This window comes from Synechocystis sp. PCC 7339 (assembly GCF_019924095.1).
Taxonomy (GTDB): Bacteria; Cyanobacteriota; Cyanobacteriia; order Cyanobacteriales; family Microcystaceae; genus Synechocystis.
In genome coordinates this window covers 1-112,452 of sequence record NZ_CP063660.1, presented here as the reverse complement: position 1 = coordinate 112,452, position 112,452 = coordinate 1, and the positions used below count along the sequence as shown (strand labels likewise).

General features: G+C 45.3%; 116 protein-coding genes, 7 pseudogenes and 1 CRISPR repeat array (1 of these 124 only partly in view). Of the genes and pseudogenes, 59 read left to right on the top strand and 64 right to left on the bottom strand.

The genetic code is table 11. The features are described 5' to 3' along the window. A protein-coding gene (locus IQE94_RS18395) for a hypothetical protein (RefSeq protein WP_223343342.1) crosses the window boundary here: on the bottom strand, window positions 1–768 show its 5' portion. The gene continues 708 nt to the left of window position 1, outside the view; the window shows 768 of its 1,476 coding nt (coding positions 1–768); the start codon lies at window positions 766–768; the stop codon falls past the left edge of the window. 516 nt (window positions 769–1,284) lie between these two features. On the opposite strand from IQE94_RS18395, the gene IQE94_RS18390 reads away from it, so the two are divergent. Then, entirely contained in the window at window positions 1,285–1,623 is a 339-nt protein-coding gene (locus IQE94_RS18390) for an XRE family transcriptional regulator (protein ID WP_223343335.1), read from the top strand. A gap of 235 nt (window positions 1,624–1,858) precedes the next feature. On the opposite strand, the gene IQE94_RS18385 is transcribed toward IQE94_RS18390, so the two are convergent. After that, window positions 1,859–2,542 carry a TetR/AcrR family transcriptional regulator gene (locus IQE94_RS18385; protein ID WP_370630547.1) on the bottom strand — a complete coding sequence of 228 codons (684 nt, stop codon included), beginning with the start codon at window positions 2,540–2,542 and terminating at the stop codon, window positions 1,859–1,861. 127 nt (window positions 2,543–2,669) lie between these two features. Between IQE94_RS18385 and IQE94_RS18380 the strand changes: the two genes are divergently transcribed. The 3 genes and pseudogenes from IQE94_RS18380 (at window position 2,670) to IQE94_RS18370 (ending at window position 6,603) form a co-directional block, all read left to right on the top strand. Then, window positions 2,670–4,073: a cytochrome P450 gene (locus IQE94_RS18380; RefSeq protein WP_223343333.1), complete on the top strand. Its 1,404-nt coding sequence runs from the start codon at window positions 2,670–2,672 to the stop codon at window positions 4,071–4,073. A 410-nt stretch (window positions 4,074–4,483) separates the two neighbouring features. Next, entirely contained in the window at window positions 4,484–5,689 is a 1,206-nt protein-coding gene (locus IQE94_RS18375; protein WP_212722590.1) for an MFS transporter, read from the top strand. 131 nt (window positions 5,690–5,820) lie between these two features. Further along, window positions 5,821–6,603: pseudogene (locus tag IQE94_RS18370) on the top strand (Rpn family recombination-promoting nuclease/putative transposase). 396 nt (window positions 6,604–6,999) lie between these two features. Here IQE94_RS18370 and IQE94_RS18365 read toward each other — a convergent pair. The 3 genes from IQE94_RS18365 to IQE94_RS18355 form a co-directional block, all read right to left on the bottom strand. Next, complete coding sequence (locus tag IQE94_RS18365; RefSeq protein ID WP_223343332.1) at window positions 7,000–7,464, bottom strand: ASCH domain-containing protein; 465 nt, start codon at window positions 7,462–7,464, stop codon at window positions 7,000–7,002. After that, window positions 7,454–8,026, bottom strand: a complete 573-nt coding sequence (locus tag IQE94_RS18360) for a GNAT family N-acetyltransferase (protein WP_212722587.1) — start codon at window positions 8,024–8,026, stop codon at window positions 7,454–7,456. The genes IQE94_RS18365 and IQE94_RS18360 overlap by 11 nt, the downstream gene beginning before the upstream one ends. A 92-nt stretch (window positions 8,027–8,118) precedes the next feature. After that, window positions 8,119–8,664 (bottom strand): dihydrofolate reductase family protein, encoded by a 546-nt coding sequence (locus tag IQE94_RS18355; RefSeq protein WP_223343331.1) that lies wholly within the window; start codon window positions 8,662–8,664, stop codon window positions 8,119–8,121. Window positions 8,665–8,997: 333 nt separating this feature from the next. On the opposite strand from IQE94_RS18355, the gene IQE94_RS18350 reads away from it, so the two are divergent. The 8 genes from IQE94_RS18350 (at window position 8,998) to IQE94_RS18315 (ending at window position 16,240) form a co-directional block, all read left to right on the top strand. Beyond that, window positions 8,998–9,639, top strand: coding sequence for a hypothetical protein (locus IQE94_RS18350; protein ID WP_223343330.1), 642 nt, complete (start codon window positions 8,998–9,000; stop codon window positions 9,637–9,639). 450 nt (window positions 9,640–10,089) lie between these two features. Continuing rightward, the gene (locus tag IQE94_RS18345; protein WP_223343328.1) at window positions 10,090–10,896 is read left to right on the top strand and encodes an Rpn family recombination-promoting nuclease/putative transposase; all 807 of its coding nucleotides are present in this window, start codon (window positions 10,090–10,092) and stop codon (window positions 10,894–10,896) included. Between the two features lie 85 nt (window positions 10,897–10,981). Beyond that, window positions 10,982–11,404, top strand: coding sequence for a putative toxin-antitoxin system toxin component, PIN family (locus tag IQE94_RS18340; RefSeq protein WP_223343326.1), 423 nt, complete (start codon window positions 10,982–10,984; stop codon window positions 11,402–11,404). Window positions 11,405–11,407: 3 nt separating this feature from the next. Continuing rightward, window positions 11,408–11,623 carry a toxin-antitoxin system HicB family antitoxin gene (locus IQE94_RS18335; RefSeq protein ID WP_212722577.1) on the top strand — a complete coding sequence of 72 codons (216 nt, stop codon included), beginning with the start codon at window positions 11,408–11,410 and terminating at the stop codon, window positions 11,621–11,623. 226 nt (window positions 11,624–11,849) lie between these two features. Beyond that, on the top strand, window positions 11,850–12,047 hold the full coding sequence (locus tag IQE94_RS18330; protein ID WP_223343324.1) for a hypothetical protein: 198 nt from the start codon (window positions 11,850–11,852) through the stop codon (window positions 12,045–12,047). 85 nt (window positions 12,048–12,132) lie between these two features. Next, a complete protein-coding gene (locus IQE94_RS18325) occupies window positions 12,133–13,794 on the top strand; it encodes an alpha-keto acid decarboxylase family protein (RefSeq protein ID WP_223343322.1) in 1,662 nt (553 codons plus the stop codon). Between the two features lie 388 nt (window positions 13,795–14,182). Then, window positions 14,183–14,953, top strand: coding sequence for an Rpn family recombination-promoting nuclease/putative transposase (locus IQE94_RS18320; protein ID WP_212722573.1), 771 nt, complete (start codon window positions 14,183–14,185; stop codon window positions 14,951–14,953). 504 nt (window positions 14,954–15,457) lie between these two features. After that, on the top strand, window positions 15,458–16,240 hold the full coding sequence (locus IQE94_RS18315) for an Rpn family recombination-promoting nuclease/putative transposase (RefSeq protein ID WP_223343321.1): 783 nt from the start codon (window positions 15,458–15,460) through the stop codon (window positions 16,238–16,240). 86 nt (window positions 16,241–16,326) lie between these two features. On the opposite strand, the gene IQE94_RS18310 is transcribed toward IQE94_RS18315, so the two are convergent. After that, complete coding sequence (locus IQE94_RS18310) at window positions 16,327–16,467, bottom strand: hypothetical protein (protein WP_212722569.1); 141 nt, start codon at window positions 16,465–16,467, stop codon at window positions 16,327–16,329. A 233-nt stretch (window positions 16,468–16,700) separates the two neighbouring features. Between IQE94_RS18310 and IQE94_RS18305 the strand changes: the two genes are divergently transcribed. The 4 genes from IQE94_RS18305 (at window position 16,701) to IQE94_RS18290 (ending at window position 22,113) form a co-directional block, all read left to right on the top strand. Further along, window positions 16,701–17,747 (top strand): 26S protease regulatory subunit, encoded by a 1,047-nt coding sequence (locus tag IQE94_RS18305; protein WP_212722567.1) that lies wholly within the window; start codon window positions 16,701–16,703, stop codon window positions 17,745–17,747. Continuing rightward, window positions 17,740–20,343 carry a S8 family peptidase gene (locus tag IQE94_RS18300; RefSeq protein WP_223343319.1) on the top strand — a complete coding sequence of 868 codons (2,604 nt, stop codon included), beginning with the start codon at window positions 17,740–17,742 and terminating at the stop codon, window positions 20,341–20,343. Before IQE94_RS18305 ends, IQE94_RS18300 begins: the two co-directional genes overlap by 8 nt. A gap of 209 nt (window positions 20,344–20,552) precedes the next feature. Further along, window positions 20,553–21,161, top strand: coding sequence for a hypothetical protein (locus tag IQE94_RS18295; protein ID WP_223343317.1), 609 nt, complete (start codon window positions 20,553–20,555; stop codon window positions 21,159–21,161). A 208-nt stretch (window positions 21,162–21,369) separates the two neighbouring features. Further along, on the top strand, window positions 21,370–22,113 hold the full coding sequence (locus IQE94_RS18290; protein ID WP_223343316.1) for a hypothetical protein: 744 nt from the start codon (window positions 21,370–21,372) through the stop codon (window positions 22,111–22,113). Here IQE94_RS18290 and IQE94_RS18285 read toward each other — a convergent pair. The 7 genes from IQE94_RS18285 to IQE94_RS18255 form a co-directional block, all read right to left on the bottom strand. Next, entirely contained in the window at window positions 22,110–23,042 is a 933-nt protein-coding gene (locus tag IQE94_RS18285) for a SurA N-terminal domain-containing protein (RefSeq protein ID WP_223343315.1), read from the bottom strand. The genes IQE94_RS18290 and IQE94_RS18285 overlap by 4 nt on opposite strands. Continuing rightward, on the bottom strand, window positions 22,969–24,009 hold the full coding sequence (locus tag IQE94_RS18280; RefSeq protein WP_223343314.1) for a hypothetical protein: 1,041 nt from the start codon (window positions 24,007–24,009) through the stop codon (window positions 22,969–22,971). Before IQE94_RS18280 ends, IQE94_RS18285 begins: the two co-directional genes overlap by 74 nt. Window positions 24,010–24,103: 94 nt before the next feature. Further along, window positions 24,104–25,183 carry an ATP-binding protein gene (locus IQE94_RS18275; protein ID WP_223343313.1) on the bottom strand — a complete coding sequence of 360 codons (1,080 nt, stop codon included), beginning with the start codon at window positions 25,181–25,183 and terminating at the stop codon, window positions 24,104–24,106. A 132-nt stretch (window positions 25,184–25,315) separates the two neighbouring features. Further along, window positions 25,316–26,344, bottom strand: a complete 1,029-nt coding sequence (locus IQE94_RS18270) for a metal-dependent hydrolase (RefSeq protein ID WP_223343312.1) — start codon at window positions 26,342–26,344, stop codon at window positions 25,316–25,318. Further along, entirely contained in the window at window positions 26,344–27,222 is an 879-nt protein-coding gene (locus IQE94_RS18265) for an ATP-binding protein (RefSeq protein WP_223343311.1), read from the bottom strand. Before IQE94_RS18265 ends, IQE94_RS18270 begins: the two co-directional genes overlap by 1 nt. Beyond that, a complete protein-coding gene (locus tag IQE94_RS18260) occupies window positions 27,203–27,583 on the bottom strand; it encodes a hypothetical protein (RefSeq protein ID WP_223343309.1) in 381 nt (126 codons plus the stop codon). The genes IQE94_RS18265 and IQE94_RS18260 overlap by 20 nt, the downstream gene beginning before the upstream one ends. Window positions 27,584–27,868: 285 nt before the next feature. After that, the gene (locus IQE94_RS18255) at window positions 27,869–28,117 is read right to left on the bottom strand and encodes a hypothetical protein (protein WP_223343307.1); all 249 of its coding nucleotides are present in this window, start codon (window positions 28,115–28,117) and stop codon (window positions 27,869–27,871) included. A 451-nt stretch (window positions 28,118–28,568) separates the two neighbouring features. On the opposite strand from IQE94_RS18255, the gene IQE94_RS18250 reads away from it, so the two are divergent. After that, complete coding sequence (locus IQE94_RS18250) at window positions 28,569–28,820, top strand: hypothetical protein (protein ID WP_190597172.1); 252 nt, start codon at window positions 28,569–28,571, stop codon at window positions 28,818–28,820. A 61-nt stretch (window positions 28,821–28,881) separates the two neighbouring features. On the opposite strand, the gene IQE94_RS18245 is transcribed toward IQE94_RS18250, so the two are convergent. Further along, window positions 28,882–29,310, bottom strand: coding sequence for a type II toxin-antitoxin system VapC family toxin (locus IQE94_RS18245; protein ID WP_212722503.1), 429 nt, complete (start codon window positions 29,308–29,310; stop codon window positions 28,882–28,884). After that, window positions 29,282–29,515: a DNA-binding protein gene (locus IQE94_RS18240; RefSeq protein ID WP_212722504.1), complete on the bottom strand. Its 234-nt coding sequence runs from the start codon at window positions 29,513–29,515 to the stop codon at window positions 29,282–29,284. Before IQE94_RS18240 ends, IQE94_RS18245 begins: the two co-directional genes overlap by 29 nt. 372 nt (window positions 29,516–29,887) lie before the next feature. On the opposite strand from IQE94_RS18240, the gene IQE94_RS18235 reads away from it, so the two are divergent. Next, the gene (locus IQE94_RS18235; RefSeq protein WP_223343305.1) at window positions 29,888–30,451 is read left to right on the top strand and encodes a site-specific integrase; all 564 of its coding nucleotides are present in this window, start codon (window positions 29,888–29,890) and stop codon (window positions 30,449–30,451) included. Window positions 30,452–30,521: 70 nt separating this feature from the next. Here the strand turns inward: IQE94_RS18235 and IQE94_RS18230 are convergent. After that, window positions 30,522–31,366 (bottom strand): annotated as a pseudogene (locus IQE94_RS18230) (IS630 family transposase). An 84-nt stretch (window positions 31,367–31,450) separates the two neighbouring features. Between IQE94_RS18230 and IQE94_RS18225 the strand changes: the two are divergent. Continuing rightward, window positions 31,451–31,765: a GNAT family N-acetyltransferase gene (locus IQE94_RS18225; RefSeq protein WP_223343304.1), complete on the top strand. Its 315-nt coding sequence runs from the start codon at window positions 31,451–31,453 to the stop codon at window positions 31,763–31,765. A 14-nt stretch (window positions 31,766–31,779) separates the two neighbouring features. On the opposite strand, the gene IQE94_RS18220 is transcribed toward IQE94_RS18225, so the two are convergent. Together IQE94_RS18220 and IQE94_RS18215 are read right to left on the bottom strand one after the other, a co-directional pair. Then, on the bottom strand, window positions 31,780–32,406 hold the full coding sequence (locus IQE94_RS18220) for a response regulator transcription factor (RefSeq protein WP_223343303.1): 627 nt from the start codon (window positions 32,404–32,406) through the stop codon (window positions 31,780–31,782). 100 nt (window positions 32,407–32,506) lie between these two features. Next, the gene (locus IQE94_RS18215) at window positions 32,507–34,438 is read right to left on the bottom strand and encodes a GAF domain-containing protein (protein ID WP_223343302.1); all 1,932 of its coding nucleotides are present in this window, start codon (window positions 34,436–34,438) and stop codon (window positions 32,507–32,509) included. A gap of 227 nt (window positions 34,439–34,665) precedes the next feature. Here IQE94_RS18215 and IQE94_RS18210 point away from each other — a divergent pair, with 227 nt between their 5' ends. From IQE94_RS18210 to IQE94_RS18200, 3 genes are all read left to right on the top strand, one after another. Further along, window positions 34,666–35,121, top strand: a complete 456-nt coding sequence (locus tag IQE94_RS18210; RefSeq protein WP_223343301.1) for a DMT family transporter — start codon at window positions 34,666–34,668, stop codon at window positions 35,119–35,121. A gap of 151 nt (window positions 35,122–35,272) precedes the next feature. Next, window positions 35,273–35,857: a cytochrome b gene (locus IQE94_RS18205; protein ID WP_223343300.1), complete on the top strand. Its 585-nt coding sequence runs from the start codon at window positions 35,273–35,275 to the stop codon at window positions 35,855–35,857. Between the two features lie 95 nt (window positions 35,858–35,952). Continuing rightward, window positions 35,953–37,044: an alkene reductase gene (locus IQE94_RS18200; protein ID WP_223343298.1), complete on the top strand. Its 1,092-nt coding sequence runs from the start codon at window positions 35,953–35,955 to the stop codon at window positions 37,042–37,044. A 139-nt stretch (window positions 37,045–37,183) separates the two neighbouring features. Here the strand turns inward: IQE94_RS18200 and IQE94_RS18195 are convergent, their stop codons facing one another. Together IQE94_RS18195 and IQE94_RS18190 are read right to left on the bottom strand one after the other, a co-directional pair. Continuing rightward, the gene (locus IQE94_RS18195) at window positions 37,184–37,666 is read right to left on the bottom strand and encodes an IS630 family transposase (protein ID WP_249214025.1); all 483 of its coding nucleotides are present in this window, start codon (window positions 37,664–37,666) and stop codon (window positions 37,184–37,186) included. Window positions 37,667–37,673: 7 nt separating this feature from the next. Next, window positions 37,674–38,078 (bottom strand): IS630 transposase-related protein, encoded by a 405-nt coding sequence (locus tag IQE94_RS18190; RefSeq protein WP_223341982.1) that lies wholly within the window; start codon window positions 38,076–38,078, stop codon window positions 37,674–37,676. Window positions 38,079–38,123: 45 nt separating this feature from the next. On the opposite strand from IQE94_RS18190, the gene IQE94_RS18185 reads away from it, so the two are divergent. Both IQE94_RS18185 and IQE94_RS18180 read left to right on the top strand, forming a co-directional pair. Further along, on the top strand, window positions 38,124–38,702 hold the full coding sequence (locus IQE94_RS18185; protein WP_223343296.1) for an O-methyltransferase: 579 nt from the start codon (window positions 38,124–38,126) through the stop codon (window positions 38,700–38,702). A 153-nt stretch (window positions 38,703–38,855) separates the two neighbouring features. Next, window positions 38,856–39,725, top strand: a complete 870-nt coding sequence (locus IQE94_RS18180; protein WP_223343295.1) for an alpha/beta fold hydrolase — start codon at window positions 38,856–38,858, stop codon at window positions 39,723–39,725. A 65-nt stretch (window positions 39,726–39,790) separates the two neighbouring features. Here IQE94_RS18180 and IQE94_RS18175 read toward each other — a convergent pair whose 3' ends face one another. Continuing rightward, window positions 39,791–40,381, bottom strand: coding sequence for a TetR/AcrR family transcriptional regulator (locus IQE94_RS18175; RefSeq protein WP_223343293.1), 591 nt, complete (start codon window positions 40,379–40,381; stop codon window positions 39,791–39,793). A 231-nt stretch (window positions 40,382–40,612) separates the two neighbouring features. Here IQE94_RS18175 and IQE94_RS18170 point away from each other — a divergent pair, with 231 nt between their 5' ends. Both IQE94_RS18170 and IQE94_RS18165 read left to right on the top strand, forming a co-directional pair. Next, entirely contained in the window at window positions 40,613–41,068 is a 456-nt protein-coding gene (locus IQE94_RS18170; protein WP_223343291.1) for a small multi-drug export protein, read from the top strand. Window positions 41,069–41,175: 107 nt separating this feature from the next. Next, entirely contained in the window at window positions 41,176–42,288 is a 1,113-nt protein-coding gene (locus tag IQE94_RS18165) for a cytochrome P450 (RefSeq protein ID WP_223343289.1), read from the top strand. Window positions 42,289–42,637: 349 nt separating this feature from the next. On the opposite strand, the gene IQE94_RS18155 is transcribed toward IQE94_RS18165, so the two are convergent. Further along, window positions 42,638–43,450, bottom strand: coding sequence for an SDR family oxidoreductase (locus IQE94_RS18155; RefSeq protein WP_223343286.1), 813 nt, complete (start codon window positions 43,448–43,450; stop codon window positions 42,638–42,640). A gap of 93 nt (window positions 43,451–43,543) precedes the next feature. Here IQE94_RS18155 and IQE94_RS18150 point away from each other — a divergent pair, with 93 nt between their 5' ends. Next, entirely contained in the window at window positions 43,544–43,912 is a 369-nt protein-coding gene (locus tag IQE94_RS18150) for a MerR family transcriptional regulator (protein ID WP_223343284.1), read from the top strand. 120 nt (window positions 43,913–44,032) lie between these two features. On the opposite strand, the gene IQE94_RS18145 is transcribed toward IQE94_RS18150, so the two are convergent. The 3 genes and pseudogenes from IQE94_RS18145 to IQE94_RS18135 all read right to left on the bottom strand — a co-directional run. Next, window positions 44,033–44,587, bottom strand: a complete 555-nt coding sequence (locus IQE94_RS18145) for a shikimate kinase (protein ID WP_223343282.1) — start codon at window positions 44,585–44,587, stop codon at window positions 44,033–44,035. 173 nt (window positions 44,588–44,760) lie between these two features. Then, complete coding sequence (locus tag IQE94_RS18140; protein WP_223343280.1) at window positions 44,761–45,339, bottom strand: pyridoxamine 5'-phosphate oxidase family protein; 579 nt, start codon at window positions 45,337–45,339, stop codon at window positions 44,761–44,763. A gap of 176 nt (window positions 45,340–45,515) precedes the next feature. Next, window positions 45,516–45,776, bottom strand: a pseudogene (locus IQE94_RS18135) (SDR family oxidoreductase); the annotation flags it as partial. Between IQE94_RS18135 and IQE94_RS18130 the strand changes: the two are divergent. Next, on the top strand, window positions 45,763–45,924 hold the full coding sequence (locus IQE94_RS18130) for a hypothetical protein (protein ID WP_223343449.1): 162 nt from the start codon (window positions 45,763–45,765) through the stop codon (window positions 45,922–45,924). The pseudogene IQE94_RS18135 and the gene IQE94_RS18130 overlap by 14 nt on opposite strands. Window positions 45,925–45,967: 43 nt before the next feature. On the opposite strand, the gene IQE94_RS18125 is transcribed toward IQE94_RS18130, so the two are convergent. Next, window positions 45,968–46,642: an SAM-dependent methyltransferase gene (locus tag IQE94_RS18125; protein ID WP_223343441.1), complete on the bottom strand. Its 675-nt coding sequence runs from the start codon at window positions 46,640–46,642 to the stop codon at window positions 45,968–45,970. A gap of 195 nt (window positions 46,643–46,837) precedes the next feature. Between IQE94_RS18125 and IQE94_RS18120 the strand changes: the two genes are divergently transcribed. Continuing rightward, complete coding sequence (locus IQE94_RS18120; RefSeq protein WP_223343440.1) at window positions 46,838–47,440, top strand: TetR/AcrR family transcriptional regulator; 603 nt, start codon at window positions 46,838–46,840, stop codon at window positions 47,438–47,440. 204 nt (window positions 47,441–47,644) lie between these two features. Here IQE94_RS18120 and IQE94_RS18115 read toward each other — a convergent pair whose 3' ends face one another. Then, the gene (locus tag IQE94_RS18115) at window positions 47,645–48,169 is read right to left on the bottom strand and encodes a MarR family winged helix-turn-helix transcriptional regulator (RefSeq protein WP_212722552.1); all 525 of its coding nucleotides are present in this window, start codon (window positions 48,167–48,169) and stop codon (window positions 47,645–47,647) included. Between the two features lie 135 nt (window positions 48,170–48,304). Here IQE94_RS18115 and IQE94_RS18110 point away from each other — a divergent pair, with 135 nt between their 5' ends. Then, window positions 48,305–48,820 carry a hypothetical protein gene (locus IQE94_RS18110; RefSeq protein WP_212722402.1) on the top strand — a complete coding sequence of 172 codons (516 nt, stop codon included), beginning with the start codon at window positions 48,305–48,307 and terminating at the stop codon, window positions 48,818–48,820. Window positions 48,821–49,174: 354 nt separating this feature from the next. On the opposite strand, the gene IQE94_RS18105 is transcribed toward IQE94_RS18110, so the two are convergent. From IQE94_RS18105 to IQE94_RS18090, 4 genes are all read right to left on the bottom strand, one after another. Beyond that, a complete protein-coding gene (locus tag IQE94_RS18105) occupies window positions 49,175–49,951 on the bottom strand; it encodes an SDR family oxidoreductase (protein WP_223343439.1) in 777 nt (258 codons plus the stop codon). Window positions 49,952–50,035: 84 nt separating this feature from the next. Continuing rightward, complete coding sequence (locus IQE94_RS18100) at window positions 50,036–50,296, bottom strand: hypothetical protein (protein ID WP_212722406.1); 261 nt, start codon at window positions 50,294–50,296, stop codon at window positions 50,036–50,038. A 30-nt stretch (window positions 50,297–50,326) separates the two neighbouring features. After that, window positions 50,327–53,389 (bottom strand): efflux RND transporter permease subunit, encoded by a 3,063-nt coding sequence (locus IQE94_RS18095; RefSeq protein WP_223343438.1) that lies wholly within the window; start codon window positions 53,387–53,389, stop codon window positions 50,327–50,329. A 12-nt stretch (window positions 53,390–53,401) separates the two neighbouring features. Further along, the gene (locus tag IQE94_RS18090; protein ID WP_223343437.1) at window positions 53,402–54,784 is read right to left on the bottom strand and encodes an efflux RND transporter periplasmic adaptor subunit; all 1,383 of its coding nucleotides are present in this window, start codon (window positions 54,782–54,784) and stop codon (window positions 53,402–53,404) included. A 116-nt stretch (window positions 54,785–54,900) separates the two neighbouring features. Here IQE94_RS18090 and IQE94_RS18085 point away from each other — a divergent pair, with 116 nt between their 5' ends. Both IQE94_RS18085 and IQE94_RS18080 read left to right on the top strand, forming a co-directional pair. Continuing rightward, on the top strand, window positions 54,901–55,455 hold the full coding sequence (locus IQE94_RS18085; RefSeq protein ID WP_223343435.1) for a PadR family transcriptional regulator: 555 nt from the start codon (window positions 54,901–54,903) through the stop codon (window positions 55,453–55,455). A gap of 169 nt (window positions 55,456–55,624) precedes the next feature. After that, window positions 55,625–55,747, top strand: a pseudogene (locus IQE94_RS18080) (hypothetical protein); the annotation flags it as partial. A 56-nt stretch (window positions 55,748–55,803) separates the two neighbouring features. Here IQE94_RS18080 and IQE94_RS18075 read toward each other — a convergent pair. Genes IQE94_RS18075 through IQE94_RS18060 form a run of 5 tightly spaced genes read right to left on the bottom strand, consistent with a single transcriptional unit; the run spans window position 55,804 to window position 59,620 of the window. Beyond that, entirely contained in the window at window positions 55,804–56,679 is an 876-nt protein-coding gene (locus IQE94_RS18075; protein WP_223343443.1) for a TM1812 family CRISPR-associated protein, read from the bottom strand. Next, window positions 56,680–57,990 carry an IS701 family transposase gene (locus IQE94_RS18070; RefSeq protein WP_223341782.1) on the bottom strand — a complete coding sequence of 437 codons (1,311 nt, stop codon included), beginning with the start codon at window positions 57,988–57,990 and terminating at the stop codon, window positions 56,680–56,682. Window positions 57,991–58,006: 16 nt separating this feature from the next. Then, window positions 58,007–58,201 carry a TM1812 family CRISPR-associated protein gene (locus tag IQE94_RS18950; protein ID WP_370630549.1) on the bottom strand — a complete coding sequence of 65 codons (195 nt, stop codon included), beginning with the start codon at window positions 58,199–58,201 and terminating at the stop codon, window positions 58,007–58,009. Window positions 58,202–58,231: 30 nt separating this feature from the next. Continuing rightward, window positions 58,232–58,432 (bottom strand): TM1812 family CRISPR-associated protein, encoded by a 201-nt coding sequence (locus IQE94_RS18945; protein WP_212722414.1) that lies wholly within the window; start codon window positions 58,430–58,432, stop codon window positions 58,232–58,234. Window positions 58,433–58,474: 42 nt separating this feature from the next. After that, window positions 58,475–59,620 carry a hypothetical protein gene (locus IQE94_RS18060; RefSeq protein ID WP_223343434.1) on the bottom strand — a complete coding sequence of 382 codons (1,146 nt, stop codon included), beginning with the start codon at window positions 59,618–59,620 and terminating at the stop codon, window positions 58,475–58,477. A 131-nt stretch (window positions 59,621–59,751) separates the two neighbouring features. On the opposite strand from IQE94_RS18060, the gene IQE94_RS18055 reads away from it, so the two are divergent. Continuing rightward, complete coding sequence (locus IQE94_RS18055) at window positions 59,752–60,216, top strand: hypothetical protein (RefSeq protein ID WP_223343433.1); 465 nt, start codon at window positions 59,752–59,754, stop codon at window positions 60,214–60,216. 393 nt (window positions 60,217–60,609) lie between these two features. Further along, window positions 60,610–64,938: a CRISPR direct-repeat array (repeat unit 36 nt; unit sequence GTTTCCAATCAATTAGTTTCTCCTAGGAATGGAGAG). Window positions 64,939–65,144: 206 nt separating this feature from the next. On the opposite strand, the gene cas2 is transcribed toward IQE94_RS18055, so the two are convergent. Genes cas2 through csx18 form a run of 3 tightly spaced genes read right to left on the bottom strand, consistent with a single transcriptional unit; the run spans window position 65,145 to window position 66,703 of the window. Continuing rightward, entirely contained in the window at window positions 65,145–65,423 is a 279-nt protein-coding gene (gene cas2, locus IQE94_RS18050; RefSeq protein ID WP_212722420.1) for a CRISPR-associated endonuclease Cas2, read from the bottom strand. A 3-nt stretch (window positions 65,424–65,426) separates the two neighbouring features. Next, window positions 65,427–66,416, bottom strand: coding sequence for a CRISPR-associated endonuclease Cas1 (gene cas1 / locus IQE94_RS18045; RefSeq protein WP_212722422.1), 990 nt, complete (start codon window positions 66,414–66,416; stop codon window positions 65,427–65,429). Further along, window positions 66,413–66,703: a CRISPR-associated protein Csx18 gene (gene csx18 / locus IQE94_RS18040; RefSeq protein WP_223343432.1), complete on the bottom strand. Its 291-nt coding sequence runs from the start codon at window positions 66,701–66,703 to the stop codon at window positions 66,413–66,415. The genes cas1 and csx18 overlap by 4 nt, the downstream gene beginning before the upstream one ends. Before the next feature lie 198 nt (window positions 66,704–66,901). On the opposite strand from csx18, the gene cas10 reads away from it, so the two are divergent. From cas10 to IQE94_RS18025, 3 genes are read left to right on the top strand one after another with little or no spacing between them, the layout of a single operon-like run. Next, on the top strand, window positions 66,902–69,937 hold the full coding sequence (cas10, locus tag IQE94_RS18035) for a type III-B CRISPR-associated protein Cas10/Cmr2 (RefSeq protein ID WP_223343431.1): 3,036 nt from the start codon (window positions 66,902–66,904) through the stop codon (window positions 69,935–69,937). Between the two features lie 13 nt (window positions 69,938–69,950). Then, on the top strand, window positions 69,951–70,505 hold the full coding sequence (locus IQE94_RS18030; RefSeq protein WP_212722425.1) for a Uma2 family endonuclease: 555 nt from the start codon (window positions 69,951–69,953) through the stop codon (window positions 70,503–70,505). A 13-nt stretch (window positions 70,506–70,518) separates the two neighbouring features. Continuing rightward, window positions 70,519–71,625, top strand: a complete 1,107-nt coding sequence (locus tag IQE94_RS18025; RefSeq protein WP_223343430.1) for a type III-B CRISPR module-associated protein Cmr3 — start codon at window positions 70,519–70,521, stop codon at window positions 71,623–71,625. Between the two features lie 12 nt (window positions 71,626–71,637). Here the strand turns inward: IQE94_RS18025 and IQE94_RS18020 are convergent, their stop codons facing one another. After that, window positions 71,638–72,048 (bottom strand): clan AA aspartic protease, encoded by a 411-nt coding sequence (locus tag IQE94_RS18020; protein WP_223343429.1) that lies wholly within the window; start codon window positions 72,046–72,048, stop codon window positions 71,638–71,640. Window positions 72,049–72,135: 87 nt separating this feature from the next. Between IQE94_RS18020 and cmr4 the strand changes: the two genes are divergently transcribed. The 5 genes from cmr4 (at window position 72,136) to IQE94_RS17995 (ending at window position 78,237) form a co-directional block, all read left to right on the top strand. Next, a complete protein-coding gene (gene cmr4 / locus IQE94_RS18015) occupies window positions 72,136–72,948 on the top strand; it encodes a type III-B CRISPR module RAMP protein Cmr4 (RefSeq protein WP_223343427.1) in 813 nt (270 codons plus the stop codon). A 38-nt stretch (window positions 72,949–72,986) separates the two neighbouring features. Next, a complete protein-coding gene (locus IQE94_RS18010) occupies window positions 72,987–73,382 on the top strand; it encodes a hypothetical protein (protein WP_223343425.1) in 396 nt (131 codons plus the stop codon). A gap of 18 nt (window positions 73,383–73,400) precedes the next feature. Then, on the top strand, window positions 73,401–75,395 hold the full coding sequence (locus tag IQE94_RS18005) for an RAMP superfamily CRISPR-associated protein (protein ID WP_223343423.1): 1,995 nt from the start codon (window positions 73,401–73,403) through the stop codon (window positions 75,393–75,395). 79 nt (window positions 75,396–75,474) lie between these two features. Further along, window positions 75,475–76,872 (top strand): hypothetical protein, encoded by a 1,398-nt coding sequence (locus tag IQE94_RS18000; RefSeq protein ID WP_223343421.1) that lies wholly within the window; start codon window positions 75,475–75,477, stop codon window positions 76,870–76,872. Between the two features lie 27 nt (window positions 76,873–76,899). Beyond that, entirely contained in the window at window positions 76,900–78,237 is a 1,338-nt protein-coding gene (locus IQE94_RS17995) for a TIGR02710 family CRISPR-associated CARF protein (RefSeq protein ID WP_223343420.1), read from the top strand. A gap of 78 nt (window positions 78,238–78,315) precedes the next feature. Here the strand turns inward: IQE94_RS17995 and IQE94_RS17990 are convergent, their stop codons facing one another. Further along, a complete protein-coding gene (locus tag IQE94_RS17990) occupies window positions 78,316–78,690 on the bottom strand; it encodes a type II toxin-antitoxin system VapC family toxin (RefSeq protein WP_212722437.1) in 375 nt (124 codons plus the stop codon). Then, the gene (locus IQE94_RS17985) at window positions 78,687–78,926 is read right to left on the bottom strand and encodes a type II toxin-antitoxin system Phd/YefM family antitoxin (RefSeq protein ID WP_212722439.1); all 240 of its coding nucleotides are present in this window, start codon (window positions 78,924–78,926) and stop codon (window positions 78,687–78,689) included. Before IQE94_RS17985 ends, IQE94_RS17990 begins: the two co-directional genes overlap by 4 nt. A 62-nt stretch (window positions 78,927–78,988) precedes the next feature. Here IQE94_RS17985 and IQE94_RS17980 point away from each other — a divergent pair, with 62 nt between their 5' ends. The 3 genes from IQE94_RS17980 to IQE94_RS17970 all read left to right on the top strand — a co-directional run bounded on the left by IQE94_RS17980 (window position 78,989) and on the right by IQE94_RS17970 (window position 83,506). After that, on the top strand, window positions 78,989–79,174 hold the full coding sequence (locus tag IQE94_RS17980) for a hypothetical protein (protein WP_223343419.1): 186 nt from the start codon (window positions 78,989–78,991) through the stop codon (window positions 79,172–79,174). A 90-nt stretch (window positions 79,175–79,264) separates the two neighbouring features. Further along, a complete protein-coding gene (locus IQE94_RS17975; RefSeq protein ID WP_212722441.1) occupies window positions 79,265–79,624 on the top strand; it encodes a DUF952 domain-containing protein in 360 nt (119 codons plus the stop codon). A 561-nt stretch (window positions 79,625–80,185) separates the two neighbouring features. Continuing rightward, entirely contained in the window at window positions 80,186–83,506 is a 3,321-nt protein-coding gene (locus tag IQE94_RS17970; protein WP_223343417.1) for a hypothetical protein, read from the top strand. 8 nt (window positions 83,507–83,514) lie between these two features. On the opposite strand, the gene IQE94_RS17965 is transcribed toward IQE94_RS17970, so the two are convergent. The 10 genes from IQE94_RS17965 to IQE94_RS17925 form a co-directional block, all read right to left on the bottom strand. Continuing rightward, the gene (locus tag IQE94_RS17965; protein WP_223343412.1) at window positions 83,515–83,688 is read right to left on the bottom strand and encodes a hypothetical protein; all 174 of its coding nucleotides are present in this window, start codon (window positions 83,686–83,688) and stop codon (window positions 83,515–83,517) included. A gap of 470 nt (window positions 83,689–84,158) precedes the next feature. Then, on the bottom strand, window positions 84,159–84,755 hold the full coding sequence (locus IQE94_RS17960; RefSeq protein ID WP_223343411.1) for a hypothetical protein: 597 nt from the start codon (window positions 84,753–84,755) through the stop codon (window positions 84,159–84,161). A gap of 95 nt (window positions 84,756–84,850) precedes the next feature. Next, window positions 84,851–85,051: a hypothetical protein gene (locus IQE94_RS17955; RefSeq protein WP_223343410.1), complete on the bottom strand. Its 201-nt coding sequence runs from the start codon at window positions 85,049–85,051 to the stop codon at window positions 84,851–84,853. A gap of 244 nt (window positions 85,052–85,295) precedes the next feature. Next, on the bottom strand, window positions 85,296–85,841 hold the full coding sequence (locus tag IQE94_RS17950) for an alpha-ketoglutarate-dependent dioxygenase AlkB (protein WP_223343409.1): 546 nt from the start codon (window positions 85,839–85,841) through the stop codon (window positions 85,296–85,298). Between the two features lie 104 nt (window positions 85,842–85,945). Further along, the gene (locus tag IQE94_RS17945) at window positions 85,946–86,311 is read right to left on the bottom strand and encodes a hypothetical protein (RefSeq protein ID WP_223343408.1); all 366 of its coding nucleotides are present in this window, start codon (window positions 86,309–86,311) and stop codon (window positions 85,946–85,948) included. A 69-nt stretch (window positions 86,312–86,380) separates the two neighbouring features. Beyond that, entirely contained in the window at window positions 86,381–86,908 is a 528-nt protein-coding gene (locus IQE94_RS17940; protein WP_223343406.1) for an ATP-binding protein, read from the bottom strand. An 18-nt stretch (window positions 86,909–86,926) separates the two neighbouring features. Further along, window positions 86,927–87,280 carry a hypothetical protein gene (locus IQE94_RS17935; protein WP_223343404.1) on the bottom strand — a complete coding sequence of 118 codons (354 nt, stop codon included), beginning with the start codon at window positions 87,278–87,280 and terminating at the stop codon, window positions 86,927–86,929. Window positions 87,281–87,335: 55 nt separating this feature from the next. Further along, a complete protein-coding gene (locus IQE94_RS18740) occupies window positions 87,336–87,470 on the bottom strand; it encodes a hypothetical protein (RefSeq protein WP_255611421.1) in 135 nt (44 codons plus the stop codon). Window positions 87,471–87,547: 77 nt separating this feature from the next. Further along, window positions 87,548–88,141, bottom strand: coding sequence for an HD domain-containing protein (locus tag IQE94_RS17930; RefSeq protein WP_223343402.1), 594 nt, complete (start codon window positions 88,139–88,141; stop codon window positions 87,548–87,550). Window positions 88,142–88,164: 23 nt separating this feature from the next. Next, window positions 88,165–89,601: a TIGR03985 family CRISPR-associated protein gene (locus tag IQE94_RS17925; RefSeq protein WP_223343401.1), complete on the bottom strand. Its 1,437-nt coding sequence runs from the start codon at window positions 89,599–89,601 to the stop codon at window positions 88,165–88,167. A gap of 101 nt (window positions 89,602–89,702) precedes the next feature. On the opposite strand from IQE94_RS17925, the gene IQE94_RS17920 reads away from it, so the two are divergent. Both IQE94_RS17920 and cas6 read left to right on the top strand, forming a co-directional pair. After that, window positions 89,703–90,641, top strand: coding sequence for a hypothetical protein (locus tag IQE94_RS17920; RefSeq protein WP_223343400.1), 939 nt, complete (start codon window positions 89,703–89,705; stop codon window positions 90,639–90,641). A 13-nt stretch (window positions 90,642–90,654) separates the two neighbouring features. Next, complete coding sequence (gene cas6, locus IQE94_RS17915) at window positions 90,655–91,767, top strand: CRISPR-associated endoribonuclease Cas6 (RefSeq protein WP_223343399.1); 1,113 nt, start codon at window positions 90,655–90,657, stop codon at window positions 91,765–91,767. Between the two features lie 64 nt (window positions 91,768–91,831). Here cas6 and IQE94_RS17910 read toward each other — a convergent pair whose 3' ends face one another. From IQE94_RS17910 to IQE94_RS17890, 5 genes and pseudogenes are all read right to left on the bottom strand, one after another. Beyond that, on the bottom strand, window positions 91,832–92,410 hold the full coding sequence (locus tag IQE94_RS17910; protein WP_212722461.1) for a CopG family transcriptional regulator: 579 nt from the start codon (window positions 92,408–92,410) through the stop codon (window positions 91,832–91,834). Next, window positions 92,385–92,984, bottom strand: a complete 600-nt coding sequence (locus IQE94_RS17905) for a P-loop NTPase (RefSeq protein WP_212722463.1) — start codon at window positions 92,982–92,984, stop codon at window positions 92,385–92,387. Before IQE94_RS17905 ends, IQE94_RS17910 begins: the two co-directional genes overlap by 26 nt. Window positions 92,985–93,452: 468 nt before the next feature. Next, window positions 93,453–93,791: pseudogene (locus IQE94_RS17900) on the bottom strand (GNAT family N-acetyltransferase); the annotation flags it as partial. A gap of 63 nt (window positions 93,792–93,854) precedes the next feature. Continuing rightward, window positions 93,855–94,406 (bottom strand): DNA alkylation repair protein, encoded by a 552-nt coding sequence (locus IQE94_RS17895; protein ID WP_255611419.1) that lies wholly within the window; start codon window positions 94,404–94,406, stop codon window positions 93,855–93,857. After that, a complete protein-coding gene (locus IQE94_RS17890) occupies window positions 94,348–94,602 on the bottom strand; it encodes a hypothetical protein (RefSeq protein WP_223343398.1) in 255 nt (84 codons plus the stop codon). Before IQE94_RS17890 ends, IQE94_RS17895 begins: the two co-directional genes overlap by 59 nt. A 311-nt stretch (window positions 94,603–94,913) precedes the next feature. Here IQE94_RS17890 and IQE94_RS17885 point away from each other — a divergent pair. The 3 genes and pseudogenes from IQE94_RS17885 (at window position 94,914) to IQE94_RS17875 (ending at window position 96,378) form a co-directional block, all read left to right on the top strand. Further along, a pseudogene (locus IQE94_RS17885) lies at window positions 94,914–95,513 on the top strand (recombinase family protein). Window positions 95,514–95,588: 75 nt separating this feature from the next. Then, window positions 95,589–95,891 carry a DUF1778 domain-containing protein gene (locus IQE94_RS17880; RefSeq protein WP_212722467.1) on the top strand — a complete coding sequence of 101 codons (303 nt, stop codon included), beginning with the start codon at window positions 95,589–95,591 and terminating at the stop codon, window positions 95,889–95,891. Then, the gene (locus IQE94_RS17875; protein WP_212722469.1) at window positions 95,875–96,378 is read left to right on the top strand and encodes a GNAT family N-acetyltransferase; all 504 of its coding nucleotides are present in this window, start codon (window positions 95,875–95,877) and stop codon (window positions 96,376–96,378) included. The genes IQE94_RS17880 and IQE94_RS17875 overlap by 17 nt, the downstream gene beginning before the upstream one ends. Before the next feature lie 214 nt (window positions 96,379–96,592). Here IQE94_RS17875 and IQE94_RS17870 read toward each other — a convergent pair whose 3' ends face one another. Next, complete coding sequence (locus IQE94_RS17870) at window positions 96,593–97,864, bottom strand: FAD-binding oxidoreductase (protein WP_212722471.1); 1,272 nt, start codon at window positions 97,862–97,864, stop codon at window positions 96,593–96,595. Between the two features lie 900 nt (window positions 97,865–98,764). On the opposite strand from IQE94_RS17870, the gene IQE94_RS17865 reads away from it, so the two are divergent. Then, window positions 98,765–100,117, top strand: a complete 1,353-nt coding sequence (locus IQE94_RS17865; protein WP_223343396.1) for a YncE family protein — start codon at window positions 98,765–98,767, stop codon at window positions 100,115–100,117. Window positions 100,118–100,340: 223 nt separating this feature from the next. On the opposite strand, the gene IQE94_RS17860 is transcribed toward IQE94_RS17865, so the two are convergent. Together IQE94_RS17860 and IQE94_RS17855 are read right to left on the bottom strand one after the other, a co-directional pair. Beyond that, window positions 100,341–101,699 (bottom strand): APC family permease, encoded by a 1,359-nt coding sequence (locus IQE94_RS17860; protein WP_223343394.1) that lies wholly within the window; start codon window positions 101,697–101,699, stop codon window positions 100,341–100,343. 602 nt (window positions 101,700–102,301) lie between these two features. After that, the gene (locus tag IQE94_RS17855) at window positions 102,302–102,721 is read right to left on the bottom strand and encodes a VOC family protein (protein ID WP_212722476.1); all 420 of its coding nucleotides are present in this window, start codon (window positions 102,719–102,721) and stop codon (window positions 102,302–102,304) included. 453 nt (window positions 102,722–103,174) lie between these two features. Here IQE94_RS17855 and IQE94_RS17850 point away from each other — a divergent pair, with 453 nt between their 5' ends. Continuing rightward, window positions 103,175–104,101, top strand: coding sequence for an ion channel (locus tag IQE94_RS17850; protein WP_223343445.1), 927 nt, complete (start codon window positions 103,175–103,177; stop codon window positions 104,099–104,101). A gap of 154 nt (window positions 104,102–104,255) precedes the next feature. Here IQE94_RS17850 and IQE94_RS17845 read toward each other — a convergent pair whose 3' ends face one another. Next, window positions 104,256–104,801, bottom strand: coding sequence for a dihydrofolate reductase family protein (locus tag IQE94_RS17845; protein ID WP_223343393.1), 546 nt, complete (start codon window positions 104,799–104,801; stop codon window positions 104,256–104,258). A gap of 258 nt (window positions 104,802–105,059) precedes the next feature. Here IQE94_RS17845 and IQE94_RS17840 point away from each other — a divergent pair, with 258 nt between their 5' ends. From IQE94_RS17840 to IQE94_RS17820, 5 genes are all read left to right on the top strand, one after another. Next, window positions 105,060–105,854: an Rpn family recombination-promoting nuclease/putative transposase gene (locus IQE94_RS17840; protein ID WP_223343391.1), complete on the top strand. Its 795-nt coding sequence runs from the start codon at window positions 105,060–105,062 to the stop codon at window positions 105,852–105,854. Between the two features lie 863 nt (window positions 105,855–106,717). Next, complete coding sequence (locus IQE94_RS17835) at window positions 106,718–107,005, top strand: hypothetical protein (protein ID WP_223343389.1); 288 nt, start codon at window positions 106,718–106,720, stop codon at window positions 107,003–107,005. Window positions 107,006–107,485: 480 nt separating this feature from the next. Continuing rightward, window positions 107,486–107,818 (top strand): type II toxin-antitoxin system PrlF family antitoxin, encoded by a 333-nt coding sequence (locus IQE94_RS17830; protein ID WP_223343382.1) that lies wholly within the window; start codon window positions 107,486–107,488, stop codon window positions 107,816–107,818. Continuing rightward, the gene (locus tag IQE94_RS17825; protein WP_370630548.1) at window positions 107,815–108,318 is read left to right on the top strand and encodes a type II toxin-antitoxin system YhaV family toxin; all 504 of its coding nucleotides are present in this window, start codon (window positions 107,815–107,817) and stop codon (window positions 108,316–108,318) included. Before IQE94_RS17830 ends, IQE94_RS17825 begins: the two co-directional genes overlap by 4 nt. 46 nt (window positions 108,319–108,364) lie before the next feature. Continuing rightward, window positions 108,365–108,577: a hypothetical protein gene (locus IQE94_RS17820; protein ID WP_223343379.1), complete on the top strand. Its 213-nt coding sequence runs from the start codon at window positions 108,365–108,367 to the stop codon at window positions 108,575–108,577. Between the two features lie 87 nt (window positions 108,578–108,664). Here IQE94_RS17820 and IQE94_RS17815 read toward each other — a convergent pair whose 3' ends face one another. Genes IQE94_RS17815 through IQE94_RS17805 form a run of 3 tightly spaced genes read right to left on the bottom strand, consistent with a single transcriptional unit; the run spans window position 108,665 to window position 111,035 of the window. After that, a complete protein-coding gene (locus IQE94_RS17815) occupies window positions 108,665–110,095 on the bottom strand; it encodes a PLP-dependent aminotransferase family protein (protein WP_223343377.1) in 1,431 nt (476 codons plus the stop codon). A 45-nt stretch (window positions 110,096–110,140) separates the two neighbouring features. Further along, on the bottom strand, window positions 110,141–110,623 hold the full coding sequence (locus IQE94_RS17810; RefSeq protein ID WP_249214025.1) for an IS630 family transposase: 483 nt from the start codon (window positions 110,621–110,623) through the stop codon (window positions 110,141–110,143). Between the two features lie 7 nt (window positions 110,624–110,630). Further along, entirely contained in the window at window positions 110,631–111,035 is a 405-nt protein-coding gene (locus tag IQE94_RS17805) for an IS630 transposase-related protein (protein ID WP_223341982.1), read from the bottom strand. A 258-nt stretch (window positions 111,036–111,293) separates the two neighbouring features. Between IQE94_RS17805 and IQE94_RS17800 the strand changes: the two genes are divergently transcribed. The 3 genes and pseudogenes from IQE94_RS17800 to IQE94_RS18940 all read left to right on the top strand — a co-directional run. After that, window positions 111,294–111,590, top strand: a complete 297-nt coding sequence (locus tag IQE94_RS17800; protein ID WP_223343376.1) for a hypothetical protein — start codon at window positions 111,294–111,296, stop codon at window positions 111,588–111,590. 69 nt (window positions 111,591–111,659) lie between these two features. Beyond that, window positions 111,660–112,079: a DUF2267 domain-containing protein gene (locus IQE94_RS17795; RefSeq protein ID WP_223343374.1), complete on the top strand. Its 420-nt coding sequence runs from the start codon at window positions 111,660–111,662 to the stop codon at window positions 112,077–112,079. A 221-nt stretch (window positions 112,080–112,300) separates the two neighbouring features. Next, window positions 112,301–112,396 (top strand): annotated as a pseudogene (locus IQE94_RS18940) (SDR family NAD(P)-dependent oxidoreductase); the annotation flags it as partial. Window positions 112,397–112,452: the final 56 nt, after the last annotated feature.

Sequence of the window (112,452 nt, the reverse complement as noted above, 5' to 3'; positions counted from 1 at the left end):
TTGGGTATTCTCTACCCGATGGACAAATTCTTTCTGGTACTGCTCCCAGCGAATGGGCAGATTAGCGGGGTCTTTCTTGAAATGGGCCAACACATCCGCTTGCTTATCGTGGAAGTCTCCCCCGTACCGCTTCTGCCAATTTTTTGCCAACCAATCGCGGAAGTTGGGGTCTAGCTTGCCCTCAATACTCCAAGGGCCCTCTGGCAGCCAATCAAAGTCTTGGTTTTTACTAGTGCGTTTTTTGGTACGGCGGGCGGCGGAATATTTTTCCTCTCCCTGACTTGTCGCTATGACAGATGAGTTTTGACTAATTTCTGCCGTAGCTAGTTTTTCTGGGATTTTTGGCTTAATTCCATTACATCGTCCATTTGTATTGATTTCCGGATCTGGAATTTTTTCTTTTTCCTCGCTCTGGCTGTCTGGAGAGTATGAGAAAGTCTGTAAGTCTGTATATATAGTGGATTCCCATTTTTGGGACTCGATTTCTATTTCTGGGACTGGATTCCCATTTTTGGGACTAATCCAAAACCCAAAAACCCGCTCAGAAACTAGTAATCCTGCATTAGTCAATTGGGCTAGGGCACGGTAAAAAGTTGTTCTACTGATTCCTATGGCTTCTTTGGCTATTTCCCAGGTGATTCTTACCCGGCGATCGCCAAACGGGTCGAGGGTAGTGATCCATGTCCATAGCTCCCAGCTTGAGCGGGGTAGTTTAGCGGCTAAGAGTTCTGCGGCAGTATCCGTCGTTAGCTTGTAGAATTGAGTCATATTTAAGTTTTTTTGGGGGCGTTGGGTGCTTAAGACCCTCCGCCTTTTTTATTTTTGTAAAGGATAAAAATTGTGAAAGCAAGTTCCTAAATTGCAACTTGGTTTTCAGGATTGCGCTGTTTTTGACAAATTTGAGGCTAATTTGCGTGGATTTACGGAGATAAAGCGCTGATCTGATTGATGCAATTAGGTTTTGAAAGTGTCTAGTTGCAGGTATAAAGGCTTAAAATAAGCCTATGCTAAATAAATTAGATACTATTTACCTGAACGGCTAGGGGAAGAAAGTGCTTTGGTATACAAAAACTCATAAATTCGGTCAATGTAATCCATAGGCGAATCTCTGGGGTATTTCGAGTTTTTGCTAATGCTGGCTTAAGGGGCTGTGACATAATGGCCATAGACATAGGTGAAGTTATCGACACCCTTATCTCCCTAAATATGTTAGATTGAGACTAGGCTAATAAATTAGCTTATGGGTTAACTCTAGCACTCATCAAAGCATTTATAAAAAAAATTATGCAAAGAGATTCTATAGAGATATTTCACGCAAAGTTAAAAACTCACAGAATCCAAAGTAAGGTTTTAGCCGCAGAGGCCGGGCGTAGTGCCGGGTATATTTCGGAGGTTCTGAATCGTAAGCAGTCCCCGACAATGGACAGTTTTACAGGATTAATTGAAGCGGCAGATCGCCTCTCGCCAGGGTTTGCCGATGAGTATTATTTATCTCTCGCTGGTGGTGTTGATATGGGTAGTTTTATTAGATCCCTTGGTAGCTCAGAGCTTTCCACTTTGTTGATCCTCACTGGCCAGAGATTGGGAGAGCTCTCACCGAGTCGTCAAAAAATAGCTGCCTAATTTTCCTGCTTTTACAGTGGCTATCATTTAGCCCTTTCCCGCTTTTCTCTTGAGCCATTCTTCCCGTGAGATAGTGCCAGGGGCCAAAACTGTCTGTTTCTCTGGTTCTTGCCGTTGTCCCATTTTGAGGGGCTGGAGTTTATCCTTCCTCCACAGGTCACGGCCCAGACCAAACTTGGCGCAACATCTTCTCAGGACCATAGCTTCTGAGCCAACTTTTGGGGTCCACTTCACTTCATTCCATTCTAGCTAGGTTGTCAGATGGGATTAGGATTAGCTCTGACGGGAAATAGCTCTGTAGGTAATGTAAAGCGAGGCGTTTCGTTTCTATCACTATACGCCGTCGAAATGGTTGTTCTTGACTAGGAGCAAGCCACAGTAATGTCCCGATCGCCTTGACCAATACAAAGGCGATCACTTCATAATCCGCAGGCTCTAAGCTAGCATCGCGTCTAGCTAAAGAACTCGCTAAATCCTGAACCAACTGGGCATCGGCCGCCTCATCAATTTCTTCCAACTCACGCATTGTTCCCTGAACCTCCATAAAAATGGCATGGTAGCTGGGATTTTCAGAAAAAAAGCGATCGGTGGTGTCAATCAACTGGTTCACGTAATCAAACAACGAGAGTGTAGCTAATTCCACCCTATCAAGGACCGCTAACTCTTGATGTAGCTTTTCTGCATAGCGGAGTGCTAGGGCTTGCAGAATCGAGGTTTTGTCTGGAAAAAACTGGTAAAGCGATCCAATCGGCACCTGGGCCTGAGCGGCGATTGCGTTGGTCGTTGTCGCGGCATAGCCCTGGCGGGCAAATAGGTCTTCTGCCACATCCAGAATGCGGTTGACCCGCTCCTGACTGCGAGCTTGTCGTGGCGTGCGACGCATTCCGCCTGGAATTGATGGACTTTTAGCCATGGGCATTCTTCCTAACCTTTAGAAATAAATGAGGATTACTCACATTTTGTTTGACAAAACATGAGGACTGCTCGTATTTTATAAAAGTGAGCTTTGCTCATATTGTAATCTCTTTGAGCATGGAGAAATTACCATGAGCCTGAATTTGCTAACCCTACCCCATCCGAATGGTCGTACGGCGATCGCCGACTACAGCCGGGATCGTTTGGGGTTTATGACTCGCTGTGCCCGTGAATTTGAAGAGATTGTGCCGTTTCAGTTTGGCGATGGGTGGTACTGTTTGTTGACAAATCCAGACCAAATTACGGAGGTCTTAAAAGATCGTCTGCTGTTTGTTAAGGCAAAGGATTTACAGATGCTCCACGGCTTGCTGGGTACTGGTTTACTAACCAGCGAGGGGGATTTTTGGCTCCGGCAGAGACGGTTAGCCCAACCAGTGTTTCACCAGCAGCGCATCCATAGTTACGGTGCCACCATGGTGGACTACACCCAAAGAATGCTGCAAACCTGGCAGGGGGGACAGATCCAGGATGTGCATGAAGCCATGATGCGTCTGACCCTCAACATTGTGATGAAGACACTGTTTGATCAGGATGTCGCCGATGGAGAAGCGAACCACATTGCCCATGCGTTGGATGTCGCCATGTATTGGGCAGATCAGCAGGACGAAGGGGAACCGACCCTCACCCCCGGCAATGTCGGCCCATGGTTTCAGCAAAGCTTGAAGGCGATCACGCGAATCCTGCCCCGATCATTACAGAGCACAGGCATGGAGGATATGGACCGGCAATATCAAGAGGCGATCGCCCTCTTGGATGAAACTGTGTATGCCATGATCCATCATCGCCGTACCCATGGGACTAGCGATCAAGATTTGCTGGGAATGCTGATGCAAATTGAAGATGCCGATGATGGTAGCCGCATGACCGATAAACAACTGCGGGATGAAGTTGCCACTCTGATTCTGGCAGGCCATGAAACCACGGCAAATACGTTGTCCTGGACATGGATGTTGCTGGCCAATCACCCCCATGTGCAGCAAAAACTGGATGCAGAATTGAAAACGGTTTTAGATGGGCGATCGCCAACTGTGGCAGATTTACCGCAGTTAACCTATACCCATTGGATCACCAAAGAAGCCATGCGGCTCTATCCACCTATTACCGAACTAACACGAGAAGCAACCCAGGATTGTGAGATTGGCGGCTACACCATTCCCAAGGGTACAACGCTCATTGCCAGTCAGTGGGTGATGCATCGCCATCCGCGTTACTTTACAGAACCAGAGGTGTTCAACCCAGAGCGATGGGACAATGATTTGGAAAAACAGTTGCCTCGGGGGGTATATTTTCCTTTTGGTGATGGTCCTCGCGTTTGTATTGGCAAAAGCTTTGCCTTAATGGAAGCGGTATTAATTTTGGCGACGATCGCCCAAAAGTTTCACCTTGAACTAATTCCCCATCAAATTATTAAACTACAATCATCCATTACTTTACGCCCTAAAAATGGCATTCAAGTTCTGTTAAAGCAAGTTTGAACGATGCCCTTATCGGAGTCTTTGCTGAGTTCGCTGTCTCTCATTCCGAACACTTGAAATTTCCATTCTTTGATCTGAAGAATTTTTTTATGGGTTTCCTTTGTTTGATTCACTGGGTTTACATTGGGTTACGTTTTTTGCGCTACAAGACTTCTCCCTTACGGACACTGGCGATCGCGTCAATTAAATCACTTTCCACATCTAAAATTCAACGTACTTGCGAAAAAATCCGCTGTATGAAGGCAATCGCCAGAATTGATTTTGTCAGTGTCTATGGGTTGCTCAGTGACCTGCTTTGGTAACAGTCTGCGAGTGCCTTTGGTGCATTAAATTTATCGACAGATAAGTTCTTTTGGAGTGATTTCCTATGCAACTAGCCAAGCAAATGCCTCATTTGGCAATCCATCACCATGCTTAATTCTTCTCTTAGACACCCCAATTTTTGCTGGCTCTGGATTGGACAAACGTTCATTTATTGTGCAAGTCAATTCTGGTTTGTTGCTCTGACCTGGCTAGTTTTACAAAAAACAGGGTCAGGCATTGCCCTGGGCACCGTCCTCATGGCGGCCGCCATCCCCCGGGGCATTTTGATGCTCGTTGGCGGTGCGATTAGCGATCGCTTCCCTCCCAACACCATCGCCGCGCTCGCCACGGTTGCCAACACACTACTCAGCGGCTCCTTAACCCTACTTTTAGCGACTAACACCTTCCACCTCCATGGAATCATCTTAATCTCAGGGCTATTTGGTATCTCAGAAGCCTTTTTATACCCAGCCACCCTCGCCTTATTACCCCGGATTATCCGTAACTCTCGTTTGGCCCAAGCAAATGCCTGGATGCAGGGGAGCGAGCAGATCAGTAATGTATTAGGCCCCGCCCTTGCAGGCATCGTGATCGGGATATTGGGTTTAACCCCTGCCTTTGCTTTGAATGCCACTTTATTTACGATTGGTGCAGGTTGCATCTATCTGGTACGAATTCGTCAGCCCATTATCACGGTTTCTTTAAAACCCCATACCCTTACTCAAGAAATTTGGGAAGGCGTGCGCTATGCGGGTCAGCATCCCGGCATCCGGATCAGTTTGCTGTTGATTGCGATGATTAATTTCGCCATTTTGGGACCGGTCGTTGTTGGTGTTGCTGAACTAGTAACCCTGCGGTTGTGTGGAGATGCCACCACCTTTGGATACTTACAATCCGCTTACGGGGTTGGGGCGTTAGTAGGGGTGTGGATTGCTAGCCAACTAGGTGCCATCAAGCAACTTCAAACCCCTTTGGTGTTTTTGGCAATCTTTTTAGGCACAGGACTGATTGCCCTTGGATTTGTCTCTCAGACTTGGACGGCTGGCACAATTATCCTCTTAATGGGAGTCGGGGGCGGAATTGTTGGTGTACTGGCACTCACCTGGCTACAACAAGAAACGGCGATCGCCATGCAAGGGCGAATGATGAGTCTAGTCATGTTTGCAGCAGTAGCTCTTGATCCCTTTTCCCAAGCAATTTCAGGTGTACTGCTCGATATTAGTTTGACCGGTTTATTTCTGGCCGCTGGGGCCACAATGTTAATCACAGCTCTCGTTGCATTGCTGAACCGAACTGGTGATTGTTCTCCATGAGTTTTAGCCGGTCAGACTTTGCCTCCCATCAGTGACCAGCAAAAACTTTTGACAATCACTAACTTAATGACTGCTCGCGATCACCTACTTTCTCACTCCGATTTGATGGCGATCGCCGGTAAAATTTGGCTATGTTTGACAATCTCTGCAAATTCCTGGCTGAATCATTCTCCGAAGACTATGCCGCCTGGTTGTTGGGGCGACCAATCAAATTGACTAAGCTTAGTCCGACGGAACTTTCCCTAGAGCCAATTCGGGCTGATTCCCTGATTTTGGAACAATCGGAAGACTTGGTTTTACACCTGGAATTCTAAACGGAACCCGACCCCACCATGGGTTTTCGGATGTTGGACTATCGGGTGAGAGTATACCGCCGTTTTCCCCAGAAGACAATGCACCAATTTGTCATCTACTTGAAACGTAGTAGTAATGACTTGGTTTATCAGGATAGTTTTCAGATAGGGGAGACTTTGCACCGTTATCAAGTGATTCGGCTTTGGGAGCAACCATCGGAAGTGTTTCTCCAAAGTCCAGGGCTGTTGCCCCTAGCAGTATTGACGCAGACCTCTGACCCCGCATTAAAATTAAGGGAAGTGGCGACTGTGCTGGAACAGATTGAGGATAATCGAGTTAAGGCCAATCTCATGGCAGCAACTTCAGTTTTTGGAGGAATTCTGCTGGCCCCTGAGCTGATCAAGACAATTTTAAGGAGTGAAATTATGAAGGAATCCGCTGTCTATCAAGAAATTTTAGAGGAAGGTAAAATTGCCGGGAAACTAGAAGGCAGGCTGGAGGCGAAATTAGAAACCATACCCCTATTAAAAAAATTAGGCTTGACCATTACTGAAATTGCCAAGGAGTTAGATATTGATGTTGAACTGGTTAATAAATTCGTTGCTAATCAAAATAATTAAGGGCTGAAATGGTCATTGGACGGAATATCGCTTGACTTATCTTTGGGCGATCTCGCAGAGATCAACTACTCGGTGCGCCATTAAACCCCTAGTAATTTTTGTCGTAGTTCTTGACCATCAGAGCGACCCTAAACGATGAAGACCTCTCGTGATCGGTGGGAGTTTTTAGTTTATCTAACTTAACGGTGAAGTTTTGCGGTGGTAGATAACCTTGAACTCCCACAGATAGCTTTTTTGCCGTCCGCACCAACGTAGTGTTAGGAAGTTAGCAACTGGCAACTCATTTAATACTGGCAAAAACTAATCGCCAGTGTCATAAATTTAAACTTTCTTAATTACTATTTAAGTATATGTACTCATTATGCGTTGCAGATGACCTGTAGTGTATCAACAACTCTACTTATAAACAACACGAAACCGCTCGCAAACTAAAAGCATTTCTGGTGTTGGTTTCTTACCAATTTTAGGCAATACTCGCGAGAAGTACTGCCAATGCTCCTTCTGCCAAGACTCTAAGGAACGTTCATTTTCACCTTCTTCATAGGCAAATTGTGCATCCACTTCATTAAATGAGCAGATCATAATTTCTGTTGTTTCAATAATACAATTTGGATTTCCATTTCCATCCAAAACAATTGTTTTTGTACCTATTTTAGGTAGTTGAATTCCCTCTGCCTCCCATTCCCATAAAGCTGAACAAGTTGCAGTTTTAATTCCCTTCAGAATTAAGCTACTCAGTTCATCTGCCAAAGTAGAAGAGTCACCAAATTGATGCGCCTCATAGCTCTCGTCGCTTAATGTAGTATCTGGAAGCCCTGCTATGTACGTCTGCCAATACTGCCCTAAATTCTCATTTTTCATCGGATTTTATTGAGGAGAGTAACCAATCTTTCTGATTTAATTCAAAGGTTTGCTCAACACACCATTCACCCTTGAATTCTACTTCAACTGAATTCGATAACCTCATCCCCAATCTTTTGAGAAGACGAATAGAGGATTCATTCTGGGAGTCGGTGATGGCAACAATTTTGTTGATATTTCCAAGCTTAAACAAAGAATTTATTAAGGTGGATACCGCTTCTCGCGCATATCCCTTGCTTTGCCACTGCTGATTCAAAGTAAAACCAACTTCCACAGTTGTTAGATTTCCCGTGTAAACTTTTATCCCTATGTCCCCGATGAGCAAGTTGGATTGTTTGTGCGCGATAGCAATTTGAAACCATTCGCCTGGTATCCCAATCTCTGCTGTGTGCATTTCGCTGATAAAGGAACGAGCTTCATCATAGGAAGGTATTGACCAACTTTGGAATCGAGCTACCTGAGGATCTCGACGGTAACAAAGAAACAAATCCAGATCTGGATCAATAAACCGACGTAGAATCAGCCGTTCAGTTATTTGGGGAAGAAAACTCTCTAAAAACAAGCGAACCCTGCTCCTTGTTACTTAACTAAGGCTCAACATCTGCTGGCTAACATAGTACCAGCGAATTTTGTCCTGCCGCTGCATTTGATTTGTTATGCGGCATCCTCAATCACGTTGTATTGGCTTTGCACCAAGCCGTTTTTAAACTGTCGTGTCTGCAGATGATGTAATCTGACATCGTGAGGAAGCGAACCAAAAAGTGGGATTCCTGAGCCTATGAGGATTGGCACTTTAGTGATAATTAATTGCTGAATCAAGCCTTCACTGAGAAACCCTTGAATTGTCTTTCCGCCATCAATGTATAAATGCTGAAATCCACGCTCTGATAGACGATAAACTACTTCGCTTGGAGGCGCGCACATATACTCGACTGTTTTGGCAATTTCGTCAGGAATGTCAATTTTCCGACTACTTAGAACAAATACTGGCTTTTCACCATAGGGCCATGAATCGAATGACAGTGCCAACTCATAAGTATTTCGCCCCATGACAAGAGCATCCACTGAATCAATGAATTCTTGATACCCGTAGTCTTCGCCACCATCGTTGTCTCCTCCACTAGGCAGCCAATCAATACCACCATTGTTCCGTGCGATGAAGCCATCAACACTTGTTGCAATATATACAGTAGTTTTCATACCCTTCCCAATTATGTTGTTGCCCCAGGATTATTGATTATACGGAAACTTAACGATAAAGACCTCTGGCGATCGCCATTAGTTTGTGGCATGGAACCATAAAAAAAGGGACGCCGAAGCCCCCCAGGGAAAACTAGGCAAGAACCGAGACTGAAACTGCCCAGTCAGCGGAAATCAATGCCCCAGAGCCTTTATGTTGGCGATCGCCATGTCAGAAAGATTGGAAAGAAAGCGGTAGCTGTCGAGGTTGCTGTATTTCACTTTGTAGCGACATCTTTACCCGTTGATTGCTTATCTTATGCTCTAGCTATATAATCCACTTTTTGAGTGACAATGACAATCAAAAAGCTATTAAACACTACAATTCTGCTAGGGCTTAGTCTATTCTCAATAAACAACTCGCCCGTAGTTGCTTACCAAGACCGCCTTGGTCTTTCAACTGATAGCACTAGTATTATAGGTCTCAAAGAGACCCTATTCGGCCAAGCAAATTTAAGCAATACCAGAATTCAGGATATGAGCTTCATCGTCGCCGAAGGGCCTCTGAAACCGAATGGATGCCCATATGATTCGCGAAGCGGTGGAGCTAGCAAGGCCCCGGGCGCAGGATCCGTAGAGCTCATAAATCAAGCAGGGTATACCGTGAAATATTCGTTTGCTTACATGCCGGCATCACCCCGAGAAATAGTGTTGGGAGGAGTAAAAGTTCCGGTGCCGGAGGCAACTAATGGAACTCTAGTTGGTGCCAATGCAATATGGAGCAGAAAGACTTTTGGCATACCGGAAGAAACAGCCAACAATATTGTTATCAAGGTGATTCCTGTTGGCAAGACTGAACCAGTCATCGACTTGAGCTTTCATCCTTGTGACCGAGTTTGCTTATATACCCATGGGACAATATTCAATCCAAGCTACACCCGAAAGCCCGCTAAGCACACCAATACGGGCAGATCGATGGCGTATACATGTGAGTAACTTGACCTAGTTTTGTGTAAGTTTTGAAGTAGTCTTGACTTGCCCTCTGAAATTTTAGTCCCTTGGCCGGGGGGTAAAGAGGGTATCGAACATATAATCACAGCATTCCCAGGGATGCTGCGGAGGATCTTGTCTTAGAATCTCTAGTCCTACCCTCTATCGCTGGATTCCAACTTCTTCTCTTTCCTAGTCTAGTTCTGCTACCCCTATATTTAGATACGCAGCCAAATGCTGAAACCTTTTATTTGTAAGCTTTCTTATTGCTGATTTTTGCTTAGCGTACGTTTTTTCTTTTTCTGTTGCGACCCCATCGCCGTAAACCCTCAGTAAAACTTGGCGATCGCCTATATCTTCAATGCACGGTGGGTAATCCACAGTAATTTAATGACTGCCCGTGATCGCCTACTTTCCCTACTCTGATTTGATGGCGATCGCCGGTAAAATTTGGCTATGTTTGACAATCTCTGCAAATTCCTCGCTGAATCATTTTCCGAAGACTATGCCGCTTGGTTGTTAGGACGACCAATCAAATTGACCAAGCTCAGTCCGACGGAACTATCCCTGGAGCCAATTCGGGCTGACTCTCTGATTTTGGAACAATCGGAAGACTTAGTGTTACATCTGGAATTCCAAACGGAGCCTGACCCCACCATGGGCTTTCGGATGCTGGACTATCGGGTGAGGGTTTATCGCCGTTTTCCCCAGAAGACAATGCACCAATTTGTTATTTATCTGAAACCCAGTAGTAATGACTTGGTTTATCAGGATAGTTTTCAAGTGGGGGAGACTGTCCATCGTTATCAAGTGATTCGGCTCTGGGAGCAACCATCGGAAACATTTCTCCAAAGTCCAGGGCTGTTACCCCTAGCGGTATTGACGCAGACCTCTGACCCGGCATTAAAATTGAGGGAAGTGGCGACTGCACTAGATCAGATTGAGGATAATCGAGTTAAGGCAAATCTCATGGCGGCAACCTCAGTTTTTGGAGGAATTCTGCTGGCCCCTGAGCTGATAAAGACAATTTTAAGGAGTGAAATTATGAAGGAATCCGCTGTTTATCAAGAAATTCTAGAAGAAGGTAAAATTGCCGGGAAACTGGAGGGTCGGCTGGAGGGAAAACTAGAAGGTAGGCTGGAGGCGAAACTAGAAACCATACCCCTGCTGAAGAAATTGGGCCTTACAATTGTCGAAATTGCTAAGGAGCTAGATATTGACGTTGAATTGGTTAATCGGTTTGTTGCTAACCAGAACAATTAAGGGTTGATAGGGTTAATGGCGATCGCCTCCCAATGGCTGGATAAAAAAATTCAACAATGACAGTGTATATGCTATCATTATCTTTGTGAATAATCAAATTGTCATTGACACCAGTATTTTTGTGAGTGCTCTGATTGGTGCTGACGGGCCGAGTCGGAAACTGATTAGGTATTGTTTGTTGGGGCAGTATCAACCACTGATAGGAAATACTTTATTTGCCGAGTATGAAGCTGTAATGGGACGTAAGGAGATTATTGACCAATGTGTTTTGAGCCAGACTGAGGTTGTTAGTTTACTAGAGGCTTTGATGTCAGTTTGTGAGTGGATTAATATTTACTATCTGTGGCGACCCAATTTAAGGGATGAGGGAGATAATCATTTGATTGAGTTAGCAATCTCTGGTAATGCCCACTATATTGCAACCAACAATGTCAAAGATTTTCAAGGAACAGAGTTAATTTTTCCTCACTTGTCAATTTTGAAACCAGAGCATTTACTAAGAGGCTAAACCATGGGTACTTTAACTATACGGATGCCGGATGATAAACACTCCAGACTTAAGCAGCTTGCGGAGTCTAGGGGAATTAGTGTGAATAAGTTAGTTGAGGAGCTTTCAACCATTGCTCTGACTGAATTTGATGCTTATAATCGTTTTCGGTTAATGGCGGCCCGGGGTAGTGTAACTGAGGGTTTAAGGCTTTTGGATAAGTTAGATGGATTAAGTTAAACCCCTAGTAAAATTTGGCGATCGCCTACAAAATCCTCAATGCACGGTGGTAATCCACGGTGCCATCAAATATGAATCCCACAGAAAGACGGGCTTTAGCCGGGCGGACTCCAGTTTTCATTGGTGACCAGCAAAGACTTCCGGCGATCGTTATTTCCCTAGCCTATAGGGGTCAGACCTCTTAAATGCCGTTCGTTTAGGCAATTTCGGCGATTTGGGTACAACAGTGGTGCAATTTACCGATAAAGATGATCATTTATTATTAATGTTGCCAGTTTTGGGATCACCCCTAAAAATCATTAGTAATCAGCAAAACGTTTATGTGATTCAGTCGGAACAATTTCAAGCGTGGGGCAAAGACGGCCCAGGGGATTTATTAGTTGAATTATCCTCCCAGGAATGGCTACGGACTTTTATTGGCTAAAGGATTCCCCCGCTAAACATTTTTCCCTGCAATTCCCCCAAAGCTGAGTACAGTAAGAAATAAGTCCCTACCCTAGAGGTAAACAATGGACACAACAATGACAGTGGGTTTCTATCTCGGCGATCGCCTGCGGGCCTTTAATGTCAGCCATATCTTTGGGGTGCCGGGGGATTATGTGCTGGGGCTGATGGATGAATTGATTAATAGTCCTGTGGAATTAGTCTGTACCTGTAATGAGTTGAATGCGGGTTATGCGGCGGATGCCTATGGCCGGGTACGGGGTATGGGGGCAGTGTGTGTAACCTATGGCGTCGGGGCGTTTAGTTTAATCAATGCCGTAGTGGGAGCCTACGCTGAACGGGTGCCGTTGGTGGTGATTAGTGGTGCTCCGAGTCGGGCCAATCGTCGCTCCCATCTGATGTTGCACCATACGACGGGGGATTTGAATTTACAGTACAAAATTCTAGAGAAAGCCACGGTGATGGCAGTGGTAATCAATGATGTGAACCAAGCCGCCCAACAAATCGATCAAGCCCTGGCGGCCTGCGCCCATTATCGTCGTCCCGTTTACATTGAAATTCCCACGGATATTGCCCAGCAACCCTGTCCAGTTTCTGCTGCTCCCCCAGCGTTCGCTGAAACGTTAACTGATGTCGATGCCTGCGCTGAAGCGGTTCAAGAGGCGATCGCCCTGTTAAGTCAGGCCAAGTCCCCTGTGATTTTAGCCGGGGTGGAATTTCATCGTTTTGACCTCGAAGATAAATTATTAAAACTCCTAGAAATTACGGGTTTTCCCATCGCTACTACGTTATTGGGTAAATCCTGTATTGCCGAAACCCATTCCCAATTTATCGGCACCTATGTTGGCGCTCTGAGTCGTCAAGCCGTCCATGAAACCGTAGAAAAAGCAGATTGTGTGCTTTGTTTAGGGGCGATTATGTCCGACATGAATTTGGGGGTTTACACCGCCAAACTCGAAGAACAACGCTTAATTAATGCCAATTCTGAAAAGGTCAAAATTAAACATCACTATTATCAACCAGTTTATTTAGGGAATTTTTTGGACGGACTTTGTCAACAGTGGCATAACTCCCCTCGCCAGAATTTAGACATTATCCCTGCCGCTTCTTTATTGTCAGAACCCCTCGCCCCCACTGCCAAGCAAAAATTAACCAATGCCTATTTTTACAAACGACTCAATCATTTTTTAACGGAGATGACAGATCCCCAATTAGTCATTTCTGATACGGGGGATGCCATTGTGGCTACGATGGATTTGATCATGCCCCAGGCCGCCGAATTTATTGGGCAAGCCTTCTACCTTTCCATTGGCTATTCCATTCCCGCTTGTTTAGGGGCCAGCTTGGCCGCCACGGAGCGACGGGCGATCGCCATTGTGGGGGACGGGGCCTTCCAGATGACGGCCCAGGAATTATCCACCATTATTCGCCACCGGTTACACCCGATTATTTTCCTGATGAATAACGATGGCTACACCATTGAACGAGTCATTCAAGACAATGTTTACAACGACCTACAACCGTGGAAATATCATCAATTACCCCAGGTGTTTGGCGACTGTTGGAGTTGTGAAGTCCGCACGGAAACTGAGTTGGAAATAGCCCTAGAAAAAGCCTGTCACCATCTCTCTTCCCCAACCTTTATTGAAGTGCATCTAGATCGCTTTGATTGTTCCCAGGGGTTAAAACGATTAGGGGCGGCTTTGAAATCCATGAATAGTCATTAAAACAGAATAATTAGTAATAATTCTAATTCCTTGAGAGGCGGTTTCGGCACAATTCCCTTAGCCACCGCTGATCTGGGCTTTGTAACCCTGCTTGAGCAAATAGGGGTCACGCCATGGAGTTCCCCGCAAGCAAGGTTTAGGGTTGTTCTTTCGGTGTTGAGCAATGATTTTTCCCCGCCACTATACTGGGAAACCCTGTGGATTGAGGGAATATCAACTTTCAGACCTATCGAGCTTTCAACTGGCGATCGCCATTAAACCCTAGTAAAACTTGGCGATCGCCTATATCTTCAATGCACGGTGGGTAATCCACAGTAATTTAATGACTGCCCGTGATCGCCTACTTTCCCTACTCTGATTTGATGGCGATCGCCGGTAAAATTTGGCTATGTTTGACAATCTCTGCAAATTCCTCGCTGAATCATTTTCCGAAGACTATGCCGCTTGGTTGTTAGGACGACCAATCAAATTGACCAAGCTCAGTCCGACGGAACTATCCCTGGAGCCAATTCGGGCTGACTCTCTGATTTTGGAACAATCGGAAGACTTAGTGTTACATCTGGAATTCCAAACGGAGCCTGACCCCACCATGGGCTTTCGGATGCTGGACTATCGGGTGAGGGTTTATCGCCGTTTTCCCCAGAAGACAATGCACCAATTTGTTATTTATCTGAAACCCAGTAGTAATGACTTGGTTTATCAGGATAGTTTTCAAGTGGGGGAGACTGTCCATCGTTATCAAGTGATTCGGCTCTGGGAGCAACCATCGGAAACATTTCTCCAAAGTCCAGGGCTGTTACCCCTAGCGGTATTGACGCAGACCTCTGACCCGGCATTAAAATTGAGGGAAGTGGCGACTGCACTAGATCAGATTGAGGATAATCGAGTTAAGGCAAATCTCATGGCGGCAACCTCAGTTTTTGGAGGAATTTTGCTGGCCCCTGAATTTATTAGAACAATTTTAAGGAGTGAAATTATGAAGGAATCCGCTGTCTATCAAGAAATCTTACGGGAAGGGGAACAGCGGGGCTTACTCAAGGGCAAACTGGAAACCATACCCCTGTTGAAAAAATTGGGCCTTACAATTGCCGAAATTGCTAAGGAGTTAGACATTGACGTTGAACTGGTTAATCGGTTTGTTGCTAACCAGAACAATTAAGGGTTGAAATGGCCATTGGACAGAATATGGCTTGACTGATCTTTTGGCGATCGCCTTTAAACCCCTAGTAAAATTTGACTGAATAGGGGTTATTATGGAAAACGGACAAAACTGTACGCTAAGCCTAAAACCCTTGCTAAATATAGGTTTCAGCCCCACTGTGAAGGATTTTACATTTATCTCGGCATCGCCATTAACCCCTAGTAAAACTTATTGATCGCCTAAAACATCCTCAATCCACGGTGCCATCAAATATAGACCCCACAGAAAGCCGGGCTTTCCTGCCCATCAGTAACCAACAAGAACTTCTGACGATCACCATTAACCCCTAGTAAATTTTGCCTGAATAGGGGTTATTACAGAAAAGGGAAAAAAACAGACGCTAAGCCTAGAATCTTTGCTACATATAGCTTTTAGCCCCAGGTGAATGTTTTACATTTATCTCGGCATGGGCGGGAACTGCTTGCTAAATCTGTAATAGGCGATCGCCGGTAAAATTTGGGTATGTTTGATAATCTGTGCAAATTTCTGGCTGAATCATTTTCTGAAGACTATGCCGCCTGGTTGTTGGGACGACCAATCAAATTGACCAAGCTTAGTCCGACGGAACTTTCCCTGGAACCAATTCGGGCTGACTCCCTGATTTTGGAGCAATCGGAAGACTTGGTTTTGCATCTGGAATTTCAAACGGAACCTGACCCCACCATGGGCTTTCGGATGCTGGACTATCGGGTGAGGGTATATCGCCGTTTTCCCCAGAAGACGATGCACCAATTCGTTATTTATCTAAAACGTAGTAATAATGACTTGGTTTATCAAGATAGTTTTCGGGTGGGGGAGACTCTGCACCGTTATCAAGCGATCCGGCTCTGGGAGCAACCATCGGAAGTATTTCTCCAAAGTCCAGGGCTATTGCCCCTGGCGGTATTGACCCAAACCTCTGACCCCGCATTAAAATTAAGGGAAGTGGCGACTGTGCTGGATCAGATTGAGGATAATCGAGTTAAGGCAAATCTCATGGCCGCAACCTCAGTTTTTGGAGGAATTCTGCTGGCCCCTGACATTATTAAGACAATTTTAAGGAGTGAAATCATGCAGGAATCCGCAGTCTATCAAGAAATCTTACGGGAAGGGGAACAACGAGGTTTACTCAAAGGCAAACTGGAGGGGAAATTGGAAACCATACCCCTGTTGAAAAAATTAGGTCTTACAATTGCCGAAATTGCCAAGGAGTTAGACATTGATGTTGAACTGGTTAATCGGTTTGTTGCTAACCAGAACAATTAAGGGTTGAAATGGTCATTGACCGGAATATGACTTGACTGAATCTTTTGGCGATCGCCAGTAAACCCCTAGTAAAACTTGGTGATCGGCTACACTCCCAATGCACGGTGGTAATCCACGGTGCCATCAAATATAGACCCCACAAAAAGACGGGCTTTAGCCGGGCGGACTTTGCCTCCCACCAGTAACCGGCAAGAATTTTTGGCGATCGCCATGATGGATAAGCCCAAGACGGCATACAAGGGACAACCACTGTAGAGTTCCCCACAAGCAAGGTTTAGGGTTGTTCCTTCGGTGTTGAGTAATGATTTTTCCCCGCCACAATACTGGTAAACCCTGTGAAATGGGAATGCAGCGATGCTCTGTCGAAATTCCGTGTTTACTTTTTGTAAAATTTTGATAGAATCTGCGAGAATTTAGTTATCTTAAGAGCAAGAAAAATGTTTGTAGGGTTAGGTCACACATGAAGGGAGAGGTACTAAAACGCCTATTCCGCGCTGTTGCCGGTGATGATTCACAGGCAGTACAGAACATGCTGTCAATCGTAGTAGAAGAAGAACGCAAGTTAGGACACACTAATCTTGCCAGTCAACTTGAAAGTATTCTGCGGAAAAAAACTAATCCTGTCAAATCTGAAAATTCATCATTAAACCCCACACGAGAAAGTACTTCAAAGTTTTTGGAGAGAGCCGCGTCTAAAGAATCCGACAGACAGTCTCTCACTCTCCTGTCGAGTAAACATAGGTTCAACCATCCGTTTATTGTTACGATTCCTCGTGATAATTTGCGGCATCATATGATTCTTGCTGATGCCGTAGAAACACGATTTCGCCGTATTGAACGGGAATATGCTGCTCGTGATCGACTTGCCCATCATGGGTTGCGCTATCGCCAAAAGATTTTGCTTTACGGTTCTCCAGGGTGCGGCAAAACGATGGGAGCCGAACGTATTGCTTGGAATACAGGTTTAACTTTGGTCAAAGTTCGCTTCGATGCAATGGTATCTTCCTATTTAGGAGAAACTGCTACTAACCTACGCGAAGTATTTGAGACTGCTGCTGCATTTCCATGTTTGCTCTTTATTGATGAATGTGATGCATTGGCAAAATCTCGTGAAGATAGTCAGGAAGTTGGTGAAATTAAACGGGTAGTTAATACGTTCCTTCAGCTACTTGACGAGTATGAAGTCTCAAATGGGTTACTTGTTGCTGCAACTAATCTAACTAAATTTTTAGATGAAGCTGTATGGCGAAGATTTGATGATGCTATTGAAGTACCAAAGCCGACAAAGCGGGAAATTGAAGTTATCTTAAAACAGACACTCTCTTCGGTTGAGGTTGGGTCAATTGATTGGAACTCGATTATACAAAAGATGCTCAATTTCTCGGCTGCACAGGTGGTCAGGGTTGCTCAAGATGCGGCGAAGCGTGCCATTCTAGATCGAGAAGAGTTAGTCATTCAAGAACATTTAGAAGAATCAATTCAAGACGTTTTAGCTTCTCATGTCTGAGCCATCGAAACAATTCAAACATATTCAACTAAGACTGTCAAACATAGGAACTGCGTTTTTAGATCCTCGGAAGCGACCTTATCCGTCTGATCGATCCTTTGCGAATAAGGGCAATCGTGGCGGACACGGTGGAAGACTCAGGTCTTCCGTATCCTCCATTATTTCTGATTGGAAAGATACTCTTGAAAAACGCCAGCAAGTAGGAATGCCGGACATTCAAAATGTCCCTTCATTTATACTTCAAGTAGATCCAAAATCATTTGATGCAGACGACTTAAGAAAGTTTAATATTGAAGTAATTCTTGAATTAGAAGATGGTTATATTCTTGGCGCTTCGGCTGATGCTGAGTTGACTAAACTCCAGGAAAAGATTCAGAAGTTTATTGCTGAAGAACATGGTGGAGGAAAAGTCGCTGAGATCTGGGAAATTCTAGAAGGTAAGTTTAAGCGCCTGGAATACATTCTGTCGCCAGATTTGCTTGCTCGATGGGATCAGATTCTAGATGATCACATTTACACAGTTGATATCAGCATTGCCTGTGTAGGTCTCAATTTTAAATTTTCAGACTATCCACGCCAACAAGAGAATGAAGACCCTGAGAGATACGCTCGTAAGGTTGCTAGGTGGACTGATAGACGTGACCAAACTTTGCAGGAATGGGAAAGGCTACAACTTGATAGAGAAAATGATTTTGAAGACTTCGTAAGAAAGCTTGATGGAACATTCCTTTTGCTTGGTGATCATGATGATCGCTCCCATCTTGCACTTTTGCCCGATAGTTTCTCTAGTCGCATTCAGATTTCTGGCAAGGGCTTGAAAGATTTAGTTGCCAATTATCCCTACGTTTTTGAGGTTAGCGAACCAGATCAAATAGCTGAACCATTAACAGATCGTACTATAGTGGCAAGTGATCAACCTTCATTTACACTTGATCCGCCATCACCATTAGCTCCAAAGGTCTGCATCATTGATAGTGGCATCCAAGAAAGCCATCGTTTCTTGCGTGTTGCCGTAGATAGTAGCAATTCGCGATCATGGGTTCCTAATGAGGCTGATCAAAAAGTGGATCGTGTATCAGGTGGTGGGCATGGTACACGAGTCGCTGGAGCAGTTTTATATCCTCAAGGAGTTCCACGTACTGGTCGGCAAACAGCAATCTGTTGGCTTCAAAACGCTAGGGTTTTAGGACAGGATTGCAGATTTCCTGACAGATTATACATACCAGAAGTTTTAAACGACATCGTAGATTTCTATCATTCTCAAACAAGTACTCGCATCTTTAATCACTCAATTAATAGTTCAGCCCCTTGTCGAAGGACTTACATGAGTGCTTGGGCTGCTGAAATAGATTACCTTGCTTGGCAAAAAGACATTCTTTTTATTGTTTCAGCCGGAAACCTCCCTACTGTTCGACTTCCAGGACTGAGTATTACTCGCAAGGCTCTCACAGAGCACTTTGAGGAAGGGTGTGCATATCCAGATTTTTTACTAAAGGATTCGTCTCGGATCGCTAATCCTGCCCAAAGCTTTCAAGCTTTAACTGTAGGATCGATCGCTCACTGTACCTATAATCGTCCACCGAGTACTTCTGTGGCATTACAAGACTATCCCTCAGCATTTTCCTGCACAGGCTATGGCATTTGGGATTCGATAAAGCCTGAAGTCGTTGAGTATGGCGGAGATCTAGTCAAAGACGAGGGGAATCCGCCTAGCTTTTCTACACCTACGGATGTTTGCCCCGAGTTAGTAAGGACGACGATAGGGGGAGCGCCAGCAGTTGCAGCGGATAATATTGGCACTTCCTTTGCAGCGCCTAAAGTGACTCATATTGCAGCAGCCTTGGCATCTAATTTCCCACAGGAAAGTTGCTTGCTCTATAAAGCTTTGATTGTGCAATCAGCAAGATTACCTGCATGGGCTAATGATGAACCTGATCTTTCCTCAGCTATCCGTATGATGGGATACGGTTTGCCTAATCTTGAGCGTGCACTTGGTAATGCACCTAATCGTGTGACATTGATTACTAATGGGGATAGTCTAATCCAAGCGCGACAAGCACATATTTATCAAGTAATCATTCCAGAAGAACTGCAATCTCCAGCAGAAGCTTTTGATATTCTTATTGAGATTACACTTTCTTATAAAGCTGAACCACGTCGAACACGGCGTAATAAACGCAAATATTTATCTACTTGGTTACATTGGGAATGTAGTCAAAAAGAAGAATCACCAGATAGATTTTTAGCTAGGGTTCTTGAAAAATACGAAGCTTCTGAGGATCAGGAAGATGGATCTGGATTATTCGACTGGACACTTGGACAGCAGAAAAATCATAATAGACGGGTAAAAAATACTTCTAGAGGAGTTGGGGCAATTCAGAAAGATTGGGCAGTAGTCAAATCTTTCGACTTGCGAAACACTTTCTGTATAGCAGTTGTAGCTCATAAAGGCTGGAATAATGATTTAACGGCTCAAGTGCCTTATGCTCTAGCTGTTAGTTTTGAAATCATAAATTCGGAAGTTTCTATTTATAATTCATTTGTCCGAGCTCAATCTTCATTACAAGTGCAACAGCAAGTGCAAGTGAGTACCTGATAAATTTATTGAAAATCTGGCAATTATAAACGTCAAAGCTGAAATTGATGAACAAATAAAGCAAGAAAAAAAGCCATAAATCGGTAACAAAAAGAGCCTTGACAAAAAGAGAGGGACATATAAAATAGCCCCACTCAATGACACTCCCTGCAATTATGAAATACAAAATACTTCCCAGTCTAGCCTTAGCTGCACTGGGCATAACTTCAATGGCCCCTAGTGCCTTTGCCAATCCAACGGTGGGGCGCGAAACCCGCACAGGAGACATATACGTTTCCGGTTTAGGTAGTTATCAATCCATCAAAGGTGAATATTCATCCCTTCCCAGATCTACGAATAAAAACGCCAACGAGTGCGGTGTGATCAAACTAAGTGGTTCCTCCGCCAGCTTGCCCATAAATGCCGGGGATACTTTCAAACTAAATGGAGGTGCGGACATTGCCTTTAACTCTTTGGTGGTGGAAGCAGAGCCAAAATGTTCCAACGGTGTGTTGGTGGGTAATCCTACTCCATCCGCCACCCTGAAAGACTCCAACGGTAACGTTTACTTCACCGGCCTGACCCCCTACAGCTCCAACGTGGTCACCTACAACAATGCCCCTACCCTGCGGAGTGTGAAGGCCTCCACCTGTGGCACAGCCCGGTTCTCCAACTCCGGCAAATACGTGGTGACCTCCGGCTCTTTGACCATCACTGATTCCGCCACGGGGTCAACCATCGTGACCATTCCCGATGTGGGAGCCATGACCGCCGTTTCCGGTGGGCCGATCTGCCGTAATGGTGCCACCTTCACCACCGCTGACTGGCCATCTCCCTAAATCCGTTTGCCCAGCACTGCTCACTCATTGGGGATCTTAGTCCCCTTTTTTTCTATGAAATTGTTACTTGCTTTAACGTTGGGGTTCTTCTATGTTCTTCCTATCCTTGCCCAAGCCCCTGAAATGCCGGAAGAACCTGCCCCATTGGAAGACACAACTATGGAGCCGATGCCTGATATTACTCTGCCTCCTGAGCCTCCAATCCCCAGTGGTAAGGGCCCAAACTGAAGAAAATCCCCATGATTCCCTCAGTCTTTACGACAACTATGACGACGGTGCGGAGGTGATCACCTTCACCGGCTTGGAACCCCATACCTACTATGAATTTATTGACCGGGGTGGGGGTTACATTGCCAAGGCCACCACCAACCATTGCAGTATGATGACCGTCAAAGTGCCGAAGCAATACCCCTTGGCCAGTCAGCCCTACAGTGGCCATGACAGTGGCATTTGGAACACAGGTAAATTAGTGAACGGCACAGCTTTCTTTTGGCGGAACCGACCGGATTGGGACAACATAGTTGCGGCTGGCACTGGGGCTGATATGACTCTGCCCGACCACCAGATTAATTGCGCTTACATTGTGGGACGATTTTCTTGGTTTGCCAAACTGAAAGACAACGTACTGATTTTCTACGCCGCCGACCGGGATATTCCCCCCAACTCAACTTTTTTTGTGCGCTTAGATGGGGGTGGCCCAGTGCCATGGAAATTCAGCCAAAGGAAGAAATCTAACGCCTGTGGCCATGTGGCTTTCAAATATTACTGGAGATTAACCGCCAGCACGAAAAAGCCTGGTTATGACCTGGACTATGCCGATGGCTTTGAACTGCGTAAAAATAACGTCTTGGTGAGAAACTATAACTGGGCAGATTGGTATAGATGGACGCCCCGCCCTATTTGTAGCAAGGGCAGATCCTACCTGACCGATAATGACATTCAGTATGACTAATCCTCCCCGATGCCCAGCACCAGCAATTTAACCTGTACCACCTGATTTCTGAGCCGTGACCATTCCCGAAAAGTTGCGGCTTTTTGCCGGTCATAACTACTCAGTTGGGCCAAATAGCGTTCACTGTCCCCTTCCCCAAATCGGTAGGAAACCCTGGCAATTTCGAGGCGTTGCTTATCCCGTTTGGCGATCGCCTGCTCAATTTGGAAAGCCCGGGCCAATTCCTCCAGTTTGAGGATTTCCACTGTTACCTGTTCCCGGAGTTTTTGCTGTAATTCCGCCTTATTGCGTTGTAGTTCGGCAATTTTGATTTGAATATCCCCAATGGCGATCGCCCGTTGTTGCTGGGAGTCGTTGCCGGCGTATTGTGACCAGTTGAACAAAGAACCCAAACCCTGGCCCAGAAAAGCGGCTGCTACATTGCCAAGGATGAGGCGGAAGGGATTATTAACCGGAGATTCCACCCCATTGCTGACGGGCCCCAGGGTGGAATAGAGAAAGACCTGGAGGAAAGGGGAAAAATTAGAGATGGCAATGGAGTCCAAATTCTTTTGCCTGGCCTCTTCCACAGCGGCGATACTCTCATCAATTTTGTCCTGGAGGTCTGCCAATAATCGAGAATTTTGGATGGCAGTATTTTGTAGTTGGTTAACACAGGATTCCGTCGCCACACTACAGGGCAAGTCCCCCAGCATTTGTGACCAAACATCTTCACTGATTTTTTTATCCACCAGGTCGTCCAGTTCAGGGTCAAGGAAAGGATTGGGTTGCCCCTGGGGGTCTTCCATTAACTCCGGGTCATCCTCACTGCCAATTTCCAGCAGATCTGGTTCCTCAATTTCCCCATCTTCCTCGTCAGTTAGTTGGGCTAGGGCCGGTGGTGTCCAGGTAAAGGGTAACGGCCAGCTTGCCGTCGGTTTGGCGGTCAAACTTAATGCGGCGAATAGTGCCAGAGTAAGGGCTTTTGACTTGAACGATGCCATTTAACTTTTCCTCCACAGCGGACAATTGCTCCCTTAGTTGGGCCAACTTGAACTCCCGGTCTAGTTTTTGATTGGCCACATTGATGGCCACCTGATTTTCTTCCTCTGCTCGGCGGGAAATGGTGATGCGGTGGTTATATTCCGCCAGTTCTCGGTTCTCCTTGGCGGCCCGTAACCTGGACTGGGCCTGTTCTAGTTCCCCCCGGGCAATGGAGACCTTACTTTGTAGATCAGTGAGTTCCTTGCGCCGGTCTGTTTCCACCTGAAAATATTCCGCTTGGAAGAATTTATACTCCGCTTCCTTGCCCTCCAGGGTTGTTTTGGCTTGTCGTAGCTTCTCGGTTTCGTGGGTCAACATCTCCGGCGGCAAACCCCGCAGGCCATTGACCGCATCAAGCTTGCGTTGCTGTAACTCAAAAGCCCGGTGGGCCGCTTCCACATCGGCCAGGGAACGCTCCACCTTAGCCTTGGCAGAAATGAATGGGTCAGCCTCGATCGCCGTGGCTAGATTCCGTTGGGCTTGGGCCAGCTTAATTTCCGCTAATTGAATGGCCGTTTCTTCCACGGTGTAGGAAATGGGGGGCAGTTCCCGCAGGGCTGGGGCCGGTTGTAGTAGGGGGACTAATTGACCTTCCACATTGGCGATCGCCAGCAGTCTTTCCCGTTTATCTCTTTCCAGTCGGGAGCGTTCCGCTTCTTTGTCCGATAACACCTGTCCCCGGTTGACTGTATCCCCTTCCCGCACCTTCAGTTCCGTGGGGTCGCCTAGGGTGAGGTTAATCTTGAGCCGGTTGGGGGTGCTTAATGGGTCACCACTTTGCCCTGGTGAGGATGTGATGGAAGACTGAGCCTGCAATGAACCCACCACCATCGACCCTAAAATTAAAGACAATAATAGTACGCGCCAGTTCATAGCATTTTGTCCTCCCTAAGAATCAAAAAGGCCAGGAGCAGGCAAGTGGCAAGGGTTTGCACACCAACGAAGGAAAGAATAATCAAAGAACTAATCATGGTGTATTCCTTTGGTAAAAGGGGACAATGTTAACTTTGTTGGCATTTTTACCAAAACGTACTAAGGATTCCAGGGGATTCAAGCTGGCGATCGCCTCCTCGGAAAACCTGAAGGTACGGGCAGTGACGGGTAACTCAGAGGAATCAACCGGAAGAATCAACTTAGTGAACGTATTGGTCAGCACATCCTTGGAAATATGACGGGAAGACTGGGAAGCCACCCACAGACCCAGCCCATACTTCCGGCCGTCCGCCGCAATTCTGTCCAACGCTTTGGAATGGCCTAATTCCTTGGCTTCATCTATGAACAAGACCGTTTTCGGGGTGGGAATGCCATGCTCCCCAGATAACCGATGGTCATTCATTAACTGTTGAGCTAACGCATCCCCGGCGATCGCCTGTAATTGGGGGGGAAGTTTGGACAGGTTCCAACGGGTGAGGGTTTGGTTCAGGGGCTGGGTTTTGTTGAAAATGCCGTACTCAAAAATGGTGGATAACTTCAGCCTCAGTTTTTCCGCTTCCTTATCTTCCCCGGCCATTTCCTCCAGCAAAGCTTCCAGGTCACTAAAATTTGGTGGCACTTTTAACCAACTTTCATGGGACTCCTGGGAGATACCCCGACGGAAGTAACAATGCTTGAAGCAGTCCAATAGTTTTGCTTCCTGATTGGCCCCCAAGGTTAGGGTCTTTTTGAACAGCATGGCCAGCTCAATGGCCCGGAGGTTAGGGCCACCCCCTTCTTGGTCAAGGTTCAACCGCATGGGGTTAATGCCAGCATTGCTTTTCATGTTGACGTGGTAACAAGTCTCCCCCGGCAATTCCTGATCTCCGTGGAAGTCAATGATGACAACGTTTGCTAACCTACTCACTTCCCAGGCGATCGCCTTCAGGGTTTGGGTTTTGCCGGCCCCGGAACCGCCAATTATGCACCCGTGGGGATTGGCCACTGTGGCGGGGTTCCAATAAATCTGGTCACCGATTAACACCCCTTCCTGCTTGGTGGGGAAAATATTACTAGGGGTTTGAGTATGGGTCAGTCGGTTGAGTTGGGGACGTTTGCTGGGGGAAAAAGTCATGGCAGTTATTAGGGGTTAGTGTTGGTGAGTTGAGAATCCCCCCTGGCCCCCCTTATCAAGGGGGGAACTGGATTTGAAGTCCCCCTTCCAAAGGGGGATTTAGGGGGATATTAAATTTGGGATATTGGCCAATTAGCGTTTTTCAATGGTTTTGATAGTGACCGACCCCCTAACGTATTGGTCTTGGAGGAGGTGGATCGCCGTTTCGATGGGGGCATGGTCGAGGGTGACAAATCCTCCGGCCTGGCGGATGGGGGCAAAGGCAAAGGCGGACTGTTCCAGCCTTAAAACACTGGGGTCATCAATAGTGAGCTGGCCACTGAGAAAAGTCATGGGTTGGATGTAGTCTTCCAGCAGGTCGGGCGGTTCATCATCGAGGTAAATGGTGTCAGTGGTAATCACTGCGGGTTCCCCTTCCCGGCCTCGAATGCGATTAACAATGATCGTGCTGTCCGCTTCGGTGCCCACTTTCACCACCTGGTCATCCTGAAGTACCAGAAAGCCCTCGCCGTTGGTGGCAATTATCGGGGCCTCTTCTTTGATTGGCGCACGATTCCCGGCCCAAACTCCCTCATACTCGGCATAAATTATCTGGTTACCCCCCTTGCGGTTGTACAGTTCCGTCACTCCACTGGGGGCGGCAATCAGGACATTGAAGTTTTTCACCAAACCGCCCGTGTTATTGAGTTGAAAAGTCCAAACGGCGATCGCCACCACGAAGACCATCAACCAATATTCAGCAGCACTGCCGGTGGAAATTCTTAAGTTACGGTTCCCAGGACAAACACAGCGCACCCCCAACGGGTAAAACATTTCCACCCCGGATTTGGTGAAACAGTCCAAGAACCAACCGGCGAAGTAACCGATATTCAGGGCATGGACAATTACTAGGGGAATGGCGGGGATAGCAAACCAAAGGCCATAGGAAACCATTGCCAAGGTGAAACTGGCCAATAAGGAATGGGTGGCACTGCGATGGGAAAATCTTTGCTCCAGGGGTCGAGAAATAAACGGTAATATCCGACCGGCGGGACTGGTGCTGATGTCAATGTCCGGCAATAGACTGGCGATCGCCCCAATCAGAATGGGAACCGGGTTGGTGGTTTGGACTGCCATGCCGACGGAAGCCGCTCCTACTAAGAGGTGAGTAATGGTGAGCATCAGTTGCTAATCCTCCTTGATTCCTTCGGTAGGTAGTAGGAAAGTCGGGCTACCCCTAGGAAAATCGCTCCCCCAATGCCCGCCAAAATATAGAGGGATTGATTTCCCGTCCCCAGGCCAATGAAGCGATAGCAGATAAAGACAATGCCCACCAGGAGCAGTAATGGGGTGATGTCAAAGTATCTGCCATGGTCACCCGCTTCGTTTTGGATGCCCAAAAAACCCTCCTCGATGGCCCGCTTGGCCAACATGGGATTGCCCCCGGCCCGGCTTTGGAGCTTGGCAATTTGATGGGGCTTTAAATCTGACCCCAGGTTAATGGCCTCTTTTTCCATCAAGTCTCGGATCTGATATTCCGCCAGGGGTTTGAGTTCAATCCTGGGGACATAAATAAACAGGTCAGTGCGGGGGGGATTGGTGGCCGCCAACAGAATGGGAACCCCCACATCCTTGAGCTTCTTGAGCCAAAGCCGAAATTTGACTTCCAGGTAATGGGCATCGTCAAAGATCAGCACCGCCCGATTAACGCTGAACCACTGGATTAATTCCTGCTTAAGCACTTCCACCGTTTTGCTCCTACCTTCCAAGTTTTTGATATCGACCCCGGCCATGTCGGCGATCGCCATCAGGATGGTTTTGGGGGTAGCGGGTTCAAAGTATTCGCACGTTACTCCATCGGACAAAAGCCGTTCCCAGACCTGGCGCACCAGATAGGTTTTGCCCATACCCTCCCCCGATGTCACCAACACTGAGCGAGCGGAATAAAGGGAATGGAGCAGACCTTCCATCTCCGGTTGCCGATAACAACTTTCCCCGGCCGGTGGGGCCAGCTCCTGTTCATCCCACTCGTCCCCATCCCTAGGCCGCCAGTTGACCATGATTCTGGTTGCTCTGATAAGCCTTCGCCTTGGTAATCCATTGGGAAGCCACCACTAAAGGATTCTGGGGCTTTGGGGCGCACCGCGTAGCGGATCTCTGCGAGATCGCCACCTTGGACTGCTCCACCTGGGCTTGGAGATCCGCCGGTAAATGTTGGGGATTTTTGAGGATTTCAGCGGTTAGTAAATTCTGGGCAATTAGTATCCCCGCCGCTTGATTTTGGGCCGCCCGGATCAGCTCAGCGTGACCCAGTTCCTCGTCCCCTTCTAGGGCATCAAAATTGATTGCTTCCCCATACTGTTCTAGTTCCCCCTCATCAGTGACCATGGCCAATTGACCGGGCTTGGGATAGTCAGCCATTCTGCCCCCTCACTTATCCAGCGGTGGAGGTTATCAAGTTCAGCCATTTGTTCATTGGACAAACTGAACAAATCATCAACTTTGTCCAACGAATAGCCTAAATATTTCAGCCGATTAAACACCGTTGTCCGGGCTACCCCGTAGGACTTTTCCAGTTGTTGTACAACGTCACCTTTGGACTTTCCAGCGATGGACATTTTTTTAATCTCCCAAATATTTTTTTGTGGAACTTGTCGTTTAGGGGATTCTATATGACAATTTTTTTCTGTCAAGTCCAACGCTGGACTAAATTTGTCCAACGTAAAGGAGTAAAAATCCAGCGGCAATCCGCCGGACAAATTGCCCTTTTCCAGTGGACAAAATCTTGTTTTCGCTGGACAAACGGTGTAAATGTCTAGTGATTTGTCTAACGCTTTTGTTGCACAAACTGGACAATTCTTCCTTGGTCTTTGGACTGTCCAACGCATCTAGTATTAGTTGGCGGACAACTTCACCTTGTTTATGGGTAGGCCAGTCGTGGGAGTTAAATTCCATAGTGAACTCCTTAAAATTAGTAATTTATATTGTCCAATAGCTAAATAAAAATGACCACAAAGATTGGAAAATTTAACTTTCTTTAAAGCTTTATTGATTTGTCCACTAATGCTCTGACAACTCTGTTTAATCGCTGAATTGATTGTTGGGGATACTGTTTAAATAGACTCTAAAATGTAACGATATTTACTAATTGATGTAGGGAGTTTTAGCCAAGGAAATAGACCCCAATAACTTTTACTAGGGGTTTCAAGACTGACGATCTCTGCCCAACTTTGACTAAAACAAGGGGTAACTTTTTGATATTCCTGGTGCCATGGTTGATCTCAAAATGTGCCCTGAACAAATTCCAACTGTCGTTCCTTGACTCTGATCCGTTACCCTAAAAGCAGAAAGGGAGAGCCACTAACTCTCCCAATCCATTACACAAATCTAATAGGAAGTTTAACGTATGTCTGACCGACTAGATCGCATTGAGGCTCTGATTGAGTCCAACGCCAAGAGCATTGAAGCATTAACAAGCAAAGCTAATCAGGATAGTTCCCTTTACCGTAAAGACCGGGCCCACGTCTTTGAATGGATGGCAAGATTAGCGGCCGCCCAAGCTGATTTTTATGAGTCCCAATCGGATTACCTGGATCATCTACAAAGAATTGAGGACAAACTGACAGAGATCCTTAACCGGACAACTCCCAACCCTTAACACTAACCTAATCGCTATTAGGCTAGTACAGCCCTGACTAAAGTCGGGGTTTTTATTTGGATTATTGATTGCCCCTGAAAGGATTAAGCAAACAAACTCCTGTGTCAGCAAAATCCTTAACATTACGGGTAACTAGGGTCAGTCCGTAACTAAGGGCAGTGGCGGCGATTTGTTTATCTAGAGCGTTATGGGGATGAGGGACTCGTAATTTTCCCCAAACTTGAGCCTCAAAGATGGTGAAATCTAGGATCTGGTCAGCGTAATCAGCAATGACAATTTCCAACCACTCCTCCAACAAATTGGCTTGTTGATCATCTCCTCGATGCCTGATTAATTCCACACCCCGCCGCAATTCTCCAATGGTAATCACACTCAAATAGAGATGCTGAGCTTGTTGGAAAAATGCTAGTACGCCGGAGTCAGCCCTATCTTGCTTCCGTAGCTCACTAATAACGTTGGTATCAATCAAATATTTGACTGGTTCTGTCATCCTGTATTCGCTCAAAGTCTGAGTCATTGCCCACATCGGGAATCTGGCGAAGCACCTCCGCAAAGGATTTTCGGGGAGGTTGCAATAGGGCCTGTTCTAGGATTCTGCGATGCTCTGCTTCGGCACTGATGCCATGTTGCCCCGCCCGCTTTTTCAGGGCCACCACCACCGCTTCATCAATATTGCGGACAATTAGATTCGCCATACACTACCTCCAGCCCACAACAAACTCTTGCTTTTGGTTATCACTCGAATGATAGCATTGATAGCGCTTGCTCATTTACCTACTTTACCTGTACATGGATGAACCCAACAAGGAAATGAAATTAAGAATGATGCAGTACAAATTACACCATTGAGAATCACCTATAACCCTCACATTTGGCTTTTCAGGTTAACTACATAATTTTGCCAAGCAAAAAGGCATATCAGACGATTTTGGCGATGATGGTGGCTTTCGGAATTTATCAACTGAGAATAATTAGCAATAATTTATGTTGAGCGATGGGGAGTTGGAAAAATTCCACGATAGAATTAGGGTTGTGGAAGCTATTCAATATTTTCCGCAAATTATTGAATGAAAATTAACCGTCAGGGACAAGCAAAAGTATTAACAGAGCAGGAACTGCACAACCTGTTCACCGTTGGATTGCTCACTCCCCGCGATCGCCTGTTGTTTGGCATTTGTCTTTACACTGGTTGCCGGATTGGGGAAGCTTGTTCTTTGGCTTGGGCTGATGTAACTACTGATGCCATGACTTTCCGCATCGAAAAAACAAAGACCAAATCCAGTCGCACTGTGGCAATTACCCCAGCATTACAAGCTTTGTTTGATCAGTACCGGGAACAACAATGCTTTAGGTTTCCCTCTGCCTATGTATTTCGGGGTAAACGGGTGGGGTCACATTTGCATCCTTCCATGGCCCACAAAATTTTGAAAGCGGCAACGGATAGGATTGGAGTGAGGGGAGTTTCTACCCATTCTTTCCGTCGCACTGCGTTAACGATGATGTGCCGGAAGGGAATTAATCTACGGGTCATTCAGAAAATTAGTGGTCACAAAAATTTGAATGTGTTGTCCCACTATCTGGAGGTTTCTGAGCAGGAGAAGGAGCAGGCCTTGTCTACGATATCGTTTTAAAGTCTAGTTAGTTTCCTGCCCATACCCGTAGCACTTTTGTTTTATAAATAGTTAAATTAACTATAGGACACTATGCTACACAGTAGTTATGAATGATTTCATCTATACTTACACCTGGAGAAGCGTATGTTCTTGCTCTTTTCAATGCACTAAAATCATGCTCTATGTCATTAAGATCTGGCGAGTAGGTAGGTAAAAATAAAATTGTATGTCCTGCCTCTTCCACTATTTTTTTAATCCTAGTCTTTCTATGAATAGGCGCATTATCCATAATTAATACCGATGGAATTGTTAATGCAGGTATCAGGTATAATTCAAGCCATCTTTCAAAACCTTCGGCATTTAAACTTTTAGTAAATAGCATCGGTGCTATCAGCTCTTTTTTATTTTTTCTTCTACCTGCCACAAAGTTTTCTTTTTTTCCTCTCTTTCCTTGCTTTTCTCCATATACTCTTACTTCTCTTTTTGACCATTCGTACACTGAAGAGGCAAACTCCTCAAAACCAGCTTCATCTACGAATACAAGGCTTGCAACCCCATAAATTAGAATTAGCTCTTTCAGGATTTTTTGATATTCTGCTCTTTTTTCTTCATCTCTTTCTTTATATAGAAACTGTTTTTTTGGGTAATTCCCATTTCTTTAAATCTATATGACAGTGCGCTAGGAGTTACACCGAATTTCTTTGCTCTCTCTTTCATCGGCGTATCCGGATTTTCCATCACATCTTTCTCTAGCTCTTTTATATCTATCTTCCGACGCCGGTTCTTTACCTTCGTTGGTTCCAGATTTTCCCGGCTTAACCATCTATAAATTGTCTCTCTACCTACTTTGAATATTTTTGATGCCTTCGTTACACCATTCCCTTCTTCTAGAAAACTTATTACTCTTAGCCGTAAATCTAGATTGTATGCCATAAGTTGCTTATTAGTTTAGTCATTATTCATAATGTAACATTATACATACCGTCCGCCCCACTCTTATTTCAGTTGGCTATAGTGTTGGAAACTAAACGGTTAATTTTGCGAAAAATGACTCCCAATGACGTGGACGATTTACTTGAAATCCCCTCTGATCCAGAAGCGATGCAGTTCTATCCACAACCGTTTGACCGCAAAATGACCCAGGCATGGATTGAGCGAAACATCCAGAGGTATGCCCAATACGGGTATGGACTATGGGCACTAATTTTTAAGGAGAATGGCAAACTGATTGGCGATTGTGGTTTAGTAGTGCAGGAGGTTGATGGTGTTGAAGAAATAGAAATTGGATATCACATTCGTCGTGATTTATGGGGACAAGGTCAGTTTTCCTAAATTTGTTGCTTCTTTTAGAGATTTGCTATGCCGCGCTTGAGGGCTACCAGCACAGCCTGGGTGCGATCGCCGACATTTAGCTTTCTCAAAATTCCGTTGACGTGAAATTTCACGGTGCCTTCGCTAACCATAAGTGCGGCGGCAATGTCCCCGTTAGACTTGCCTTCGGTGAGCTGCAGCAGAACCTCCTGTTCTCGGGGGGTTAATTGAGGGCTACCCATGCGTTCGGCTAGACGAGCACCCACTTCAAGAGGGATATACTTTTGCCCAGCATGAACCAGTTGTACCACCTCTGTCAGTTCTTTACGAGTGACATTTTTCAGGAGATAACCGCGAGCCCCAACACTAAGGCCACGGTAAATGTCTTCATCTCCGTCATAGGTGGTAAGAATAATAATGCGAACGTTGGGATAGACCTGACGAATGGTGGCGATCGCCTCCACTCCTCCCATCTCAGGCATTTTTAGATCCATTAGCACTATGTCGGGCTGGTATTTGTGAAATAGACTGATTGCCTCTAGTCCCGTACTTGCCTCGGCCACAACATCAATACCTATCGTCTGTTGCAAAATCATGGCCAACCCTGACCGGACCACCGGATGGTCATCGGCAATTAGGACTCGAATGGGGGAGTTAGACATAGGAGGAGAGGTAGCAACACCTCCGTGAGGAGTGAGAGAAGAGGAAAGAAGATCTTTTTGGTGATGAATCATGGGTTGTCGAGTGTTATAGGGGAAAATGCTAGATCAGGAAAGCTTGGATCGAAACCTGAGTACCTTCCCCCAGAGCGCTAGTGATGCTGAGTTGAGCACCGATGCGATTACAGCGCTCAGACATACTAACCAGCCCAAAACCGCCGTTGCCCGCCTTGGGATCTATCGGCGGCATAAAACCACAGCCATCATCACAGATGGTGAGCAGAATGCCTTGCCCTGTCTTAGAATCATCCTCATAGGTTAGGTCAATGGTAATTGTCTGGGCCTGGCCATGTTTAAGGGCATTGGTGATGGCCTCTTGCCCAATCCGCAACAGGTTCATGCTGACGAATATTGGCAGCACGTAAGGACTCCCGTGAACATTGACTTCGATTCGAGTGGCTGTATTACGGCTCATCACTTCTAAACTTTCATAGAGCAGTTGTGCCAAGTCAGCATAGTCCGTGGTGGCCGGATAGAGTGCCCAGACCGATTGGCGAGCTGCCTCTAAACCAGCGTCAGCCAGGTCTTTAAGGTGATTGAGAATGCTACTTAGAGTAGGGGAGCTTTCCCCCAGTAATGGTTTAGCAGCCTCTAGTTGCAGAGAGATACCAGTAAATGACTGGGCTAGAGTATCGTGAAGCTCGCCGGCCATGCGGTTGCGTTCTTCTAGAATAGCGGATTGTTTGGCTTGTTCAGCCTTGATGAGAGCTTGTTGTGTTCGTTGCTGCTGAATTGCACTACCGATACAGTTAGCGGCAATCTTTAGAACGGATAGTTCCGACATGTCTCGTTGTTTGACGTCCCGGCAATCGTCGAAGATCAAAAACCCCCAAATCTGTCCTTCCAAACGAATGGGAACACAGTAGATAGCTTTAGCCTGCACTGCTTCAAAAGCTTCCCAGAAGACTTCAGGCCACTCTTTCAAAACACCCCCAAATCCATCACTTTGAAATAATTGATGCAGAAAACTCTCTGCCCCATCACTACTGATCTGCGAAGAACTGGGATGGGAAAGCTGCGGAATAACCCCTTCCCTTACCCATTCATGGCTGATGGCGAAGTAAGAAGGGTAAGGTAACGCATTATCCATACATTCCAAAACTTTGACGCGATCCGTATCTAAGGCTTCCCCGATCAGTCGCAGAACGGTATTAACGGCATCATCAAAGTTAGGAGCGGAGAGTAGAGTGTTAGCAGCAATCGCTGTTGCTTCTAGCAGACGATCCCGCGCTTGCAAAATCTCATTGGCTTGGGCTAGCTCAGCCACCCGCTGCTGCTCAGTTTGGAGCAATAATTGCTGATTTCGCTGACGCTCAATGGCGCTGCCGATGCAGTCAGAGGTGATTTTTAAAGTTGATAGTTCTGCCTTACTGCGCTGTTTAGTTACGCGGCAATCATCAACCCCAACGATGCCCCACAAATGACCGTTGACAGAAATAGGAATCGCATAGAGTTCTTTAACACCTAGCTGGGCCTGCACACTCTGAAAAGGTTCTGTCATTGTGTCAGTGGAGCGGTGCACCGGCTGGCCCTCGAAAAACTGATCGTAAAGATCTTCAATACCTTCAAAGGTTCCTCGAATCCAGTCTGGATTTGACATTTGCGCTGGAGTACCAGGAGATGTCCATTCATAGAGCACTTGCCACTGGGAGAGAAGAGCTGATAGGGGCTTAAAAATTTCGATCACGGTCACCCGGTCTGTTTCTAAGCCTTCTCCAATCATCCCTAAGACAGAATTGATGGCGTCATCAAAATTTTCAGCGGTGAGTAGGGTATTCGCGGCGATCGCAGTAATTTCTAGCAGACGATCACGGGCCTGTTTACAGGCTTGCTCGTCCAGATGTTGATAGCCCATAACCTCTGCTTGCAATAGGGCAAAGGATGTTTTGCAGGTCTCTAGCCGCGATTGAAGCAGAGCGTTTTCCTGCTCTAGGGCGGATAATTTTTCCAGCCAGCGGATTGAATCTGTAGTCATTGGGGAACTCGCTACAAAAGCCGGACTTTATTTTTACTATACAGGCTTCAAATTTGGGGAAACCTAACCAAAGTTAGGGATGCCTACCAACTTATGGGCAGTGGCTGCCCTGATTAATCAGCCAGTTGATTACCAACTTTCGGCTAGCGACAGGGCATAAAACCTGTTTTAAGCTTTAGCCAGGGTTAAAGTTACGACTGTGTTTACCACTTCCAGGAGCTTATTTAATGACTGGCCGCAGCATCTTTTTACTCGCAGCCCTAGTCGGAGGAGCAGTTTTACCAGTTCAGGTAGCGCTCAATACGTTACTGAGGCGTTATGTAGGCGAGCCTATGCAGGTAACATTTATTTCCTACCTGGCAGGTGCGCTTGCTTCCTTGGCAATCTGTATTTTGGCTCGTTACCCATTGCCGGTGGTTGCATCCTTAAACCAGACCTCTTGGTGGATGTGGGTAGGGGGCTGTTTAGGAACGTTTTACGTGTGGTCAACAATCTTTGCCACGCCCAAAATTGGAGCAGCATTAGCCCTGGCCCTCACGATCGCCGGACAGATGGTTGCAGCTTTGTTCCTTGATCATTATGGGGCAATTGGCTTAGTACGTTACCCGGCTAGTCCGACCCGTATTGCTGGGGTGGTATTGGTAGTGTTGGGGGTTTCGCTAGTAGCTTACGTCAAGGCTTGAGTATTCAGTCAGACGTTAATGTACCATTTTCTCGCCTAGTATCTGACTATACTATTGATCTATAGAGCCTTCATTTCTGGCCAGACCTTTGCGAGCCATCTCACTCTTTACACATAAATTGGTACACTCTCTAGCTTTTTGATGAAAAACGATGTCTTCCCACTCTTGGTTCTCATTTTTTCAGCCTCCTGGTCGCCTAACCTCTGCGTATCAACACCTGATGGCACTTCATTGGAGTATGTCGTGGTGTTACTTTTGTTTATTTTCCACAGGATTGATTATGGCGGATTTGTCACGGGAGGTTCCCATTCGCTCTGGTCTATATGATTTTCATAAAGGATTGGGAGTTTTTGTAATCGGTTTACTACTCTGGCGCATTCTAGTTTTGTTGCGAGTCTGGTGGAAAAAGTATTCTCGTCGTACTCCTCATTTCTCAACGACATGGTGGCGCAAGGTGACCCTACATTCTCTTTTGTATTTATTCATGCTGGCTGTTCCCCTCAGTGGCTTATTTTTTTCCAACTCTTTCAAAAGCAGTAATGTTTTTTTTCTGGGAATGACTGTTCCCGATTTATTTTCAGAAAACGAAGCTCGTGTTGACCTGGGGCGATCACTCCATTTTTGGTTGTCCTATCTCTTCCTCGCCGTTGTCGTTTTACACGTTTTTCAGCAACGTAAAGTTGTCAGAGCAATCTGGCGACGGTGGAGAGAATTTTTAACCCATATTCGCATTTAAATGAAAGGACTAGAAGGATACTTTTGATGGAAATCCCATAGCACCGAAAACATCTATTTAGTTTATTAATCTCAACTCACTGGTAAATATTTTTTATGCCTTCTTTATTTGACACATACCAACTTGCTGATCTGCCTTTAAAAAATCGGGTAGTGTTGGCTCCTATGACCAGAGCTAGAACCGCTGATGATCGGGTTCCTACGCCCTTAATGGTGGAATATTATCGTCAACGGGCTAATGCAGGCTTGATGCTAACCGAAGCCACAGTTATTTCTGAGATTGGCAATGGCTGGAACCATACCCCTGGTATTTATAACGAGACCCAACTAACAGGCTGGAAACCAATTGTAGAGGCTATTCACCAGGCTGAGTCTAAAGTCTTTCTGCAACTGTGGCACTGTGGCCGTGCTTCCCATCAATCTTTTCATCCCCATTTAGGTTTGCCCGTTGCTCCCTCGGCGATCGCCATTAACGGTGACTATATCCACACCCCGGATGGAAAACAGCCCCATCAAACACCCCGACCATTAACCCTTGAAGAAATTGCCGCCACGGTGGAAGATTATCGCCAAGCCGCCGTGCGGGCGAAGGAAGCAGGCTTTGATGGGGTAGAAATCCACGGAGCCAACGGCTATTTGATTGATCAGTTCCTGCAGTCTAAAACCAATCAACGCACCGATGCCTATGGGGGGAGTTTAGAAAATCGGTTCCGTTTTTTACATGAAGTTACTGAAGCTGTTTCAACGGTATTTCCATCCCAACGGGTGGGGGTTCGTCTATCTCCCAATGGCGTTTATAACGATATGGGTTCTCCAGATTATCGAGAAGCTTTTCCCTATTTTGCACAACGCTTAAACGCCTACAATTTGGGCTATTTGCATATCGTAGATGGTCTAGCATTTGGTTTCCATAATCTGGGAGAACCATTAACTTTAGCCGACTTTCGGGCGGTCTATTCGGGAACCCTGATGGGGAATTGTGGTTATACCCAAGCCACGGCAGAAAAGGCGATCGCCGCCGGAAACGCTGATTTAATTGCTTTTGGTCGTCCCTATATTTCAAATCCAGATCTAGTACAACGCTTTGCTAATGGCTGGGCTTTAGCTCCAGACCCTGATCCCAAGGTTTGGAATGGGACAGAGGGAGATTATTCAACAGGATATACAGATTTTCCAGCCTATATCTAGCAACCCACAATTATATTTCACAAACTGGGCAGAAAAGTGAATATGCAACGGATTTTCTGCCCATCTACTCTACATGAAAAATGTAAATGTACTAAATTGATTCAGTAAACTATTAATATTATAGCAAAGGACGAGATAGTTAGGACAGTTCTCTCAACGCTATATCCAATGCAGAAATCAGCGATTCTCCATTACTAACAAGTTGGGAAACATAACGTTTTAGTCTCGCCCAGAACTTCTCAATTTTGTTCAAGTCTGGTGAATATGGTGGTAAAAATATAACCTCACACCCAGCTTTTGCTACCAATGCCTTTATTCTTTCTTTCGGATGAAAGCTTGCATTATCCATGATTAGTATCTGACCTGGTATTAACTCTGGTAATAACATTTCTTCTATCCACGTGCATACTACTTGAGCGTTACAGTATCCTTCAAATATCATTGGAGCTATTGTTGTTCCATTCCACCAACAACTTATTATGCTGACTCTCTTGGTTCTATGTCCTAATTTGCTCGCCTTTAATCTCTCTGATTTATGACAGTACCCATAGGGGTAGTCTAGAGTGTCATCTAGACCGGCTTGATCCATATAAATCAGTTTTTCTGCCGCATATTGCTTGATTTCATCTTCAAATGCCTTTCTCTCTTCCTCTTCTATTTCCCTGTAAATATAAGTTTTTTTTTCTAGTAAACCCTATTTTCTTTAGAGCCTTACTTATTCTTATTCTACTTACAGGCTCTGGCCATTTTTCTGCCATTTGTTTTTGCGTTAAATGACCGTTCTCCTCCGCAAATTCTCTGAATTTATCCAAATCATCTATTTTCGGTCGTGGACCACGCTCATAATCTCTCTTCGCGGCTACACTTCCTGTTTCTTTCTTCTTTTTTATCCATAGGTCTAAGGTGTTGCGACTAATGTTCAGTGTTCGGCAGACATGGCTTTTCTTCTCTCCTTTTTCTACTGCACTTACCGCTTTCTCTCTTAGATCTACACTGTAGGGGGCTGGCATCGCTTTTTTCCTAACTCTTTCCATACATTATGTCCTAATCTTAGCAATCTTTGCTATATTAAACAACCAATGAATGATAACGACAACCTTAAAGAACCCCCAATGGTAGAAGCTATATTGCGTGCCAGTCTCAAGGCAGAATTTTCAATGCCATCTGACCCACTCATTTGTTCATTGCTTCGGACATTGGCTGCTACAAAGCCTTCGGGTAACTTTCTTGAGCTTGGTTCTGGAACAGGTTTGTCAACTGCATGGATTCTAGATGGAATGGATCATGATTCATCACTAATTACTGTTGATAATGACGAATCGTTGCTCTCTATTCTCCGTAAACATCTTGGTCATGATTCCCGTTTAAAGGTTGTCTGTGCAGATGGTGATGACTATCTTCGCTCTTTGTATCTCGAAACCTTTGATTTCATATTTGCCGATACCTGGTCGGGCAAGTATCGTCTTCTTGACGAAACCTTAAAATTGCTCAAGCCATCTGGGCTTTATGTTATTGACGACATGTTACCCCAACCCAACTGGCCAGAAGGGCATGGAGAGAAAGTTGCAGATCTTATTGCCAAACTTGAGCGTAATGAGAACATACGGATGACAAAAATGTCATGGGCCAGTGGCATTATTCTTGTAACTAAAATCTAACATTGGTACACATATCGTGGTCAAAAAGTCGAGAGTAGCCCCCTGAAAGACTGGATTACTTACGTTGGAGTCATCCACTGAAGAGAGTTACAAGGTGATAATTAACGCCTTGATTCGGACTATTCAATACATTCGTCATTAAAAAGATAAGTAATGACCATTAAATTGCCAGCAGATCAATACATTCAAGTTGATGGAATTAAGACACGCTATTGGGCATTAGGGGAGAAAGGGTCACCCGTTTTATTCATTCATGGACAGGGAGGAGCAGTCGATTATTGGTACAGAAATGTATTTACAATCGCTCAACAGCATCAGGTTTATGCTCTAGATTGGGTTGGATCGGGCAAGTCTGACAAACCTCAAAAGACTTACACTCTTGACGATCTGAGTCGATTTATTGTTCGCTTTATGGATGCGGTGAGATTATCCCATGCCTCTCTGATTGCAGGTTCTGTAGGTGGCATCCTTGCCTTGAAGATTGCACTACAGTTTCCCGACAAGATAGACAATCTAGTGTTGATTAGTATTGGTGGTTTAGGGAAAGAAGTCGCATTTCCAGCAAGGCTAACCTCACTTCCGGGTGTGGGAGAACTGCTAAACCATCCTAGCCCTAGAGCAGCAAAATTTATGATGCAACAATGTGTTTATGATCCATCCCCTTACTTAAGCAATAGCGAGTTTATGGGTTTGGTATTGCGGAATATGTCCTCGGAGATCTTACAATTCCAGACTCGAACATTTCGGACGATGGGAAACTTTTTCGGGATTAAATCAGAGATTTGGCAACCCATTCGAGATCGTCTATCAGAGATACAGTCACCTACACTGATTATGTGGGGAAAACAGGATCGAGCATTTCCTGTTGGCCATGCTGAAGTAGCAGCGCATGGTATTCCTAATGCTAAATTACGGTTGTTCGATCAGTGCGGACATTTGCCATATTTGGAGTACGCCGACGAGTTTAACCGAGCAGTGCTTGAGTTTCTACCGACTCACTCTAAGCGCCAGCAGTCCATATGAGGTGAGTGACCCTGCTCCATCAGAACAAGCTTAATTTATCATTGATTTGCAATGCTTGTCTACTACTAAGACTGTTGCACTTTAGGAACAAAGTTCCCGGAATGGCTCACCCTTAGCGTCGCCAAAAATGACTGAATGCTCTGCTCACCTCGTTCTGCATTGCCCGTGGTCAAAAAGTCGAGGGTGGCTCCTTGAAATAGATGAAACAGCGATCGCGCCACTGCTTCATCCCCCGTCAGCGTCGTCAGTGACTTAATCCACTGCTGATTTTCGCGCTCCAGAAACTGCTGAGTTTCGGTATCGCCCTGCATCGCCCGCAGGTTGAGATCCATCGTCAGCTTTAGCCAGCCCTGCATCTCTGGGGTAGTAAATTGCTTCCACATCGCCAGCAATGACTCAGCAATGGTATTGGCATCAGCTACGGCTGTGTTTTGTAGTGATTGGAGCTGTTCGCGCAGACGCACCTCTAGCCGGGCAATTACCTGGCGCTCTAGCTCTTGCTTGGAGCCAAAGTGATAGATCAGCATGCGCCCACTGGTGCCGATACGCTTGGCGATCGCGTTGATGCTAGCGTCCAGCGCACCCGCCTCAATGGCCACTTCCAGGCACTTTTCTATTAACTCAGCTTTCTTTTGGGGTTCGGTAGGGCGACTCATGGTTGACAGTTAGCGTAATAGCTATTACATTTACGATTACCGTAACGACTGTTACGGTAACACCGTTTCAAAGGTAAACACCATGAACATAAAAGATCGCTTGAGCCTCGTGCTGGTTGGGTTTGGCATTTGGGCGGCAGCCACTGTAGCCTATCGGCAGGTGGGTTCACTCTTCTTTGAGCGTTCGGTTATGCGGTTATGGAGTACTGGCTCAACGGCTAAATCACCACCATGCTAACCACAGAGTACGTTACTAAAGCACTGACGACGTGGTCAGTGGGGTTCTTTCCCTACACAGAAGTTTATGCGGCCGTTGCGGCGGGAATGTCTCTGGGCTTAGATGCGGTTTCAGTAGTATTTTGGGGAGTACTGGGCAATTTTGCGCCCATTCCACTCTTGCTGTGGGGCTATGATCGCCTCATGCAAATTCCTCAACTGCGCGCCTGGCTCTTGCGCCTAGAGAAACGCGGTGGGCAACGCGTCAGTCGGGCTTTAAACCGCTATGGTGTCTGGTTTCTTATCCCTATGACACCCCTTTTAGGAAGTTGGACAGTGGCCATTGTTGGCCCGTTTACTAGTATTCCACCCCGGCAACTTTTAGTTTTTTCACTACTTGGCATCACGCTGTACGGCGTTGCAACAGCCATTGCCATAACTACTGGCATGAGCTGGTTTTCTGCCTCTTAGCTTTTAAGCATCACCCCTAGGGTTCGACTCAAGATCGCCATCTGAGGCTGCTGCTTTTGGCTGGGCTAATTTTTCCTGCAAATTTTTAGATATTTTAGGAGACTACCATGCAAGATTTCGAACTTTTTGGCAATCCCTTTGCGTGGTATGCCGAGATGCACCACAACACTCCGGTCTTTTACGACCCAGAGCACCAAAGCTGGATGGTGTTTCGCTATGACGATGTCAAGCAAGTATTTTCTGACTGGAAAATATTCTCGTCTAAAATTCCTCAGCCGCCGGAGCAAACTGACTTCACTGAAAGCCTTAATTTTACTGATCCACCGAAGCATCGCACCCTGCGATCGCTGGTGGGCCAAGTCTTTACCACCCGACGAGTGGAGGCGCTAGCCCCCCGCATTACGCAGATTACCCACGAGTTGCTTGATGGGGTTCAGCATCGAGGTGAAATGGATTTTATGCACGATTTAGCGATTCCCCTGCCGGTGATTGTGATTGCTGAGATCTTGGGCGTGCCGGTGGGCGATCGGGGCGATTTTAAGCGCTGGTCAGACGGCATTGTCGTCTACGATCAGGCCGCATTAACCGCGATGGCCGACTACTTTAGGCACCTGCTAGCCGAACGACGCAAACATCCAGGTCAGGATCTAATCAGCGATTTAATTGCCGCCCACGAAACGGGGGAGACCCTTTCACCGCAAGAACTCGTGGATTTTTGCATTGTGCTGCTCGTGGGTGGTAACGAGACCACGACCAATCTCTTGGGCAATGCCATGCTTTGTTTTAGTGACTATCCAGAGGCATTTGCACAACTCAAACAAGATCCTCAACTACTGCCGCTGGCGATCGAAGAAGTCTTGCGCTACCGATCGCCGGTGCAGGCTATGACCCGGTTCACCCAGGTCGAAACTCAGCTCCATGGGCAGACTATTCCAGCCGGAAAAATGGTCACCGTTTGGATGGGTGCGGCCAATCGAGATGAGGCCCAGTTTGAGCACGCCGATGTGTTTGTAATCGATCGCGATCCTAATCCTCACATGGCCTTTGGCAACGGCATTCACTTTTGCTTAGGTGCGCCGCTGGCCAGGTTAGAATCCAAAATTGTTCTAAGCACAGTACTAGAAAGGCTGCCCAATCTACGCATTGCGCCCAACAGAGAACTGGAGTTTATTCCCTCTGTCGAAGTACATGGCGTTAAATCTTTGCCCGTATTATTTTGAGCAAGAAGCTGACCGCGCCGTTGCTGCTGAGCCAAAGCGAGTTGTCTGGCCTCTTCATTCCTGCCATGTCGGTAGTCGCAACCCTCTGGACAGATTTAAGCGGCTATGGCTACAACCCAGTAATTTAGGAGCGTCTGGTAGTTGGGGTGGGATTTAATCAAAGTTGGCTCCAGGTCGAACATGGCGGTAAATAGGTCGAGAAAATGCTCACTGAAGGCCTGTCGTTTGAAGCAACACTCCGGACAGTTTTTGATGGCCAAGGGTAGAATACGGGTTTCAGGCCTCTTCCGCAGTAGCTCGGTCAACGAGAAATCAAGAGTTTCAGCACTTGCTCAGGAAAGTGTCCAGACTATTGCTTCTTGCTCCCAAACATCATACGTGTAACCAGTGATCGCCACAGTGAGTCAGGAAGAATTTTATACATGAGTAGAAAGGCTTCTCCGTGGGGGGAATATCGCAATCTTTGTGAGCGATCGTTTGCAGCCCTATAAATCGTTCTGGCTACTCCTTCAGGGCCGGGCAGTGAATCATTTAATCCTGCACTGAACTGTTTCACGCGTTCAACTAGATCGGCATAGTTTGGGTGATTTGCCCAAGCTGAACCGTGATTGATGAAGTTAGTCTTAATTCCACCTGGCTCAATAATCTTGACTAGAATATTGAAACGACGCAATTCATACCGTAAAGATTCAGAAAGACCCTCTACAGCCCATTTGGTTGCATGGTAAGAGGATGCCAGCGGAAAAGCAAGGCGACCCCCAATAGAGGCAACATTAATAATTGTGCCTTGCCCCTGCCGGTGCATCACTGGGAGAACTTTTTGAATTGTAGATGCCAAGCCAAAAACATTGGTTTGAAATTGGCGCTCTAATTGCTCAGGCATCACACCTTCAAGCGGACCCATCAGCGCATATCCTGCATTATTAACCAGTGCATCAATGCGACCAAACCGCATGATCGTCTCGTGGACTGCAATTTCAATCGTCTCAGAAGAAGTGACATCTAAACGTGGACAAATGACCTTCTCTGTTTTCGTCCAATCGCCTGCTTTGATCGGCGCTCGCATCGTGGCTGACACATTCCAGCCTCTCTGAAGGAAATACTTTCCGGTTGCCTCGCCAATACCACTCGAAGTGCCTGTAATCAAGACAGTCTTACTCATATTTCTACCAGAAGTCTAAATGCTACATCCAGTAGCGTAAACTATGGAGTATACTCCACAGTCAAGTGGAATCTAGAAGTTCAAGGTTACTCTATGCTGATTGGTGAACTATCTAAGAAAACAGGGCTATCAAAAGACACAATTCGCTTTTACGATAAATTGGGACTAATTTCTGCAAGCGATCAACGTGCAGGAACAAGATTTTATAAAAAGTACAGCCCAGGAACAGTGGAACGGCTTCTGATGATTGTTCAAGGAAAAGAACTAGGATTTACACTCAATGAAATCAAACAATTGCTTGATGAGTGGAATAGTGGAGGAATATCTAAACGGGATCAGATTAAAATCATTGAGCGCAAGATTGAAGAGGTTGAAACAAAGACGCAACAACTAGACGCAATCAAAAATTACCTTGCCGTCAAATTGAGAAAACTTAGCGAGGAAGTTTTTCCGGAAACCTGATTGACAAACTTCAAATTACTTTTCTGCCAACAGCTTGAGTGGTCTAACGTTCCCGCTCACCGGGCGCATATAGCCTTTGTATCCACCAATACTTAACTTCGCTCCGGTGCAGCGGGGTTGTTATGCTGCGCCCACCAACTGCAAGATCTCATTGCAGGTTTCCTCCGGTGTCTTTGCTTTTGTATACACCGTAAACTTTGCAAGATCATGATTTGAATGATGTCTTACAAAATGCTCATTGATGTTCAGCTTCCCATCTGGTAGGTACTCATTTCGATTATTCAAAATTTGTACTGATTCATCTAAATTTGATGAAGGTAGCAATAGGACAATGTTGGAGTAAGACGCTAAAACTTGCTGAACTCTCTGAAATAAGAAGTTATCTTCATAGACAGAATGACCAGCTCCAAAGTCAATAACGCAATTTTTATGCTCTGACAGCAATCTCTCTACTGCATAAGCTTCAAAAGGCTTCCAATATTGGTAGATTCCCCAAAATCCCTCAGTTTCCCTTTTGTATTTTGCTAACTCTTCATCATATCCAATCTCTTTATAGTAGTTCCATCGATACTCGTCCATCGAGCGCTGTGGAAGCCCCACTCGCTTGGCTAAAAGCGACCCAACAGTGGATTTACCAGTACCAATAGGGCCTATCAGGATGATGTCTGATGACATGACTTTTTTAGTGGTAGCACCGATTTAGATTCAGCAGTAGGAACTTAGCAACGACTTCAGCTACCTACTCATTTCACAATTCTGAACTGACTTGATTCTAAATGGAGACAGGCAAGTTTGCGGTTACGCCCCCCTAAGGAATCAGCGGCATAACGTTCGAGGTAACCGGCCCGCTACGGCACAACTGTCTGCGACGACCAAGTATGGTTCTGGTTATTGTAGGAATGTGTGGTGTGTTCCGCAAAGTAGCCTTGACCTACAACATAAAAGTCAACTCGTTCAACAAGGTGAAACCTGAAGCCTATGAATGACGCTGGCATGCTCAACTCTGCATCTTCTGGCAACGCCTGCCGTGCTGAAACAAGCTCTGATGGGGAACTAATCGGTTGGCCAGAGGTCGCGCCAAAAATCAAGTAGCTTCGTCTGAATGTACTATCCAGCGACAGCCAATCTGAGGAAAGCTCAATTTCTGTAAGGGCAACAATCTCCCCCTCTAGAGATACCGATCGAAGGGAACTCTGGAAAGCAAACGTGAGGGAGGCGCGTTTGTTGTGCTCAAGATCAAGAACCTTACGTGACCCAGGCGTCGTATGAAACCTAGGTCGACCTTCATCATCAAGGTGGACTCCAAGCATACGGGTTCGAACCTGACCAGAGGAACTGACGGTTCCAAGGACCGCGCCATTTGGAAACTTGACACCGCTCGCGCGCTCCTCTTCAAGCCAACGCGCTAGGACTTTTAGTGGGGACATGGCAAAGGGTTGAATTGAGACGCCTAACGTTCCTAGTCAGCGGAGGCAGATCGCTTTTGCATCATCGCCAAAATCTTTTAACTGTCCGCTGCACCAGGGTTGTTAGACTGTGTTTACGTTCTTAGCTTGGGGCATTGTCTTAAGCAGAAATCTTAAAACCCTCTCGTTGTCAACGGTTACTGAAACCCACCATTACTGTACAGCAGTTGTCCATTGATCCATCCTCCTTCTTTGGAACACAGAAACTTGACCAGATTTGCACAGTCTTGCGGCATACCGACACGATTCAGCAGAGTTCTAGCTTGCATATCAGCTTTAAGGTCTGAGGACATCCAGCCAGTATCCGTTGCACCTGGATTGATCACGTTCGCTGTGATGCCCAATGATCGGAATTCCTGAGCCGAAGCCAGCACGATTCGATCCATGTCTCCTAAACTGACCAAAACGGAGCAAACCCGCCGTACTCGCCGCGCCATTCTGGATCGGGTACGGCATCTTTCGCCACCCAAGGCTATGCCGCCACCGACACGCTATATTAACGTTACCCTTCAGCAATATTTAGGTACTTTACGACAGCACAGGTGATTTTCGGCAGTCCGTTATAAGAGAGATTTCAGTGCGAGATCGCTCATCGACTAATTTTCAACATTTTGTTTCCATCCTTTTGAAATTCATAAGCAACGGCTTGAACTTTTGCACTGTAACCTTTGTCAGATAAATCTTCCATCACTAGCTCAAGATATGGAGATACTTCACCATCAAGCTTAAGCAATGGAAAAATTCTTACCTCTGAGGCAATGCGTAGGAGTTCATGAATTGAAGCTACATGAAAATCAAGGGATAGTTGCTCCGAATACAAGAAGAGCAAATGAGAGCATAAACACAACTCAAATTGGTGATTAAAAAAGTCTAGGTTTGGCAAAGATTGGTTTAAATATCGTTTTGAAGCCTTCCCTGCTTCATAGTCGGACAAAAATTTCTCCATTGCGTTTAGACGAGCTTTGCCAAGCTCATCAGCATCTTGGAAGTTTTTCCAGATATAGTTTTGATGGTTTTGTTTCACTTGTGAAATCACTTGCTCATAAGTTTCTCGAACACGCTGCTCGATTTGCTCAGCAGAAAACTGATAAACCGGATCGATAGATACGACAGAGTGTCCTAATTCAGTCATTTCGGCATTGAAGCTAGCTGGCCCATCACCACATCCAAGGATTTTCGTGTTTAGATCTGTCTCCGACAAGCAGAACATTGACTTGTATTCTTTCAGTGTTCTGCCCCAAGGGACAACTTCATCAAGTTTCATTTGAATTAACCTAAAAACATCAATCTTTTACAAAAGTCTAATCGGTATAAAGATCCTATTCACCAGACGCAGGTAGTCTTTGCACCTCAACAGTTGAGATCATTTTAAAGATACAATCTGTATGTATTTTACAATAGACCTTTCTTCCTTACTCTGTCAAGATACATACTGTCTGAATGTATTGAGGCGATCGCCATGACTCCCAAGTTGACCAAAGCCGAGCAAACCCGCCGCACCCGCCGTGCCATTCTGGATCGGGCCCGGCATCTGTTTGCCACCCAGGGCTATGCCGCCACCGGCACCGAGGAAATTATTAGTGAGTTGGGGATTACCCGAGGGGCGCTGTATCACCAGTTCGGTGACAAGTTGGGGGTATTTAAGGCAGTGGTGATCGAAGCCTATGGCGAAATCACTGCCCACATTCGCACCCGCGCCGAGCTGCTGGAGACCAACTGGGAACAGCTCATTGTTGGCTGTCAGGCATTTCTAGAAGTTACTCAGCAGGAAGAGTTGCGACGACTGGTGTTTATTGAAGCACCCGCTGTTCTAGCGGCAGATACCTTGGTGGAAATCGATCAGGGTGGGTTTGGCTTGCTGCAGGAGTCGATTCAGATTGCGGTGGCGGCGGGAGATCTCAAGGTGGTTGATGCAGAAGGCTTTGCCCATTTGGTGAATGGGGCATTGAATGAACTGGCGGCCTGGATAGCCCAATCTGAAGATCCGCAACGGCTGGAAAGGCTGGAAACTGCCCAGCAACTGATCAAAGCGTTGCTGATCCAGCATCAGGGCCGAGAATGATGAGTAAAACGGTGTTGCTGAACCAGGGTCAGTACGTACGAGCCCACCGATTGACGCGCCGGAAGATTACACACTGCCGGTATGGGCGGGGTAGGCAAAGTTAATTGGTAGACTTGGCTAACTGCGTCGTTTCAGAAGGGTGCAGAGGCCTATTTAGTGGCAATGGCGACCGCTGATGACAGCCTCAACGAACCCTTACTGCTCTTAATTTGTTAGGTTGCTGTGATCCCAACTTGGATCAGACAACGCTGGGGTACCCGATCTCAACTTATCAAGTAATTTAATGAATGTCTTCTTTTCTGTAGACGTGAGGTTTGCCATTAATCCCTTGGTACGGCAAAAATGGTCGGGCAGAACTCTCTCAACCAACTTTTTTCCCTGCTCTGTGAGGGTGACAGTTAACATTCGTCGGTCATTTGAGTGGGCTTTACGCTCAACCAAACCTTCTCGCTCCAATCTATCCAGCAAGCCTGTAATTGTGGCACGAGTCACATTGGCGCGATTGGCAAACTCAGAGGGGGACAAGTCTCGCTTTGCAGTGTACAACTGCATCAAGATCGTAAACTTTCCCGCCGACAGCCCAAAACGCTCGAAGTGCTTATCAAAAGCAGCATAAACCTCAGCTGTGGCATTAAGAAACGCAAGGCAACTTCCGACCGCTTCTAAGTCAAAGCTAGAAAAATCACGTTCGAGCTCATGGAAAGCTTCTTGCCTTGGGAAAATTTGCATGGTGAGGTGATTTAATTAGCCCGCTTATTGTAAGCCAACAAATGAATCTTGGCAATTACCTTGACAAAGTCCTCGGGCCGGAACTATAGTTAGCTCGCTAACTAATTATAAGGCAATCGCTTTTGATGAAGCTCCATGAGATTGAAGATTAATCAGAGAAACTGGCTTTTAAGTCTGCACATTGCTACGGGGGGATTATGGTTTGGCATAGCTCTATGCTCTGTTGCTCTGGCATTGAGTATTGTCCTACTCGAACCTGGGGAAGCAATTCACGGCATTAACCTAGCGCGAAACGTCTTGGGGCAGTACATCATCATTCCTGCTGCTGTGTTTTCGGTCATCACTGGTATTTTGCTTTGTGGCTTTACTAATTGGGGCTTCTTCAAACATTACTGGGTGATGGTAAAACAACTCGTCACCTTACTTTTGATCGTGCTTGGTTCTGTTTGGTTGGGTCCCATGACGAAGGAAATGACAGCTCTCTCTGAGGCAGGGGGATCGCAAGTCTTGCAGAATCCTGACTATCTCACGCTACAAACCACCGTTACTCTCGTTGGTGCATTGCAAACTCTGGCACTCCTGATAGTCATTATCGTGTCTACCCTTAAACCCTGGGGCAAGCGAAAGGCAGTGCAATCCTCGACAAGATGATGTTTCAGCAAACAACTCAGAGCATTTCAAGGATTTCAGCCTTCCATTGAGCAATGCATTTACATCATAGACAATGATGAACGTACTTTTCAGGGCGATCGCCAATCCCCTCTCCCGAGAAGCGGCATATCATTGATATGTATTTCCAATACTCTTTTTCTAATGGGCTGATAGACCAGCCATAGCCCAGAGCAAACCTAGTTCAGTCTCAATTACCGCTGGACGCTTTGTCCAAACTTGCCAATCACCAGTACTTACCTCAGTTATGTGAAAATTGCTATGGTAAATTAGTTGTGGCATTGAGCGCGTAAATCGTTTCTTCAATACGTTTGTCAGCCTTTGAACAACAGGCGCTCATACTCCACCCCCTGTTGAGTTCAGTACTTGTCCAGTCATCCACTGTGCCTCATCTGTCGCCAGCCAACCGATTAAACGAGCAGCATCTTCTGGTTGCCCCCAGCGTCCTTGAGGATTTAAGTCTCGGATCGATTCATATAGCTCGCCACTAGCCCAACCGGTATCGGTCGCGCCTGGGTTTATGGTATTTACGGTAATTCCTCGCCGAATTAAATGTGCAGACAAACTCAGCGTAAGTTGATGCAATGCACCTTTTGATGCAATATACGACAGTTCATTTGGGATTGGATTGAGATGTTGCCCAGAAGTTAAGAGAATGACGCGACCCCCAGTAGGGCGATAATGTTGAGCCGCAAATGCTTGCAACAACAATAACGTTCCTCGCACATTAATCTGTAAATGCGCGTCAATTTCTGCTGCAGTGAGTTCTTCCAAATTCCCCATTGTGCTGTAAGTGTGATTCGCGACCAAAATATCGATATGTCCCAAGGCTTGAACCGCAGCATCCAAAATTTGGCTTGGCACCGCAGGATCGAGAAAATTCCCTTCAGCATTTGCGATCCGTGTACCATGCTCCTGAAGAGACAATATTAATCCAGCAATTCCATCAGGATCAGCTCCCCATTCTTGATTGGCATCATAAGGCGAAAAAGAGTGAATAAAAACGTCTGCACCCATTATTGCTAATTGTTGTGCGATCGCAAAGCCAATTCCTTTACGCCTACTTACCCCTGTAACGAGGGCAACACGACCTTTTAATACTGATTCAAGCAAAACAAGAACACCTCTATTCTATTTAGACAATCTATCACCGATGCAACTTTGAACACTTCACCAAAAAATTTCAAAGCACTATCCTCACTCGAAATGGAGCAGGCTAACGACCAAGATAAGCGGCATACCATTAAAAAGGAGCGCAAAACAAAGAAAGCCAATACCGACCATCAAAAAGAATAAATTCCCTCGGTACTCAGCCTGTTGCTTTGAAGCAATTCCCATGATTGCTGGATCAATAAATAAACTGATCGAGATTAATCCCGCTAGCCCCATCAGGATCGAGAGAATTTGACCCATCAATACGTAACGACGTAGTCCACGAACATCTCTAGCATGTGACATCAATTATTTTCCTCAACGGTAAGACCGTGGTTAGTTGGATACCCGATGACTTCTCATTAACAAAAGATGGGCAGCAGGTACATAGTACAGTGCTAATAAAGTTGCGCCCCCCAATCCCCCGGCTAAGGCGATCGCCAGGGGAGGCCAAAACCCCGTTTCATCTAACAGCAATGGAGTGAAACCAATAATGGTGGTAAACGTGGTGGCGAGGACGTGACGGGTAGCTTTCAAGACAACAGTAGAAGTGGCCTGGGCATGACCCACACGGGCTAAGGGATTTTCCTGCAATGCGGCCAGAACAACAATGGAATCATTAATAGCTAAGCCGATTAAACCCAACGTGCCTAAAATGGCGGTAAAGCCAAAGAGTGCTTGGAACAGCCAGAGGGCAAGGGCGGCCAAACCCACCGACCACAGGGCCACTGAACCAATTAGTGCCGCTAAACGAAAGGAATTGAAGGATAGTATCAGCGTCGCCGCCATGGTCACCGCTAAAATACCCACCAAACCCAAAAGATTAGCCACCGCTGTCCCCTGGGCATCGGCTTCCCCACCATAGGCGAGAGCGTATCCTGGCGGTAACGAGAAATTTTGAGCTTTCAGTTGTTCCTGCAATTGCGCCAAAGTATTAGAGGGTAAAGCTCCAGCCGTCAAAAAGCCCTGCACAGTATTAACCCGTTCGCCGTTATAGCGATTAATTTGGGCCACGCCAGGCACTAGCGTCACATTGGCGATCGCCGCGAGGGGCAGCAGCTCACCGTTGGAGGTGAGGAAATCCAGGGAACGAATCTGATCTAAATCTTGACGGGTAGAAGAATTGACCCGGACACGAACCGGCACATCTTCGGTAGCTTCCAAGACCGATCCCCCCGTTACCCCTTCCAGCGCGGCCTGTAATTGATTGGCGATCGCCTGATGATCTAACCCGACTAAAAGGGCTTGGACTTCATCTACTTGTAACGCTAGTTTGGGTAACGCTTCCGAAAGATTTGCTTGGGTGTGAATTACATTTTCCAAGGTGGTGAGTTTCTCCCGTAACTGATCCCCAAGTAACCTCAATTCCCGTAAATTTGACCCGGATAACCGCAGTTCAATGGGAGCGGCCAGGGGCGGGCCCTGTTCTAACTGTCGCACCAGCACTTGCGCTTCAGGAAAAGCTTGGGTTAACGCCTGTTGTAGGGTTTGGATAATAGCCCGGAGGTTATCCGTGGAGCGGAGTTGAACAATGCCCTGGGCATAATTGGCTGCATTTTCCCGGTTGGGGATGACGTTATAAAAAAAGGCAGGGGCGCTTTCCCCCAGAAACCAGTGAACATCGGCTATATCAGGGTATTCCAGGATTAAGTCTCGGGCCTGTTGAACCTGGGCTTGGGTAACAGTAATGGCAGTGGAGGCGGGTAACGTCCATTGGATTTGAAACTGGTCACGGTTGGTGGGCGGAAAAAATTGCTGCTCTAGCTGGGCAAATTGCCAAAATCCCCCTAGAGGTAAGACTAAACAGAGTCCAATGGTTAACCAGGGTCGGCGAAAAAGCCCCTCCAAGCTCCAACGGTAAGCACGGGACAAAGCGGCATGGTTCACCCCAGTTTGTAGCCACGGGTAGCGCTGAAAGGGTTGCCAAGGCGCTAGTTTTGCGGCAAACGTAACAATTATCGTCAGGGATAACAACAGAGAACTGACCAGGGCAAGGATGACCGTTGCCCCGATCGCCCCGATAAATTCCCCTGTGGCACCGGGGGAAAAAGCAATGGGTACAAAGGCTAAGACAGTGGTTAACGTGGAAGCCAGGAGAGGAATCCAGAGGTGTTGCACCGTGTCGGCAACGGCTTTTTCCGGTGGCATTCCCTGCTGGAGATGCTGCTGTACTTCATCTACCACCACAATGGCGTTATCAATCAATAACCCCAACGCAATGATCAAGCCGGTGACGGACATTTGGTGTAGGGGGATGTTCAACGCCCCCATGGCCCCAAACACCATCAACGTGGCCAGAGGTAACGCGGTTCCCACCACCAATGCCGCTTTTAGGCCCAACATCACCAGTGACACAACAATCACTAACCCAGAACTGATCAGCAAGTTTTGCCAAACCCCATTGAGCCGTTGCTGTACATACTGGCTTTGGTCTAACACCACCGTCAGTCCCAGCCCTGTACCTAAATCCTCTTCAAAGGCCATTAGCACTGCCTGGGCCTGCTTTGCCCATTGATCTACCCGGACAGAAGATTCCACCATGGCCGCAATGGCGATCGCCGGTTTGCCACTAATCAAAGTTAGGGAAGTGGGGGGAGACTGTACCCCTTTACTCACCTGGGCGATGTGACCCAGCCGTTGGCTTTCGCCGCTAGTGGCAACTTTAATAGGAATTTGGCGAATCTGCTCCAGGGTTTGCAAATTACTGTCGATTTCAATTAATAAATCGGTTTGGGGGCTACGTAGTTGCCCAGCGGACACCTTGGCATCACTGGCGGCAATTTGCTGGGCTAAGGCCCTGGGGGTCAAGCCTAAACGCACTAACTCCGCCGGTTGCACATCTACTTGAATTTCTTCCGGCACATCCCCCACCATCTCCACTTGCTTTGTCCCCGGTAACTCCCGGAGTTGCTGTACTAGGCGATCGCCAACCCGTTGCAGGAGATTAAAATTGGCGGGACTGTCCAGCTCCCAGGTCAAACCCACAATCAAGGCATTGGCAACCGCATTACTGGCTTCGTACTCCGGTTCACTGGCGTCGGTTGGTAGTAAGGGTATGACATTGTTTAACTCGCTACGCACCTTTGACCAGACTGGGTCAACATTTTGAATGGCTTCGTCCAGTTCAATTTCAATGATGGATAGGCCCCGACTCGACGTAGATTCGATGACGGAAATTTCTTCGAGTTCCAGAAGCTTATCTTCAATTTTTTCGGTAATCAGTGCTTCGACCCGTTCTGGGGTGGCACCGGGCAAGCTGGTGGTAACAGTACCAAAACGCTGTACCAATTCCGGGTCTTCCATGCGGGGCAGGGTAAACAAGGCGGTAATGCCCCACACCAACACAAGGATCAGGGTCAACATTAATAGCCGACCATTGCGATAAAAAAGACTAAACATGGACGTTTTTCCCTACTGCACCGTTACCGTTTGTCCCGTCACCAGGCGATGACTGCCACTGCTAATCAGGCGATCGCCAGGTTGCAATAGCCCCCGCACTAAACTGCGATCGCCTTGGGTATGGAGCACTTCCACATCTTGGCGGGACACAGTGTAATGATTTGGTTGGGGCTGGGCCGCTCCCAAAACATAGATCGACCATAAACCTCGTTCCCCCGCTACTAGGGCAGTGGAAGTAACCCAAAATCCCTCTAAAGGTTCGGTTTCAGTCACCTTTAACTGGGCAGTTTCCCCGGCTTGGAGTGTGGTTGGGGCATCGGTTAGCTGGAAAATGGCAGTAGTGGTACGGGTACTGCTGTTCAGCGCAGGCAAGAGAGCCGTCACCGTACCGCTGTAACGTTGACCCCGAACCTTAACGGTATAGATTTGTCCTATCCGCATTTGGCCGGAGAGATTAGGGGGAATACCAATATGAACTTCCGGCATCCCCCCTGCCAGCAAGCGAAACACTGGACTACCTGCTGCTACTACCATGCCCGGATCGACTAGGCGATCGCCGATGGTGCCGGAGAATGGCGCTCGTAGTTCCGCTTTAGAAATTTGAATGTCAATCTGGCGAATTTGCGCTTCTAACCCCTGAATGCGAGCCCGTTGCCCGGCGATCGGTTCGGGGCGGCTGCCGTTATTGAGTTTGTCTAAATTGCTTTGGGCGATCTCCAAACGGCGCTTCAAGGAAGCCTCTGCCACCCGTTCTTCGTCCAACTGCTCCAACGCAATTGCCCCTTCCGCATAAAGCTGTTCCCGTCGTTGGGTTTTCAGGGTTGCTAAGTTTAATTGTTCTTCTAATTCTGCTACCGCCCCTTGCCCCGCCGCAATATCTTCCCAACGGGAGCCATTGTTTAATTCCGCTAATCCCGCTTGTAGTTCTAATTGTTGAGCTTGCAGTTCTGCTTTTTGTGCTTCTAAGGTTCGGGTATCGAGCCGTGCCAAGGGTTGACCTTCCACCACCGTAGCCCCTTTATCTACCCATAAATCAGTCAGAGTTCCCCCTTGTTCAAATCCCAAGTCGCTTTGCTTACGGGGAACAATTTCGCCAGTATAGGTGCGTTTTACCTGATAACCCCTAACCGGCTCAACGGGACTCACCGTAACGGGTAACGATGCTTTTTCACCTACCGCCGAGGCCATGGCCGTGACATCAGAGGTAGTTTGTTCTTGCCCCAACCACCACCAGCCCACTCCCCCCGTAGCTATGGCGATCGCCGTCCAGAGGAATAAACGCCGCCAACGTCCCCTTTTATTTTTCTGAGGAGACGGTTCAGCGATCATCAACGGCGTTGTTTCAACAATTACTGTCGGACGAGGAACAAGGGAAGAAGCAACGCGGAGATCCATGGCCATACCAAACTCTTTTTAGACAACAAAGTTTATACAACTTGTTGAGTAGTTGCCGTCAGTCTATACTCAACTAATTGGATATGTCAATCGCCCGCTCTGAGTTTTTTATTGCTATGGCCCTTGCCCACACAATCCTGTCGATTTTGATTGAGTTACCCGCCAGCGGTTATGACATCAGTAAGCGTTTTGAAGACGGCATCAGTTGCTTTTGGCAAGCTAGTCAACAACAGATTTATCGGGAACTGGGCAAAATGGAGACGGCGGGTTGGGTGTCTAAGCATACGGTGCCCCAGAAGGGAAAACCCGATAAAAAAATTTATTCGATCACCCCAGAAGGCAAGCAGATTCTATTGCACTGGTGTTTACAGCCCACGGAACCTACGCCGATTCGAGAGGATTTATTAGTCCGAATTATGGATTTTCCCTATGTGGAATCGGGCATTATCCTGGGGGAGATTCAACGACGTAAGCTCTTACACCAACAGCATTTGCAACATTTTCGAGAAAAACAGGCGCATTATTTAGAGCATGGGCAGTTTAAGGACGATCCCCCTTCAGCCCGGGATCGGTACCGCTATCTAACCTTGTTACGGGGAATCCGTTTTGAGGAGAGTTGGGTGGATTGGTGTGATGAAGTGCTTGAGATATTAGGAAAATCAGAAAATTGAATATGGTGTTTATCAACTAGCACTGCTTTCTCATAAGACTGCTAAAGATCCGTATAAACTTCCATATTCTCCTGATATTCTGAGCCGGTCTTCTCGGCGAGATAATCACTTGCTAGTTCATCTTTACGGGTGTCTGTTAGCCCGAGCCTGTAACCTCAAGCTTAAGTAGATGGAGACTTCGGCAGAATTGTCTTACGCCTACTTGAACTGGTGCAATAGTTGGTATATCCATGATGACACCCTGGGGGAAGCCAATACAGCGCTCATCAATTATCACTATTGCCAACCTTTGAGCCAGCTTTGGGGTGGGGGAATGTTATTTTCATCAGACGGGCAACGCTTGAGGGTTCAAAGTTGGGTCAGCAATTTTTGCAGATCAATAAATCGCTCCTTAGCCCTAGATTCAATGTTTCTTACCGAAGCAGGACTTTTGTTCATGCCCACATGGGCAAGATCGTTGCGAAGTTGGGTTATTTGATCCCAGAGTCGGCTGACATCTGCTTGATTGGCTAGGGTGGCAAAAGCTTGATCCAGAGGGGAAGGGCGATCAATAGTTTTTTCTTTCAGGATATTATTGCCGTTGTGCAATGCCCCTTCTGTGGCGGTGCGACAGGCCTTGTCCAGCAGATCCGTTTCTCCCAATTGGAAAGCAACCCAGGACACTAACCATTCTCGCCCCAGGGTTACAGCCTGCAGAATTTGCCCCCGCTCCATGAACCATGCAATCATTTGGAACTGCAAGCGGAGGGATTCCCTCAAATCTTCCCTGTTTTGTTGGGCAAATTGTCCATAGCCAGCAATCACCCGTTCTCGCACTAAATCGAAGGGTTTGGCGTAGTCTGCCATGGTGGCTCCAGCATTGGTTAACGACTTTTGCAGGGAGCTAGAGGCTCGGATTGTTTCATCGGGACGGGCTAGGGCCAAGGCTTGGGAAACTTGTTGGATTTTTTCGGCTACGTTATTGAGTCTGTTTTGGGCTTTTTTAAGACTGAGATCTTGGGCTTGTTCTTCTGGACTCAGAACCGACTCCAGCAAGTGGGACAAGGCCCTACCGTCCCCGGCTTCGGTGAATCTTTCCACCGCCGACATCCAATCCAGTAAACCGAGCATGGGCAGGAGGTCATAGCTAGGACTAGGTTGATTTGTCTTGCTTTTGTCAAAAGCCCCATATACCAAGCCCAATACTTCCACTTGTTTTACCTGGCGTAGCCCTCTTTCATCAATCTAGGCAGAAGAAGAATAGAATGTATTCCATGAATTTAGCAAATACTTTAATCGATCTAGCTTATCAACCTTGTTGTAAAGTTTAGTTAACTCATCCAAAACATGGGCAAATGGAAATACTTTTAACCACTTTTTGATAAGATTTATTGCATTAAATACAGAGATCACTAATCGTAGGTTGTTTAGCCATTTTTTCCACCCTTCTTCTTTATCCCATTTTTCATGCTTTTGATGATACTTTGACGTTGAATTTAGAGTCGGATTAAAATTCTCATCATAAAAACAAATCATACAATATGCACACATCACTAATTCCCACCATTTTTGAATTTGCTCATAATGAGTTACCCTAAAATCTGCCCATCCTAATTCACTTTTGCATTGCTTAAATCCATATTCTATCCATGACCTTACCCCATATATTCTGCCAACTTCTTTATATTTAATATCTGGTATTCGAGTCATTACAAACCATCCTGCTTTTTCCTCCTCTTTTTCTGTTTCTGTTTTAATTTCCCAATATCTTATTGCGTTTTTTTTGCCATAAACTATTTCTCTGATATACCTATCTTCCTGTTTTCCATCCCATCTTATATGTTCAAACCTCCTCCACTTATTTGCCCTTACTTTAGCTTCCTTTGGAAGCCAGACCCCATGATTGCTCCGGATTCCCACTGCATATTCTATTTTTAATTCCTCTACGGCACTGATAAAATTGCTATGGCTTTCTCCATATAAGCTATCTGACACTACTCTTTTTATTTTAAAACCACTTTCTTCTAGTTCTTTTATTATCTCTACTGCTAATTCCGGCTTTGTTTTATACTTATCTCCCTCTTTTAATCTTTCTTTTGGTTTAAATACTTTTGATTCTAGAGGAAACGTTACTCCATTGCAGTAACCATAGGCATTTACTGACACTATACCGCTTTCTATTTTTCCTAAATTTCCAATATATTGTCTTTTTACATAATCTGTTGTTTTCCCTTTTTTGGGGTCTCCTGTTTCATCTATTATTACTATTATTTCTCTTCCTTCTAAAACTTCTAAGATAATATTTAATCTTCTTTTTTCTAATTCTTTTAATTCCCAAGGAGAATCTGTCATGAAATGCAGTAATCCCTGTTCATTTTTCAATCCTAGTGATGATGCTATTGCAGGTAAACTCTTTCTTTTTATATCACTTAATATTCCCACAATGATATATTTAAATGACTCATAAGACCTCACTTCTGGAAATATATCTTTATACAGTTCACTATATGTGTCTACACACTGTACTGTCTTTTTCGCCTCTCTTGTCTTTGTCATTCTCCCTCCGCGCTTTTCAGCCTTTTATCTCCATTTTAATTCCCTCAGTCTGACGGAAGAGGGGTAGATAGCTGACAGCCAGTAGTGCCACCAGGGGAATGGCCCGAAAGCTGTGGGTGATGTCGAAAATTACCCGATCGCCGTTGTGGATATGGTCGGTAATGAGGTCAAAAATTTGCCACATTTCTGGGGGGGATTGGCCCTCGGGCACGTCATGAATAGGGGTGAGTTTAACCCGTTCCTAGAGCCGAGTTTGCATGGTATTCCAGTTACTATGGGCGGCCGCTGTGGGGGTGAGCAGCACTAGCATTTCTTGGGGTGAATAAAAATCCAGCAATGCTTCTTGGAAAAGGGGACTAGGTTTAGCTGACTTGCCGCCATGGGGATGGAGATAGGTGGTTTCTTCATATTTGCCAGTGCCTAAAAAGGTGATCACTTTCATATTTTTTAATAGCGCGGAGGTAAATGGAAAGAAAAAAGTAAATTAAGGATTATCATTGATGGAATGCTGACCATGGCGCCGCAACAATAACTGCCCTGCTTGCATTTGGCAACTAACCCGAATGCCTTGGGTAACTCGAAAATGGTCTATATCCTCCTTGGTTTTAGCATCTTTTTTATTTTTATATTTGTCATATTGTAGCCCACCATCACTTTTTAAAATTGCTACATTGCCCCCACTTTGGCTCAGTAAGTATGAAACTTTAGCTAAGGTTTCTTGCAGTTTCAGACGTTCTTTGCCATGGCGGGTTTGGTTATAATCCTGGCGGAAACTATCTTGATAAACTAGCAACGGAAAAGGCAATAATTCCCCTGTCAATAGTTCTGTTTTAGCCCGGTTCCAGATTAATTCTCCCCAGGTGGTGAGCACTGCTTTATTGTCAATGGTGCTGAACAGAGTTTCAGAAATTCTAGCCATGGCACTGACCGGCAGTTCTGCCCCTGCTTTAAGTTGGGCTAGGGTCAATGCATAGTCTTGCAGTTGGCTGGTGTCCACCTGGATGGGCAAACGGGGAATAGAAATTAGTTCGGCCCCTTTTCCTTCAAAGATGTAGTGGATAGCATCGGCGTAGAACATGCCAATGGTGTTGAGGTAACCCTGCAAGCTTTTGAAGCCTCCCACTAGGTTGAATTGGATGGAGTATTGCTGGCGGTAGGGCTCGATGTGGTCTTCTAACCAAATTAATAGAGTATCTATACCAAGAGAAAAGTCCATAGTGGTGGCGGTGGAGAGGCCCGGCGGGACAAAAATTGCAATGTTGCCAATGCCCTGTTCCCGCAAGAAGTCTGCAATGATTTGGGCTGTGATTTGTCCCTGATAGGTATCGGTGGCAATGAGGTAATGAATGTCTTGGCGACCCTGACTCAGTTGGTTGTCATAAATGCCGTAAATACCGTTCAGTTCTGCGCTTGCTCGACGAATTTCTGCTATTTTTCCGTTGTTTAGTTTGGCGATCGCCCGTTGCTGTAGGGTGGCGATGATGGTTTGAATTTCTGGGCTAATGTCTGTTTGGTTAAGGTTGACGGTGTTGCTTAGTTCTTGGCTCCAATGGGATTGCTGGGGTTGATCCCGTTCAATTTGTTGGGTTAAAAGGCTGGTGCCGACGGTGGAAAGAATAATGCGATGCATAAGCACCTCAGATTTATTTACCTTGCATAATTTTATGCTTTTCCTACCATAGCTAAAAATTTGTTTGCACAATCACATTCTTTGACCATAGAAAGGGTAAACTAACATAAATAGTCCCAGTCGCGGGTTGGGTGTGTCAGCACCGTCGCCCCACTGGGAGTAACCTGCAACAGGTATCTTTTTTGGAAGAACAGCTTGACCTGTTGACCCAAGCACGGCGGCAAGATCGCCCTGATACGAATCCCTTACCCCCAGCGGAATGGGAACGGTTACGGCAGGAAAATGAGCATTTGGTGAAACGGCTGGCTTTTATGCAAGGACGGCGATCGGCTTTGTCTCCGTCGGTGGTGGTGGCAAAAATGACCATACAGCAACGCATTCAGGATTTAACTGTCACCCTATTGACCTATCAAAAACGTCCCAACGGCGATCGGGCCCAGCAAATTTGCCGTCTGCAAGCAACCATTTTTGCTCGTTATGAAGCGGGGGAGTCCCTCAAGGATATTGCCTCGGATTTAGCTCTTTTGTATGACACAGCCAAAAAATATTTGAAACGGACACGGACTTTGTTACGGTTGCCGTCCATGTCGCTGTAACCAAAAATTGGTTTGCGAGCCTCCCCGATTGCGAACTTCTGGGGGGCAATTGTTTAAAAAATCAGCCACAATAATCGGTTCTGAGTAGCAAATATGGAAAAAATTGTTTACAAAACCACTAAACAACAACAAGCAAGTAATTTTTTTTTACTAGCAACAGCAAAAACCAGAAAAACGATTAGAAGCGTTAGAACAAATTCGCCAACAATATCACCAATACAAATACAATGCTGAACCAAGACTTCAAAGAGTTTATAGAATTATTAAACGAAAATCAGGTTAAATATCTAGTTATTGGCGAATATGCTATAGCAGTTCATAAACATCCCAAATATACGAAAGATATTGATATTTGGCTAGAAATGAGCAGGGAAAATGCGGAGAAGGTAATAGATTTCCAATCAATTACCTTCTCCTAGGAATGGAGAGTTAATCGTCCGGTTCATCGACGTTAAACTGAACAGAACATTTCCAATCAATTAGTTTCTCCTAGGAATGGAGAGTAGACAAAAAGACCGAAAAAATTGCAGATGACCTAGTAAATGAAGTTTCCAATCAATTAGTTTCTCCTAGGAATGGAGAGGCCCAAGCCTTTGACTTATTTCCAGAGGAAGGCGGAGTGGCGGTGTTTCCAATCAATTAGTTTCTCCTAGGAATGGAGAGTAGACAAAAAGACCGAAAAAATTGCAGATGACCTAGTAAATGAAGTTTCCAATCAATTAGTTTCTCCTAGGAATGGAGAGGCCCAAGCCTTTGACTTATTTCCAGAGGAAGGCGGAGTGGCGGTGTTTCCAATCAATTAGTTTCTCCTAGGAATGGAGAGTGGAGGACTTTCAAGACAAAGCTAAAGCCATCGTGGCCAGTGCTAGTTTCCAATCAATTAGTTTCTCCTAGGAATGGAGAGCAACGCCCCGAAGCGTTGGTTGACACCAGCAAAGATGAAGAGGGTTTCCAATCAATTAGTTTCTCCTAGGAATGGAGAGAAGAATAATTAAACATGGTTATGCTCATAAAAAAGTGGGTATGGTTTCCAATCAATTAGTTTCTCCTAGGAATGGAGAGTAATCAGGGTAGATTTTATCACCCCATATTCACCATGTTTCCAATCAATTAGTTTCTCCTAGGAATGGAGAGTCGTTTTGTATGGGAGGGACATCTACCTATCGCCAACGGGTTTCCAATCAATTAGTTTCTCCTAGGAATGGAGAGTCGTTTTGTATGGGAGGGACATCTACCTATCGCCAACGGGTTTCCAATCAATTAGTTTCTCCTAGGAATGGAGAGCTAGATGGAAATGTAATTTTCTGGCAGAATGCTATCGGGTTTCCAATCAATTAGTTTCTCCTAGGAATGGAGAGCTAAACAACAAATTGCCGACGCCCTTAAATCTCTTAAGTTTCCAATCAATTAGTTTCTCCTAGGAATGGAGAGCAAGTAGTCCACCTAACAAACATTTTAACAAAGGTAATCAAAGTTTCCAATCAATTAGTTTCTCCTAGGAATGGAGAGCAAGTAGTCCACCTAACAAACATTTTAACAAAGGTAATCAAAGTTTCCAATCAATTAGTTTCTCCTAGGAATGGAGAGCAAGTAGTCCACCTAACAAACATTTTAACAAAGGTAATCAAAGTTTCCAATCAATTAGTTTCTCCTAGGAATGGAGAGTTGTAGTATTGGGTGACTTTCTCAATGATCCTAAAATTGAGTTTCCAATCAATTAGTTTCTCCTAGGAATGGAGAGAAATGGCATTATCAATAATTTGAGCCGTCGCCTGATTCTTTAAGTTTCCAATCAATTAGTTTCTCCTAGGAATGGAGAGTTGTTGGAGTAGGGAGTAATTTGTGGCAAGCTGCTGATAAGTGTTTCCAATCAATTAGTTTCTCCTAGGAATGGAGAGTCGTTTTGTATGGGAGGGACATCTACCTATCGCCAACGGGTTTCCAATCAATTAGTTTCTCCTAGGAATGGAGAGTCGTTTTGTATGGGAGGGACATCTACCTATCGCCAACGGGTTTCCAATCAATTAGTTTCTCCTAGGAATGGAGAGCAAGTAGTCCACCTAACAAACATTTTAACAAAGGTAATCAAAGTTTCCAATCAATTAGTTTCTCCTAGGAATGGAGAGCAAGTAGTCCACCTAACAAACATTTTAACAAAGGTAATCAAAGTTTCCAATCAATTAGTTTCTCCTAGGAATGGAGAGTTGTAGTATTGGGTGACTTTCTCAATGATCCTAAAATTGAGTTTCCAATCAATTAGTTTCTCCTAGGAATGGAGAGAAATGGCATTATCAATAATTTGAGCCGTCGCCTGATTCTTTAAGTTTCCAATCAATTAGTTTCTCCTAGGAATGGAGAGTTGTTGGAGTAGGGAGTAATTTGTGGCAAGCTGCTGATAAGTGTTTCCAATCAATTAGTTTCTCCTAGGAATGGAGAGTGGGGGAGGGGAAGCCATGAATCACCAATATGCTGATTACGTTTCCAATCAATTAGTTTCTCCTAGGAATGGAGAGTATCTATTGTGAATCCTGCTGAATGATAACAAGGTCCGCCTAGTTTCCAATCAATTAGTTTCTCCTAGGAATGGAGAGTGAACTTAATGATTATGCCTGCTACGAAGAAGAACAGCTTAGTTTCCAATCAATTAGTTTCTCCTAGGAATGGAGAGTAACGTCAAAGCGCCCGTGGGCGTAGACAGTAGCAAGATAACTGGTTTCCAATCAATTAGTTTCTCCTAGGAATGGAGAGAGATGGGGACGTTACGCTCGCTGTCATCAGCATCGAAGAGTTTCCAATCAATTAGTTTCTCCTAGGAATGGAGAGAAATTAATGAGGTAATCCCGTGTCTAGCTCCAAAGTATTCCTAGTTTCCAATCAATTAGTTTCTCCTAGGAATGGAGAGAGATGGGGACGTTACGCTCGCTGTCATCAGCATCGAAGAGTTTCCAATCAATTAGTTTCTCCTAGGAATGGAGAGAAATTAATGAGGTAATCCCGTGTCTAGCTCCAAAGTATTCCTAGTTTCCAATCAATTAGTTTCTCCTAGGAATGGAGAGAGATGGGGACGTTACGCTCGCTGTCATCAGCATCGAAGAGTTTCCAATCAATTAGTTTCTCCTAGGAATGGAGAGAAATTAATGAGGTAATCCCGTGTCTAGCTCCAAAGTATTCCTAGTTTCCAATCAATTAGTTTCTCCTAGGAATGGAGAGGGGTATTGCAAGGAAGGTTTGGGGGCCATAGGGCATGTGTTTCCAATCAATTAGTTTCTCCTAGGAATGGAGAGGGGTATTGCAAGGAAGGTTTGGGGGCCATAGGGCATGTGTTTCCAATCAATTAGTTTCTCCTAGGAATGGAGAGCAGTTTATTAGTACCTTTTGTCAAACGTACCAAAGATGTTTCCAATCAATTAGTTTCTCCTAGGAATGGAGAGGTTAATTTCATCCAAGTGGAATAGTTTTAGCGCGCGCTCTTTGTTTCCAATCAATTAGTTTCTCCTAGGAATGGAGAGATTATCCATCCACAGTCAGGCCATAGAGAACCTGAGCTGTTTCCAATCAATTAGTTTCTCCTAGGAATGGAGAGCTAAAGCTGTCAGCCCGCCACAGCCGGAACCTGACGTTTCCAATCAATTAGTTTCTCCTAGGAATGGAGAGATCGATCCCACTCCCGTAGCCACTGGTAAATTGGGGGGAAGTTTCCAATCAATTAGTTTCTCCTAGGAATGGAGAGCGGTAAAGGTGAAATAACCGCTTGGTCATTAGCTTAATTGCGTTTCCAATCAATTAGTTTCTCCTAGGAATGGAGAGGCTCGAAAGAGAAAGCCAAAAAACCTACCGCAGATCACAGTTTCCAATCAATTAGTTTCTCCTAGGAATGGAGAGCGAGAAAGGCATTTGAATGGCTATAAGCTAGTGTAGTTTCCAATCAATTAGTTTCTCCTAGGAATGGAGAGTCGCCTACACAAAATTGGTTGAGCAGATCAAGGCGATCGAGCAGTTTCCAATCAATTAGTTTCTCCTAGGAATGGAGAGTAATAGGGAAGATGCTAGATATAGACACTGAAAGCCCGAATTGGGGTTTCCAATCAATTAGTTTCTCCTAGGAATGGAGAGTAATAGGGAAGATGCTAGATATAGACACTGAAAGCCCGAATTGGGGTTTCCAATCAATTAGTTTCTCCTAGGAATGGAGAGGAATAAAACTCAGCCTACCTTGGTTGAGCGTCTGATAGCAGCCAGTTTCCAATCAATTAGTTTCTCCTAGGAATGGAGAGCGTGAAGCGCTTGACTTCCTTTGGACGGCGGGTATATGTTTCCAATCAATTAGTTTCTCCTAGGAATGGAGAGTTCGGTCGTCAACCCAAATCCGCTGCTGATATCTACGCTGAGTTTCCAATCAATTAGTTTCTCCTAGGAATGGAGAGCATAAGGGCGGCGCTAATGCCCAAACCTTACGTCTGGTTTCCAATCAATTAGTTTCTCCTAGGAATGGAGAGGTGGTAGCGGCTTCATAGAGCACCACATCATAGATGGTTTCCAATCAATTAGTTTCTCCTAGGAATGGAGAGCAAGTACTACCTTAGTATTAGGTTTATATAAGAGGAATCTCTCGTTTCCAATCAATTAGTTTCTCCTAGGAATGGAGAGCTGAGGCCAAAGCGGTCATGTTCCGTCAGAGTAAGGTAGGTTTCCAATCAATTAGTTTCTCCTAGGAATGGAGAGTGACCCCATTTTAAACCCTTATGGAATAGGGCATCCAATGCCCATTTGCGAGGCTCAGCAAAAATTGACCGTAATTGGGAAATTCCAAGGGGAAAATAAGAGCTGAAAGCCTTACACAGCGAGCTATCGAGGCTCCTAACGAGAAATGGACATTACAGCGATTTTCCATCAGCCTCGCAATAGTACATCAATGATCATCATAGACTTTAAACAATGACTGATCCAGGAGCCTCAGTTAACGGCGGTTCCCCCCAGACATCCACTTGGGTTAGGGTATGCCGAGATAAAGGGTAAAAGCGTAAACTATCTTCCTCCGATTGGTAAATTTTGCGGAGACGGTTTTGTAATTCCTGGAGCTTAGACTTAGACAGCGTACATTCAAAAACGGAATATTGCACCCTTTGGCCATAGCCCTCCAACAAATCAGCTACTTTTTTGCGACGGCGATCATCAGGAATATCGTAGGTAATGACATAGAAAAGCATCAATTAACGAATTAAAAAAGGAGAATAACTATCCACAGGAGAATAAATAAAAGCCTTGTATTTTTTTACCTGTTCCACCAAACAGTGCCAGCGGGGAAAATCACCCTGGTCAAAAGATAAAACTTCTTCCATTCTGCCGACAAAAGCCCCCAACCACTTTTTACGGCCGGAAGTATTAAGAAAACAACCTCCGTTTTTAAAAACAAAATCTTCCTCAGCATCAATTAAACGGCGATTAATCATGTATAAAACCAAAGAATCCACAATAGGAACACGAAATTCCTCAATTAGATCTGAAGCTAACGCAGCATGCCGTTCCGAACCTTGATGTAAACAAGCCTGGTAGGGATCTAGCCCCTGCAACTCAATTAAAGTTAGTAAATGATTCCAGAGCACCTGATAGCCAAAACTAAGCATGGCATTAACAGGATTACCGGGGGGACGACGGGAACGACCAAAAAAGATAAAGTTAGAATTTTCAATGCAATCTGCCCAAGCTTGGAAATACAGATTAGCCGCTGTGCCTTCATAGCCTAATAATTGCTGCAAGTGTTCTGCCTTAGTGGCCAATTCCACAAAATGCTTTAGTCCATCGATCGCCAACTGGAGAGAAGGAGTGGGGTGCTTGCGATGCTGACGTTGCAGAAAAACCCGACCATTTTTAACCTTAGCCGCCACAATAGTACGGGCAGTGATCAACAGTTGTTCCCGACCAAGTTCCTGTTGATAGCGACTGAGATGACGATAACCCCGTTCAATGGCGATGATGCGGCCATAACAAAAGCCCATGCGGGAAAGATAAAGGATGGGAATATTACGACTAAGGCAAGCATGGATGGCCTGGGTGGTGACCTGGGCCTTACCAAAAATCAATACCTGTTCCAAAAAAGGCAGTTGCACTTCCGCCAGAGTCTGACCCTGACGTTTCACCAAAAGAAACTCCTTTTTCAGGCAAACATAACAATCAGACTGGGAAACATAGAGAGTTTTCACCAACGGTCCGGCCTTTGGGTAGGTTGATGGGAAGTCTGAGGCGCAATGTCAGCATTACGGTTAGCACTAGTAGGTAAGCCATGGGGATTGGCGTCCCGGAGTAGCCAGCGCACCGCAGTATCACCGAAAATACTAAGAAAGAAAGTTGAACAAGCCACCAATAGAGTATTGATGATGACCGCGGCCAAACCCAAAGGGGCAATGAGCAAAATCACCAAAGTAATTAGACCATTGGCAATAGCCAAGACGAGATTACGGGCAAACAGAAGCCGGGAAGGAGAATACATGGCAGCAATATTGGCGAGGAAAGTTGCCGAAATTCTAACCTCCCTGCTTCCATAATAGTATGAAGTTTTTTAAAGACAAGTATTAAGAAAAGCTAAAAATCGTTCTTTTTTCTGGGAAGTCCGCTAGGCTAACGGAATCAAAGTTGTTTAATCACTTTGAACTGACTGTGCAACCTACCACCACAAGGAAATCGGCCCGTGTCTGAAGTCTATTGGCAAGCAAAAATTTGGGGGTTACTCCATGATCCAGCATTGAAAGCTTTGCATAATAACTCCAGTGGCCGTGGTGAGAATAGCTTTTGGCAAACTTTGTCTGTTATGCAAAATTGGGTTGAAAATGGGTTCGACCCCGAAACTAGCAGCAAAACAATTTTTAAACAGATAAAAGCGGCAGATTTTATTGCATCAGCCAGTGACCGAGGGGCGATCGGAGCAATCCCAACTGCCGTTAACTATGACAAGCAGGGATTAGAACTGAGTCATTTATTATCCGGACAAAAACACTATTTAAAGCTTGGAGCATCAACGCATCAACAACTACTCGACAATCGCCGAAATTTTCTAGCTCAAAAAGAACAAATGTTGGCTAGTTTATTGCCCACCTCGATTGAAGATGATCCTAAAAAAGTGTTCTGGTGGCTATGGCGTTGTTTGCCCGAAGCCACTTGTCAGCTTTTTGGGGATGAAACGTTACATCTTATGCCAGCGGAAACCCGCTTTCCCGATAGTTCTATCTGGAGCCATGCCAGCATGACCGCTGCATTAGCCGGGGCACTGACTGGCTATGATTTAACCTTAGAGAATTTACAGAAAAATTGGTCGGGGGAAAAACCCCATGCCTATCTGGCGGTATTTACCTTTAGCCCTGTGCAAGAACTGATTAAAGCAAGCCGTAAGATAAAAGACTTTTGGGCTGGATCTTGGGTTTTACATTATCTATCCGCCAAGGTCTGTTGGGAATTGGCCCAGCAATATGGCCCCGATTGTTTCCTCTATCCCAGTCTTTATGGTCAACCGCTCATTGATCACTGGTTACTAGAAAAATATGCTGATTATGGGTTCGATCAGTGGATTGATAAACCCGGCGATCGCCAATTATTGACGGCGGGGTTTCCTAATGTGATCATGCTGGTGTTACCAAAAGAGAAGGTTGCGGCGGCCATGCAATCGGCTAAAAATTATTTACTGAGTGCTTGGCGCGATATTGCCCAGCAAGTATTTGAGGAACTTCAAGATAATCGATACTGGCAAAAAGACTTAAATCCGAACGATCCGACTTGGAAGCATTGGCTAGATGCCCAGTGGCAGACCTATTGGAGTGCCATGGCGATCGGGGCAGAGGGAGAAGCCCTAAAAAGTGGGGCAATGATCCAGAAAGAAGGAACTAAAGATATTGCAGAAAAGGAAAAAAGCTTAGAAGAGTGGATTCAACTGCAAAATAAAGCATTCCAATCCCAGCCAGCCCTCTTTTCCGAGGAAGAACAAGCATTTCAGACGGCTGCTGCTCAAAAACGTCTCAATAATCAAGGGCGTCTGTTTAGCGTCAATGTGGGCTCCTGGTGGGCGGATATTTTTGGTCAAACCCGCTTTGCCTTAAACGCCATTAAAAATGCCCGCAATTGGAAATTACCCACCGCTTTTGGCCCCCGGTCAACCATTTCTGGCATGGGACCAGTGGTGCATCCCCAATCCTCCCAGCATCAAAGGGATTGGGTCACAGAAGGAGAAACCCAAAACTATTGGCAACGTCAAGCCGGTTTATTTGACGGCAGTGAACAATTGAATGCTACGGAAACCGTTAAACGAGGCTTGGAAAAAGTTTTAGCCAAAATACTCAATCTTAAAAATGAGGAGGAGGAAATACTCAAGATTATTGCCGCTTCCTATCCTGATTTAACCTCTGGCGTTGCAGGTTATCTTCACACAGGCAACGATCTTGATCGTCAACAATTTGATCAGGCTTGTCAAACGATCCTAGATGAGTTTCCCTGGGCGGCAGATGTAATTAAGGGTATGAAAACCAAGTGGGGAATTCCAGTAATGGACAAAAAGCCCCAAAAATATCATCCCCGGTTATTGAATGCAGGTTGGCTTGTGGAAGATGTAGAAACGAAGGAATTACAGCAACTTCAAGACGAATTAAAAAAAGCGAAACAGGCCCAAGATAATCAAGAAATCACACAAATACAGAAAAAAATTAGCCAGATTAAAATTCAATATCGACAGGATTTACAGAGTTGTCTTGATCGATTGTTTCCGAAAAATAACCCAGCAAGTTGGTATCTCTTGGCCGCCGGGGACGGAGATGGGATGAGTGAATGGTTGAAGGGGAGCAAGATGAAACCCTACGCCGATTACTTCCCCCAGGCCCTAACCGTGCCGGAAGATTTACAAGCTACTTTTCAACCGTTCAGTACGAAACCGAAGCGCATGGGGCCCGCCACCCACAATGCCCTCAGTCGAGCGTTACTGGATTTTTCCAACCAATTAGCCCCCTACTTAACCGAAAAACGTTATGCCGGACGGTTAATTTATAGCGGTGGAGATGATGTGCTGGCCTACACCAATCTCTGGGAATGGGATAGTTGGCTCTGGGATATTCGTCAGGCTTTTCGGGGTGCTGAGGATGAGCAAGGGGAATTCGATAACACGGGTCACTATTGGCGCTTAAAAGACCCCTATGAAGGCTTTCCCAAACGACCCCTCTTTACCATGGGTAATGAAGCCACCATTAGTTTTGGCATTGTCATGGCGCACCATTCCGTTCCTCTGGCGATCGCCCTAGAAAATCTCTGGGAGGCAGAAGAAGGCGCAAAGGAGCATGAATATGACCTTGATGGTAAACCTGAAGGCAAAGATGCTGTGCAAGTCCGGGTACTTTATGGCAATGGCAATGTCCTTAAAGCCACCTGTAAGTTTGAGACATTCCAACAATGGCAAGCCTTAGTCAACATTGAAAAACTAGACGCCTCCACCTACGAAACAGCAGCCACCCTATTAGAACAACATCCCATTCCTGTTGATGACGCAATTTCACCATGGGTCAATGCGTTTGTAGAACGGCGCAGTAACCTCACTGACAACGAGAAGACAGCCCTACGGTCTCGTTTAGCATGTTTTCTCATCAAACTATGGCAAACCACTAATCACACCAAGGATAATGAATGGGAAAAAGAAGCTAAGAACTGGCTCAAAGTCGCTGCTTTTGTCAAACGAAATCGTCAAATTGTCTAGGGGGAAAAAGACCATGCAACTATTAACCAGAAAATTTACCGTTGAACAATATCACCAAATGGCAGAGCAGGGAATTTTAGATCATCAAGAGCATCTTGAATTAATTCAAGGAGAAATCATCACCATGTCTCCAATAGGCTTTCGTCATGCTTTTGTGACCACCTATTTATCTAATTGGTTTGCCCGTCAGTTAGGACAAAAAACTATTGTCTACAGCCAAAACCCAATTCAACTTAACAACAAGTCTCAACCACAACCTGATGTAGCTTTGCTGAAACCCGTTGATGATTTTTACGATTATCGTCTACCTGGTGCAGAGGATATTTTATTGCTTATTGAAGTGGCAGATTCCAGTCTCACTTATGACCAAACCATTAAAGTACCCCTCTATGCTCAGCATCAAATTCCAGAAGTTTGGCTAATTGATTTAACCCAAAATATCTTGCAATGCTATCTTGAGCCAGAACACAATAGCTATAAAAACCAAAGACAATTTTCCCCTAACCAAAGTCTTTTTCCAAAGGCATTTCCTGAATTAGAACTAACCTTAAATCGTATTTTCACTTAATCCTCAATTCACAATGTATTGGTATAAAGTCAATCCCCTTGACATTCTTCTCTTGCGAGATGCTAAACCCTTTACCCCCGGTGAACGGGCCTGGGCTGGTAGTATTTTTCCGCCTAATGGTCACACCTTAGCTGGCGCCATTCGGAGTTTATTGCCCAAAGACCAAACCGTTACGCTAACTGGGCCATTATTATGCCGAGAACAGATTCTCTACTTTCCTCGCCCTCTGGGTTTTGTGGGCAAAAATCCCTTACTGCCTTTAAAGTGGCATCCCCCAGATAGTCCCCTCAAAAATCAAATGCTGTGGGATAAAACCCAGCCAGCCCCCTTAGCACCCCTAAAACCCGTTTCATTAGCGGACAAAAAGCGGGAAGAAAAGCGATTTCGTTCCTGGCTACCGACTGAGGTGATGGGCAAGTATTTGGCACAGGGCCAGATTGAGGAAGAAGATTGGCAACGACCAGATGAAGAACCGGAAAAACCTTGGGTCACAGAAAGTCGTCCCCATAATTCTATTGAGGCAGGAACCCGTCAAGTCAAGGACAGCGATGGTTACTTTGTCGAGAATGGTATTCGCTTGCACAAAGATTGGTCGTTGGCGATCGCCGTTGATCGAGCCACCCATCAGCAGTTACAAGCCTTACCCCAACCCCTTTCAATGAGACTCGGCGGCGAAGGCCATCGGGTGACCCTCACCTATGAGCCGGCCCTAGATCGGCAATGGCAAACCCTGGAAGCATTGTCCGAGCAAAACAGTAAACAGCAGAAAACGGCGATCGCCTACCTGATGACCCCCGGCATTTTTGAACGAGGACAACAGGGAGTTGCTACCTGTCGCCCCTATCCCTGGGAATGGAAGTTAACCCATAACAACGGCCCCTTTATTTCCATGGCCACTGACCGCGCCGTTCCCATCAGTCCCCGTATCCGAGACCGCAAACGCCATCACGGTAGCAGTATTCCTGGGCCCCAAGTTTTTGCCGCCCCACCGGGAACGCTTTATTACCTTACCCACCCCCAAGGTTTATTCGCCGACCAGGACAATGCTCCCAAACATCTCAAACAAACCCGACAGTTAGGATATTCCCAACTGTTATGGGTAAACGTTAGAGAGGTTTAATTAATGAATGGTCTATTTCTTCTTCGTAATTTGCTCATTAATTGCCTTGGCGATCGAGGTGGCAATATTAGGACTATTGGGATTAACCGACAATCGTCTTTCGCTGGGAATTACAATCAAATTCATATCTTCCATGGGGATAGCTCCTAGCAAAACTTGATCTCCCATAACTAATGCTCCTGCAAAACCAATACGATTTTCAAATTTGATTTTAATCGGGCCAACGTAAGGAACTAGGCAATGACTACCATCTGCAAGTGTTACTTCTTTTTGATCGACTGTTTCCAACTGTAATTGAATTTGGACATGCTCTGGAATACATAAATGTACTGCCCCTGAGTCTACCAAAGCGTTAACGGTTAAAGCTTGTAACTGATGTTGACTAGGATTACTGAGTTGAATATCGGCAAACACTAAGCTCATGGGTAATTTCTCCGCTAACATTTGCTTTCATAATACTGCTCTGACAGAGCAACTAATTGATTGGCTATTCTCTTATAGTGAATTTCCATGAATATTCAGCACCTCTATCTTCTCGCTCCCCTGCATACTGGCGGCACAACTCAAGAAGGAAATTTACTCGGTATTGCCCGTGAATCCCACACCAATTACCCTTACATTCCTTCGAGTAGCATCAGGGGTAAAATTCGCTCTTTAGCAACGAATCCTGTCACAAAAATTGACTTATTCGGGCCAGAACTAAACTCCCCAGAAAGTAAAGAATATGAAGCCGAAACAGGTAAAAAGATTGATCAATTAAGTCAAGGCAGTATTTGGATTGGTGATGGCTCTTTGTTGTGGATTCCCATTCCCTCCCTCAGCCATGGGGTGATTTGGATTAGTTGTCCCTTATTGCTCAATCGTTATGCTCGGGTGGCTAACGTTACTCCCCAAACGCCTATCGCCCCTTACCTCTGTAATTTTCAGCAGGCCAACGAGAAAGTTTATTTAAAAGATGCCATTTTTGAGCCATCTGATTTAACCCAATGGCAACACTGGCAACAATTTATCCCGACTCAACTCAATGCGGCGATCGAACGAGTTTTAGTCTTACCGGATCAACACTGTGCCACAGTGATTCAAATGGGACTCTGGCGACAGGTAAAAATCAAGCTGGATCAGCATAAAACCGTTGATGGGGGCTTTCGCTATGAAGAGGCCATTCCCCCCGATACCTTAATGTATTTTCCTTGGGGGACGACTTCCCAAACAAGCAATACCACTCAAGCGGAAACAGATTTTAAGGCACTACTCACTCAGGACAGCATCATCCAAATTGGTGGACAAGAAAGCTTAGGACGGGGTTTTGTTGAGTGTTTCTAGGATTGCTTTGAATTGTCGTTCATTATTAGGAAAAAACTATGCCTGACTTTGACCCTCGTACCCTCAATAGACAAGCCTTTCAATCTCTCCAAGCTCTCCGACATCAAGCAGGGCAAGATAATGCTCGTTTAAAAGAGCAAAAAAACCAAGCCATGGAGCTTTATACCTATTTGTCCACCTGGGGATTAATGCGCTTAAAAGCAGAAGAAGTTGCCCTAAGTCAGGAAGGCAAAAAGCAAGTTGTCCAAAGTTTCTTTGCAAATTTAGCGACCCTCTCTGGTCGGAACAATTTAACTGGCCCCCAAGGATTAAATACCCTAGTTGGACTCTCTGCGAATGAATACTTAGGATTAACTGGATTAGGTATTGAATTGGCGAATGAATTTGGCTTTTGGGCCAATGCCGTTTATCACGATATCACTGGTGCACAGTAATTTTTAAGGTAATGAACAATGGCTAACACTCCCCGGCAACCAAACCGCCCAACCCCTGCACCGATTCGCCGTCAAGATCGTGCACAAGCTCCCAATCCTCCCAACAATCAACAACAACCTCGGCCGCCCCGACAAAATGGTGGAGGAAGAAGAGATGGCAATGGTGGAAATCATGGTGGCAACGGTGGAGGCGGAAATAATAATCAACAACCTTCCCCTTGGTTAAATCCCAATAATCAACCAATACCAAGTAGAAATGCCTCTTTTGTCGAATATCTACGCTGGATGCGTCCAGCCGACCATCAATATAAAGACGCAACCAAAGTCCAAATCCTTCAAATGGCAATGGACAATGCCAAATATTATGACGATCGCCTAAAAATTTGTAATAAACGCACCCAGGCGATCGCCGGAGAAAAGAATACATTTCAAGTGACTTGTCCCTGGCGGATTCGTGTCGGCGGACACAGGGGGCCAAAAAGCATCTTACTACCGGCCTTTGATTCGTTAGGAATGCCGTATATTCCTTCCGCAACCTTGCGGGGAGTCGCGCGAACTCAGGCAATCCGTGAGGTGATGCAAAGCACAGACAAGAACTGGAAAGATGCCGAAAAAGACCCCTTAATTGTCAAACATTTTGGAGCTTTAGATGCGGATAAAGCAGATCAAGCAGGCAAAATCGTATTTTTAGATGCTTATCCCACTTCTGGGAAATGCCTGACAGTGGACATGGCAAACAATATTTGGGGCTGGGAAGGCAATCATCTTAACTATTCCCCCAATCCCAATCCGTTTCTATCGTTGAAAGAACCCAATTTTTTAATTGGGTTACGCTTAATTTCTAACTACTCTGACCCGCAAATCCTAACGCAAGTGAAACAATGGTTGATTACGGGTTTAGCAGCAGGGGCTGGTTCTCAAATCAATACGGGTTATGGACAGCTATTGGAAAATCCCAAGCAATCACCAAATAAACCCTTTTTAGAAGTCGAATTTGCGTTAGAAGGTCAACTCATTCATGGTTATCAGAAATTTCCAAATGTTAATCGACCTTTTAAGACAGATAAAAAAGGTAATTTAAGGGCTGATACCGTACCTCAAAAAGAAGTTCGACCAACAGCCTTTAAGTCGATGCTACGATACTGGTTTCGGATATTTGTATTTGGCTTAATGTCTCAAAAAAACACCAAAACACTAGAAGCAAAAATTTTTGGGAGTTTAGATCCTCAATCTGTGGGATTTATTAAAGTTAGTATTTTTGAAAAAGAACCTGCGTCTGAAGATGAACAATGTGGAATTTTACGTCTCTTTTTTACTTCTGAGATTCATGAGGATCAAAAAAATAATCTACAAGAGCTTTTCAATAACCTAACTTGGTTAATGTTTTATCTTGGTGGAATTGGTCAAGGAGCACGACGCCCTTGTTACAATCGCCAAGGCAATCCAAAAATACGAGATTCATCTTTCTTTGTAGAAAGTCCTGATGAGTTTAGTGTGGTTCCAGGTAATGCTAATAAGTTCGCAGCAAAAATGTCTGAAAAAATTAATCAATTAATTAATAGCATTAATTCACTAAAAGCTAACTTTAATCTTTCTGAAATCGCCAATACCACTCACCTGTCTAATCATCAATGGTTAGAATGTGCAGATTCAAATTGCCAAATTTTTATTGTCCCTAACTCTAATAAAGATGGAAATAAATCCTATGCACTGAGTCAATTAAATCAAAAGTTTCATCAATTAGATGATGAAATCAGCTCTCTCAAAAAGGAAAAAAAATACAATGAATCTAAACAAATCTATTCTGAATTAAAAAATTTATGTGGTGGAGTTCAAACTGATAAAATCACTATAAATGGACAAGAGAAGGAACGAAAAGTTATTCCTTCTCCCATCTGGATTCGTAGTTTAGGTCGCTATGATGTAGTTACTGTCTTCGGCGCAACTGCTTCCCCTCGGTCAGATTATTTACAGTCTCTGAAAGGGGCAATCCAAGTTTTTCCCTTGAGCTAAACCCATGAAGAATATTTTCGTTGCCACCATCGGCACCCGCGACTTGATGTTTCAGGTTTCTTCTGGGGAATGGTTTAACTTGGGGGATGATCAAATGCGTGACGACATCATCTCTGAACAGAGTGAAGTGGTCAGCGATTTAGAACTACCAGATTTAACCAATCACCGGGATTTAACCCAATATTTGTTGCAGTCTGGAGATCAATATGTTGCTAAAATTAGGCCGGTTATCCTTGGTAAGATTTTTGAAGAAAAGTCGCAAAACTTGGAAAAAGTCTATTTGATTGGGACAGATCAAGATAAAACGGTCAAAGAACGTGGTAAAGACACAATTTATTCTGCTCAATTAATTGAACGGTGGTTGCAATCCAACTATCCAACTATCAAGACCGAAGTAATTCCCTTGGGACAAGCAGGGGAGAACCCCAGTGACTTTGAAGCCATGTTTCGCTGGTGGCTCACAGTTTGGCAAACTAAAATTAAACCTAATCCTGGTCAAAAATTATGGGTTTGCTTGAAAGGTGGGGTAGGACAAGCCTCAGAAGCATCCCGGATTTCTGGCTTAAATCTATACGGCGAACAAATTCAATTCTTTGAAATTAATCGCACTCCCAAGGAAAACCGTCAGGGAATACCATCAGGCTATACAGGCCCATTTTTAGGAACCAATTATTTATGGTCAGGGGTGCAGAAACAAGCCTTAGAATTATTGAAAAATCATAATTATTTAGCCGTCAAGACTCTTCTCAACCCCTATTTTGAGCAAACCCCAGAACAATGGCAAAAAGCCCAACAGCTTCTTAATGGAGCGATCGCCTGGAACCAAGGTCGCTTTGATCAATTCTATCAACAGGTTCAGGGCTATTTAGATCAATCCCAAAGGCAACAGAAAGCTCAATATTGGTGGCAAGCTTATGAACAAGCCTATATTGCTGTCATCCGCCTTGAACAGAATAATACCACTGAGGCTATGCTCCACAGCTTTCGGGCAATCGAGGGTCTAATTGATTTATGGATTCGACAAAACTTTAGAAACCATCTTGCAAATCAGAATAGTCAAAGTGAATTTCTAGAGCTAAAATCTAGTGTTTTAGGAAAATATCCAGCTTTAAAGACCTATTTTGATAGATATGGCAAAGAGAATAAGAATAGCCTTCAGGTCAGAGGTGAAATCCAATCTGCGCTCATTAAGCTATTAATTCCAGAAGCAAAGCAGGATAAAGGCTTTTCTGCTTGGGATAGTAAAAAAGCTAGATATATTCGGAATGATTTATCCCATAATTTAGGGGGCATTTCAGAGAAAGATTTATACAATGCCTGGGGACAAGAGATTAATCAGCCAGATCAATGGCAAGACCGAATTTTACAGTGTCTTAATTTAATTACAGGAGAACACTTTGCCACATTTAACAATGCTAGCTTTTTTCCCTGGATTCATCATGCGTTGAAAGCAGAAGTTAAAAATTATCAAATCTAATACATTGCAATAAGTCTCGTTCTTTGTATGACCAAAATTCTCCTGATCACTGTGGGTGGTTCCCATCAGCCCGTAGTTACCTCCGTTCAATCCCTCAATCCAGACCGCACCATTTTTATTTGCTCCAATGGCAGACGGGGCAGCATTTCCCAGGTAACTGGGGAGGGGAGACCATGTGAAGTCAGACGTGGGAGCGAAGTGCTCGAAGAATTACCCAACATTCCCACTCAAATCAATCTAGGCGACAAATTTAATCCTGAAACCGACGTAATCGCCTTAGATAATCCCGATGATGTGTCCAGCATTTACCTCAAGATTAGTGATTGCATTCACACCCTCAAGCAAACCGATCCAAAAGCAACCCTGTTAGCAGACTATACCGGTGGCACTAAAAGTATGTCCGTTGCCCTGGCCCTGGCCGCCCTTGATGAGGAATGTGAACTCCATTTGACTACTGCCTCCCGTACTGACCTAATTCGGATAACCCGAGGCGAAACCGTTCGTCGGGCGGCCACCAGCGATTTAACTGTGCGGCGGTTATTAACTCAGGAAATTCCCACCCTCCTCGCCCAATATAACTACCCAGCGGCGATCGCCGAATTAGAAGCCTGTTTGCGGGATTTAGCCATTAGTGACCCCCAACCCGTCGAGGATTATTTGCGGCTGTGTAAGGGTCTGAACCATTGGGACTGTTTTGACCACGAAGAAGCCTGGTATGATTTGGAGCCCTTCATGAATCAGGCCCCCCTCCGTCCCCTATTGCTGTACTTAAAACGGGTGATGGGCAGTCGTCAGGCGATCGCCCCGGCCATGAATACAGCATTCAATGCCCCAGATCAGATTCCCGGCCATGGTTACGAACTGGTGGAAGATTTATTGTTCAATGCGGAAAGACGAGCCGCCTTAGACCGCTATGATGATGCGGTGGGGCGTTTATATCGGGCCTTGGAACTGTTAGCCCAAACTCATCTGTGGTTACGGTATCAGGTTAAAACCGGCGATGTGGATGTTGAGCAGATTCCCCTAGCGTTACGGGATCAGGTGCAGGCTCTAAAAAGTCGGGACGGCAAAATCCAACTAGCACTGCGGAACAGTTACGAATTGCTTAAACAATGGCCAACAGACCCCTTGGGCGCGATTTATCAACCCGCCGCCGAACGACTCTTTGATCAATTACAAGTACGAAACCACTCTATTTTAGCCCACGGGTTACGCCCCGTCACTGCCACTGATTATAAACAGCGCTTCCAAGCTGTGATTATTCCCTTCATAGAAGCCGGACTCAAAGCAATCATTGGTAATCAATCTAGGTTTGATCCCGTGCAATTTCCTACCCCAATTACCATCAATAAATATAATGCTTGAGGTAAACAAATAAAGGAACTAGGGTGGAGGGCATTTATTCTAGAAATTGCTGACAAGTTTACAATACTGAAAAAACTTTTAGGTTGATAAAGTAACATCGTACTGACTAAATTTACTGTCCTGGGAGATGAGAGTTAATTCTTCCGTCTGGGCTTGGACAATGAGCATCCGGTCAAAGGGGTCTTTGTGATATTCGGGTAAATTGGCGATCGCCAAGCTATGTTCTGCGGTGATATCCAGTACCCGAAAATTGTTGGCCTTGAGAACGGCAAGTAAGTTATCTGGAGTCGATAATTTCCCTAACGATTTTTTGATCGACATTTCCCAAATGCTGGCGGCACTAACAAAGACAAAGTATTCGGGGTTGGTAATCACTGCTCGCTCATTAGGAGTTAAACGACGGTCATTGCCGAGCCACCACAGCAGAATATGAGTATCTAACAAAAGTTTCATATTTCGTCGCCGTAAAACAGAGCGTTGATCTCTGGGGATTCTTCGTCAAAATCGTCTGCCATGATGATTTGTCCTTCCCAGGCTCCGGGTTGACGAGGCTCCGATGGGCCTTCATAGGGAATTAAGCGCACTAGGGGCTTGCCGGCCCGGCTAATGATGACATCTTCCCCAGCTAACACCGATTTTATGAGTTGGGATAGATGGGTCTTAGCTTCGTGGATATTGGCGTTACGCATAATCATTCAAATTTAGCTAAGCTTAGTCTAGTTTATCCCAGCCAAAATCGAAACCAACTCGGATGAAAAGCTATGCACCTGGGGCTAGAAAATCTTTTATTACAGCGGTGACAAGGCAAGCATTTCCGGGGAGCACTTGGGAAGCGCGGGATAAGTTAGGCGATGGTATTCGGATGTTGAACAACCCAGAGAAGCGGCTACAGCCAGAAATTTGGGATTATGCGGCGGAGGCACTAGATATCTATTAACCAATTGAAGGGCACACCTCTAAAAAAATCTTTAGCCAAATTGATCGGTACTTCAATAGTACAATCTTGATGCTCTTCCCTGAAAATTTCATGGCCATTATCTTTCACATAGCAGAAGTCCCACAATGGGCATTAGCACAACAGCGGGGACAATACGAAGCTGATTCCTTGGCAGAAGTGGGCTTTATCCATGGTGCCACCGCTAGCCAACTGCCCAAAGTGGCCCACACCTTTTATGCCGGTCGTGATGGTCTTTTGTTACTAGAGATTGATTCAGAAAGATTAACGTCTCAAGTTCGATGGGAAGCACCAGTTCATCCCCAAACCATTGAAGATATAAATCATTTGAACCAGGAAGTTTTCCCCCACATCTATGGAGCTGTCAACCTGGGGGCAGTGGTTTCAGTTCGTCCTTTGCAGTGGCAACAAGAAGGGTTTAATATTCGCTAACGTTCATATCCCAAACAGTCTCCCAACACCCTACGGTACCAAAAAAGACAATAGTGGGCAGATAATCTAGAGGAAGAACGTAGGCTAAGACAACCACGTTACTAATTTTGGGCTATCCTGAAGAATATTCTCAACCGCACACCACGCAATGGTCCACAACAGACCAAAGGAATCCCTGCCAAGGATACCGGGCCATGGCCCAGCAGTGGGAAGTGGTCAATTTTCAGTAATTTTTAGCACATCAAGCGAGGTGTATCATGGCTCAGCGGCAACCCCAGCCGCTTCCTGCAGCCCCCCAAAATGACCAAAACCTAAATTTCCTGTGTGCTTGGCGGCTCCGGAAATCTAGGCTGTATCGGGTCACCTTCTGGGCGAAGGAAGTATTTGTCCCATTCTTGATTCCGTCGATAAATCTTCCAAAGGAAAACCTCTTGAGAAAGCAAGGAGGGGGTATTTAGCTTATGTCTAATTATAGCGTAAGACCTCTATCAGACAACCCCCCCCTGGGAAATCCTTATCAGCAAGGGGTTATCAGTACCCAAGCCGTGGAGGAAAACCACCATGGCTAGATTTATTACCACCAGTAAACAAAGGGCTTGCCCCGTCTGTGCCAAAACCAATGGCAACTGCCGCATAGCAGAGGATAAGGTGCTCTGCATGACTTTTGCTGATGCCGTAGGGGATAACCCTGATTACGGTTACGCCAAGCCATCTAGGGATGGCCTATGGGGCATTCACGTTCCACAAAAGGACAGGGACAGGAACTTTGACCGGGCTGAATGGGAGCGCCGACGGTCTGAACGGGAAGAACGGCAACTGGAAATTGAGCAACAACGGCGGCAAAAATGCCTCAGCTCTGACCAGCGCCACGCTGAAATAACCGTTATTCTCGAACAACTCTCCCTATCTTCTCAACATCACCAATATCTACAACAGCGGGGAGTACCGGAGCAGATCATTGAGCGATGCCGCTCTGTCCAGCAATGGCAGAAATTAAGGCATCCAGCCCACATCAACCTACCAGGGGTATGGAAGGATGGTCGGGGCCTGACCAATGGCTGGGACGGTATTCTCATACCGGTAACGGACCATCTGGGTCGATACATCGCCCTCAGGCTGCACAACCCCCACGCCTCCACTAACGGTAAACCCAAATATTGCTGGCTCACCAGTAGCAAGCGGGGCATCGGACCCCAACTCAGCCATGGTGAATTGCCGGTGGCACTCCATGGACCGGAAGTTACCACTAAGCAGGGCTTTATTGGACTATGTGAGGGGATGGAGTTCAAAGGGGCGCTGGCAGCTCGTCGACTGGGGCATCCGGTGATTGGTTTCAGTGGGCACCATGCCATGGCCCAGAGTCCAGAACAGATACAGGGCATTATCGACCATTACGCCCAACAATGGGCCATGGAGCCGGAGGCAATTACTTTAGTTGTTATTCCCGATGACAATTGTCTCAGCAATAATGCTGTAGCCCGTTCCCTCATCCATACCCTTGATTATTGGCAAGGTAGGGGACAACCGATGGTGGTGGCCTGGTGGGGACAACAACCAGGGGTGGGGGACATTGATGAAATCCCCGATCATCTGGCAGTAGAGCAGATCAGCCCCCGCCTCTTCCGCCATAAATGTTCCATCCCATCTGGTCTAGGGAAGTTCCAGGATTGGATTACGGCACAGGTAGCCAAACTTAAACCCCAAGGATTCGCAGCTCTCAAACCAGAGGGCAAAATATTCACCGGCGATGGTCAAACCATGGCCAGTGCCCGCCAATCGGCTTGGCAATCAGCCCTTCATCGTGGCAATGCGGTGTTGGATGCTTCTGCCATGGGGGAAGGCAAATCCCATGGGGTCGCCAATTTCCATAATCCCTGGGGAGGAAAGGTCTGGTACGTCAGTCGGGGTCATCGCAATCCCACCATTGAGGCTATCAGTCATCAATATGTGGACTTACCTCCCCGTAGCCAATATGGTTTCTATCGAGACCACCAGGGCAAGCTCCAGCTAGCAAAAGCAGATACCCCAGAAACACTGATTGTTGAAAAGGGGAACTGCATTCGAGCTGACCTGTTCCCCATGCTGAGCAATTTGGGATACCAGCCCAACGGGAGCAACGACGGACTCAATCCCATTTGTGCCAGTTGTCCCATGGCTAATGTTTGTGCCCACAGTAGCGGTTGGTATCGGGCGGACCGCAGGGAAATTCTCAGCCATGCTTCCCATATCCGCTGTGACATTGAATCCATGCCCAGGGATTGGGATTATAGCCACGACATCATCATCCTGGAGGAAGCTACCCAGGCTCTCTCCCCCACTAAGACCATTACTGCTTCCTGGTCCCAACTATTAAACGATGCCCATCGTTGTCGGCAATGGTTATCGGGGGAGCAGTGGACTGTCCTAGACCACTTGCTAGTCACGATTGAACCCTTATTTGAGCAAGCTCCTTACCATGGTTGGCTCCATGGCGATATTCTCGACCAACTGCCGGGGCAACCCCTAGGGGTGTTAGAGGTAATCAGGCAAAACATCATCCAACAGTCCACAGATTTGACCCCTCTATTTCCCATTGCGGAACCGGAAACCCTGAGTGATAACCTCACCCCAGGGGAACGCAAGAAATGGGGCGCTGGTCTCAAGGCTTTCAATGCCCATCAGCACCGCACAGCTCACCGTCAGAGCCAGCAAAATCTACAAAATCTACCCCCCAATGCTATTGTTCATCTCCTCACTGCCATCACCGGCGGTTCTGGGGTGGGACTACAGTTGCGCCGCCAACAGCTCTACCTCACCATTGACCGTCGCCCTGATTATGCTTTCCTCAACGATGCCAAAGGCCTAATTCTCCTTGATGCCACCACCAACTCTGAGCGCCAACGCACTTTCACTGGCATTGAGCGGGAAATTGAGGTTATTCGCTCTGATGCTCCTCCCCTAACCAATCTCAAGGTGCGGCAAATTAACATGGCAGGCATTGCTAGCCGCGATATCAGTCATGATGCTGTTAACCGTATCCAGGGGGCTCTACAAATATTGGGGGACCAGCCCACCATTGGCATTAAAGGCTGGGGTAAGTGGTTTGATTGGGATGGCCATTGGTTTAACCATAACCGGGGTAGTAATGCCTTTGTTGGTCAGACCCAAATGACCTTTGTCGGCTTGCCCAGTCCTAACATTGGTGCAGTGCAAGCAGAGTTAATTGCCCTCCACGGCAACGCTGACCATTGGCAGGAGGAATTCCATCGTCGCCAGAATGAGGAGATTTTGCAGGGCATCGGGCGACCCAGGGCTAATCGTTTCCCTGACCAATCATTTCTCATCAATATGATTGTGCCCCACGGCACTGACCTCTCTTGGCTTTCTGCCTATGGCATAACGGTGGAGATTAATGATGCCATGGCCCTGGATCCGGCCCTGGGTGATACTCAGCAGGTAGCCCGTTTCCATTTACTCCAAGCTATTCGTCAGGTGATGGATCTTGGCATCAAGCCCACCCAAGCTGCCATTGCTCAACGCCTGAACATTTCCCAGCAGGCCATCAGCAAGCTGTTGAAAAATGCCAAAGTCAAACTGGCTAAGCTAATAACCGCCATGGTTTCAGCCGTTTCCCGGCAAAATACAACCCCCCCTATAAAAGGTCATAATAGGTCGGGTTGTGAAAATTCCCAGCAATTGCTCCAGGATTACGCTTGGTTCCTCAATCTTGACCCTGGTTCTTTGGCTGCTGAGGTCATTCAAGTTGCTATGGCGGATAATTGGGATGGGGCTTTATCAATGCTTGAACATCTGCCCAAACCTTTACTGGTTAGGACGTTAGGCGTTATTTATGCCTTAATCTGTCCCCAACCACCTCCCGATGTGGGTTTAGAGACCAGTTAGGACAAAAATCAGAACTTTTTCGGGTTGGCCAATTTCCAACGACCCTTATGGCCATGGGTAATGGTAGTGGACAGGGCATTACTGGCGGCTAGGACTGGTACAGAGAGTAAGAGTGCTATTCCCAGAGCCGGTAAAAAGGAGAGGGATTTAAAAGCAAAGAAGAAAACCGGCAAATTTCCCACAGTATCAATCTATTTGCTAGTGGTCATCACCACCGCCGTAGCCTTGGCCGACTTTTTTAAATCAGGGGTTACATGGTAATGCCCATGGAGAGAATCGGGGTGCACATAAGTAAAACCCGGCACCAGTTGTTGTAACTGCTGAATTTTGCCCCGGAAAGTCTGGGCGGTTGATTTTCAGCCATTGGATCAAGTCCCGTACCTGCTGGCGATCGCCGTCGGTGATCAGAATGGCACCAGTCTTAATGGTCATATTAATTTCGAGCTAAGTTACCAATAAAGTCTCGGAGGATTCAAACGGTGCGGTGACTCCACCTGCAATGGGGACAAATATAAAACTGTCATGTGGCCTATGTCAGTCCCCCTAAACTCCTCGTCAGGGGGATGTCTACATAAAAAAAAGGAAGTAGTATGATGATTCGATTTAACTAACTGTGGGAAATTATCTCCTCCCTCTGCCTTGCCTTAGAGGCTTATAACTCAGTTTTTGTCATGATGTTTTCTAGGCTATCTAAATAGCGGCGGTTACTGCGACCAAAAGTGATGCCATAGTTATTCATAATTAGCAGGGCAACGGCTAAATCACTTTCGTAATATCCTGCATAGAGCACATAAAAAAGCATTGCTACTAAATGGTCAATGGTTAAAATACCTGCGATCATTCGGTGCTTCTCAGGAGGAGGAGAAGAGGTGTAGATAACGCCTAAACCACCGGTATCTGTCGGTTTTACGAAAAGTATGGCCAGGAAATTGTCAAAATCGCTAACTTGATCAAAAACAACTGTGGGAACAGATTCTTTGTCTGCAAAATAGTCTTTTATTTGGGAATCGAGCAATTCAAAATTAAAATTATTGAAGCCTTCATCTACCTTTTTGAGAATTTCTAAAATTTCCGGAGATACTTCAAAAACAATGCTCAAAAGTTTCAGATGCCAAGAGTAAAAATTCTTCTCGCTTTCTGCTAATCGCTGTAGGCATTCCTTTGCTTTTTCTGTTACCTTGACTTCCTTACCAAGGAGATTAGAAAGTTTAAATTCAATCGATGCTTTGAAATCAACCATACTGTCCATTTATTTACTTGTTTACTGCCTTTGCATTAAAGCAATTGAGTGGAAAACGGTTTTTCCGTAGGGGGGAAAGGGATAGTTCCCTTCCCCTTGTCGATTTATTGTTTGAGCAGGCAGAGGGAAAATTGCCGAATCCACTTTTTGGGAATCAAACCATCTTTACCTGTAAGTAGGTGCCGGCGCATGGAAAATGGCAAAGCAAAGCTATTCTCATATTCCAGCAGGCGATCGCCATGGTCAAATACCGTAGTAATGCCTGAGGTCTCGTCAGCAAGCTGCTTGAATCTGGGGCTGTCCATAGTCAATCTGAACGTTATTGGTGCGGTAACGCTGGCGAAGTTCTTTAACAGCCGGTTGCAATCCAGATAAAAAACTAGGTATGCAAGCGAAATTTTGGCCATAGGAATCCATCACTATCGGCAATAGCGTTTCGTACATATTTATGCTGTCAAAAAGTGGAAGTTATTTAATGAAGCGAAAAGTAAGATTGATGCGAGGATTAACAAATTTCTTTGTTTTAGGAATCTGATGGAGCCAATGTTCCTAGGTTGCATCTAGCATCAGTAATACAGAACCAGAAGTTAACATTAATTCCACCTTGTCAATGGTGGAATCTGTTTTGTGTTTGAGGAGAAAGCGCCGGGTGCCCCCAAAGCTTACAGAGGCAATGGGATAGTTTTTTTTCAGTTCTGGTTCATCGTCGGCGTGCCAGCTGACTCCATCTTCTCCAGTGCGATAAAAATTCAATAGCACAGAATTAAAAGTTGCCTTTGCTAACGTTTCCACTTTGGTCTTGATTGTTTGCAGTAGGGGTGTCCACGGTGTTGGCTCCATGGCAATGCCAGAGTAGGTGTAACTCCGTTCTGGGTCACCATACCAAGCAGTCAAGCGGGGTAGAGGTTGGGACTTGCCAAAGAGCGTAATTGAATCCTGTTGCCAACAAATTTCTCTTTCTAGTTGGTTATAGTGACTAGAAGCTTGGGCATCGCTGAAGATAGAGTGATAAAGTTGTAAATGGCCATCGGAGAGAATGATTTCTTCGGGAGAGCCATGGGGATAAATATCAAAAAAATTGAGTTGTTCAATCAAAGTTTTTTACCCTCGTCGCCATAAAATTAAGCTATCATTGCCAGAGAAAAAGGCTTTTCTAAAAGCTCTATCAGTGCATAAATTATTAGGGCAGCCCATGTTTTTTACCTTAAAACCTGTAAATAAAGTTCTTCCGGGTACCCATTGGAGAAGAAGCTAGTTATAGCAGGGGAAAACCAGGCCCAATCCTGAGCTTCACTGAGATACCAATAGCCATTAAATTCTGGTTCCTGCCGTCGAAAGCTTAAATGTAAGCCCGGAAATCCCTGGGCACTGAAAATCAATTGAAACTTGGCTCCCTCACTGGGTTCAATGCCCAAGCGTGTTTGAGCTAATTGGGTTAAAACGATATTTGTGCCCGCCACAAAAGGTTCTGCCATGACTCCCAAATTAGGGGCATCAAATACCCAGGTTCGCCCAAGCCAGTAGGGTTGAATGGTGAATAAACTGTTGTTAATAAAAGTGGTCATTTTGTCTTCTCTAATCTGATTCGTTTGACAATTATCGTTATATCTCACTGTTGGAAATTAGTTTTTCCATTAACTTATTAACTGTGAAAAATCAATGCTTGCTAGTTGGTCATGGGGAATATAGTGCAGTTCAGTAAATCCTTCATCTTTACTGGGAGGGTATTTTTCTAGAGCCATGGCATAAATCTCAATTACATCTTCCGGAACCTGTCGTTGTCTATTCCTATTTCTTTGGTAACAAACTTCTAATGGCGTTTGTAAATACCAACCAATAATCTTGAGGTTATCGAACTTTTGCAAGTTGCCCAATAATTCTGAGCGCCATGCTTTTTGGGCATTGGTAGCATCATAAATAATTTGTTTTCCAACGGCGCACTGCGAAGCGGATCTCTGCGAAAGCGCCTGCCGAATATCAACGGAAATTTTTGCCTGGATCGATGCCCAATTTCCCTGTTGACTAGCATCCCCAAACAATTCTTCCCGGATTTGGTCAGTGGAAATTATCTGGCTTTCGGGTATGGCTTCATGGAGGTAAGCTGCTAAGGTAGATTTCCCACTGGCCGGGCAGCCGATTAGAACATGAAAAACAGATGTCATTATTGCCGCGTTGCTTAGTTATTTATTAATAGCCCGCACTTGAATATAGAGTTTTTCAGGATGACCATTGGGAAAAAATTTTAGGGTAGCTGGACATAGCCAACCCCGATCGCCGTGGTCGAGGTCTTGATAATCAATATCCGTCTCTTGTCGTTCGAAACAGGCATGGTAACTTGGAAAGCCCTCAGCACTGAAGATTAACTCGAACTGACTGCCTTTTTCGGTCTCCAATGCCAATTCTCGCTTGACAATGGCACTCAAAATGGCATCAGCCCCGGAAACAAAAGGTTCCCCCAATAAACCGACTTCTTCGGCATCAAAGGCCCAGGTGCTGCCAGTCCAATAGGGGCTAATGGTGAAAATGCTGTTCATGTTTATTTGCTACTCCTTGGAAATATGACGAGTTGTGGTGAACCGATTACTGGGGTTAGTCTCTGGCACCGGAAGAATGGAGCTTTTTGCGTAGGGCTTGCAGACGGGCTTTTTGTCGCCGTACTTTTTTTGGGGCCCCAGGGCTCTTTTTTTGCTCCTGTTTTTGAGACTGCCAATGTTTTAGTTGCATGGTGGATGACTTAACTCAATATTTACTTTCTAGCATGACACTGGAAAAGCTATTTTCTTGTTGGCTAAATTATTTGTTCAATTGACATTTGAGTAACGCCAATCATCAATGATGCCGGCTAACTCCATAGACCAAGCATTAGGGTTGCGGTCTTGGTAGATTTCCCAAAGATTCTGATAATACCAAAGGATGCCCGACTTACCTCGACTGAATTTGCTCCAAATTTCTTCTCCCTGGCGCCGGCGGTCTATTTGAATGGTGCGGGAGTTGTGTAATGTGTCTACCAAGGAAATTTTCAGGATGGAAAGGGAGCCATGACGTAGTTTAGTTAAGTGCTTTTGCTTTCTTTCTTCCCAGGGGGGCTTGGGCATAATTTGACTATCGGAACAGTCTAAAACTAGCTCTGCCACGACTTGCCCGAATTGTTCACGGATCAGCTGTAGGGTTGTGTCACCTCCTTGATCTTCCACCGCATCATGCAGTAAAGCGGAGATTGCTTCGTCTTCATTGCCCCCCATTTCTAGCACTAGGGCGGTGACTCCGAGCAGATGGCTGATGTAGGGAACCTGGGAACCTTTGCGAAATTGGTGGCCATGGAGCTGGTTGGCCAATATAAAAGCATTACTAAAGCGGGAAGTGAGGCTAGGGGAATTAAAGGTTGGGGAATTCATCGAAATATAGTAGTTGCACTGATTCAAGATTGGTAAAGAGTTGTCATGGTCTTACTGTCATCGGCCATCCGTTGTCTTAATCGCAAAGGAAAAAGTACTTCCACATTTGGTCCCCAAGCCCGTAGACGCATGATCACATTGTTGTCATCAACTCGGTAATCCATGCGGTAATAGCTGTGGGTGGGATTGTTGGAATCTGTACTCTGCCATTGTTCTAGATATTTGTTAAGTTGTTGATTTTCTGTTGCGGATAGGGCCTGTTTTTTTTGCCAACTTGCTAGGGCTTTGGGATGAGAAAATTTAGTGAAGGTTTCGTGGCGAAAGCTTTCATCAATGTATTTCTCTGAAAATTCTTGGTTGAACCGCAGGATCATAGTTTTTTGGGGTTTATAAAAGTCAAACCCTAGGGCTTGCCGTAGTTGTTGATCAATGTAATGGGGGGTGAAAGGTTTTTTTTCTTGGTCTTTTAGCAAGGTGGGAATAGCATCATCAGACCAATCTAAAGTTTCACAGTGTCGAATGCGGTCTAAGCGGTAGTTATACCAATCAATTTTATTTCTGTGTTTGGGGGTTTGGCCATAGCCACAAAGGTACAAAGCTCTTTGATAGTAATAGATGCAAACCGGGTGAATAATTCGCTCAGTTAGTCGATGTAAACTGGCACTGTCATATTTTAGCTTCACGACGGGAAAGGGATTTTTCTGCCAAATTTCCTTGAATTGATAGAGCAAATCGCTGTCCAGGTCTTTTCTGGCTACAGCATAATCCACGTGCATAAAAAATCGTTGGGTTTCCCCCTCTGTTTCTTGAAAGATACCTGGTACTTCACTCAAATCTTCGTGAATGATGGGGATAACAATGTTTTTCTTATCGCTATTTCTGATCTCAGGGGGCTGATAAAGCTTAGCAATGTCTTCCTTTTGATAATAATTTTTGCCATCATGGTCTAGATATCCTAATTTGACTAGATCTTTAAGATTGTTTTTTAAGGTTCTTCCCACACAGGCAAAGATGCGATTTTTTTTGGGGTTAGCCGGCGCTTTTGAGTTCCATGTCAAGGATTGCAGAAATGATGCCACCGATGCGTCATCGTTCAGACAACAGGCATTAATAAAATCTTGGTACCATTTTTGCTCTTCTTCCCGCAGATACCCTTCAAATAACCAGTAGTGGATGGTTTGGTTGCAAGGGCAGTTGGGATTAAGGTGTTCCAGGCTATTGCCATCAAATTGTTGATGAAAGTCAGCTACGTCGGTGAAAAAAGCATTTCGCCACTCCAGAGAGGTGAAGCTATGGCCCAAGTCACAGTAAACAGGGTCAGATTCGTGACCGTAAATGGAGCGGAGCATTACCCACAGCCGCACTGCCTTGGAGAGGCAAATGGGGCTACTTAGGGATTGCCTTGGTACTAGGTGGCTAAGTAGGTCTACTGTGGGGGAATATTCAAAGATAAATTCCATCTTTCTTGGGCTTTTCCAATGGGACTAGTTCTACTCTAGATCATTTTTGGAAATTAGCTTTTCCATTGGATGATATGCTAGTTTTTTTATTTTCTGGTTGAATGTCTAGTTACCATTTGCGCTTGGAAGGGGATATCCTCCACGGGGCTTTCAATCGGGCAGAACCTACGTCTGGCGATCGCCTGGTGGTGGATGCTGCCCAAGGTATTGATGAAATGATCCAACAGGGGGTTTTAGCTGGGGGTAATTTACTAAAAATAGAAGGACCCCAATCCGTTGCCGTTGCCTATACCCTTGCCCAACGGTTAGCTCCCCTCTATGGGGCGATCGCCGTTATGGATCCCAAGGCCTGTCGTCGGGGTTATAAGGTTTATATTGTGGCCATCAGCCGGGTGAAGAAATATCCATTGGGGAGTCTCATTGAATCACCAGTCAAGGTTTCCCAGCAAATTAAGGTAGCCATCTGTGGTTTTCCCCAGGTGGGCAAGTCGTGTTTAATTGAAGGCATTCGGCAAGTTATTGCTTCCCAGGTGGGGGCGCCCTATCCCTATGTCATCCGGGCTTGCCCCGATGGGGAAGGGGCCTGGCTCTACCAAACTCAAGTTAACAACCCTCCCCTCGCAGAAGACCTACGCTCCCAAAATTGTGGGGACTGGAGTTCAGCTTTTGCCACTATGGCAGCGGGCTGGGTTCGTTCTGCCAATGAAACTATTAATCTGATTGATACAGGGGGGCAACCTTCCCCGGAAAATCGATTAATTATGGCTGAAGCCACCCATGGCATTATTCTCTACAAAACTGCAGCAGAACAACAGCAGTGGCTTGAATTTTGCCAGTCTTTGCCATTGCCTATTGTGGCCATGGCGGAAAGTCGATTGGGCAATGCTGACGATGAAGTCAATTTAGGGGAAATAATTACTGGCATAGTTTATGGTTTGAGTCGAGGGGATGCTCAATTGCGGGATAAGTTGATGGTTCAGGCCCTAGGTCAGCGGTTGATCGAGCTCACTGGTCAAAGGGAAAATGATGGCGAAAGTTAGGCGGCAATGAACTGTGGGCATTTTTGATTCTGAGCAACTGATGGGGGCGGAAATAGTTGGTCTCAAGTTCCAGCTAGAGTCCATGGACACTATCACCCTGGAACCCCATTATATGAAGGGACTCCATGCTTGGTTTTTGCATCAAATCCAGGCCTACGATCCTGAATTGTCAGCCTATCTCCACGATGGCCAGGGGGAAAAACCCTTTACCCTTTCTCGGTTGATGGGGCCGATGCAATGGCGCAATTCCCATTGGCTTTTGCCTGCTCGGCAAAGTTATGAATTTTATCTCACCCTCTTGTCTGGCCCGGTCATTGAGGGAATGGTGCCTTGGTTCCAACAATTGCCCAAAAGCCTGACCCTTGCTCGTCAAAGTTTTCGTTTGCAGAAATTAGATCTTTTTCTGCCGGCGATCGCCTATCAAGATTTGGTGATGGGTTGGAATAGCGCAAAAAAAATAGAGCTATCTTTCCTTAGTCCCACCAGTTTTCGTCGCCAGGGAAACCATTATCCCCTGCCCGATCCCAGAAATGTTTTTCAGAGTTATTTGCGCCGTTGGAATGATTTTTCTGGTTATTTAGTGGAAGTGGAGCCTTTTTTGGACTGGATACAGCAATGCGTGCTCATTGATCGCCATTGGCTAGAATCTGTTAAAACTACCGCTGGTAAACAGGGCCAAGTAACAGGTTTTGTTGGCTCTGTGGCCTTTGCCTTATCAAAAAAAGCCCATGATCAGCCGGATTATATTGAGCTTTACTACGCCCTAGGAAAAATGGCTCCCTACTGCGGCACTGGGCATAAAACACCTTTTGGCCTGGGGCAAACCCGATGGGGTTGGAGAACAGGAACTATTCATCAATTTCTACCTTTGCAAGTTCAATTCCAGGAACAGGCCCTGGGGCAACGCATTGACCAATTGACGGAGCTTTTTTTGGCCCAACGCAAACGCACTGGGGGGGAACGGGCTTTAAATATTTGCCATACCCAAGCTGTGATCTTGGCTAGGCGGGAATTGGGGGAATCGTTACTGGCGATCGCCAAAGATTTGCAGATGCCCTATGAGACGGCAAAAACCTATAGCAAGCGTGCCCAAAAAGCTTTTAAAGCTCAAGCCGAAAAATCCTAAACCCCAGGCGATCGTTCTTTGCTAGGTCTTTATTCTTCAAGAATATCCACTTTTTGGGTCAGAGTCATGGTTGACTAGCTAACCATTGCTCGATAATTTCCTTCATCAAGGTCGAAATATCCACCCCGCGATTTTGGGCAATTTTTTCCAGCTTTTGATCCCGCTCATCACTCAACTTCAGAGTCACCCGGCGTTTCTTGACCTCTACTTTTTCTTCCTTTGCTTGCAATTCCCGCTGTTCCGCCCGATGTTGAGCTAATCGTTCCATCGCTTCTGAAAGTGTCCCAGCCTGGGACACAATTGGTTCGTTTGTTGCAAGTTCAATATAGCGATAGGCGGTGGATTTGCTTACTTCAATCCGTTCTAGCCAGCCTCGAAAGCCCCCAGTTTGGCGATCGTAAGTAAACTGTTGCTTCGCCATTAACAACGCTTTGCCTGCAATTAGGCCAGCTTGCAGTGCATTTCCTAAATGAGATTGGAAAGATTGGTGGGCAGCCTTAACAATATCCTCTAGCTCCACTAGGGTGGCGCCGTTCATATCAATTTCTTTCAATGGAGTTATGGGATCGGCAGCTTGGGCAAAGATGCCTTGCTGTTCTGCGGACGTAACTCGAATTTCAGGAACCGATAGTTTTTTTGACATCACACTGTACTTGTAACCATTGCCATATTTGTAGAATATCCCCTCCAGCATCTGTATTTGGGAAATCAGCGGCGACTTGTCCCTGGGACCACCAATCTCGATGGCTTGCCCGTTCCCGCACCGGCGTTAAACAAATGGGGACATTCAAGGGAGCTAGGGAAGTTATGATTCCGTCTGCATGGGCACGGGGGTGAAGTCGGTTGAGTAACATCGCAGTGGGACGATGGGCGTTTCGCACCAACTCCAAAGTGGCAGGTAAGGCATCCAGCGTTGCTTGGTCATAGACAACCGGAACTAAAACTACATCCGCAACAGATAGTGCATCATGGACCCCGGAGACGGAAGCGCCGGGTAAATCAACAATGGCTTTTTTCAAGGCTTTCAACCGAATCGCCACTCTTCCCAAAGAAACATCCACAACTTCCGGATTGTCAGGCCCACGGCGATCGGCCCAATAACAACACGTTGCTTGGGGATCTGCGTCAAGTAGTGGACTGCCAGAAATGACGGCTAAATTGGCCGCGATTGTGCTCTTTCCAACTCCTCCCTTGCCATTAAATACGACTATTTTCACCAAGCTCCTCCGAAAAATGAAAAGTAATCCGATCCATCCTAACTACTTAGCGTTGTAGGCTGGCCTAGAGAGTTTAATCGGCAAAAATTTTATTTACTTCAACCATCCAGATGATCATAGAATGCTCGACTTAGGTAGGTTATGCTAATTAATCAATCCCCAATCGCACCTCTGGTTGATTTGTTTCTCCATGAGCGAGCCTTCAAGCGATATCAATTAACCTATCGGGTTGGTTGATTTTGCCATGGAGATCTGTATCTACTTGCCAGATTGTTAGCGAAAGAGGAGTCCCCGTAAGTCCAAAAAATTAAAAATGGTTGCTTTGCCCTCACCGTCCTAGGCAACATCGAAAGAATTCAGATTGCTTCTGCCCAGTCTAGATCTGGAGGAAGTCTGCTCCAAGAGCCCGCTATCGTCAGCCCCGGTTGAACATAGTCCGCTCCCTGGGGGATAACCTTCACTAGTTATTTAGGACACGTATAGGAAGGCAATGTGAAGGATTTGTTTTACCCTAATCTCGGGGCAGGAGGAAAAGAAGAAGAGAAGCCTGTACCCGACTCCAGGGGTCAGAGTATAGCCAATCTTGGCTGGACGGTTGCGCTGAGCCCACTTCTGGAAGCCGCAGGTGCCGATGGGTTGTCCATCAGCTTGATTGACCAGCACCCAGCGGGTGTAGGTGTCATCGGTGGGCTGCACGAACAAATCCACAATGTTCTGGTCCTCCTTCAGACTGGAGATCGCCGAGTGATCCAACGGGTACCGGTTCACCGTTGGGTCTGAAAAGTGGTAAAAGACAAACTCCAGATCCGTCTGTGCAAGGGTGGCAGGTGTAGTCTTGGACTTGCAAGGGCTAGGAGGGGATGCATGGGATCAATGGGAGGTCACTTTATGTTTCAGGATTTGCTGCCGTTGAGAATCTGGGAGTTTAGCAATGGCAGTGCGCAACACTAACCGAGGCAGTTGCCCGCGATAGCGCAGCACAAATTCAAAAACATCGTCAGGGTAAGACTTGCTGGCCTCTTTCAGCATCCAACCGCAGCCTTTTTGCACTAGCTCGTCCTCCTCCTCCAGCAAACATTCCGCTACCATTAGTGCATCGGCCAACAGCAACCCCCGTCTCAGACCATAGATTAAGCTAACGGCAGCGGCCCGGCGCAGCCAACGGTTCGCTTCCCTAGTCCAAGGGATTACCCGCAGAGCAACCCCTGGAAATGTAGCGATGACCAGGCCCAGGGAGTGGGTACACAGATCATCGCAGTCAGGCCAACTGTTAACATACTGGCGCAGCCAGGACTCGAAGAGGTCGAAATGGTGAGCTTCGAGGTGAGCGCTATGGCGAAAGTTCCAATCAAAGGCGATCAACCTACATTCGTATGCCCCGGATCGTAACAGGACTTCGCAGTGTTCTAGTAGCTCCGACAAGGAAAGGTGGCGCAGTTCCCTGAAATACTGAGCAGACAGTTGCCGCTTGCCGCACCTGGGGAGTCGGTACCCCTAGAAAGTCCTGGACATCCACATTGAAAAGGGTGGCAATGCGATCTGGATAGCTCGCATCCGCCTGGGTACGTAAATCGGACAGCAGGGAATTCAGCAGCGATTGGGGGTCCCAGGAGTTCATGAAAAGTAAGTCAATTCGAGGGGGAGTTACCACCTAGTTTCTAGAGTACCGGCAAGAGCGGTCAACACCGGTGGGTTTGAGATAGAAGAACATGGCCTGTTCAACAAGGGGCTGTAGCGACCGGCAATCATCGGCGTAGGACTACATCATATGAAAGTATCGAGGGATACCCTACAAAGAAAACGACCGTTTTCCTTGCTCTTACGGTTGGTGTCGCTGACCATGGGTATAGAATCAAACAACTCGTCTAGAAAACAAAGCTAGGTTTATCCCCTTAACCTATCTTTTTTAGCGCCATGGAGGGAGGAAGTGTGCTCATTGGTTATGTGCGGGTATCAAAGTCAGATGGCTCCCAGGTGGTGGACCTAGAGGTAGATGTTCTAAGGGAAGCTGGTGTGGAGGAAGCCCGCATCTACAGGGACCTTGTCTCCGGTAAGACCTCAACTCGTCCAGGACTAGATGCTTGTCTGAAGGCCCTACAACCGGGTAATACTCTGGTGGTGGCGTGACCTTAAACACCTGATCGCGATTGTTGATAATCTCCGCAACCAGAATATTGGCTTTAAGGTGTTAGCGGGAGCAGGAGCAGATATCGACACCAGCACCGCCAACGGAAGACTCTTCTTTGCTGTCTTTACGGCACTGGCAGAATATGAACGGGAACTGATCGCGGAACCTACCAAGGCAGGACTGCAAGCTGAACGGGCCCGAGGTCGGCTAGGAGGGCGACCCCGCAGGATGGACAAAACAACCCTGACTATGGCGATGAATGCCATGGCTGACCCCCTGCCTGTGCCAAGGATGTGGCTGCTAGGTTGGGAATTACCACCGCTACCCTCTACAGCTACGTTAACGGTGATGGCACCCTCAAGCCAGCTGGCGAAGGACTATTGGAAGGAAGTCATCGGTAATTCTATCCATCGTCTTGACATACGGCGAATTGCCGTATAGCTTTGACTTATAGCTAGTATCTTGCTCAAATCCCCATGACCCCAACACCGAAGTCACAGTCTATGGCGAGGTTAGAAGCTCGTATCAACCCAGAGACAAAAGCGTTGATGCAGAAAGCTGCGGATTTGGAGGGACGTACACTAACAGATTTTGTCGTTAGCAGTGCCCAAGCTGCAGCCTGTAAGGTAATTGAGCGCCACCAAATCCTCCAGTTAACCCTTGAAGAGAGCGTAGTCTTTGTAGAGGCTTTACTGGATCCACCAGAGCCTAATAATGCATTAAAGTTGGCAGCTTCACGTTACAAAGAGAAGATGTTGCCCCATGGTATTGGTAATTGAACCCTTTAATCATGCTACTCACGTGCGTTCAAGCTTTTGCTGTGGAGAAGCAACTCTAGACAACTACATACAGCGGCAAGCTTCACAAGACCTGAAGAAGCGGATGGCGGCAGTCTTTGTTTTGATAGACTCTCCCAACGTGGAGGTGCTGGGATACTACACTCTTTCTGCCTACACTGTAAGCGTTACTGCATTGCAGGAAAACCTAGGCAAATGCTTACTCCGTTATCCTCAATTGCCAGCAACACTGTTAGGACGTTTAGCAGTGGACGGCGCCCATAAGGGGCAAGGGTTAGGAGAGTTATTGTTGGTTGATGCCTTAAAGAAAATACTAGAGACTTCAAGAGAGATTGCATCCCTTGCGATCATTGTAGAGGCTTTAAATCAACCAGCTCGGAGTTTTTATCTTAAGTATGGCTTTATACCCTTTCAGCAGGAGCCAATGAAGCTATATCTGCCCTTACAGTCCGTTGAAGGACTTATCTAGTCATCAGGGGGCGAATGTACCCTGAGATACTGTTGATGGTATTTGACTTAGCACCCACTTCTGAATGCCCATAGACAATTCGTTTTCCATTAGTTGAACTCTAAATAATACTAATTAAAACCCCACGTCTATGAAGACCCTAGGCGAGCTGTGGTAGCAGTCTCTGGGGGTCCCACTGTTGCTTCCGTAACTTCAACGGCTGTAGCAGGGGTCCTTAGGCTAGCCGTAGTTCCTGTTCATAGATTGGGGTGCCGGGATGCCTCTGCACGATGTAATAGTGGTTCGCTAGGGGTAGCAATGCTTCAAGTACTTTGTCAGCCCAGGTTCGGCATTGCTCTGCGGCTAAGATATCGCTAGCATTCCATACCCCGGTGATGATAATCGACCACTCAGCATTTCGCCCCGTGTAGGCTGTTGATAGTGGAGGTACGTCGTTAACAACCCCACCGACATGTTGAAGGTCTATTTGACACGTACTATTGGGAGCTTCGGCGATCGCCGGCTGTAGTGTCTCGACTAAGGCGTGACCACATCCCGCAGACAGGGAAAGGGAGTAGACCCAAGTGCGGAGCCGATGTTGGCGAGGGGGTAAGGTTATTGGGACTATGGGATGACTACCGTCCTGGAAGGGTAACGCAAAGGGTGGTAATGCTTCTAGCCCTTCTGCCTCGTTTCCCCAGCTACTAGGTAGCTGACTAAGGCAGTCAGTGGCTAGAGTATCTTCCACCGGCGCTACTGCGTAAGTCATCGCAATGGGCTTTGGGTTGTCAGGGGGGTAGCCGAGGATAAAGGAACAGGACGCACCCCGAGGTAAGCTTTCAGCTATGGTCAGTAGTTCTTCTAGCTGCCTCAGCTCGGCAATATGACGCTGTACTTGTAACCGTTGTCGGGGAAAAATTCGCAGGGTAGCCTCTGTAATGACCGCTAGGAAGATGGCAGCTCCCCTTAGCAAGATCCACAGTTGGTTGTCCCCACTACCAGCAGAGATGGTGAAGGGTTGACCATCAGGTTTGACACCCTTTAGCTCTTCAATGGCATCGATGGTTAAGCCAAGGCTACGGCTGAGATGTTCCACTCCTCCCATGGTAAGTAGACCAAATCCCGGCGTGCCATAGGTACCCACTGGAACCATGCAGTCGTGGGGAGCTAAGGCTGCTAGTACTTGACCCATCGTCGCTCCTGCTTGGACTCTGACCCTATTAGCTTCCACCTTGACCATGTTCAACCCAGGAGCGAGATCAAGCATTAGACTACCGTTAGCAGCACAGAAAGGACTACGACCACCACTATGAACACTGATGGGCATATTGCGACTAGCAGCGTATCTAACTGCCTCCTGTACTTCTGAGGGTGAGGTAGCCTGAATTATTAGCTCAGGCTGTTGGGCTGCAGCAGTCCCATTGATCAAGCTACTAAGGTTGCACTCATAGCCTCTGCTACCCGGAGTAAATAAAGCTAAACCCCCAAGTCTTTCTAAATCTTCCATCGGGTCTTTGAAAGTAGAAAAACCAAAGGTAATTGAAAATTGCAACAATTGAGGATGATGCGGGAGTTAAGAAAACTCTACCATAGCTACTAAAAGACCAACTTAACCCTAAGAGTTCACAATAACCCTCTTTCCTGAATCTCGGAAAGAACATTTTTCAGTACTACACCTCATCATACCTAACCTAGCTCTGGCTCAATAAACTGACCCCTAAATAACCTAGCGGTCGAACCAAATTATTATCTGTGCAAAAAAAATACTTCCCAAATAAAAAATCCCAGAAACTCTGGGCTATCTATGGGGTTTTAGACTTTTCCCGCCTTTCTCTTGAGATAGTGCCAGGGGCCAAAACTGTCTGTTTCTCTGGTTCTTGCCGTTGTCCCATCTTGAGGGGTTGGGGTTTTTCTCTTCTCCACAGGTCGCGGCCCAGACTAAACTTGGCGCAACATCTTCTCAGGCCCATTGCTTTCGTATTGGAGAGGCGATCGCCCGTAAGATTTGGGTATGTTTGACAATCTCCGCAAATTTCTGGCTGAATCATTAGGAAAATGGTTCTTAAAGCCCATCCTCTGGGAAGGCTTTACAAGGTAAAATTGAGACGGTCACTAACCCACCCGAGACGACGGATTCAGACAGCGAGGGTAGAGGCAGTTGCCATGAAGCAGAAACCGTTCGGCTGAGCTCACAGTCGAATTCCAAATCGTGAGGTTTAGCTATCCCTTCCGTAAACGAAAGGGAGGATGCCAACTTTACATAAAATCTAGGTCGCTCTCTGGTAAGTCTTTTTTTGTCTAGTTCTATTTGACCTGGGTAGCTACATATATTCTTATGCACAAAATATTCATGAAGCAACCTCGTTTCGTCCAAGTTCTCCTAGTGTCACTATTCCTAATTTTGGGAATGGCGATCGGACTACAGGAATTGTCTGCACAGCCAAAGATGACGCTTTCAAGGATCCCTCTAGAAAACAAGTTATCTGAGCCTGCAGGAATGGCATTTAGACCTAGTCAATCAAACCAACTGTGGGTAGTCAATCATGGCAATGATTCAATCACTACTTTAACAAATCTTGGGGAGTCTAATCTAGAAGTATCGGTTGAAACTGATGCCTACGCCGAGCATTTTATGGCAAAACCAACCGGTATCGCATTTGGTTATGATGACACGTTCGCAGTCTCAAATGATTCGATCAACGAATTGCGGGGGATAAGTTTTATCAAAAATCCTGAGCGAAATAAAAATTTCGTTAATAACCATTTCATGGGGCCTACTTTATTCTCGGCAACCACCTATGCTTTAGCCGGACAAAGTAAGCAATATCTAGATGATTGGCCTCAACCTGGGAATGGACACGATCCAGATCGGGATTTGACTCTGTCACAAGGATGTCCTTTAACTTATTGGAATTCTCTCGTTCAGCAATGTCACTGGCCGCGCGAAGGGAGCCACTTGGATATGCTGCATGAAAGTCCGCTAGCCATGGGGATTGCCCATGACAAGGGTAATGCCTATTTTCTGCTAGATGGCTGTGGTAGTCGAGACAGCAATGGGCAATGTTTAGGTAATGGACATCTAATGCGGTATGACTTTAACCGCGATCACCAGGAAGGCAATGGCTTTCATGGCGATGGCATTGTTTGGCGTTACCCAGAAATTGATTTCAAGCGTGACAAAGATATACCTAGCGGAATGTTGGTGCTAGATGGCTGGCTCTACTTTTCCAATACTGGTATGGGTAAAGTTCAGAGAATAGCCACTACAGCAGGAAATATCCAAATCGTTGTCAAAAGCTGGTCAGATCAATACGATAAAGGGCAAGTTGGCACCGGAGTAATTAGTTGGGAAGATGTTAAAAATGTCTCGATGGATGGAGATGAACCAGAAGCTATTAGTAACTGGGTAAAAACTCATGGAGATCTTGCTAAGATAACGGAACTTGGCCAAGCTTGGATTGCCCCTATGGAAGTTCTTGCAGAATATTCTTACGTTTACGATGTCCCGCAAGAAACTTTTATTTCAGAAAGTTGGCTGGACAAGCCTTCGGGACTTGCTAGTGATGGCAAATCTCTTTTCGTTGCCGACTACAACTCTGGGTGGATTGCTGCTTTCGATTTGAAAACTGCAAAATTGCAATGGAGACATCAGTCAAAGCTTAAGAGTATTTCAGGGCTGGCATTTAATCCCAATAAACCTCGTGAGCTATATATTTCAGATCGCAATACTAATTCCCTTTATCAGTTGAAATGGAACTAAAATTACAAGAGATAGGAAGTTCTCAAGGACTATCTAATGTCTTGGTTATTTTGGTGGATGGTGACTTATTTGGATAAGTTAGATCAATATAAGTTAAACCCCTAGTAAAACTTGGCGATCGCCTAGTGATGATGACCAATGGGCCAAAAGCTAAAATTTGGGAAATACCTACGTTAAGACTGGCAGGCCCCCTCCTAGGGCAGACTCAATTTTTCTCCAATCGTCAGGAATGGACGCCGCCTTGGCGAGCAATTATTCCAATGCCCAAAATCATTAGAACAAAGAAAATCAACACTGTATTGAGCAAGTCTCCTTGATTTAGCCCACTTAAAAACGCAATAGTAGCAGTTGCTAACACTAAAATTGTCACACTACCAAGTATTAAAATGGAATGGGAAAGGATACCACGGCGATAGTGATCCCGCAGTAGAGAAATGGAAACAAGACCATAGACCAACAACAATGCTAAAGTCCCAAAAGTACCACAAACATCGTTAATATCATCGGGTTTTAATCCCGTTACCAACAGGATCAAGGTGCCCAGAATACAAATCCCTAATCCTAGGTTTAAGGAGCCCACTGGAGTGTGGAAAGCAGGATGAATTTTAGTGCTGAATGGAGGAAGAATTTTTTCTTTCCCTAAACTTAAACCAACCCTAGCCAAGGCACTGAATGCCCCTAAACTCGCACTCAAAAAACAAACACAAGCGCTAAAACTAATCACCACCGCCGCCGTCGGAATTTGCAAAAAATCTCCGAGACTAACGAGGGGACTGGCTGAGTTGAGAATACTGCTGGGAGCCGCTTTAAAACCTAGTCCTAAAACATATGCCCAAACTAAAAACAATCCCCCTGGTAGTAAAGTAGCAATCCGTAGAGCTTTGGGAATATCCCTCAGGGGGTGGAGAGATTCAGACCCTAGGGTAGCTGCACTTTCAAATCCCACAAAACTCAAAAAAGCAATCATTAAGCCCGAACGTATTTGGTTGCCTGTGGCGCTGGTGAGTTGAAATTCTGACAAATCAAATTTAATACTATGGTGGAATAAAATAACGCTACATAACCAGAAAATTATAATAATTGAAATAGTTTCTAACACTAACATCATTCCGTTGGATACTCGCACATCCCGTGACACTAGCTGCCAAATTAATCCCCCCAGAAGCACAACAAAAAACCACAGAGGCAGTTTGAGTCCGGCCATCCCCATCAAGATTGCAAAACTTTGACTGGCCATGGCCAGCAGTAGTATGCCAAAGCCGCCATAGGCCAGTAAGAGTAACCAGCCCGTTAACCGTGCAAAAGTTACCCCCAAACCTTGCAGAACATAGGTGGCTAAGCCGGCTGTCCCCGCTTCCTGACTGGCAAAGGTGATCAGCACCTGAGACACTAACAAAATACAAAGGCAGGCAATCAGGTAAGTGAGCCAACTACTGTTCCCGGAACTGAGATAGACCTGGGGAATGTTGATCACAGCGGTTATGGTTGGCCCCACAACGGCGATCGCCTGGGTAGTAACCTGGATTAGTCCTAAACAACGATTAAGTTGGGGAGCAGAAGAAGAATTAGTCAAGGCTTTCATTGGAGTTAATAATGACTAAATATGTTATTTTAGAGCTAATTTCTAAAGTAAAAATTAAGAAACAATACGACAGAGTATAATACGAATCAAGGCACCGTAAATCATAGCTTCGCTAATTTCGGTATAGATCTTGCAATCCTTGCTTAATCGTCGATGGCGATTGTTATACGGCTCTTTTTTGCACATAAATCAATGTGATATTGAAAATTAGGTGATCGCCATTAAACCCCTAGTAAAACTTGGCAATTGGCTATTCGTCCAATGCACGGTGATAATCTACGGTGACATCAAATATAGACCCCGCAGAAGGAAAGGCTTTAGCCAGTCGTACTTTGGTTTCTCTCAGTAACCAATAAATACTTCTAGTAAATACTTCTAGCGATCAGTAAGAGTTTCTAATTTCTCTGATTCAACTCCAGCATTGAGGGGACGTGGGCGATAAAGATGTCTGTCCACCCGGCTTTGCCACTGCGCCCTAAGAACCCTGTTTGGAAAGTTGAGTTTTGGCTGTCTAATCCCCCCTAGCCTCCCTTTTTAAGCCGGAGCTTTAGTGAGGAGATTTAGGGGAATAAATACCTAGCTTTGTACTTTTCAAACACTTTCTAAGTGGGCTTATCAATGGTTAATCCAATTTCTTGACCATAGGAGACTTCTAAGGTGTGTCCATCAGGATCATTGATAAAAGCCCAATAACCAACAGGATAGCCAGAATCTGTGGCATCTTTAGCCAATATTCCTTCCTCTCTAGCTTGTTTGCATAAGCAATCAACTTCGCTCTTATCCTTGCAAGCAATGCCCAGGTGTGCAAAAGGGCCTAGGATGGGGGTTGGATTTTCGTCTTGGACTAACACTAAAACGAAAGGACGAGTTTTATCAGACAGCCAAACAACTCGTTTACCAGTATCTTTATCTAATCGCTCATGCACTACGCACATGTTTGCATAGCGGTTGTAAAAACTAATGCTCAAGTCAATATTTTTTGCAGATAGAGCAATGTGTGTGAAACCAAAGTCTTCTTTCATATTTTTTCCGAAATTAGCCTAGTGGTGAAGTTATAGTCACTGTTAATCCAGCTTGATTAGCGCAATAGTAAAGCGTAACTTGACCTTCAATCCAGTTAGTTGATTCCAAATTCTTTTGGTACTAACAAAATTACGTAGATGAGAACTCTAACTAAGGATTATACAGAAACTTTCCGTATATCTACTTCCAAAAGCGTGTTAGGCAGATTAAGGCACTGTAAAGAGCACTAACCTGCATCAGTCTGTAACCAATCTTTACGAAACCGTAACTCCATCCGAGTAAATCCATTTTTAGGCGATCGCCATTAACTCCTCGTAATTGTTGCCAAAGTTCTCAACCATCAGGGTGACCTTTGGGCTTACTGAGCTACTAACGGGCGCACTTCATAGCAGATCTCTAGGTGATCGCTTATTGTAAAGGTGATTTAAATGAATGATGGCTGGAAAATATTGATGAAATTTCCCTTTCCTTGGCGTTGGCATAAATCCCATGGACTAAAGCCGACTCCTTATGCACATCCAATCCGCCACCAACGTCCGATTCGATTATGGAATCCCAGGCATAGAGAATCCCAGGCAATGAAGACAGATCTATATCATTGGTTACTGGTACTTTCTTGGCCAAAATTTTTGGCGACTGTCGGCTTTTTTTACTTTGGTTTAAATGTCTTTTTTGCTCTAGTTTTTTCCTTAATTGGAGACGGTATTGCTAATGCTAAACCGGGATCATTTTTAGATCTATTTTTTTTTAGTATTCAAACTCTTTCAACGGTGGGATATGGTTCTATGTATCCCAAAACTGTGCTCGCTCACATCGTCGTCAGTGTGGAAATTTTTGTTGGATTGATCAGCCTGGCTATTTTAACAGGATTAATGTTTGCACGTTTTGCCAAACCCACCTCCAGGGTCTTATTTAGTGGAGTCGCTGTGGTCTGCCCCTTTGAAAATATCCCAACATTAATGTTTCGCGCTGCTAATCAACGGGATAATCGTATTTTAGAAGCTCAAATTAGAGTCAGTTTAGTTCGGGATGAGCAAAGCCAAGAAGGACATAAAATGCGCCGTTTTTATGATTTAAACTTATTACGTTCCCACACTCCAGTTTTTGGTTTGAGTTGGTTAGTTATGCACCCTATAGACAGTAATAGCCCACTTTATGGGTTTTTAGAAGCAACAAATCAACAACCAAGATTAGAACTTTGGGTTAGTTTCACCGGCTTGGATGAAAGTTTTTCTCAAACTATTCACAGTCGTTACGTCTATGGGGAGGCAGATATTCATTGGCAGCATCGTTTTGTGGATATTTTTCATCAAACCCCAGAAGGTCAATGGTTTATCAACATGGACAATTTTCATCTAACGGAACCTTATCGTCGTTAAACTCCTAGTAATTGCTGCTGAAAGTTGGGGATTCATAGTTAGCGTAGCCGGTCTGCTTGATGGTGATAGCACTTGATTGACCAAGATAAAGCATTAGCAGGTGTTTTTAGGTCAGAGTACTTGCGGCTTTCGTCTGTCCGCTGCATTTGATTTGTTATGCGGCATCTTCAATCACCTTGTATTTACTTTGCACCAAGCCGTTTTCAAACTGTCGTGTTTCAAGATGATGCAATCTGACATCGTGGGGAAGCGAACTAAAAAGTGCAATTCCTTCACCTATGAGGATTGGCACTTTAGTAATAATTAATTGCTGAATCAAGCCTTCACTAAGAAACCCTTGAATTGTATTTCCGCCATCAATGTATAAATGCTGGAATCCGCGCTCCGATAGACGACAAACTATTTCTCGTGGAGGCGCGCACATAGACTCGACTGTTTTTGCCAGGTCGTCAGGGATGTCAATTTTCCGACTACTTAGAACAAATACTGGCTTTCCGCCATAGGGCCATGAATCGAAGGACAATGCTAACTCAAAAGTATTCCGCCCCATGACAAGCGCATCCACTGAATCGATGAATTCCTGATAACCGTAGTCTTCACCGTCATCTGTGTCTCCTCCACTAGGTAGCCAATCAATACCACCATTGTTTCGTGCAATGAAGCCATCAACACTTGTTGCAATATATACAGTAGCTTTCATGCTTTTCTCAATTATGCTATCGCCGCATAACTATTGATTATACGGAAACTTAACAATAAAGATCTATGGCGATCGCCATTAAATCCCTAGTAAATTTTGCCTGAATAGGGGTTATTACAGAAAAAGAAAAAAACAGACGCTAAGCCTAAAATTCTCGCTATATATAGGTTTCAGCCCCAAGTGAATGATTTTACATCTATCTTGGTATGGGAACTGTCTGCTGAATTTGCAATAGGCGATCGCCGGTAAAATTTGGATATGTTTGACAATCTCTGCAAATTCCTCGCTGAATCATTTTCCGAAGATTATGCCGCTTGGTTGCTAGGACGACCAATCAAATTAACCAAGCTCAGTCCGACGGAACTTTCCCTGGAGCCAATTCGGGCTGACTCCCTGATTTTGGAGCAATCAGAAGATTTGGTGTTGCATCTGGAATTCCAAACGGAACCTGACCCCACCACGGGCTTTCGGATGTTGGACTATCGGGTAAGGGTTTATCGCCGTTTTCCCCAGAAGACGATGCACCAATTCGTTATTTATCTAAAACGTAGTAATAATGATTTGGTTTATCAGGACAGTTTTCAGTTGGGGGGGACTGTCCATCGTTATCAGGTTATTCGGCTTTGGGAGCAACCGTCCGAAGTATTTCTTCAGAGTCCAGGGTTGTTGCCCCTAGCGGTATTGACGCAGACCTCTGACCCCGCATTAAAATTGAGGGAAGTGGCGACTGTGCTGGATCAGATTGAGGATAATCGAGTTAAGGCAAATCTCATGACGGCAACTTCTGTTTTTGGAGGAATTCTGCTGGCCCCTGAGTTTATTAGAACAATTTTAAGGAATGAAATTATGAAGGAATCAGCTGTCTATCAAGAAATCTTACGGGAAGGTGAACAACGAGGCTTACTCAAAGGCAAACTGGAGGGGAAATTAGAGGGCAAACTGGAAACCATACCCCTGCTGAAGAAATTGGGTCTTACAATTGCCGAAATTGCCAAGGAATTAGACATTGACGTTGAACTGGTTAATCGGTTTGTCGCTAACCAAAATAATTAAGGGTTGAAATGGTCATTGGAACGAATATGACTTAACTGATCTTTTGGCGATCGCCTTGACAGATAAGCTTGAGGCGGCGCACAAGGGGCAACCACCTTAGAGTTTCCTGCAGGCAAGGTTTAGGCTTGTTCCTTTGGTGTTGAGCAATGATTTTTCCCCGCCGCTATACTGGCAAACCCTGTGGAATGGGGGAATATAAACTTTTAGTCTTAACCTAGAATACCTTTTCGGTTATCCGTACTATCCTTTTAGTGCCTTTTCGTTTATGGGTGCTATAAGCTGAAGTTATGTGAAGAAAGACCGAGTAAACACAAGTCTGAGCGACCAAACTTTAGCCCTGTGTTTGCAAGGAAGTCCTTTGCATCCTTATTCATCCAAAAGGAATCCTATGGCTAAAACCAACGACGGTAAAAAGAAGGTGTACGTTAAGCCCCATACCAAGGTTGTCAACGGCAAAAAAGTGAATGTGCCTCCGCACTATCGCTCAACGCCTGACTAACTTTCTAGTTTGAGTTTAACTTAAAACTAGAAGCCCTCACTTGCTTTCTTGCCCCCACATCGGGGGGCCGCCGGTCAGTAGCTTTGGGTATTGATAGGTAGCCTTTATCCGGCGGGGGGTGGGGAGGCAGTAAAAAAAGGGAGGGACGACGACCATAAAGTGCCGGGAAGCACGTCCATTTTTCTTTAATCTACGAAACTCATTAATTCGTTCTGATTGGTATTAATACAATTACTTTCTTGTTGAGAAAGCTTTTAGTCATTTTACCTGTACTAATTTAATAAGCAATTAGTTTTAACTATTGAAATATTGAATTTTAAATGCTAAAGTTTGCACTAGATTTTGAAATCATAGAGGTTTACCCTTGGCTAGATATCGTGAATATTTTTTCTACTATTTGCTCCCAGACGGTGAGTTTCACTATGGTGGTGATTGGATGCGTAACCGATCTGAAACTGTCAGTGATGAAGAAATTAAAAAATCTATTCCTGGAGAGGCTTTAGCGCTTGTTTACACGGAAGATGTGGAATACTTTGGAGGCGAAGGTGGCTATAAACAGGCTCATCTAGAATGGGTAGATGATAACATCGAAACCAAATTACCCGGTGGTCAGGCGATAGTTGATCGCTTCATTAAAATGAATAATAGATAAAAGGTGGCGGTACTGACTTTTCCCGTTATCTTTCTTGAAAGCAAAATATTGCTGTATTTGAGGGTAGGCTGTCCCGCCTTAAGTTGGTACCCCCTCGATTAATTGCCTTATTGCGAAAACTGATCTATCTATACTAGATTTTTCTCAATAACAGACTCTAGTTTTTGTGCCCTTAGATAAATCAGGGAAATCTTAAGCAAAGTCACGACGTATAACAAGTCCGTTCCACACTGAACTTATAAAATTGGTTGTTTAAGTTCGATACGCTGTCTGTGGCTGGTGAACGGGGTTGTTGAAATTCTGAAATCAACCCCTACTTATTCTGCCTTCGCCAATCCCAAGGCCGTTCAACATTGCCATTTGACCAGACCCCAGCTTTGTTGGCGATCGAAGAATTGGTTGATTGACCTCACCATTGACAAGACAATGCAATCGCATTACCATCGACATATAGTTTTACATAAAGGCTTAGAGGTCGCTATGGCTGGAACATTGGCCCCATGCCCAGAATCAACCCTTACGGATCGCTATCAGACCACAGTGCCTGACCCTGTTCGCAAAGCCCTTGGCCTGAATAAGCGGGATAAAATTTGCTACACCATAGAACCCTCTGGCAAAGTATGGATTTCACGGGTTGACCTGGAAGATAGTGATCCGGTGCTGGGAAAATTTCTGGATTTTCTTGCCCAAGATATGGAAGAGAACCTCCAGCAATTACAAGCAATTAGTTCTAAGTTGGTCGATCATGTTCAATTATTAGTCTCCGGGGTTGATGTGGATCTTGATGCACCACTGCTGGACGAGGACGAATGAGTTTGTCGGCAGATCAGCCTTTAGTGATTAATGGATGGAAAATATTTGCCCATCCCCTATTCCTTGAACAGGTTGAAGATCTTGTAACCCAAGTTGACCATTTGCGTCGCAAGAATCCTAAGGATTATCAAAAGAAAAATGCTACAAAGCGACTAGCGGCGATCGCCAAATTAGCTTTTGATGTTATCCCCCAAGATCCAACCCGTAATGAATATCGACAGGGAAGTAGCCTTGGGAATGATTATAAGTACTGGTTTAGGGCTAAATTTTTTCAGCAGTACCGATTATTTTTTCGCTACCATCAAGAAAGTAAAATAATTTTCCTGGCTTGGGTTAATGATGAAAACTCTAAACGAGCCTATGAGAGTAACACAGATGCCTACAAAGTCTTCAGGAAAATGTTGGAAAGCGGTCATCCCCCTGATAATTGGAATGATTTATTAGTAGAAACTAAAAGTGTTGGTGATCGTTTACAAAAAATTGCTGAAATAGATTTATAAAAGAGCCTTGACAAAAAGAGAAGGACATATAAAACAACCCCACTCAATGACACTCCCTGCAATTATGAAGTACAAAATACTTTCCAGTCTAGCCTTGGTGGCGCTAGGCATAACGGCGATCGCCCCTGGTGCCTTTGCTAATCCAACGGTGGGCCCATCTGCCGTAACGGTGCCACCTTCACCACCGCTGATTGGCCATCTCCCTAATGCCGCTTGCCCAGCACTGCTCACTAGGCTTCTTAATCCCCTCCGTCCATAGGCTTCCCCCCTTATGAAGGGGGCTGGGGGGATATTTCTTCATTTGTTGCTGGCTTTTTTAATTAAAAATTGCCTTGAATTGTAAAATTTATTTTGTCTGCTCATGCAAAAGTTGTCCAAGTATAATCATTGCTTGATGAATCTCTTCTGTAAAAGGCAAACCAAAATTAAGTCGAAAACAGTTACGATAACTGCCAGATGAAGAAAACATACTGCCTGGAGCAATGGCAATATTATGATGTAATGCATCTTCGTATAGCTGAAGAGTATCAACTATTTCTGGCATTTCAATCCAGAGAATATAGCCTCCTTTTGGTCTAGATACTCTGGTCATTTTAGGAAAGTAATTACAAATTGCCTGAGTCATCTCCATCATTTGCGAGTGGTAAGTGCGTCGTAGCTTCCGCAAATGGCGATCATAACCACCATTTGCTAAAAATGCAGCGATTGTCAGTTGTGGAGCAACTGCTGTCATATAATTAGTAGTCATCTTTAGTTGCTCAACTTTTGTCTGATAACGTCCCGGTACAGCCCAGCCAATTCTTAATCCAGGTGATAATGTTTTGCTTATAGATGAACAATACAGAACTAAACCCTGGGTATCAAAGGATTTGATTGCTTTTGGGCGATTTCCAGTAAAGTTAAGATCACCATAAATGTCATCTTCAATTAATGGAACATTATAACGATTAATTAAACTTATAAGCTGTTTCTTTTTAGAATCACTCATGCAACTACCTAAAGGGTTGCTAAAATTTGCAATTAGGACACAAGCTGAAATTTGATCGCTTTTCAAAGCATCTTCGAAATGTATTAGCGAGATGCCATTTTGAGGATGAGTCGGTAACTCTAGAATCCGGAGGTGGAGGGCTTCAATGGTTTCCAATAAAAGATGATAAGTAGGAGATTCGATGACAACGATATCACCAGGTTTTGTGACAGCCTTTAAGGAAAGATAGAGTGCTTCCGTCGTTCCATTCGTAATAACAATCTGATCTGGCTTAATAGAGCAACCAGTATCTATGAGACGACGTGCTACTTCATGACGTAATTCTTCACAACCTTGTGGTGAACTATAGCGATGGGCCACCTCAGGCTTAGCCCGTAGCACTTGCCCCATCAAACGATTGAGGGTAGCTATAGGTAAAAGATTGCTACCAGCGATTGCAGCCCCTAAGCCAATGATTCCAGGTTTCAACATTGAATTATTTACACGAAAGGCTAAAGACGTATCAACAGGATTATCGGCAGACTGAGGTGTGCTGGGACTAGGCTCGTCAGGTAGGAAATTCAATATGGTTTTGACAAAGTAGCCTGACTGGGGACGAGCTTCGATTAATCCTCGATCCTCAAGTAGGCGATAAGCTTCCAAGACTGTTGAAATACTTACTGACCACTGCCGATGTAATTTTCGCACTGATGGTAGGCGATCGCCTGGCTGGAAAGTACCTTCGCTAATCAGTCCATGAATTTGATCCGCTACCGTTTGGTAGAGGGTCTGATTAGGCGAGGTTGTCATAAACTTAGGCTTCATTTTTTGTTTCTATAGCAAAGGACGAGATAGTTAGGACAGTTCTCTCAACGCTATATCCAATGCAGAAATCAGCGATTCTCCATTACTAACAAGTTGGGAAACATAACGTTTTAGTCTCGCCCAGAACTTCTCAATTTTGTTCAAGTCTGGTGAATATGGTGGTAAAAATATAACCTCACACCCAGCTTTTGCTACCAATGCCTTTATTCTTTCTTTCGGATGAAAGCTTGCATTATCCATGATTAGTATCTGACCTGGTATTAACTCTGGTAATAACATTTCTTCTATCCACGTGCATACTACTTGAGCGTTACAGTATCCTTCAAATATCATTGGAGCTATTGTTGTTCCATTCCACCAACAACTTATTATGCTGACTCTCTTGGTTCTATGTCCTAATTTGCTCGCCTTTAATCTCTCTGATTTATGACAGTACCCATAGGGGTAGTCTAGAGTGTCATCTAGACCGGCTTGATCCATATAAATCAGTTTTTCTGCCGCATATTGCTTGATTTCATCTTCAAATGCCTTTCTCTCTTCCTCTTCTATTTCCCTGTAAATATAAGTTTTTTTTTCTAGTAAACCCTATTTTCTTTAGAGCCTTACTTATTCTTATTCTACTTACAGGCTCTGGCCATTTTTCTGCCATTTGTTTTTGCGTTAAATGACCGTTCTCCTCCGCAAATTCTCTGAATTTATCCAAATCATCTATTTTCGGTCGTGGACCACGCTCATAATCTCTCTTCGCGGCTACACTTCCTGTTTCTTTCTTCTTTTTTATCCATAGGTCTAAGGTGTTGCGACTAATGTTCAGTGTTCGGCAGACATGGCTTTTCTTCTCTCCTTTTTCTACTGCACTTACCGCTTTCTCTCTTAGATCTACACTGTAGGGGGCTGGCATCGCTTTTTTCCTAACTCTTTCCATACATTATGTCCTAATCTTAGCAATCTTTGCTATAAATTAGAAAAGCATTACAGTTAAGCTGATTAGTAACCATAACAGTTGCTGAAAAGTAAACTGTATCCATAACAATTTATTGTAACTGCATCTTTCTTATTTGAAATAAATGAGTAAAATTTTTATATAAGTCGATTAATTCTTTTGAAAAATAGAATAGTTATTAACGTCCAATTAAATCATTTAATGCTATTTTTTGCTCCACTAAATTTCATTTCTAAAAAAATGACTAATCAAAACTTTTCTGAAAATTGTGTAAACACAATAAAAGATTGTCTCTCAATTATCACTTCATTTCATGAAAAATTCTATTTTTTGGAACGCATCAAAGAAAAAATAAATGGGCTACTTTGTTCATTGACAAATATATTTGCCTACTGTAGCGAACCTAAAATATCTAGAAAAGTTAGCCGCTACGGTGATATATATTTTGAAGTTTATGATCCAGTTTTTAATAAGCATATGAGTTTTGGTTCTGAACAAGAAGTTAGAACTTGGCTAGAACATAGATGTCACTATTAAATCTATAAGACTTATAAATAAGGTGGGCTATAATTATGTGAAAACACTACAAAATTCAAAGAAAATATTATGCCAGTACCTGCAGAATATCAGTGTGCTTCAGATAATTTTTATGAGTATTTAGTAGATACCCGTAACATAGCGGGATTATGGAGCACACATGTAGCCTATACGATGACCCAAGGTGTTTTTCAAGTATTTCGTCGGAGACTTTCTACAGAAAATGTCATTGCTTTTGCCAATGTTTTGCCAGTCTGCTTAAGGGCTCTTTTTGTAACTGACTGGAATATAAACGAGTCTAAAAAACCTTTTGGAGATTATGAGGAAATGATTGAAGAAGTGAAATTATTGCGCGAGGAACACAATTTTTCTCCTGATACGGCTATTAGAGATGTATCTATTGCTTTAAGGAAACATATAAATGAAAAAGCCTTTCAAAAAGTTCTTTCTACTTTTCCTAAAGAAGCGGCTGATTTTTGGAATGTATAAACTTTTACTTTTAGATTATATGCTATTTGATCAAATAAATTCTTATTTAGAACTTGTTTCAAAAGTCTTCCCGATTCTCTCAATTTTTTGGAGAAATAGAGACAAAGTCCTCCCGTATTATTGGAGCTTTAATGAGAAAGTTTAGGGGGAAAATCAGACTTTACAAACAAATTCTTAGGCTTTCAAACGATGATATTAATTATTTATAGGGAGCTAACTTAATGAAGTTAATGGTTATTGATGCAAGCAAAGGACTTGGTAAAGCATTTGTTGAGAGATTATGTTCTGACGGTGATATGGTGATTACAGTCCAGAAACCAACCGGCGAAGTAACCAATGTTGAGGGCATGGACAATCACCAGGGGAATAGGGA

Excerpts from the sequence above, each read along its gene's own strand:
- IQE94_RS18345 (WP_223343328.1), top strand. The coding sequence starts at position 10,090 with ATGTTTGACAATCTCTGCAAATTCCTCGCTGAATCATTTTCCGAAGAC.
- IQE94_RS18245 (WP_212722503.1), bottom strand. The coding sequence starts at position 29,310 with ATGACAGAACCAGTCAAATATTTGATTGATACCAACGTTATTAGTGAG.
- IQE94_RS18270 (WP_223343312.1), bottom strand. The coding sequence starts at position 26,344 with ATGCTCACCATTACTCACCTCTTAGTAGGAGCGGCTTCCGTCGGCATG.
- IQE94_RS17815 (WP_223343377.1), bottom strand. The coding sequence starts at position 110,095 with ATGACAACCTCGCCTAATCAGACCCTCTACCAAACGGTAGCGGATCAA.
- IQE94_RS17805 (WP_223341982.1), bottom strand. The coding sequence starts at position 111,035 with ATGGAAAGAGTTAGGAAAAAAGCGATGCCAGCCCCCTACAGTGTAGAT.
- IQE94_RS17935 (WP_223343404.1), bottom strand. The coding sequence starts at position 87,280 with ATGAACAGCATTTTCACCATTAGCCCCTATTGGACTGGCAGCACCTGG.
- IQE94_RS18165 (WP_223343289.1), top strand. The coding sequence starts at position 41,176 with ATGCAAGATTTCGAACTTTTTGGCAATCCCTTTGCGTGGTATGCCGAG.
- IQE94_RS17890 (WP_223343398.1), bottom strand. The coding sequence starts at position 94,602 with ATGAACTCCTGGGACCCCCAATCGCTGCTGAATTCCCTGCTGTCCGAT.
- IQE94_RS18185 (WP_223343296.1), top strand. The coding sequence starts at position 38,124 with ATGAATGATAACGACAACCTTAAAGAACCCCCAATGGTAGAAGCTATA.
- IQE94_RS18175 (WP_223343293.1), bottom strand. The coding sequence starts at position 40,381 with ATGAGTCGCCCTACCGAACCCCAAAAGAAAGCTGAGTTAATAGAAAAG.
- IQE94_RS18025 (WP_223343430.1), top strand. The coding sequence starts at position 70,519 with ATGTATTGGTATAAAGTCAATCCCCTTGACATTCTTCTCTTGCGAGAT.
- IQE94_RS17840 (WP_223343391.1), top strand. The coding sequence starts at position 105,060 with ATGTTTGACAATCTCTGCAAATTCCTCGCTGAATCATTTTCCGAAGAT.
- IQE94_RS18235 (WP_223343305.1), top strand. The coding sequence starts at position 29,888 with ATGAAAATTAACCGTCAGGGACAAGCAAAAGTATTAACAGAGCAGGAA.
- IQE94_RS17845 (WP_223343393.1), bottom strand. The coding sequence starts at position 104,801 with ATGAAAGCTACTGTATATATTGCAACAAGTGTTGATGGCTTCATTGCA.
- IQE94_RS18240 (WP_212722504.1), bottom strand. The coding sequence starts at position 29,515 with ATGGCGAATCTAATTGTCCGCAATATTGATGAAGCGGTGGTGGTGGCC.
- cas2 (WP_212722420.1), bottom strand. The coding sequence starts at position 65,423 with ATGCTTTTCTATGTCATTACCTACGATATTCCTGATGATCGCCGTCGC.
- IQE94_RS17920 (WP_223343400.1), top strand. The coding sequence starts at position 89,703 with ATGTCTAGTTACCATTTGCGCTTGGAAGGGGATATCCTCCACGGGGCT.
- IQE94_RS18020 (WP_223343429.1), bottom strand. The coding sequence starts at position 72,048 with ATGAGCTTAGTGTTTGCCGATATTCAACTCAGTAATCCTAGTCAACAT.
- IQE94_RS17930 (WP_223343402.1), bottom strand. The coding sequence starts at position 88,141 with ATGAATTCCCCAACCTTTAATTCCCCTAGCCTCACTTCCCGCTTTAGT.
- IQE94_RS17970 (WP_223343417.1), top strand. The coding sequence starts at position 80,186 with ATGGCTAGATTTATTACCACCAGTAAACAAAGGGCTTGCCCCGTCTGT.
- IQE94_RS18005 (WP_223343423.1), top strand. The coding sequence starts at position 73,401 with ATGGCTAACACTCCCCGGCAACCAAACCGCCCAACCCCTGCACCGATT.
- IQE94_RS18300 (WP_223343319.1), top strand. The coding sequence starts at position 17,740 with ATGTCTGAGCCATCGAAACAATTCAAACATATTCAACTAAGACTGTCA.
- IQE94_RS17975 (WP_212722441.1), top strand. The coding sequence starts at position 79,265 with ATGGCCATTATCTTTCACATAGCAGAAGTCCCACAATGGGCATTAGCA.
- IQE94_RS18295 (WP_223343317.1), top strand. The coding sequence starts at position 20,553 with ATGGCCCCTAGTGCCTTTGCCAATCCAACGGTGGGGCGCGAAACCCGC.
- IQE94_RS18315 (WP_223343321.1), top strand. The coding sequence starts at position 15,458 with ATGTTTGATAATCTGTGCAAATTTCTGGCTGAATCATTTTCTGAAGAC.
- IQE94_RS17995 (WP_223343420.1), top strand. The coding sequence starts at position 76,900 with ATGACCAAAATTCTCCTGATCACTGTGGGTGGTTCCCATCAGCCCGTA.
- IQE94_RS17990 (WP_212722437.1), bottom strand. The coding sequence starts at position 78,690 with ATGAAACTTTTGTTAGATACTCATATTCTGCTGTGGTGGCTCGGCAAT.
- IQE94_RS18320 (WP_212722573.1), top strand. The coding sequence starts at position 14,183 with ATGTTTGACAATCTCTGCAAATTCCTCGCTGAATCATTTTCCGAAGAC.
- IQE94_RS18220 (WP_223343303.1), bottom strand. The coding sequence starts at position 32,406 with ATGTCTAACTCCCCCATTCGAGTCCTAATTGCCGATGACCATCCGGTG.
- IQE94_RS18070 (WP_223341782.1), bottom strand. The coding sequence starts at position 57,990 with ATGACAAAGACAAGAGAGGCGAAAAAGACAGTACAGTGTGTAGACACA.
- IQE94_RS18115 (WP_212722552.1), bottom strand. The coding sequence starts at position 48,169 with ATGCAAATTTTCCCAAGGCAAGAAGCTTTCCATGAGCTCGAACGTGAT.
- IQE94_RS18385 (WP_370630547.1), bottom strand. The coding sequence starts at position 2,542 with ATGCCCATGGCTAAAAGTCCATCAATTCCAGGCGGAATGCGTCGCACG.
- IQE94_RS18380 (WP_223343333.1), top strand. The coding sequence starts at position 2,670 with ATGAGCCTGAATTTGCTAACCCTACCCCATCCGAATGGTCGTACGGCG.
- IQE94_RS18155 (WP_223343286.1), bottom strand. The coding sequence starts at position 43,450 with ATGAGTAAGACTGTCTTGATTACAGGCACTTCGAGTGGTATTGGCGAG.
- IQE94_RS18325 (WP_223343322.1), top strand. The coding sequence starts at position 12,133 with ATGGACACAACAATGACAGTGGGTTTCTATCTCGGCGATCGCCTGCGG.
- IQE94_RS17880 (WP_212722467.1), top strand. The coding sequence starts at position 95,589 with ATGACCCCAACACCGAAGTCACAGTCTATGGCGAGGTTAGAAGCTCGT.
- IQE94_RS18375 (WP_212722590.1), top strand. The coding sequence starts at position 4,484 with ATGCTTAATTCTTCTCTTAGACACCCCAATTTTTGCTGGCTCTGGATT.
- IQE94_RS17980 (WP_223343419.1), top strand. The coding sequence starts at position 78,989 with ATGAAAAGCTATGCACCTGGGGCTAGAAAATCTTTTATTACAGCGGTG.
- IQE94_RS18190 (WP_223341982.1), bottom strand. The coding sequence starts at position 38,078 with ATGGAAAGAGTTAGGAAAAAAGCGATGCCAGCCCCCTACAGTGTAGAT.
- IQE94_RS18305 (WP_212722567.1), top strand. The coding sequence starts at position 16,701 with ATGAAGGGAGAGGTACTAAAACGCCTATTCCGCGCTGTTGCCGGTGAT.
- IQE94_RS18205 (WP_223343300.1), top strand. The coding sequence starts at position 35,273 with ATGTCTTCCCACTCTTGGTTCTCATTTTTTCAGCCTCCTGGTCGCCTA.
- IQE94_RS17870 (WP_212722471.1), bottom strand. The coding sequence starts at position 97,864 with ATGGAAGATTTAGAAAGACTTGGGGGTTTAGCTTTATTTACTCCGGGT.
- IQE94_RS18350 (WP_223343330.1), top strand. The coding sequence starts at position 8,998 with ATGACAATCAAAAAGCTATTAAACACTACAATTCTGCTAGGGCTTAGT.
- IQE94_RS17945 (WP_223343408.1), bottom strand. The coding sequence starts at position 86,311 with ATGACCACTTTTATTAACAACAGTTTATTCACCATTCAACCCTACTGG.
- IQE94_RS18215 (WP_223343302.1), bottom strand. The coding sequence starts at position 34,438 with ATGACTACAGATTCAATCCGCTGGCTGGAAAAATTATCCGCCCTAGAG.
- IQE94_RS18390 (WP_223343335.1), top strand. The coding sequence starts at position 1,285 with ATGCAAAGAGATTCTATAGAGATATTTCACGCAAAGTTAAAAACTCAC.
- IQE94_RS18145 (WP_223343282.1), bottom strand. The coding sequence starts at position 44,587 with ATGTCATCAGACATCATCCTGATAGGCCCTATTGGTACTGGTAAATCC.
- IQE94_RS18355 (WP_223343331.1), bottom strand. The coding sequence starts at position 8,664 with ATGAAAACTACTGTATATATTGCAACAAGTGTTGATGGCTTCATCGCA.
- IQE94_RS18130 (WP_223343449.1), top strand. The coding sequence starts at position 45,763 with ATGTCTCCTAAACTGACCAAAACGGAGCAAACCCGCCGTACTCGCCGC.
- IQE94_RS17960 (WP_223343411.1), bottom strand. The coding sequence starts at position 84,755 with ATGGACAGTATGGTTGATTTCAAAGCATCGATTGAATTTAAACTTTCT.
- IQE94_RS18180 (WP_223343295.1), top strand. The coding sequence starts at position 38,856 with ATGACCATTAAATTGCCAGCAGATCAATACATTCAAGTTGATGGAATT.
- IQE94_RS18275 (WP_223343313.1), bottom strand. The coding sequence starts at position 25,183 with ATGACTTTTTCCCCCAGCAAACGTCCCCAACTCAACCGACTGACCCAT.
- IQE94_RS17820 (WP_223343379.1), top strand. The coding sequence starts at position 108,365 with ATGACACTCCCTGCAATTATGAAGTACAAAATACTTTCCAGTCTAGCC.
- IQE94_RS18125 (WP_223343441.1), bottom strand. The coding sequence starts at position 46,642 with ATGAAACTTGATGAAGTTGTCCCTTGGGGCAGAACACTGAAAGAATAC.
- IQE94_RS18060 (WP_223343434.1), bottom strand. The coding sequence starts at position 59,620 with ATGCATCGCATTATTCTTTCCACCGTCGGCACCAGCCTTTTAACCCAA.
- IQE94_RS18030 (WP_212722425.1), top strand. The coding sequence starts at position 69,951 with ATGCAACTATTAACCAGAAAATTTACCGTTGAACAATATCACCAAATG.
- IQE94_RS18265 (WP_223343311.1), bottom strand. The coding sequence starts at position 27,222 with ATGGTCAACTGGCGGCCTAGGGATGGGGACGAGTGGGATGAACAGGAG.
- IQE94_RS17955 (WP_223343410.1), bottom strand. The coding sequence starts at position 85,051 with ATGGACAGCCCCAGATTCAAGCAGCTTGCTGACGAGACCTCAGGCATT.
- IQE94_RS18210 (WP_223343301.1), top strand. The coding sequence starts at position 34,666 with ATGACTGGCCGCAGCATCTTTTTACTCGCAGCCCTAGTCGGAGGAGCA.
- IQE94_RS18335 (WP_212722577.1), top strand. The coding sequence starts at position 11,408 with ATGGGTACTTTAACTATACGGATGCCGGATGATAAACACTCCAGACTT.
- IQE94_RS17855 (WP_212722476.1), bottom strand. The coding sequence starts at position 102,721 with ATGAAAGAAGACTTTGGTTTCACACACATTGCTCTATCTGCAAAAAAT.
- IQE94_RS18170 (WP_223343291.1), top strand. The coding sequence starts at position 40,613 with ATGCTAACCACAGAGTACGTTACTAAAGCACTGACGACGTGGTCAGTG.
- IQE94_RS18110 (WP_212722402.1), top strand. The coding sequence starts at position 48,305 with ATGAGATTGAAGATTAATCAGAGAAACTGGCTTTTAAGTCTGCACATT.
- IQE94_RS17860 (WP_223343394.1), bottom strand. The coding sequence starts at position 101,699 with ATGAAAGCCTTGACTAATTCTTCTTCTGCTCCCCAACTTAATCGTTGT.
- cmr4 (WP_223343427.1), top strand. The coding sequence starts at position 72,136 with ATGAATATTCAGCACCTCTATCTTCTCGCTCCCCTGCATACTGGCGGC.
- IQE94_RS18945 (WP_212722414.1), bottom strand. The coding sequence starts at position 58,432 with ATGAAAGTGATCACCTTTTTAGGCACTGGCAAATATGAAGAAACCACC.
- IQE94_RS18280 (WP_223343314.1), bottom strand. The coding sequence starts at position 24,009 with ATGAACTGGCGCGTACTATTATTGTCTTTAATTTTAGGGTCGATGGTG.
- IQE94_RS18260 (WP_223343309.1), bottom strand. The coding sequence starts at position 27,583 with ATGGCTGACTATCCCAAGCCCGGTCAATTGGCCATGGTCACTGATGAG.
- IQE94_RS18090 (WP_223343437.1), bottom strand. The coding sequence starts at position 54,784 with ATGGATCTCCGCGTTGCTTCTTCCCTTGTTCCTCGTCCGACAGTAATT.
- IQE94_RS17800 (WP_223343376.1), top strand. The coding sequence starts at position 111,294 with ATGACTAATCAAAACTTTTCTGAAAATTGTGTAAACACAATAAAAGAT.
- IQE94_RS17875 (WP_212722469.1), top strand. The coding sequence starts at position 95,875 with ATGGTATTGGTAATTGAACCCTTTAATCATGCTACTCACGTGCGTTCA.
- IQE94_RS17925 (WP_223343401.1), bottom strand. The coding sequence starts at position 89,601 with ATGGAATTTATCTTTGAATATTCCCCCACAGTAGACCTACTTAGCCAC.
- IQE94_RS18100 (WP_212722406.1), bottom strand. The coding sequence starts at position 50,296 with ATGTCACATGCTAGAGATGTTCGTGGACTACGTCGTTACGTATTGATG.
- csx18 (WP_223343432.1), bottom strand. The coding sequence starts at position 66,703 with ATGTATTCTCCTTCCCGGCTTCTGTTTGCCCGTAATCTCGTCTTGGCT.
- IQE94_RS18740 (WP_255611421.1), bottom strand. The coding sequence starts at position 87,470 with ATGCAACTAAAACATTGGCAGTCTCAAAAACAGGAGCAAAAAAAGAGC.
- IQE94_RS18365 (WP_223343332.1), bottom strand. The coding sequence starts at position 7,464 with ATGAAAAATGAGAATTTAGGGCAGTATTGGCAGACGTACATAGCAGGG.
- IQE94_RS18085 (WP_223343435.1), top strand. The coding sequence starts at position 54,901 with ATGGCCCTTGCCCACACAATCCTGTCGATTTTGATTGAGTTACCCGCC.
- IQE94_RS17940 (WP_223343406.1), bottom strand. The coding sequence starts at position 86,908 with ATGACATCTGTTTTTCATGTTCTAATCGGCTGCCCGGCCAGTGGGAAA.
- IQE94_RS17850 (WP_223343445.1), top strand. The coding sequence starts at position 103,175 with ATGAAATTTCCCTTTCCTTGGCGTTGGCATAAATCCCATGGACTAAAG.
- IQE94_RS18140 (WP_223343280.1), bottom strand. The coding sequence starts at position 45,339 with ATGTCCCCACTAAAAGTCCTAGCGCGTTGGCTTGAAGAGGAGCGCGCG.
- IQE94_RS18120 (WP_223343440.1), top strand. The coding sequence starts at position 46,838 with ATGACTCCCAAGTTGACCAAAGCCGAGCAAACCCGCCGCACCCGCCGT.
- IQE94_RS17795 (WP_223343374.1), top strand. The coding sequence starts at position 111,660 with ATGCCAGTACCTGCAGAATATCAGTGTGCTTCAGATAATTTTTATGAG.
- IQE94_RS18095 (WP_223343438.1), bottom strand. The coding sequence starts at position 53,389 with ATGTTTAGTCTTTTTTATCGCAATGGTCGGCTATTAATGTTGACCCTG.
- IQE94_RS17910 (WP_212722461.1), bottom strand. The coding sequence starts at position 92,410 with ATGTCAAAAAAACTATCGGTTCCTGAAATTCGAGTTACGTCCGCAGAA.
- IQE94_RS17825 (WP_370630548.1), top strand. The coding sequence starts at position 107,815 with ATGAGTTTGTCGGCAGATCAGCCTTTAGTGATTAATGGATGGAAAATA.
- IQE94_RS18255 (WP_223343307.1), bottom strand. The coding sequence starts at position 28,117 with ATGGAATTTAACTCCCACGACTGGCCTACCCATAAACAAGGTGAAGTT.
- IQE94_RS17830 (WP_223343382.1), top strand. The coding sequence starts at position 107,486 with ATGGCTGGAACATTGGCCCCATGCCCAGAATCAACCCTTACGGATCGC.
- IQE94_RS18200 (WP_223343298.1), top strand. The coding sequence starts at position 35,953 with ATGCCTTCTTTATTTGACACATACCAACTTGCTGATCTGCCTTTAAAA.
- IQE94_RS18250 (WP_190597172.1), top strand. The coding sequence starts at position 28,569 with ATGTCTGACCGACTAGATCGCATTGAGGCTCTGATTGAGTCCAACGCC.
- IQE94_RS18150 (WP_223343284.1), top strand. The coding sequence starts at position 43,544 with ATGCTGATTGGTGAACTATCTAAGAAAACAGGGCTATCAAAAGACACA.
- IQE94_RS18010 (WP_223343425.1), top strand. The coding sequence starts at position 72,987 with ATGCCTGACTTTGACCCTCGTACCCTCAATAGACAAGCCTTTCAATCT.
- IQE94_RS17985 (WP_212722439.1), bottom strand. The coding sequence starts at position 78,926 with ATGCGTAACGCCAATATCCACGAAGCTAAGACCCATCTATCCCAACTC.
- IQE94_RS17865 (WP_223343396.1), top strand. The coding sequence starts at position 98,765 with ATGGCGATCGGACTACAGGAATTGTCTGCACAGCCAAAGATGACGCTT.